At 46.7% G+C, this 115,343-nt stretch carries 105 protein-coding genes, 1 tRNA gene and 1 pseudogene (1 of these 107 running past the window's edge); 80 read left to right on the top strand and 27 right to left on the bottom strand.

All coding sequences use genetic code 11. The features are described 5' to 3' along the window. From FD961_RS05950 to FD961_RS05915, 8 genes and pseudogenes are all read left to right on the top strand, one after another. Positions 1-679, top strand: the 3' portion of a protein-coding gene (locus tag FD961_RS05950; RefSeq protein WP_251371229.1) for an efflux RND transporter periplasmic adaptor subunit. 602 nt of this gene lie to the left of the window's left edge; 679 of the gene's 1,281 nt are visible here — the last part of the coding sequence; its start codon lies off the left edge, out of view; the stop codon is at positions 677-679. Continuing rightward, positions 680-3,757, top strand: coding sequence for an efflux RND transporter permease subunit (locus FD961_RS05945; RefSeq protein WP_215393069.1), 3,078 nt, complete (start codon positions 680-682; stop codon positions 3,755-3,757). It abuts the gene before it with no gap. A gap of 2 nt (positions 3,758-3,759) precedes the next feature. Continuing rightward, positions 3,760-4,551 (top strand): 5'/3'-nucleotidase SurE, encoded by a 792-nt coding sequence (gene surE / locus FD961_RS05940; protein ID WP_215393068.1) that lies wholly within the window; start codon positions 3,760-3,762, stop codon positions 4,549-4,551. A 29-nt stretch (positions 4,552-4,580) separates the two neighbouring features. Then, a pseudogene (locus FD961_RS05935) lies at positions 4,581-5,204 on the top strand (protein-L-isoaspartate(D-aspartate) O-methyltransferase); the annotation flags it as partial. Positions 5,205-5,242: 38 nt separating this feature from the next. Continuing rightward, positions 5,243-6,016: a peptidoglycan DD-metalloendopeptidase family protein gene (locus FD961_RS05930; protein ID WP_215394376.1), complete on the top strand. Its 774-nt coding sequence runs from the start codon at positions 5,243-5,245 to the stop codon at positions 6,014-6,016. Between the two features lie 24 nt (positions 6,017-6,040). Next, complete coding sequence (locus tag FD961_RS05925) at positions 6,041-6,862, top strand: 3'-5' exonuclease (RefSeq protein WP_215393067.1); 822 nt, start codon at positions 6,041-6,043, stop codon at positions 6,860-6,862. Then, positions 6,855-8,282 carry a 23S rRNA (uracil(1939)-C(5))-methyltransferase RlmD gene (rlmD, locus tag FD961_RS05920; protein ID WP_215393066.1) on the top strand — a complete coding sequence of 476 codons (1,428 nt, stop codon included), beginning with the start codon at positions 6,855-6,857 and terminating at the stop codon, positions 8,280-8,282. The genes FD961_RS05925 and rlmD overlap by 8 nt, the downstream gene beginning before the upstream one ends. A 53-nt stretch (positions 8,283-8,335) precedes the next feature. Beyond that, complete coding sequence (locus FD961_RS05915) at positions 8,336-8,890, top strand: outer membrane protein (protein WP_215393065.1); 555 nt, start codon at positions 8,336-8,338, stop codon at positions 8,888-8,890. 377 nt (positions 8,891-9,267) lie between these two features. Here FD961_RS05915 and FD961_RS05910 read toward each other — a convergent pair whose 3' ends face one another. Further along, positions 9,268-9,969: a Bax inhibitor-1 family protein gene (locus tag FD961_RS05910; protein ID WP_215393064.1), complete on the bottom strand. Its 702-nt coding sequence runs from the start codon at positions 9,967-9,969 to the stop codon at positions 9,268-9,270. A 257-nt stretch (positions 9,970-10,226) separates the two neighbouring features. Between FD961_RS05910 and ndk the strand changes: the two genes are divergently transcribed. From ndk to FD961_RS05835, 15 genes are all read left to right on the top strand, one after another. Then, positions 10,227-10,652 (top strand): nucleoside-diphosphate kinase, encoded by a 426-nt coding sequence (ndk, locus tag FD961_RS05905; RefSeq protein ID WP_068321117.1) that lies wholly within the window; start codon positions 10,227-10,229, stop codon positions 10,650-10,652. A 77-nt stretch (positions 10,653-10,729) separates the two neighbouring features. After that, positions 10,730-11,893 (top strand): 23S rRNA (adenine(2503)-C(2))-methyltransferase RlmN, encoded by a 1,164-nt coding sequence (gene rlmN / locus FD961_RS05900; RefSeq protein WP_071465928.1) that lies wholly within the window; start codon positions 10,730-10,732, stop codon positions 11,891-11,893. A 27-nt stretch (positions 11,894-11,920) separates the two neighbouring features. Beyond that, positions 11,921-13,189, top strand: a complete 1,269-nt coding sequence (gene ispG / locus FD961_RS05895; RefSeq protein WP_215393063.1) for a flavodoxin-dependent (E)-4-hydroxy-3-methylbut-2-enyl-diphosphate synthase — start codon at positions 11,921-11,923, stop codon at positions 13,187-13,189. Between the two features lie 17 nt (positions 13,190-13,206). Further along, complete coding sequence (hisS, locus tag FD961_RS05890; protein WP_215393062.1) at positions 13,207-14,538, top strand: histidine--tRNA ligase; 1,332 nt, start codon at positions 13,207-13,209, stop codon at positions 14,536-14,538. An 83-nt stretch (positions 14,539-14,621) separates the two neighbouring features. Next, positions 14,622-15,281 carry a tetratricopeptide repeat protein gene (locus FD961_RS05885; RefSeq protein WP_215393061.1) on the top strand — a complete coding sequence of 220 codons (660 nt, stop codon included), beginning with the start codon at positions 14,622-14,624 and terminating at the stop codon, positions 15,279-15,281. Further along, positions 15,281-16,447, top strand: a complete 1,167-nt coding sequence (gene bamB / locus FD961_RS05880) for an outer membrane protein assembly factor BamB (RefSeq protein ID WP_251371354.1) — start codon at positions 15,281-15,283, stop codon at positions 16,445-16,447. The genes FD961_RS05885 and bamB overlap by 1 nt, the downstream gene beginning before the upstream one ends. After that, positions 16,444-17,808 carry a ribosome biogenesis GTPase Der gene (gene der, locus FD961_RS05875; RefSeq protein ID WP_071465499.1) on the top strand — a complete coding sequence of 455 codons (1,365 nt, stop codon included), beginning with the start codon at positions 16,444-16,446 and terminating at the stop codon, positions 17,806-17,808. The genes bamB and der overlap by 4 nt, the downstream gene beginning before the upstream one ends. 149 nt (positions 17,809-17,957) lie before the next feature. Next, on the top strand, positions 17,958-18,209 hold the full coding sequence (hfq, locus tag FD961_RS05870) for an RNA chaperone Hfq (RefSeq protein WP_071465500.1): 252 nt from the start codon (positions 17,958-17,960) through the stop codon (positions 18,207-18,209). After that, positions 18,202-19,443, top strand: coding sequence for a GTPase HflX (hflX, locus tag FD961_RS05865; protein ID WP_215394374.1), 1,242 nt, complete (start codon positions 18,202-18,204; stop codon positions 19,441-19,443). Before hfq ends, hflX begins: the two co-directional genes overlap by 8 nt. Next, positions 19,433-20,920 (top strand): FtsH protease activity modulator HflK, encoded by a 1,488-nt coding sequence (gene hflK / locus FD961_RS05860; protein ID WP_215393060.1) that lies wholly within the window; start codon positions 19,433-19,435, stop codon positions 20,918-20,920. Before hflX ends, hflK begins: the two co-directional genes overlap by 11 nt. After that, positions 20,920-21,789 carry a protease modulator HflC gene (gene hflC / locus FD961_RS05855; protein ID WP_215393059.1) on the top strand — a complete coding sequence of 290 codons (870 nt, stop codon included), beginning with the start codon at positions 20,920-20,922 and terminating at the stop codon, positions 21,787-21,789. Before hflK ends, hflC begins: the two co-directional genes overlap by 1 nt. A gap of 20 nt (positions 21,790-21,809) precedes the next feature. Further along, a complete protein-coding gene (locus tag FD961_RS05850; protein WP_215393058.1) occupies positions 21,810-22,970 on the top strand; it encodes an ATP phosphoribosyltransferase regulatory subunit in 1,161 nt (386 codons plus the stop codon). Between the two features lie 53 nt (positions 22,971-23,023). Continuing rightward, positions 23,024-24,364: an adenylosuccinate synthase gene (locus tag FD961_RS05845; RefSeq protein ID WP_215393057.1), complete on the top strand. Its 1,341-nt coding sequence runs from the start codon at positions 23,024-23,026 to the stop codon at positions 24,362-24,364. A 75-nt stretch (positions 24,365-24,439) separates the two neighbouring features. Then, positions 24,440-26,656 carry a malate synthase G gene (locus FD961_RS05840; protein ID WP_215393056.1) on the top strand — a complete coding sequence of 739 codons (2,217 nt, stop codon included), beginning with the start codon at positions 24,440-24,442 and terminating at the stop codon, positions 26,654-26,656. 79 nt (positions 26,657-26,735) lie between these two features. Further along, entirely contained in the window at positions 26,736-27,251 is a 516-nt protein-coding gene (locus FD961_RS05835) for a hypothetical protein (protein ID WP_215393055.1), read from the top strand. On the opposite strand, the gene FD961_RS05830 is transcribed toward FD961_RS05835, so the two are convergent. Beyond that, the gene (locus FD961_RS05830) at positions 27,217-27,741 is read right to left on the bottom strand and encodes a hypothetical protein (RefSeq protein ID WP_071465507.1); all 525 of its coding nucleotides are present in this window, start codon (positions 27,739-27,741) and stop codon (positions 27,217-27,219) included. The genes FD961_RS05835 and FD961_RS05830 overlap by 35 nt on opposite strands. Before the next feature lie 37 nt (positions 27,742-27,778). Between FD961_RS05830 and FD961_RS05825 the strand changes: the two genes are divergently transcribed. The 6 genes from FD961_RS05825 to FD961_RS05800 are packed head-to-tail and all read left to right on the top strand — an operon-like array spanning position 27,779 to position 32,153. Continuing rightward, positions 27,779-29,083, top strand: a complete 1,305-nt coding sequence (locus FD961_RS05825) for an MFS transporter (protein WP_251371225.1) — start codon at positions 27,779-27,781, stop codon at positions 29,081-29,083. Further along, the gene (locus tag FD961_RS05820; protein ID WP_371817143.1) at positions 29,040-29,747 is read left to right on the top strand and encodes a dienelactone hydrolase family protein; all 708 of its coding nucleotides are present in this window, start codon (positions 29,040-29,042) and stop codon (positions 29,745-29,747) included. The genes FD961_RS05825 and FD961_RS05820 overlap by 44 nt, the downstream gene beginning before the upstream one ends. A gap of 24 nt (positions 29,748-29,771) precedes the next feature. After that, positions 29,772-30,557 carry a DUF4239 domain-containing protein gene (locus tag FD961_RS05815; protein WP_215393053.1) on the top strand — a complete coding sequence of 262 codons (786 nt, stop codon included), beginning with the start codon at positions 29,772-29,774 and terminating at the stop codon, positions 30,555-30,557. A gap of 29 nt (positions 30,558-30,586) precedes the next feature. Continuing rightward, positions 30,587-31,084, top strand: coding sequence for a hypothetical protein (locus FD961_RS05810; protein WP_071465510.1), 498 nt, complete (start codon positions 30,587-30,589; stop codon positions 31,082-31,084). Between the two features lie 8 nt (positions 31,085-31,092). After that, entirely contained in the window at positions 31,093-31,818 is a 726-nt protein-coding gene (locus FD961_RS05805) for an AzlC family ABC transporter permease (RefSeq protein ID WP_215393052.1), read from the top strand. Continuing rightward, positions 31,818-32,153, top strand: a complete 336-nt coding sequence (locus tag FD961_RS05800) for an AzlD domain-containing protein (RefSeq protein WP_215393051.1) — start codon at positions 31,818-31,820, stop codon at positions 32,151-32,153. The genes FD961_RS05805 and FD961_RS05800 overlap by 1 nt, the downstream gene beginning before the upstream one ends. Positions 32,154-32,167: 14 nt before the next feature. On the opposite strand, the gene FD961_RS05795 is transcribed toward FD961_RS05800, so the two are convergent. Together FD961_RS05795 and FD961_RS05790 are read right to left on the bottom strand one after the other, a co-directional pair. After that, positions 32,168-33,475: an APC family permease gene (locus FD961_RS05795; RefSeq protein ID WP_215393050.1), complete on the bottom strand. Its 1,308-nt coding sequence runs from the start codon at positions 33,473-33,475 to the stop codon at positions 32,168-32,170. A 69-nt stretch (positions 33,476-33,544) separates the two neighbouring features. Next, positions 33,545-33,631 (bottom strand) — tRNA-Leu (locus FD961_RS05790). Positions 33,632-33,787: 156 nt separating this feature from the next. Between FD961_RS05790 and rnr the strand changes: the two genes are divergently transcribed. The 6 genes from rnr to FD961_RS05760 all read left to right on the top strand — a co-directional run bounded on the left by rnr (position 33,788) and on the right by FD961_RS05760 (position 43,254). Further along, positions 33,788-36,172, top strand: coding sequence for a ribonuclease R (rnr, locus tag FD961_RS05785; protein ID WP_215393049.1), 2,385 nt, complete (start codon positions 33,788-33,790; stop codon positions 36,170-36,172). Positions 36,173-36,209: 37 nt separating this feature from the next. Then, complete coding sequence (rlmB, locus tag FD961_RS05780; RefSeq protein ID WP_215393048.1) at positions 36,210-36,965, top strand: 23S rRNA (guanosine(2251)-2'-O)-methyltransferase RlmB; 756 nt, start codon at positions 36,210-36,212, stop codon at positions 36,963-36,965. A gap of 10 nt (positions 36,966-36,975) precedes the next feature. After that, positions 36,976-37,161 (top strand): DUF2892 domain-containing protein, encoded by a 186-nt coding sequence (locus tag FD961_RS05775; RefSeq protein WP_215393047.1) that lies wholly within the window; start codon positions 36,976-36,978, stop codon positions 37,159-37,161. Between the two features lie 62 nt (positions 37,162-37,223). After that, a complete protein-coding gene (locus FD961_RS05770) occupies positions 37,224-38,858 on the top strand; it encodes an efflux transporter outer membrane subunit (RefSeq protein WP_215393046.1) in 1,635 nt (544 codons plus the stop codon). Beyond that, positions 38,855-40,108 (top strand): efflux RND transporter periplasmic adaptor subunit, encoded by a 1,254-nt coding sequence (locus FD961_RS05765; RefSeq protein WP_215393045.1) that lies wholly within the window; start codon positions 38,855-38,857, stop codon positions 40,106-40,108. The genes FD961_RS05770 and FD961_RS05765 overlap by 4 nt, the downstream gene beginning before the upstream one ends. 2 nt (positions 40,109-40,110) lie before the next feature. Continuing rightward, positions 40,111-43,254, top strand: a complete 3,144-nt coding sequence (locus FD961_RS05760; RefSeq protein ID WP_215393044.1) for an efflux RND transporter permease subunit — start codon at positions 40,111-40,113, stop codon at positions 43,252-43,254. A gap of 100 nt (positions 43,255-43,354) precedes the next feature. Here the strand turns inward: FD961_RS05760 and tal are convergent, their stop codons facing one another. Next, positions 43,355-44,332: a transaldolase gene (gene tal / locus FD961_RS05755; RefSeq protein ID WP_215393043.1), complete on the bottom strand. Its 978-nt coding sequence runs from the start codon at positions 44,330-44,332 to the stop codon at positions 43,355-43,357. A 95-nt stretch (positions 44,333-44,427) separates the two neighbouring features. Here tal and rpiA point away from each other — a divergent pair, with 95 nt between their 5' ends. Further along, positions 44,428-45,138: a ribose-5-phosphate isomerase RpiA gene (rpiA, locus tag FD961_RS05750; protein ID WP_215393042.1), complete on the top strand. Its 711-nt coding sequence runs from the start codon at positions 44,428-44,430 to the stop codon at positions 45,136-45,138. 237 nt (positions 45,139-45,375) lie between these two features. Here rpiA and FD961_RS05745 read toward each other — a convergent pair whose 3' ends face one another. Both FD961_RS05745 and argA read right to left on the bottom strand, forming a co-directional pair. Beyond that, positions 45,376-45,648 carry an oxidative damage protection protein gene (locus FD961_RS05745; RefSeq protein WP_062308940.1) on the bottom strand — a complete coding sequence of 91 codons (273 nt, stop codon included), beginning with the start codon at positions 45,646-45,648 and terminating at the stop codon, positions 45,376-45,378. A gap of 34 nt (positions 45,649-45,682) precedes the next feature. Further along, on the bottom strand, positions 45,683-47,047 hold the full coding sequence (gene argA / locus FD961_RS05740) for an amino-acid N-acetyltransferase (protein WP_071465523.1): 1,365 nt from the start codon (positions 47,045-47,047) through the stop codon (positions 45,683-45,685). A gap of 65 nt (positions 47,048-47,112) precedes the next feature. Here argA and hrpA point away from each other — a divergent pair, with 65 nt between their 5' ends. From hrpA to FD961_RS05685, 11 genes are all read left to right on the top strand, one after another. Next, positions 47,113-51,102: an ATP-dependent RNA helicase HrpA gene (gene hrpA / locus FD961_RS05735; protein WP_215393041.1), complete on the top strand. Its 3,990-nt coding sequence runs from the start codon at positions 47,113-47,115 to the stop codon at positions 51,100-51,102. Positions 51,103-51,160: 58 nt separating this feature from the next. Beyond that, complete coding sequence (locus FD961_RS05730) at positions 51,161-52,219, top strand: cytochrome D1 domain-containing protein (RefSeq protein ID WP_215393040.1); 1,059 nt, start codon at positions 51,161-51,163, stop codon at positions 52,217-52,219. Between the two features lie 4 nt (positions 52,220-52,223). Further along, positions 52,224-53,030, top strand: a complete 807-nt coding sequence (locus tag FD961_RS05725) for a polysaccharide deacetylase family protein (RefSeq protein WP_215393039.1) — start codon at positions 52,224-52,226, stop codon at positions 53,028-53,030. A gap of 3 nt (positions 53,031-53,033) precedes the next feature. Next, positions 53,034-54,005: a sterol desaturase family protein gene (locus FD961_RS05720; RefSeq protein WP_215393038.1), complete on the top strand. Its 972-nt coding sequence runs from the start codon at positions 53,034-53,036 to the stop codon at positions 54,003-54,005. 30 nt (positions 54,006-54,035) lie between these two features. Continuing rightward, the gene (locus FD961_RS05715) at positions 54,036-54,905 is read left to right on the top strand and encodes an EI24 domain-containing protein (RefSeq protein WP_215393037.1); all 870 of its coding nucleotides are present in this window, start codon (positions 54,036-54,038) and stop codon (positions 54,903-54,905) included. Continuing rightward, positions 54,898-55,758, top strand: coding sequence for a molybdopterin-binding protein (locus tag FD961_RS05710; protein ID WP_256438049.1), 861 nt, complete (start codon positions 54,898-54,900; stop codon positions 55,756-55,758). Before FD961_RS05715 ends, FD961_RS05710 begins: the two co-directional genes overlap by 8 nt. 206 nt (positions 55,759-55,964) lie before the next feature. Then, positions 55,965-57,380, top strand: coding sequence for a type I glutamate--ammonia ligase (glnA, locus tag FD961_RS05705; RefSeq protein WP_215393036.1), 1,416 nt, complete (start codon positions 55,965-55,967; stop codon positions 57,378-57,380). 26 nt (positions 57,381-57,406) lie between these two features. Then, on the top strand, positions 57,407-58,528 hold the full coding sequence (gene glnL, locus FD961_RS05700) for a nitrogen regulation protein NR(II) (protein WP_371817168.1): 1,122 nt from the start codon (positions 57,407-57,409) through the stop codon (positions 58,526-58,528). Then, positions 58,525-59,976, top strand: a complete 1,452-nt coding sequence (gene ntrC / locus FD961_RS05695) for a nitrogen regulation protein NR(I) (RefSeq protein WP_215393034.1) — start codon at positions 58,525-58,527, stop codon at positions 59,974-59,976. Before glnL ends, ntrC begins: the two co-directional genes overlap by 4 nt. After that, a complete protein-coding gene (xth, locus tag FD961_RS05690; protein ID WP_215393033.1) occupies positions 59,969-60,817 on the top strand; it encodes an exodeoxyribonuclease III in 849 nt (282 codons plus the stop codon). Before ntrC ends, xth begins: the two co-directional genes overlap by 8 nt. Before the next feature lie 25 nt (positions 60,818-60,842). After that, positions 60,843-61,451 carry a glutathione S-transferase gene (locus FD961_RS05685; RefSeq protein ID WP_215393032.1) on the top strand — a complete coding sequence of 203 codons (609 nt, stop codon included), beginning with the start codon at positions 60,843-60,845 and terminating at the stop codon, positions 61,449-61,451. Between the two features lie 18 nt (positions 61,452-61,469). Here the strand turns inward: FD961_RS05685 and FD961_RS05680 are convergent, their stop codons facing one another. The 4 genes from FD961_RS05680 to FD961_RS05665 are packed head-to-tail and all read right to left on the bottom strand — an operon-like array spanning position 61,470 to position 67,697. Beyond that, complete coding sequence (locus FD961_RS05680) at positions 61,470-63,596, bottom strand: M3 family metallopeptidase (protein WP_215393031.1); 2,127 nt, start codon at positions 63,594-63,596, stop codon at positions 61,470-61,472. Between the two features lie 18 nt (positions 63,597-63,614). Beyond that, positions 63,615-64,469 carry a bifunctional methylenetetrahydrofolate dehydrogenase/methenyltetrahydrofolate cyclohydrolase FolD gene (gene folD / locus FD961_RS05675; RefSeq protein ID WP_215394371.1) on the bottom strand — a complete coding sequence of 285 codons (855 nt, stop codon included), beginning with the start codon at positions 64,467-64,469 and terminating at the stop codon, positions 63,615-63,617. A gap of 24 nt (positions 64,470-64,493) precedes the next feature. After that, entirely contained in the window at positions 64,494-65,141 is a 648-nt protein-coding gene (locus tag FD961_RS05670; RefSeq protein WP_215393030.1) for a response regulator transcription factor, read from the bottom strand. A 36-nt stretch (positions 65,142-65,177) separates the two neighbouring features. Beyond that, positions 65,178-67,697 (bottom strand): PAS domain S-box protein, encoded by a 2,520-nt coding sequence (locus tag FD961_RS05665; protein WP_215393029.1) that lies wholly within the window; start codon positions 67,695-67,697, stop codon positions 65,178-65,180. Between the two features lie 213 nt (positions 67,698-67,910). On the opposite strand from FD961_RS05665, the gene aceE reads away from it, so the two are divergent. Genes aceE through lpdA form a run of 3 tightly spaced genes read left to right on the top strand, consistent with a single transcriptional unit; the run spans position 67,911 to position 74,017 of the window. Then, complete coding sequence (gene aceE / locus FD961_RS05660; RefSeq protein WP_215393028.1) at positions 67,911-70,607, top strand: pyruvate dehydrogenase (acetyl-transferring), homodimeric type; 2,697 nt, start codon at positions 67,911-67,913, stop codon at positions 70,605-70,607. A gap of 14 nt (positions 70,608-70,621) precedes the next feature. After that, the gene (gene aceF / locus FD961_RS05655; RefSeq protein ID WP_215393027.1) at positions 70,622-72,223 is read left to right on the top strand and encodes a dihydrolipoyllysine-residue acetyltransferase; all 1,602 of its coding nucleotides are present in this window, start codon (positions 70,622-70,624) and stop codon (positions 72,221-72,223) included. 9 nt (positions 72,224-72,232) lie between these two features. After that, positions 72,233-74,017: a dihydrolipoyl dehydrogenase gene (gene lpdA / locus FD961_RS05650; RefSeq protein WP_215393026.1), complete on the top strand. Its 1,785-nt coding sequence runs from the start codon at positions 72,233-72,235 to the stop codon at positions 74,015-74,017. A gap of 77 nt (positions 74,018-74,094) precedes the next feature. Here lpdA and FD961_RS05645 read toward each other — a convergent pair whose 3' ends face one another. Next, positions 74,095-74,640: a phasin family protein gene (locus tag FD961_RS05645; protein ID WP_215393025.1), complete on the bottom strand. Its 546-nt coding sequence runs from the start codon at positions 74,638-74,640 to the stop codon at positions 74,095-74,097. A gap of 67 nt (positions 74,641-74,707) precedes the next feature. Between FD961_RS05645 and FD961_RS05640 the strand changes: the two genes are divergently transcribed. From FD961_RS05640 to FD961_RS05630, 3 genes are all read left to right on the top strand, one after another. Further along, positions 74,708-74,860, top strand: a complete 153-nt coding sequence (locus FD961_RS05640) for a hypothetical protein (RefSeq protein WP_215393024.1) — start codon at positions 74,708-74,710, stop codon at positions 74,858-74,860. Next, entirely contained in the window at positions 74,857-75,744 is an 888-nt protein-coding gene (locus FD961_RS05635) for a DMT family transporter (protein WP_071465546.1), read from the top strand. Before FD961_RS05640 ends, FD961_RS05635 begins: the two co-directional genes overlap by 4 nt. A 118-nt stretch (positions 75,745-75,862) precedes the next feature. Next, positions 75,863-76,867 (top strand): serine hydrolase, encoded by a 1,005-nt coding sequence (locus tag FD961_RS05630; protein WP_215393023.1) that lies wholly within the window; start codon positions 75,863-75,865, stop codon positions 76,865-76,867. Between the two features lie 10 nt (positions 76,868-76,877). Here the strand turns inward: FD961_RS05630 and FD961_RS05625 are convergent, their stop codons facing one another. The 13 genes from FD961_RS05625 to FD961_RS05565 all read right to left on the bottom strand — a co-directional run bounded on the left by FD961_RS05625 (position 76,878) and on the right by FD961_RS05565 (position 88,714). After that, positions 76,878-77,702 carry an IclR family transcriptional regulator gene (locus tag FD961_RS05625; RefSeq protein WP_215393022.1) on the bottom strand — a complete coding sequence of 275 codons (825 nt, stop codon included), beginning with the start codon at positions 77,700-77,702 and terminating at the stop codon, positions 76,878-76,880. 121 nt (positions 77,703-77,823) lie between these two features. After that, complete coding sequence (locus FD961_RS05620; protein WP_215393021.1) at positions 77,824-78,858, bottom strand: quinone-dependent dihydroorotate dehydrogenase; 1,035 nt, start codon at positions 78,856-78,858, stop codon at positions 77,824-77,826. 9 nt (positions 78,859-78,867) lie between these two features. Beyond that, complete coding sequence (locus FD961_RS05615) at positions 78,868-79,614, bottom strand: arginyltransferase (protein ID WP_215393020.1); 747 nt, start codon at positions 79,612-79,614, stop codon at positions 78,868-78,870. Continuing rightward, positions 79,611-80,348, bottom strand: coding sequence for a leucyl/phenylalanyl-tRNA--protein transferase (gene aat, locus FD961_RS05610; protein WP_215393019.1), 738 nt, complete (start codon positions 80,346-80,348; stop codon positions 79,611-79,613). Before aat ends, FD961_RS05615 begins: the two co-directional genes overlap by 4 nt. A gap of 9 nt (positions 80,349-80,357) precedes the next feature. Beyond that, positions 80,358-80,912: an NUDIX hydrolase gene (locus FD961_RS05605; RefSeq protein ID WP_215393018.1), complete on the bottom strand. Its 555-nt coding sequence runs from the start codon at positions 80,910-80,912 to the stop codon at positions 80,358-80,360. A gap of 9 nt (positions 80,913-80,921) precedes the next feature. Then, positions 80,922-82,745: a bifunctional chorismate-binding protein/class IV aminotransferase gene (locus tag FD961_RS05600; protein ID WP_215393017.1), complete on the bottom strand. Its 1,824-nt coding sequence runs from the start codon at positions 82,743-82,745 to the stop codon at positions 80,922-80,924. A gap of 27 nt (positions 82,746-82,772) precedes the next feature. Further along, positions 82,773-83,348, bottom strand: a complete 576-nt coding sequence (locus FD961_RS05595; protein ID WP_215393016.1) for a peptidylprolyl isomerase — start codon at positions 83,346-83,348, stop codon at positions 82,773-82,775. Between the two features lie 72 nt (positions 83,349-83,420). Next, a complete protein-coding gene (locus tag FD961_RS05590) occupies positions 83,421-84,050 on the bottom strand; it encodes a 2-hydroxychromene-2-carboxylate isomerase (RefSeq protein WP_215393015.1) in 630 nt (209 codons plus the stop codon). Between the two features lie 23 nt (positions 84,051-84,073). Further along, positions 84,074-85,387, bottom strand: coding sequence for a replication-associated recombination protein A (locus FD961_RS05585; protein ID WP_215393014.1), 1,314 nt, complete (start codon positions 85,385-85,387; stop codon positions 84,074-84,076). A gap of 4 nt (positions 85,388-85,391) precedes the next feature. Continuing rightward, the gene (locus FD961_RS05580; protein WP_251371223.1) at positions 85,392-85,883 is read right to left on the bottom strand and encodes a DUF3429 domain-containing protein; all 492 of its coding nucleotides are present in this window, start codon (positions 85,881-85,883) and stop codon (positions 85,392-85,394) included. Positions 85,884-85,901: 18 nt separating this feature from the next. After that, positions 85,902-86,756 (bottom strand): 3-hydroxybutyryl-CoA dehydrogenase, encoded by an 855-nt coding sequence (locus FD961_RS05575; RefSeq protein WP_215393013.1) that lies wholly within the window; start codon positions 86,754-86,756, stop codon positions 85,902-85,904. A 1-nt stretch (position 86,757) separates the two neighbouring features. Next, positions 86,758-87,465 (bottom strand): glutathione binding-like protein, encoded by a 708-nt coding sequence (locus FD961_RS05570; protein ID WP_215394369.1) that lies wholly within the window; start codon positions 87,463-87,465, stop codon positions 86,758-86,760. A gap of 49 nt (positions 87,466-87,514) precedes the next feature. Next, entirely contained in the window at positions 87,515-88,714 is a 1,200-nt protein-coding gene (locus FD961_RS05565) for a pyridoxal phosphate-dependent aminotransferase (RefSeq protein ID WP_215393012.1), read from the bottom strand. Between the two features lie 92 nt (positions 88,715-88,806). Here FD961_RS05565 and yaaA point away from each other — a divergent pair, with 92 nt between their 5' ends. Continuing rightward, positions 88,807-89,583, top strand: a complete 777-nt coding sequence (gene yaaA / locus FD961_RS05560) for a peroxide stress protein YaaA (protein WP_215393011.1) — start codon at positions 88,807-88,809, stop codon at positions 89,581-89,583. Then, positions 89,583-90,794 (top strand): DUF2863 family protein, encoded by a 1,212-nt coding sequence (locus FD961_RS05555; RefSeq protein WP_215393010.1) that lies wholly within the window; start codon positions 89,583-89,585, stop codon positions 90,792-90,794. The genes yaaA and FD961_RS05555 overlap by 1 nt, the downstream gene beginning before the upstream one ends. Positions 90,795-90,861: 67 nt before the next feature. Here FD961_RS05555 and FD961_RS05550 read toward each other — a convergent pair whose 3' ends face one another. Both FD961_RS05550 and FD961_RS05545 read right to left on the bottom strand, forming a co-directional pair. Next, positions 90,862-91,239, bottom strand: coding sequence for a hypothetical protein (locus FD961_RS05550; RefSeq protein WP_215393009.1), 378 nt, complete (start codon positions 91,237-91,239; stop codon positions 90,862-90,864). Positions 91,240-91,257: 18 nt separating this feature from the next. Continuing rightward, the gene (locus tag FD961_RS05545; RefSeq protein WP_215393008.1) at positions 91,258-92,247 is read right to left on the bottom strand and encodes a malate dehydrogenase; all 990 of its coding nucleotides are present in this window, start codon (positions 92,245-92,247) and stop codon (positions 91,258-91,260) included. 159 nt (positions 92,248-92,406) lie between these two features. On the opposite strand from FD961_RS05545, the gene FD961_RS05540 reads away from it, so the two are divergent. The 25 genes from FD961_RS05540 to FD961_RS05420 all read left to right on the top strand — a co-directional run bounded on the left by FD961_RS05540 (position 92,407) and on the right by FD961_RS05420 (position 115,315). Next, positions 92,407-93,144 carry a GntR family transcriptional regulator gene (locus tag FD961_RS05540; protein ID WP_215393007.1) on the top strand — a complete coding sequence of 246 codons (738 nt, stop codon included), beginning with the start codon at positions 92,407-92,409 and terminating at the stop codon, positions 93,142-93,144. 130 nt (positions 93,145-93,274) lie between these two features. Then, positions 93,275-93,694, top strand: coding sequence for a succinate dehydrogenase, cytochrome b556 subunit (sdhC, locus tag FD961_RS05535; RefSeq protein WP_215393006.1), 420 nt, complete (start codon positions 93,275-93,277; stop codon positions 93,692-93,694). Positions 93,695-93,716: 22 nt separating this feature from the next. Continuing rightward, complete coding sequence (gene sdhD / locus FD961_RS05530; RefSeq protein WP_215393005.1) at positions 93,717-94,082, top strand: succinate dehydrogenase, hydrophobic membrane anchor protein; 366 nt, start codon at positions 93,717-93,719, stop codon at positions 94,080-94,082. A 4-nt stretch (positions 94,083-94,086) separates the two neighbouring features. Continuing rightward, positions 94,087-95,865 (top strand): succinate dehydrogenase flavoprotein subunit, encoded by a 1,779-nt coding sequence (gene sdhA / locus FD961_RS05525; RefSeq protein WP_071465565.1) that lies wholly within the window; start codon positions 94,087-94,089, stop codon positions 95,863-95,865. A gap of 17 nt (positions 95,866-95,882) precedes the next feature. Further along, positions 95,883-96,587, top strand: coding sequence for a succinate dehydrogenase iron-sulfur subunit (locus FD961_RS05520; RefSeq protein WP_071465566.1), 705 nt, complete (start codon positions 95,883-95,885; stop codon positions 96,585-96,587). Then, positions 96,584-96,853, top strand: a complete 270-nt coding sequence (locus FD961_RS05515) for a succinate dehydrogenase assembly factor 2 (RefSeq protein ID WP_215393004.1) — start codon at positions 96,584-96,586, stop codon at positions 96,851-96,853. Before FD961_RS05520 ends, FD961_RS05515 begins: the two co-directional genes overlap by 4 nt. An 82-nt stretch (positions 96,854-96,935) precedes the next feature. Beyond that, entirely contained in the window at positions 96,936-98,249 is a 1,314-nt protein-coding gene (gltA, locus tag FD961_RS05510) for a citrate synthase (protein WP_215393003.1), read from the top strand. A gap of 17 nt (positions 98,250-98,266) precedes the next feature. Next, positions 98,267-99,676 (top strand): 3-isopropylmalate dehydratase large subunit, encoded by a 1,410-nt coding sequence (gene leuC, locus FD961_RS05505; protein WP_215393002.1) that lies wholly within the window; start codon positions 98,267-98,269, stop codon positions 99,674-99,676. Positions 99,677-99,687: 11 nt separating this feature from the next. Continuing rightward, on the top strand, positions 99,688-99,897 hold the full coding sequence (locus FD961_RS05500; protein WP_071465570.1) for a hypothetical protein: 210 nt from the start codon (positions 99,688-99,690) through the stop codon (positions 99,895-99,897). Positions 99,898-99,914: 17 nt separating this feature from the next. Then, complete coding sequence (leuD, locus tag FD961_RS05495) at positions 99,915-100,562, top strand: 3-isopropylmalate dehydratase small subunit (protein ID WP_071465571.1); 648 nt, start codon at positions 99,915-99,917, stop codon at positions 100,560-100,562. 22 nt (positions 100,563-100,584) lie between these two features. After that, positions 100,585-101,655, top strand: a complete 1,071-nt coding sequence (leuB, locus tag FD961_RS05490; protein ID WP_072582245.1) for a 3-isopropylmalate dehydrogenase — start codon at positions 100,585-100,587, stop codon at positions 101,653-101,655. Between the two features lie 50 nt (positions 101,656-101,705). Beyond that, positions 101,706-102,863, top strand: a complete 1,158-nt coding sequence (gene asd / locus FD961_RS05485; protein ID WP_215393001.1) for an aspartate-semialdehyde dehydrogenase — start codon at positions 101,706-101,708, stop codon at positions 102,861-102,863. A 9-nt stretch (positions 102,864-102,872) separates the two neighbouring features. Further along, entirely contained in the window at positions 102,873-104,279 is a 1,407-nt protein-coding gene (locus tag FD961_RS05480) for a FimV/HubP family polar landmark protein (protein WP_215393000.1), read from the top strand. A 9-nt stretch (positions 104,280-104,288) separates the two neighbouring features. After that, positions 104,289-105,116, top strand: a complete 828-nt coding sequence (gene truA, locus FD961_RS05475; protein ID WP_215392999.1) for a tRNA pseudouridine(38-40) synthase TruA — start codon at positions 104,289-104,291, stop codon at positions 105,114-105,116. 17 nt (positions 105,117-105,133) lie between these two features. Further along, positions 105,134-105,808 (top strand): phosphoribosylanthranilate isomerase, encoded by a 675-nt coding sequence (locus FD961_RS05470; RefSeq protein WP_215392998.1) that lies wholly within the window; start codon positions 105,134-105,136, stop codon positions 105,806-105,808. 33 nt (positions 105,809-105,841) lie between these two features. Then, positions 105,842-107,035 carry a tryptophan synthase subunit beta gene (trpB, locus tag FD961_RS05465; RefSeq protein WP_215392997.1) on the top strand — a complete coding sequence of 398 codons (1,194 nt, stop codon included), beginning with the start codon at positions 105,842-105,844 and terminating at the stop codon, positions 107,033-107,035. Between the two features lie 8 nt (positions 107,036-107,043). Then, positions 107,044-107,847, top strand: coding sequence for a tryptophan synthase subunit alpha (trpA, locus tag FD961_RS05460; RefSeq protein ID WP_215392996.1), 804 nt, complete (start codon positions 107,044-107,046; stop codon positions 107,845-107,847). Next, the gene (gene accD / locus FD961_RS05455) at positions 107,847-108,734 is read left to right on the top strand and encodes an acetyl-CoA carboxylase, carboxyltransferase subunit beta (RefSeq protein ID WP_071465579.1); all 888 of its coding nucleotides are present in this window, start codon (positions 107,847-107,849) and stop codon (positions 108,732-108,734) included. Before trpA ends, accD begins: the two co-directional genes overlap by 1 nt. 4 nt (positions 108,735-108,738) lie before the next feature. Then, complete coding sequence (gene folC / locus FD961_RS05450) at positions 108,739-110,064, top strand: bifunctional tetrahydrofolate synthase/dihydrofolate synthase (protein WP_215392995.1); 1,326 nt, start codon at positions 108,739-108,741, stop codon at positions 110,062-110,064. A gap of 3 nt (positions 110,065-110,067) precedes the next feature. After that, on the top strand, positions 110,068-110,898 hold the full coding sequence (locus FD961_RS05445) for an SPOR domain-containing protein (RefSeq protein ID WP_215392994.1): 831 nt from the start codon (positions 110,068-110,070) through the stop codon (positions 110,896-110,898). Continuing rightward, the gene (locus tag FD961_RS05440) at positions 110,898-111,464 is read left to right on the top strand and encodes a CvpA family protein (RefSeq protein WP_071465581.1); all 567 of its coding nucleotides are present in this window, start codon (positions 110,898-110,900) and stop codon (positions 111,462-111,464) included. The genes FD961_RS05445 and FD961_RS05440 overlap by 1 nt, the downstream gene beginning before the upstream one ends. Before the next feature lie 4 nt (positions 111,465-111,468). Continuing rightward, on the top strand, positions 111,469-113,007 hold the full coding sequence (purF, locus tag FD961_RS05435; protein ID WP_072582254.1) for an amidophosphoribosyltransferase: 1,539 nt from the start codon (positions 111,469-111,471) through the stop codon (positions 113,005-113,007). 60 nt (positions 113,008-113,067) lie between these two features. Next, positions 113,068-114,276, top strand: a complete 1,209-nt coding sequence (locus FD961_RS05430; protein ID WP_215392993.1) for an O-succinylhomoserine sulfhydrylase — start codon at positions 113,068-113,070, stop codon at positions 114,274-114,276. A 22-nt stretch (positions 114,277-114,298) separates the two neighbouring features. Beyond that, positions 114,299-114,922: a bifunctional 2-polyprenyl-6-hydroxyphenol methylase/3-demethylubiquinol 3-O-methyltransferase UbiG gene (locus FD961_RS05425; RefSeq protein WP_215392992.1), complete on the top strand. Its 624-nt coding sequence runs from the start codon at positions 114,299-114,301 to the stop codon at positions 114,920-114,922. A gap of 45 nt (positions 114,923-114,967) precedes the next feature. Further along, the gene (locus FD961_RS05420; RefSeq protein WP_215392991.1) at positions 114,968-115,315 is read left to right on the top strand and encodes a hypothetical protein; all 348 of its coding nucleotides are present in this window, start codon (positions 114,968-114,970) and stop codon (positions 115,313-115,315) included. Positions 115,316-115,343 lie beyond the last annotated feature (28 nt).

Here is a 115,343-nt window from a genome sequence, read left to right as displayed (position 1 = left end):
TTTGTTGGGAGATGCTCAAATTACTCAGCAAGCTGCTGCAAATCGTATGCGTAATTTAGGAGCAAGCGATGGCGATATTAAGTCGCTCGAGAAAAGTGGCAAAACTCAATACAACCTGATCATGCGTTCACCCTTGCAAGGTGTCGTAGTTAAACGTGCAGTTGACCCCGGTGCTATTGTGAATGCCGGCGACGTCTTAGCAACCTTAGCTAATCCTAAAGAGTTATGGTTTTTGGGTAATGTTTACGAACAAGATATTCGTAGGATTCAAAAAGGGCAAATCATGACTTTGCGCTCCGAGTCTTATCCTGATAAAGAGTTTGTCGCCACTGCGAATTACATAGCGCCAACGATTGATCCGGATACACACGCATTGTTAATTCGTTGTGATGTAGAAAATGCAGAGGGCTTACTCCGCCCCGACATGTTTGTAAGTGCCCGCCTAAAGACAGGTGAAGCGCAGGCAGCAGTGGTTCCTCAATCCGCAATTGTGCGCGTTCGCGAGATGCGCTACATCATCATTAAAACGGGCAAAGATACCTTCCGCAGATTTGCTGTCAAAGGCTACGACCTCGATGGCAAACGTTTTGCCGTCACAGAGGGTTTAGAACCAGGGATGCATGTATTAACTGATGGCGCAGTCTTGTTAAACGACCGCTTTGCAAAGCAGGAGGAATAATTGAGTTTCGTTACCTCCTTCATTCGGGGAGTTTTAGACAAGCGCGTCATTATTCTCATTACCGCAGCTGTATTGCTTGTGCTGGGAGCATTCAGTCTAAAGCAGCTTCCCATACAACCATATCCCGGAGTGGCGCCGCTGACGATTCAGGCGATCTCACAATGGCCTGGTAGAAGTACTACTGAAGTTGAGCAACAAGTCACCATTCCTGTTGAAAATGCCTTAGCCGGTATTCCCGGAGTGAAGGCGTTTCGTTCGGTATCCCTCTTTGGATTGTCGGTTGTTACGCTGAAGTTTAATGACAATGCAGATCCATTTAAGGTGCGCCAGATCTTCATTACCAATTTGGGTAATGTCACGTTCCCTCCAGGCGTCAGTTCTAGCGTTAGCCCAGATTCTGATGCGACAGGTGAGATCTTGCGCTATCAAGTAACTTCAGATTACGCCTCACCAACGCGCCTGAAGACTTTGCAAAACTATGAAATCTATAAAGAGCTCAAACAGACCCCTGGAATTGCAGACGTATCTTCTTTTGGAGGCAAGGTTCGCCAGTATCAGGTGATTGTTAGCCCAGAGAGTCTGCAGTCTAAAGGCATTACCGTGCCTCAATTGGTTGATGCTTTATCCAAAGCGAACGACAACACCGGTGGTGGCTTGCTACCTAGTGGTGAGCAACAATTTGTGGTGCGTGGTGTTGGATTGCTGAAAAATATTGAAGATATCAAGCAAGTCATCATTGCCGTCAACAAGGGAGTCCCCGTTCGTATTGGGGATGTTGCCAATGTGGTGATTGGTAATGCTCCTCGCTTAGGTCTATTTCAGTTTGATAGCAACCCAGACTCAGTTGAGGGAGTTGTTTATTTGCGCCGCGGTGAAAATGCCTCTGAAGTATTGGCGCGGGTACGTGAAAAAATTACTAATATCAATGACCATATCCTGCCACCTGGTATTCAGGTAAAGCCTTTCTATGACCGCCAGGTCTTGTTGGATATTACGGTTGGTACTGTAAAGCACACCATGTTCTTCGGTATCACTATGGTATTGGTATTGCTTTATGTGTTCTTGGGTAATCTGCGCGCAGCAGCTGTGGTTGCTGCAGTGATTCCGCTGGCACTGTGTTTCTCATTCATCATGATGTATCTGTTTAATGTGCCAGCGAACTTAATTTCATTGGGGGCCATTGACTTTGGTGTGATTGTGGATGCTGCCGTGATCATTACTGAAAACGTGATGCGTCATATGGAAGAGGGTGGTAAGCGCGTTAACCAAAGCATTATTTTGGCGACAAGCGAAGTACAACGTGCCATGGTCTATTCAACTAGCATCATCATCGTAGCTTATTCACCATTATTTTTGATGGGTGGCGTTGAAGGCATCATCTTCAAGCCCATGGCGTTTACGATGGGTTTTGCACTGATCGCCTCGATTATCTTGAGCTTGACCTTCCTGCCAGCATCAATGTCTTATGTTTTTGGCGAAAACTTTCACCATGCACCACCTAAATTTATCACTTGGATCTTAGATCGATACCGCCCCCTGCTTCGTAAGTGGATGAATCACCCACGTCACGTAATTACGATTTCTATCTTCATTTTGGGCGTTACCTTATTGAGTGCAACAAGGTTAGGCACGGCCTTCCTGCCAACCCTTGAAGAAAACAATATTTGGCTGCGTGTGACCTTGCCGAATACAGTAGATCTGGACTATTCCATTCAGGTTGCTAATCAACTGCGTGAGACTTTTTTAAAGCAGCCTGAGCTTGAGAAAGTGGCTGTGCAGATTGGACGTCCTGATGATGGCACTGATTCAACTGGCGTCTTCAATCAAGAATATGGCCTATACCTAAAAGCTCCAGAAGAGATGCCAAAAGGTAGCAGCAAGCCAATTTTACTGAAGCATCTACAGACCGAGCTCGATAAAATTCCCGGCATTAATTACAGTTTTTCTCAGTACATTCAAGATAACGTTAATGAAGCGCTATCTGGTGTGAAGGGTGAGAACTCGGTAAAGATTTTTGGATCAGACCTAGAAGTCCTTGCCCAAAAAGCGCACGAGGTTGTAACTCAACTGAAAAAAGTGCATGGTATCGAGGATGAGAACACGCTCAAAGAATTAGGGCAGCCGACTTTAAATATCCAGATTGATCGTGAAAAAGCGGCGCGTTATGGCATCAATGTCAGCGATATTCAAACGGTAGTTGCCAATTCCATCGGTGGCGCACCTGTTTCCAACTTCTTAGAAGATGAAAAGACTTTCGGAATCGCAGTGCGCCTGAACGAGGCAAGTCGCAATGATATCCCGGATGTTTCAAACTTATTAGTAGACACTCCAAACGGCCAAAAAGTTCCTTTAGCAATGGTCGCCAATGTTCAGCTGACAGATGGGCCTTTCTTCATCTATAGGGAAGCCGGAAAACGTTATATTGCCGTCATCTTTAGCGTGCGCGGTCGTGACTTAGGTAGCGCTGTAGAGGACGCTAAGTACTTGGTTGAAAAGAATGTTGCATTGCCAACCAATTACAGTATTTCATGGGATGGGCAGTTCAATCAAATGAAAGCCGCTCAGCAAAAGTTGATGGTCATCATCCCATTAACTCTGGTGGCGATTTTCTTGTTGCTCGTGACTGCTTTGGGTAACTTCCGAGATGCTGTCATTGTTTTGATTAATGTTCCGTTTGCAGCGATTGGCGGCATTATTGCCTTGCATCTTGGTGGTGAGACCTTAAGTATCTCTGCTCTATTTGGTTTCTTATCCCTCTTTGGTATTGCGATTCAAGATGGTGTGATTCTGATTTCCTATATCAATAAGACGGTAGCTGAAGAGCATGGTGCGATGAAAGACGCGATGGTCGACGGCGCTGCATTACGTGTTCGCCCTGTATTGATGACAGCGATGTTAGCTGGTTTAGGTCTCTTACCCGCAGCCTTATCTCACTCCATTGGATCTGAGGCGCAGCGTCCATTGGCCTTGGTAATTGTGGGTGGCATGGTGACTACAACAATTCTGACCTTGCTGGTATTACCAGTGATCTACGCTGCCATGAGAGCGCGTGGCGTACGTAAACCAGGACTAGTTTAGTAATGTCAAAGCAACCGCATATCCTAGTATCAAATGATGATGGTTACTTGGCCCCAGGCTTATTGGCCTTAGTTAATGCAGTGCGTCCTTTGGGGCGTATTACGGTAATTGCACCAGAGCAAAACCATAGCGGCGCATCCAATTCATTAACGCTTTCAAGGCCACTGTCGATTCATCGTGTCGCTGGTGGTGAGCGTGATGGCTTCTTCTTTATTAACGGTACGCCCACAGACTGTGTTCACGTTGCGATGACTGGTTTTTTAGATGAAAAGCCTGACCTTGTGATCTCTGGCATCAATCAAGGTGAAAACATGGGTGAGGATACGCTTTACTCTGGCACTGTTGCTGCCGCGGTTGAAGGTGTGATGTTTGGAGTGCCTGGAATTGCGTTCTCTCAAATTGATCGTGGTTGGAATCGGATTGAAGATGCAGCTAAAGCTGCCCACGATGTTGTTGCGCAAATGTTGGTTTCAGCGCTTTCGCATTCGAATGGCGATGGCACCGCAACTTTACTGAACGTCAACATTCCGAATCGGCCGTATGCAGATTTATATCGTTGGCGAGTGACTCGCTTGGGTAATCGCCACCATTCACAGCCGGTAGTCGTACAAGATAGCCCGCGGGGTGAGAAGATTTATTGGATAGGCGCAGCCGGGGATGTAAAAGAGGGCTCTGAAGGCACTGACTTTCATGCGATTGCTGAAGGCTGTATCTCTATCACGCCAATGCAATTGGATTTAACGCACCACGCTCGCCTAGCGGCGATGCGAGCAAATGGCTGGGATCGCGGTTGAAGGCACCCACCGAGCGTTTCGCAGCCTATCGGCAAGCATTAGCAGCAAAAGTACATGCTGGTGGCGTAAAGCACGGTAAAACATTAGAGGCGATTGCAACAGTTCCGCGCCATGCTTTTATGGATCCCGGCCTTCATGCCCAAGCTTATGAAGATACGGCATTACCAATCGGTCACGAACAAACGATTTCCAAGCCATCTGTAGTTGCTCGCATGATCGAGCTTTTGCATAAACCAAGACACAAGCTCGGTAAAGTGCTCGAGATTGGTACTGGCTGTGGTTATCAAGCGGCAGTATTGAGCTTGCTGGCTGATGAAGTCTATTCCATTGAACGCATTCGACCTCTGCATGATCTGGCTAGGGCAAAGTTACGGCCATTTCGAATCAACAATCTGCGCCTCATTTATGGTGACGGTATCTTAGGTTTGCCGCAGGCAGCTCCATATGATGGAATTATTCTGGCCGCAGCAGGTTTGGGCATTCCCGATGCTTTATTAGATCAATTGGCGATTGGTGGTCGTTTAGTTGCTCCAGTCGCTAAGAATGAAAAAGAGCAGCAGTTAGTGATGGTGGAAAGAATGAGCTCCCAGCGCTATCAAAGAACCGTGCTGGACGAGGTCTTTTTTGTCCCCTTACAATCAGGGGTAGTATGAGAATTACCGAGATTGTTACAAAGACTGCTGCCAACTCTATGACTAATTTATCCAAAAGCTTTCTGATTGCAATTTTGTCTGCATCTTTGATCCTTGTATCAGGATGCTCTACTACGCCGCGCGCAAAACCAGCAAATGTGACCGACCGTACTAGTGGATCTGCTAGTTATGAGCCTGCCCCTCCTGGTTATTACCGTGTGAAGAAGGGTGATACCTTGGCGCGTATTGCTTTAGATCATGGTCAAGCACCACGTGATGTGGCGCAGTGGAATAGTGCAGCCAATCCAAGTTTCAATCCGAATGTGATTGAAGTAGGTGATCTTATATTGGTCAAGCCGCCTGCAAGCGCAAAAGTAGCTAAGCCGGTCGATAAAAAAGCAGCTCCAGCAACTGATAAGGCGGATGTACCTACCACTACGCCAGAATCTGCCAAAGCAGATATCGTGGCTGAGCCTGGCATTCGTTTGTCTTGGCCAGCCAAGGGCAAGGTCACTGGTGAATTTAATGAAACCAATAAGGGAATCGACATTGCTGGCAAAGTCGGTGAACCTGTATTGGCAGCATCAGATGGCAAGGTGGTTTATGCCGGCAATAGTTTGCGCGGCTATGGCAACTTAGTGATCGTGAAACATGACAATACTTATCTCACAGCCTATGCTCACAACAGCAAGCTCTTAGTCAAAGAGGGCGATACCGTTCGCAAAGGGCAAAAGATTGCCGAGATGGGTGATACCGATACCACTGCACCTAAGCTTCATTTTGAATTGCGTGTGAACGGTAAGCCAGTTAACCCAACCCCTTACTTGCAGTAATGCTGCAGCGATAGGGCAGGACTCATGGCAACCGTTTTAGTTTTTGATATCGAGACCATTCCAGATGTAGCAGGACTACGCCGTCTGGAAGACTATCCAGACTCCATGAGTGATACTGAGGTTGCCGCTAAAGCCATGGCTGAGCGCGCAGCTAAAACCGGTAGTGAATTTCTTCCGCTGTATCTGCAAAAGATTGTGGCAATTTCTTGTGTGATTCGTAGAACCACGAAAGAGGGCGCACCACAAATTAAAGTAGGCACGCTCGGCACCCCACAAGATGATGAAAAATTATTGGTACAGGCTTTCTTTGACTTAATCGAGAAGTACACGCCCCAACTCGTATCCTGGAATGGCAGCGGCTTTGATTTACCCGTCTTGCATTACCGCGCACTAGCGAACCATATTCAAGCACCGCGCTATTGGGAAATGGGCGAGAGCCAAGAAGCCGATAGCCGTGACTTTAAATGGAATAACTACATCAGCCGTTATCACATGCGCCATCTAGACATGATGGATCTCTTGGCTAAATTTAATGGCAGAGCTAATGCCCCTTTAGATGGTCTCGCGAAGCTCTGCGGTTTTCCGGGCAAGATGGGGATGGATGGCAGCCAAGTTTGGCCTGCGTATCAAGAAGGTAAGATTAATGATATTCGTCGCTATTGTGAAACGGATGTCGTCAATACCTATCTCATGTATTGCCGTTTTCAATTGCTGCGTGGTGGATTCTCGCTTGAGGAATACCAAGAAGAAATTGATTTCGTGAAGGCGTATTTAGAGAAGGAATCTAAAGAACCTAACGGTTCACAGTGGCAAGAATACCTCCAAGGTTTTACACCGGATGCGTAGAGGCGATAAGCCAGTCAATATTGAGGTGACTGAGCCCATCACAGTTGAATCCCTCGATTTAGATGCCCAAGGAATTGCCCGCTTAGCTCCAAATGAAGAAGAGGCTGCACAAGGCCAAAGCGGCAAAGTCGTTTTTATCAAAGGCGCATTGCCCACTGAGTTGGTCACCTATACCATCACCAGTGATAAAGCCCGTTTCAGTAAAGCAAAAGTACGCGAGATCTTAAAGCCTGCAGTTTTCAGAGCGCAGCCACAGTGTGCAGCCTTTGGGGTATGTGGCGGCTGCACCATGCAGCACTTAGATATTCGAGCGCAGGTTGCTATGAAGCAGCGCGTGCTCGAAGATGACTTACGTCATATTGCTAAGGTAACTCCAGAAGAAATTCTTCGCCCCATGGGCGGCCCTGCATGGGAGTATCGCCATCGCGCACGCTTAAGTGCAGTGAACCGCTCGATTAAAAAAGGCACAGTACTGATAGGTTTTCATGAGGGCAAGAGTGGTTATGTTGCTGACATGCTGGCGTGCGAGATATTGCCTAAGCATGTCTCTAATTTATTGCCAGAAATGCGCAAGCTAGTCATGGGTTTATCCATTGTGGATCGAATGCCGCAAATTGAGATCGCCGTAGGCGAGCCAGAGGAGCCCAACTCAGATGATCCTAAGAAGGCTAAACCAGTCACTGCATTGGTATTTCGCAATTTATTGCCTCTAACTGCTGCAGATGAGCAGTTACTCAGGGATTTTGCAGATCAACATCAGGTCTGGATTTGGTTGCAGCCCAAAGGCATTGAGACGGTTGCGCCGTTTTATCCGGAAACGGGAAAGCTTTGTTATCGCCTACCTGAATTTGAGATCGAAATGCCATTTAAACCGGCAGACTTTACCCAAGTTAATCACATGATGAATCGTGCGCTAGTGAGCAAGGCGATTCGATTATTGGAAGTAAAAGAAACAGATCGAGTCTTAGATCTCTTTTGTGGCATCGGCAATTTCACCTTGCCGCTCGCTAGAAGAGCAAAAGCAGTTTTGGGAATTGAAGGACTAGCTACCTTAACAACGCGTGCTAAAGCCAATGCAGAACATAATGACTTAGCAGGCAAAGCTAGCTTTATGCAAAGTGATTTATTTGAAGTCACAACTGAAACCATCGCATCGTGGGGGAAGGCAGAGCGTTGGCTAATGGACCCTCCGCGAGAGGGTGCGATGGAAATTTGTAAAGCACTAGCTGATCTGTATATTCAGGAGAGCGCATTGCTGCCGCAACGTATTGTGTATGTCTCTTGCAACCCTAAAACCTTAGCTAGAGATGCGGACCTGCTTTGCCATCAGGCAGGCTATAAGCTCAAAGGGGCAGGGATCGTCAATATGTTCCCCCATACCTCCCACGTTGAGTCTATGGCGGTTTTTGATAGAGCCTAGTCGATTTGATATAGTTGTCAGTAATAAATAAAAATAAGTATTAAGGGTAATGCATGAAAAAGTTAGCAATTTTGCTATGGGCTCTATCCATACCTATTGCGTATGGACAGTCACAAAACTTTGAAGGTTTTGGTCTCGCATTCGATTACTCCTTGAACTCTATTGCTGATGTATCAACTCCAGGCGGATCCGCAACCAGTCGAAGTGGTATTCCCAGTATTACCGCTGATGCATACAAAGCAATCAATGATCAGTGGTTGATTGGCGCATACGGAACTTATGACTTGGCAACAACGGATACATCCGGTTCTGATCCTGATGCCCAACATCCCATTGAAGCGGGTGGCAAGGTGGCTTATGCCTTTACTGAAAAAATCTTGGGCTATGTCAAGCTAGGTTGGTCATGGTCCAAGTTTTCATCACCCGGTTATTACCAGTGGATGAATGGCCCCAGTTATGGCATTGGTGCTGAATATTTACTCACCAAACAGATGTTTACTAGAGTTGAAGTTTCTCAGCAAAACTATAGAACCGTGCAGTGGAATGATGGCTCAAGCGATAAGGTAGATATCAATTCTGCGACTATTTCTATCGGCTATCGTTTCTAGTCTTTGCTCCAAAGACCCCCAATCGAATCTAGATTTGCACCAAATTGGTACTGATTCAGTGCCTTTTTGGTGATCCACCTGTTTTTGGGTGCACAAGCTCTCTTTGGCTGTCTTATAGAAGAGTAGATTGAACTTGTAGGGAGAAGTTAGTAAGCCCTGCAAACTCATTAACTACTAGGAGAGCATCATGAGAGCCTCAGATAGTTTTGCAATCTTGTTGATTTTGATTGCGCTGTCTTATGCGGTCAGCATGTTTGTAGCGAACTAATTATTTAGTTACAAACAAGAGGGCAGGTAGTAAATAAAAAGGCGCCCGCAGGCGCCTTATGAGAGCAACAAACTCAATTTTTAGAGTATCGGATCTCTCTTAGTCTCACTTAGTCGCGATTGCCACCAAAGATGCCCAAGAGGGCAAGTAAGTTGGTGAAGACGTTATACACATCCAAGTAGATTGATAAAGTAGCCATGATGTAGTTGGTCTCGCCACCATTGATCACACGTTGCACATCAACCAAAATGAACGCAGAGAAGATCGCAATCGCGAGCACCATCACGGTCAACATCAAAGCAGGTAGTTGTAACCAAATGTTTGCCAAGGAAGCTACGATCAAGAGCAGCACGCCAACCATCAGCCATTTGCCCATGCCGGCAAAGTCACTCTTACTTACAGTGGCAATAGTTGCCATCGTCGCGAAGATTGCCGCAGTGCCACCAAAAGCCAACATAATGAGAGCAGAACCATTGCTGTAGCTATTGAGCGTAAAGCCTACTAAACGGGACAACATAATTCCCATGAAGAAGGTGAAGCCCAAGAGTAATAAAACACCTAAGCCGGTGTCCTTGTTCTTTTCGATTGCCCAGAAGAAGCCAAAAGCAATGGCCATGAAAACAATGAAGCCCATAAATGGACTGCCCGCAAATAGGCTAAGACCCATGGCTACACCCAGCCAGGCGCCAATGACTGTTGGAACCATCGAGAGTGCCAAGAGGGCATAGGTATTGCGTAGTACGCGGTTGCGCACCTGGACATTGCTAATCGAGCTAGATTGCCCAAAGCCGTAAGAGTTCAGATCACTCATATTGACTCCTTCTTTTAAATAAACACATGAGCCCACGCAGGGCTGTTAACACTAAGTATAGACAAAACACCCCAATTTCAAGCTCTGAGAATAAAGACCTACAAATTAAGGGCTTATGCCCTGTAAATTCAATAACTTACCCCTACATCTATAGGGGTAAATACGGTCAAGCAATGTATAATTCGGGGGTCGCTGGAGTGGGGTGCCATATTGACCCTACCTAGCAAATACCTTTGAAATCACTATTGGAGTCTTGCATGGCAATTGAACGCACCCTATCTATTATCAAACCTGATGCTGTAGCTAAAAACGTCATCGGCAAAATCTATGACCGTTTTGAATCTGCTGGTTTGAAGATCGTTGCTTCCAGAATGGCACATTTGTCACAGAATGAAGCTGAGCAGTTTTATGGCGTTCACAAAGATCGTCCTTTCTTCAAGGACTTAGTGAGCTTCATGATTTCTGGTCCAGTCATGATTCAAGTATTGCAAGGCGAAGGCGCTATTGCTAAGAACCGCGATTTGATGGGTGCTACTGATCCGAAAAAAGCAGAAAAAGGCACTATCCGTGCTGACTTTGCTGACAGCATTGATGCAAATGCTGTACATGGTTCTGACGCTCCTGAAACAGCTGCTGTGGAAGTTGCATTCTTCTTCCCTGGCATGAATGTTTTCAATCGTTAATCTATAACCTATTTAATTTATAAGTAGGCGCATTGACCTCCCCGCGCGTAAATCTCTTAGATTTTGACGCTGACCAAATGGCGGCGTATGTCGCGGGGTTGAATGAAAAGCCCTTCAGGGCAAAACAACTCATGCAGTGGATACATCAACGCGGTGTATCTGATATTAACGACATGAGTGATTTAGCAAAAAGCTTTCGAGCCACATTACTGGATAAAGCAGAAGTAGTCTCTCTTCCGGTAATTAAAGATGAGCATGCCAATGACGGCACACGCAAGTGGCTATTGGATGTTGGGGCAGGCAATGCGGTTGAATCCGTATTTATTCCTGAAGATGATCGCGGCACCTTGTGTATCTCTTCTCAGGCAGGTTGTGCAGTCAATTGCCGTTTTTGCTCAACTGGGCATCAAGGTTTCTCGCGTAACCTCACCTCCGGCGAAATCATTGGACAACTCTGGTTTGCCGAGCACCTCTTGCGCAATGATCCGCAAGCGGTTCGTCGTATTGAAAAGTTTCCAACGCCAGGTTGGGAGCACACCGGTCGCGTCATTTCCAATGTGGTGATGATGGGCATGGGCGAGCCATTACTCAATTACGACAACGTCGTATCTGCATTGCGTTTAATGCTTGACGACAGGGCTTATGGTTTATCCCGACGTCGTGTAACCGTCTCAACATCAGGTGTAGTGCCGATGATTGATCGCTTGGCACAAGATTGCCCGGTTGCATTGGCCGTTTCATTGCACGCGCCCAATGATGCATTGCGTGACCAGTTAGTGCCACTCAATCAAAAATATCCATTGCGTGAACTCCTCGACGCCTGTGAACGTTACTTACCATTCGCACCAAGAGACTTTTTAACCTTCGAATATTGCATGCTGGATGGAGTGAATGATTCTGATATCCAAGCAAAAGAATTGGTGCGTTTGCTCAGAAATATCAAATGCAAAATTAACCTCATTCCTTTTAACCCCTTCCCTGAGTCTGGACTGAAGCGTTCATCTGCCCAGCGGGTAAATGCCTTTGCTGGCATTCTGTTAGATGCTGGCATGGTGGCTACTGTGCGTAAGACACGTGGCGATGACATCGCAGCTGCCTGTGGTCAGTTGGCGGGTGATGTTGTGGATCGCACTCGAGTGCGTGAGCGCGCAGTGCACAAGGCTGAGATTGAGGTAATGGAAGAAGAGTCCGATTTGCAGCCCAACGAGCACCCTATTGAGTGGCTCAAAAAGTTAACGTAAAGATTCAATCTCAATTAATAGATCACAATGCGCTCTAATAATTCACTGCCACCACTTCCTTTGGGACCATCTCCCAAGAGAGCAACACGCCAAGCAACGGTTGCCTGGAAAACCAACATCATTACGGTGGGTGGCGATGCACCGGTGCGCGTGCAGTCGATGACCAATACAGATACTGCTGATGCAGTAGGCACAGCGATTCAGGTGAAGGAGTTGGCTCGCGCTGGTTCAGAGATGGTGCGTATTACTGTTAATACGCCTGAAGCTGCTGCAGCAGTTCCTTACATTCGCGAGCAGTTGGATAAGATGGACGTCTTGGTGCCATTGATTGGCGACTTCCATTACAACGGCCACACTTTATTAAATGACTACCCAGAGTGCGCTAAAGCACTCTCAAAGTACCGCATCAATCCAGGTAATGTGGGTAAGGGCGCCAAGCGCGATCCACAGTTTGCTCAGATGATTGAAGCAGCCTGCAAATATGACAAGCCTATTCGTATTGGTGTGAACTGGGGCAGCCTAGATCAAGAGCTCTTAGCATCGATCATGGATGGTAATGCTGCATTAGCAGTTCCAAAGACTGCCCAAGAGGTGATGATTGAAGCGCTGATTCAGTCGGCATTGCAGTCTGCAGAAAAAGCAGTTGAATTGGGTATGAACCCCGATCAAATTTTGCTTTCTTGCAAAGTGAGCAATGTGCAAGACTTGGTTGCGGTATATCGCGATCTCTCACGTCGCTCAGACTATCCATTGCACTTAGGTTTGACTGAGGCCGGTATGGGTAGCAAAGGAATTGTGTCTTCAACAGCGGCAATGGGAATTTTGCTGCAAGAAGGTATTGGCGATACGATTCGGGTTTCTTTAACCCCTGATCCGGGCGCACCTCGCGAGAACGAAGTGATTGTTGCCCAAGAAATTTTGCAAACCATGGGTTTACGTAACTTCACACCCATGGTGATCGCATGCCCTGGTTGCGGAAGAACGACTAGTACAACCTTCCAGGAATTAGCCGCCAATATCCAATCTTATTTGCGCCAGCAAATGCCAATTTGGAAGAAGACTCACCCAGGCGTCGAAAATATGAACGTGGCTGTTATGGGCTGCATCGTCAATGGCCCAGGTGAAAGTAAGCATGCCAATATCGGCATCTCTTTGCCAGGAACCGGGGAAACTCCAGCAGCCCCTGTGTTTGTAGATGGCGTTAAAGTAAAGACATTGCGTGGCGACAATATTGCCCAAGAGTTTCAGGTGATCGTAGATGACTATGTCAAACACAACTACGCTGCCAAGGTTTAACAAGAAGAATAATAAAAATGACTGACCAGAATAAAGAAGCAAAAACGCAAGCTAAAGTCCAAAAAATTAATGGCGTACGCGGCATGAATGATTTATTGCCGGCCGATGCTGCGCAGTGGGCTCACCTTGAACATGTTTTGCGTGATCTAACGCGTGCCTATGGCTATGAGTTTTTGAGAACGCCCATTGTGGAAGCGACAGCAGTGTTTCAGCGCGGCATTGGTGAGGTAACTGATATCGTTGAAAAAGAAATGTATTCCTTTGAGGACCGTTTAAATGGTGAGCAGCTCACATTACGTCCTGAAGGAACTGCTGCATTAGTACGCTCAGTCATTGAAAATAATTTGTTGTACGAAGGACCAAAGCGTCTTTGGTATACCGGTCCTATGTTCCGCCATGAGCGCCCACAGCGTGGTCGCTATCGTCAGTTTCACCAGTTTGGCATTGAAGCACTTGGCTTTGCTGGTCCTGATATCGATGCAGAAATGATTCTCATGGGTCAGCGTCTGTGGGATGAATTAGGTCTCAAGGGTGTACGTCTGGAGATTAATTCATTGGGGCAAGCCAATGAGCGTGCTGAGCACCGCGCTGCCCTAGTAGCTTACTTTGAGAAAAATCAATCTCAATTGGATGAAGATTCTCAGCGTCGCCTATTAACTAATCCCTTGCGCATTTTGGATTCTAAAAACCCAGAGATGCAGGCTTTGATCGAAGGCGCTCCTAAGTTATTGGATTTCTTGGGCGAAGAGTCACTTGCCCATTTCAATGCCGTACAAGCGTTAATCAAGGCAAACAATATTCCCTGCAAGATTAATCCGCGTTTAGTGCGTGGCTTGGATTACTACAATCTGACTGTATTCGAGTGGATTACTGATGAGTTAGGCGCACAGGGCACTATTGCTGGCGGTGGTCGTTATGATCCTTTGATCGAGCGTATGGGCGGTAAGGCGGCTCCTGCTTGTGGTTGGGCTATGGGTATGGAGCGTGTCCTCGAGTTGATGAAGGTTTCTGGATCATTGCCTGAGGCGCAAGCGCAATGCGATATTTTTGTATTGCATCAGGGTGGCGAAACTTTAACTACAGCCATGATCATTGCTGAGCGTTTACGTAGCGCTGGAATCGATACTATCCTTTTCTGCCCCCCAGACGGTCAATCAGCTAGCTTTAAGTCTCAAATGAAGAAGGCTGATGCAAGTGGTGCAGCCTTTGCCGTCATTATTGGACTTGATGAATTGGCTAAAAATGAGGCTGGGCTCAAAGACTTGCGGGGTACAGGCGAGCAGAAGTCCATTCCTCTAGAGGGTGTACTGGAAGCAGTAATTGAGGCTTTAGTGGGCGCCTCCGAATAGAATGGCTTATTGCTAGTTAAATAATCAGTAATTACTTAGCAAATTGACAGAACACATTAACAAAGAAATCAGCTCGGATTGATATGCCTTTAGATCTAGAAGAACAAGAACAATTAGACCAATTCAAAGCGTTTTGGCAAAAGTACCGCAACCTCATTACGGGCGTTGTGACAGTCGCGTTATTCGCTTATGCCGCTTACAGTGGATATCAATGGTGGCGTAACAGCCAAGCACTTGAGGCGTCTAAGTTATACGAGACGATGATCGGCGCAATTGCTAAGGGCGATAAAGAGCAAACCTTGCGCGCTGCAGATGATTTGCAAAAAGATTATGGGCGCACTCCATATGCACCCATGTCTAGTTTGATTGCTGCTCGTATTGCATCGGATGCTGGTGATAGCGCAAAAGCTTTGGATTATTTACGTTGGGCTGCTAAGAACTCTTCAAATGATGGCTACCTTGCTTTGGCCAAGATGCGTTTGGTATCCCAATTGATAGAGCAGGGCACTGAAAAAGATTTTGCAGAAGCGGATCAAATCCTGAAAGATAAGCCAGTTGCTGGTTATGAGGCTTTGTGGCTTGAACGCCGGGGTGATTGGTACTTAGCGCAGAAGAAAAATGCAGAAGCCAAAGCGAGTTATCAAGAGGCTTGGAAAAAGTTGGATCAAGCAAAAGAATTTCCTGAAGAGGCGCGTCGCCTCTTGAAGGTGAAGTTAGATGCTGTTGGAGGAATTGCTCAGTGATGGTTGCAATGAAGAATTCAGTCAAGCGATATGCAAAGCTTATTGGTAGCGTCTTAATGATCGGCGTGGCCGCTGCAGCCTTGGTTGCCTGCTCAGGTAACTCTCGGGTACGCAAGCCGGCTGATTTGGTTCCAGTAACCAATCAATTTGATTTGCAGCCAGTTTGGTCAACCAGCGTTGGCTCGTCTGAAACCTTTAACTTTCACCCTGTAGTAGCCGGAGATGCAGTCTATGCCGCATCGCACCGAGGCAATGTAGCCAAAATTGATTTGGCATCGGGTAATAAAGTTTGGGAAGTATCTGTCCCAGAGCGCCTGGCTATTGGTCCAGGTTCTGATGGCCGCGTTACGGTTGCCGTCAGCATTAAAGGCACGGTATACGCTTATGACGACACAGGCAAGCCCTTGTGGAATGTCAATGTGGGTAGTGAGGTATTGAGTGAGCCAATAGTTGCTGGTGGCATTGTGGTGATTCGTGCATTGGATAACCGCTTTATTGGCTTAGATGCTCAAACTGGTTCACGTAAGTGGATTTATCAGCGCCAACAATCAGCCCTGTCCCTGAGGGTGGGTTATGGCATGTTGGCAATTAATAATGAAGTGATTGTGACTGGCTTTGCTGGTGGTCGCTTTGGCATGATTGCGATTGCGAATGGCGGCTTAATTTGGGAAACGCCAGTATCCTTTCCGAAAGGCTTCTCTGAGATCGAACGCTTAAATGATGTGACTGCTAAGCCAAGCATGGAGGGTGATGTCCTCTGCGCAGTTTCATATCAAGGCCGGATTGGCTGTGGCCAAGCGCGTACCGGCAATCTCTTGTGGTTTAAGGATTATTCAAGCTATACCGGCACTGCCCAAAGTGCTGACTTAGTTTTCTCGGCAAATGAAAAATCGTATGTCACTGCATTTGCTACCAAAGACGGCAATCAAGTTTGGGAAAATACGCAACTGACTTTCCGGGACGTAGGTGAGCCATTAGCTGTTGGCAGAGTGTTGCTCATGGGCGATGCACAAGGGTATGTTCACGCATTTTCACAGGCGAATGGCGAGATGCTCGCGCGTATTCGTCACGACAGTAGTCCAATCTCAGCCGCCCCTATTGCAGTGGGCGGCCTCATCTTGATTCAATCTCAAGGTGGGAAAATCGCGGCGTACAGTCCAAAATGAATCCAGTCATCACTATCGTCGGCCGTCCTAATGTTGGGAAGTCGACACTCTTTAATCGCTTAACGCGTTCACGCGATGCGTTGGTGGCAGACTTTTCTGGCTTAACCAGAGACCGTCACTATGGCAAAGGCCGGATTGGTGAGCGCGCTTTCATTTGCGTGGATACCGGTGGTTTTGAGCCTGTTGCTAAGACCGGCATCGTTGCTGAGATGGCCAAGCAAACTAAACAAGCGGTTGCTGAATCTGACATCGTGATTTTCTTGGTTGATGGTCGCTTGGGTATGGCGCCACAAGATCGAGTGATTGCTGACTTCCTGCGCAAGACGGGTAGACCTATCATCCTGGCTGTTAATAAAACAGAAGGTATGCAAGCAGGAGTTGTTACTGCAGACTTTCATGAGCTCGGTTTAGGTGAACCATTTCCTATTTCTTCTGCCCATGGTGATGGTGTCCGTGGTCTGATCGATGATGCATTGGATTCTTTAGGCATTGCAGAGCCTGAGGAAGATGAATTAGCCAACGATCCTAATCGCCCTATGAAGATTGCGGTCGTGGGGCGTCCAAACGTAGGTAAATCTACCTTGATCAATAAGTTGATCGGTGAAGAGCGTGTGATTGCCTTTGATATGCCAGGCACAACACGCGATGCGATTGAAGTTCCGTTTGAGCGCAATGGTAAGCCATATATTCTGGTTGACACTGCAGGCTTACGTCGTCGCGGTAAAGTATTTGAAGCGATTGAGAAGTTCTCGGTTGTGAAAACTTTGCAAGCAATTGCAGATTGCAATGTCGTTATTCTGATGCTTGATGCACAGCAAGATATTTCTGAGCAAGACGCACACATTGCTGGTTTTATTGTGGAAGCAGGGCGAGCCCTTGTTGTTGCTGTTAATAAATGGGATGGCCTTGACGCTTATGTAAAAGAGCGGGCACGTTTAGAGATTGCACAAAAGCTGCGTTTCCTTGATTTTGCAAACGTACATCCGATTTCTGCAAAAAAAGGTACTGGCCTTAAAGAGTTGTTTAAAGATGTGGATGCTGCTTATGCGGCCGCTATGGCGAAATTGCCAACCCCACGTTTAACCCGAATCTTGCAAGAAGCAATTGAACATCAACAGCCAAAACGCGTTGGTATGGGGCGTCCTAAGCTGCGCTATGCACACCAAGGGGGCATGAACCCGCCAATCGTGGTTATTCATGGAACATCATTGAGTGGTGTTACCGATAGTTACAAGCGCTATCTGGAAGGTCGCTTTAGGGACGTCTTTAAGTTACGCGGGACGCCTTTGCGAATTCAGATGAATACCGCCAAAAACCCCTATGTTGATGAAGATAAGGGCAAAAAGGGCAAAAAACGCTAGATTTCAGATAAGCTTTTGCACTGAGATGTTTTGGGGCTTGATTTTTATAAAATTGAGCCCAATATAGATAGTTCAGTAATTCTGATTTGATTAAATAAAAAGCAAGACTCCCAAAAAAGTAAGTAAGCAAAAAATAAATAAGGAGCAGTATGAGTAATAACAGCCTTAACAAAATTCAATTACTACAGGATCCATTTCTTAATGCGCTACGCAAAGAGCACATTCCTGTTTCTATCTATCTTGTAAATGGTATTAAATTGCAAGGCAATATTGAGTCATTCGATCAATATGTTGTGCTCCTGCGTAATACCGTAACGCAGATGGTCTACAAACATGCAATCTCCACGATCGTTCCGGCTCGTGCGATTGACTTCCGTATAGAAGAAGGCAGCTCTGTATAAAACTGGAGTAGATGCAGCTCGTGCCGTCTTAGTTGGAGTTGATACAGGACGCGAAGATTTTGCAGATAGCATGGCCGAACTTAGCCTTTTGGCTGATAGCGCTGGCTCTATACCCGCAGCTAGTGTCATAGCCCGCAAAGGCAGAACTGATCCCGCTTTATTCATTGGCTCTGGAAAAGCAAATGAGGTAAAGCGCTTGATGGAAGAGCATGATGCAGAGCTCGCCATCTTCAATCATCCCTTATCGCCAACGCAGCAACGTAACTTAGAGCGTCATCTCGGTCGCCATGTCATGGATCGCACGGGATTGATTTTGGATATTTTTAGTCAACGGGCGCAAAGTCATATCGGTAAGACTCAGGTTGAATTGGCACAAGTGCGTTATCGCATGTCACGTTTGGTCAGGGCTTGGAGTCACTTAGAGCGCCAACGAGGCGGTATTGGTGTGCGTGGCGGTCCGGGTGAAACACAGATGGAGCTTGATCGCCGCATGTTGGCGACCAAAGCGAAGCGCCTAGAAAATGAATTAGAAAAACTTCAGCGCCAGCAAAGAACCCAGAGAAGGGCGCGCAATCGCAAGGATGTATTTTCTGTTTCCTTGGTTGGATACACCAATGCGGGTAAATCCACCCTTTTTAATGCGCTAACCAAGGCGGGCACTTATGCCGCTGACCAGCTTTTCGCCACCCTCGATACCACCTCTAGAAAAGTCCATTTAGAGGGGGTGGGGTCGATTGTGGTCTCGGATACTGTGGGGTTTATTCGTGATTTGCCTCACCAGCTAGTAGAGGCCTTTAGGGCGACCCTGGATGAAACCATTCATGCAGACCTGATTTTGCATGTGATTGATGCCTGCAGCCCTGTTGCCAGAGAGCAAAAGGCCGAAGTAGAGGCCGTTTTAGAGGAAATTGGGGCCGATAACATCCCTCGGATTGAGGTAATGAACAAGATTGATCTGATGCCCCAAACCTTTACCCGTGGGGCAGTTTTGGAGCGCGATGCCCAAGGCTTCCCTAGCCAGGTTTTCCTATCCGCCCAGACGGGCTTGGGCCTTGATTTACTGAGGTCAGCCCTGGCGGAATGCTCCCAAATGACTGATAAAATGAGGAGTGAACACAACCGTGCCAAGAAGCAGATGGCTCCGGACGAGTTTTTAGCCCCTTTACCAGAACGACCAGAATCATCCGAATTTAATCCGATTCCCAAACGAAGCTATTTTTCTAATGACGCGTAAATTTTCAGACCTGTTTTCGGTCAATGACCCAGGTTGGGGCAACAGCTCTAACAATGGTTCTAAAGATGCCAAAGATGGGCAGGGAAATGAACAAGCTCCAAAAGTAGACCCAGAACAGAATCAGCCAAATAAGCAACCCACCAAACCCGATGGTCCGCCAGACTTGGATGAGTTGTGGCGCGATTTCAATGACAGAATTGCAGGCATTTTTGGCGGCAAGAAAAAGCCCGGTGTAAATCCAGGTCCAACTGCTAACAAACCTAACAGCACAGATATTCCTCCGCCATCGCAACGTGGTGGTAACGGTAATGGCTGTGGCTCCACTGGACCCAATTTCAATTTCCCCAACCCATTCGCCTCTAAGGGTGGTCCATTTGCAATAGCCTGTGTCGCATTCTTTATTTGGGTATGTAGCGGCTTCTTCATTATTCAAGAGGGTCAAGCTGGAGTTGTGCTGACCTTTGGCAAGTACGACTACACCGCTAAGCCTGGTATTAACTGGCACTTGCCATGGCCGATTCAGTCTGCCGAAACAGTCAATCTTTCTGGCGTTCGCTCAGTAGAGGTGGGGCGTCCAGTGCTGATCAAGGCTACCAATCAAAAAGATTCTTCAATGTTGACAGAAGATGAAAACATTATTGATGTGCGCTTTGCTGTTCAGTATCGCCTTAAAGATCCAACTGACTATCTATTTAATAATCGTGATCCTGATGCTGCAGTCGTTCAGGCAGCAGAAACTGCTGTCCGTGAAATTGTTGCGCGTAGCAAGATGGATACCGTTCTGTACGAAGGGCGCGAGAAGATCGGTGTTGACCTAGCGGCCTCCATTCAGAAAATCTTGGATAGTTACAAGACTGGCATTTACGTTACCAGCGTCACAGTGCAAAACGTGCAACCACCAGAGCAAGTCCAAGCTGCCTTTGATGATGCTGTAAAGGCAGGTCAAGATCAGGAGCGCTTAAAAAGTGAAGGTCAGGCTTATGCCAACGACATTATTCCTCGCGCAAAAGGAACGGCAGCACGCTTAATTCAGGAGGCTGAGGGCTATAAGGCTCGTGTTGTGGCTACTGCCGAAGGTGATGCTGGCCGCTTTAAGCAAATCTTGGTGGAGTATTCCAAGGCACCACAGGTAACGCGCGATCGTATGTACATCGACACAATGCGTGAGATGTACAACAACGTCACTAAGATTTTAGTTGATACCACTAAGAGCAATAGCCTTTTGTATCTGCCCCTCGATAAGATCATCGCGCAAGTAAGCGCCGAAAGTACTCAAGCTGCAACTGGACAGGCATCACAGGCAAATCAAGGCAATACGGCTACTCCAACTGGTTCAGTAACGGTTGGTGGTGCTACCGGAGTCAATACTCCTGCACCAACAAGTGCCAATGCCACATCTGTACCGGCTGCAAGCGCTGGGGATAAAGCGCTTGATAAGCGTGATGGTTTGCGCAGCCGCGATCGGGATTCACGCTAATGAATGCTAATCGCTTAATTGCTGCGGCTATTGCGTTTATTGCGCTGATCTATGTGCTCTCTTCGAGTATCTTTATTGTTGATCAGCGTAAGTTCGCTGTCGTTTTTTCTTTTGGTCAGATCGTACGCGTCATTGAAAAACCCGGCCTACAGATAAAGTACCCAGCTCCATTTGAAAGCGTGCGCTTCTTTGATCGCCGCATTCTGACGATTGATAATCCAGAGGCCGAGCGTTTCATTACTGCTGAGAAAAAGAATCTCCTCGTTGATTCTTATGTGAAATGGCGCATTGTTGATCCTCGTAAATTCTTTATAAGCTTCAAGGGTGATGAACGTCTGGCCGAAGATCGCTTAACCCAATTAGTTCGCTCTGCATTGAATGAGGAATTTACTAAACGTACTGTACGTGAGTTAATTTCAGATCAGCGTGAGCAGGTCATGCAGGGTATTCGCACCAAGGTTGCTGATGATGCATCTGATATTGGTGTGGAGATTGTGGATGTTCGTCTGAAGCGTGTTGACTTGCTAGCTGAAATTAGCGATTCGGTTTATCGCCGTATGGAAGCAGAGCGTAAGCGAGTCGCAAATGAGTTGCGTTCAATGGGCGCAGCTGAATCAGACAAAATTCGTGCGAATGCTGAGCGACAGCGCGATACGATTTTGGCTGAAGCATATCGTGATGCACAAAAGATCAAGGGAGCGGGCGATGCTAAGGCAACCGCCCTCTACGCAGAAGCTTTTGGACGTGATCCTGCGTTTGCACAGTTCTATCAGAGTCTGGAGGCTTACCGGAACTCTTTCAAGGACAAGAAGGACGTGATGGTGGTGGAGCCTAATGGCGAGTTCTTCAAGTTTCTGCACAAAAAATAAGAAAGCGAATAATCCAAATCATGAATCGTTGGTTACTTCCTGAAGATATTGCAGACGTTTTGCCGGCTGAGGCTCGCAAGGTAGAGACTTTGCGTCGCGCCATCTTGGATTTGTATCAGTCCTATGGTTACGAGCTTGTAGCCCCTCCAATTCTGGAGTTTTTGGACTCCTTATTGACTGGTACCGGTTCTGATCTCAATCTTCAAACTTTCAAATTAGTGGATCAGTTATCTGGCCGTACTTTAGGTCTGCGTGCTGATATCACTCCCCAGGTGGCGCGTATCGATGCACACTTGTTAAATCGCGCGGGTGTTACCCGTCTTTGCTATGCAGGTTCTGTTGCGCATGCCCGCACACCAGTAGGTAGTTCCTCGCGTGAGCAATTGCAATTGGGTGCAGAGATTTATGGAAGCGCTAATTGGGAGGCGGACTTTGAGGCCATCACTTTATTGCTTAAAACGCTCGAGCTTGCTGGTCTGAAGAAGGTTTATCTTGATTTGTCACACGCTGGCATTTTGACTGGCATCGTAGCTGACCAGAAGTTAGATAAAGAAACCATAGAATCCTTGTATGGACTTTTACAAAGCAAAGATCGTCCACGCCTAAAGCAGTGGGCTACTTGTCTGCCTCTAATAGTAGCTGATGCGCTGATTGCATTGACAGAGCTCAATGGGCCATGTGCAGAAGTATTGGCGCAGGCTAAAAAAGTGTTACCTAAGCATGCCGCTATTGATCAGGCCTTGGCGGATTTAGAGCGTATTGTGTCTGCAGCAAATGCCAATGGTGGTTTAGAGCTCAGTATTGATTTAGCGGATTTGCGTGGCTACCAGTATCACAGCGGTGTGATGTTTGCTGCCTACGTAGATGGTCTGCCACAGCCAATCGCTAGAGGCGGTCGCTATGATCAGGTTGGTCAAGCATTCGGACGCTCGCGTCCCGCTACTGGATTTTCATTAGACCTGCTGACACTAGCTAGCCTGTCACCTTTAAATGTTCGTAAGCTCGCCATTCTTGCTCCTTGGGTTCAGGATGCTGCATTAGAAAAGGCTATTGCTGAGCTACGCAGTCGTGGCGAAGTCGTTATTCAGGTTCTTGCTGGTGAATCCGTCGAAGCCGCCAAATATGAATGTAATCGAGAGCTAGTAAAGCAGGGCAGTTCTTGGGAAGTAAAGAAGAAGTAAAGAAGTAAGCTGAACTATCAACCTATTTTGTAATTATCTTTTTGGATTTCAATATGTCTTCAAAGCAGCAAGCACCAGGTCGTAACGTAGTTGTCATTGGCACCCAATGGGGTGATGAAGGCAAAGGTAAAGTGGTTGATTGGTTGACCGATCATGCTCAAGCAGTGGTTCGCTTTCAGGGTGGACACAATGCAGGCCACACTCTGATTATTGGCGATAAGAAAACGATTTTGCGTTTGATCCCCTCCGGAATCATGCACAAAGAGGTGATCTGCTATATCGGTAATGGAGTCGTACTCTCACCAGAAGCTCTCTTTAAAGAAATCGGCGAGCTCGAAGCAGCCGGTTTAGACGTGCAATCTCGTTTGAAGATCTCAGAGGCAACCACTTTGATTCTGCCGTATCACGTAGCAATTGATCATGCGCGCGAGAAAAAACGTGGAGAAGCAAAGATTGGTACAACTGGTCGTGGTATCGGCCCAGCCTACGAAGATAAAGTAGCTCGTCGTGCGCTACGAGTACAAGATTTATTCTACCCAGAGAAGTTTGCAGCGCAATTGCGTGAGAACTTGGAATACCACAACTTCATGCTCACACATTATTACGGTGCTGAGCCAGTGAATTATGAAAAGACACTTGCTGAGGCAATGTCTTATGCGGAACGATTGAAGCCTATGGTAGTAGATGTTTCTAGTGCTTTATATGCTGCTGAACAAGCTGGACAAAATCTCTTGTTTGAAGGTGCACAAGGAACATTGCTCGATATCGATCATGGTACCTATCCTTATGTAACATCTAGCAACTGCGTGGCGGGTAATGCTGCTGCAGGCTCCGGCGTCGGGCCTGATTCATTGCAATACATCTTGGGTATTACTAAGGCCTATTGCACTCGCGTTGGTGCAGGCCCATTCCCAAGCGAGTTGTATGACCATGACAACCCAGCAAGACAAGATCCTATTGGTGTGCGTCTTGCTGAAGTTGGCAAAGAGTTTGGCTCAGTAACAGGGCGTCCGCGTCGTACTGGTTGGTTGGATGCTGCTGCATTGAAGCGCTCAATCCAAATCAATGGATTGTCAGGTCTTTGCATTACCAAATTGGATGTGCTCGACGGCCTCGAAACTATTCGTTTATGTGTTGGCTATAACTTAGATGGCAAGAAATTAGACGTATTACCGCGCGGTGCAGAGTCGGTAGCCCGTTGTGAGCCAATTTATGAAGATTTTCCAGGTTGGAAGGGCACCACTTTCGGGATTCGCGAATGGGCTAAATTGCCTACAGAAGCCCAGAATTTCCTGCGTCGCATCGAAGAGGTGGCTGGTAAGCCGATCGCCATGGTCTCTACGGGCCCAGAGCGTGATGAGACCATCCTTCTTCAGCACCCTTTCCAGGATTGATGGAAAATATTCGATTCAGTAACACAGTAAGCAACCCATTTATTAACTTTTGTATCAGACACTAAGGTTTTCAACATGACTGCACGTACTACCTGCAATAGCCTTCAAGTAGCAACTCCTCTATATCGCTTCATCGAAGACAAAGTGCTTCCAGGAACTGGTATCAAGAGCGCTGACTTTTGGAAGGGCTTCGACGAAATCGTTAAAGACTTAACCCCTAAAAATGAAGCATTGCTTGCTAAACGCGATCGCATTCAGGTTGATCTAGATAAATGGCATCAAGCTAATCCAGGTCCAATCAAAGATATGCCAGCCTATCGTAAGTTTCTTAAGGAAATTGATTATCTTGATGATGTTCCGGGTAAGGTGGCGGGTACTACTAAGAATGTTGATGATGAATTGGCATTGCAAGCAGGTCCTCAGTTAGTTGTTCCGGTTCTCAACGCTCGTTACGCGCTCAATGCTGCAAATGCACGTTGGGGCTCTTTGTATGACGCCCTCTATGGAACAGACGTTTTATCTGAAGAAGATGGCGCTACGAAAGCGGGTGCATACAACCCAATTCGCGGTGCAAAAGTCGTTGCGTTTGCGCGTAATTTCTTAGATCAAGCTGCACCTTTAGCTAAGGGTTCGCATAAAGATTCAGTAGCGTATTCGGTGGATGGCAACAAATTGTCCGTGAAGCTCAAAGACGGTAGCGTCACTGGCTTGGCTGACGAAAAGCAATTCGTTGGATATCAAGGTGATGCAGCAGCGCCTAGCTCTGTGCTCTTGCGTAACAACGGTGTGCATATTGATATCGAAATTAATAAGAGCAAAACGATTGGTGCTGGCGATCCTGCAGGCATTAACGATGTAGTACTCGAGGCAGCGCTTTCTACGATTTTGGATCTAGAAGATTCTATCGCTGCAGTTGATGGTGACGACAAGGTTCTCGCTTATGAGAACTGGCTTGGTATCTTGAAGGGCGCCTTGGTTGAGGAAGTAGAAAAGGGTGGCAAAACCTTTACTCGCGCTCTAAATCCAGATCGTAAATACAAAGCCGGTATTGGCGCAGTAGATGCAAAAGATGGTGTAGTGACTTTGCATGGCCGTTCACTCTTGTTCCTTCGTAACGTTGGCCACTTAATGACCAACCCAGCCATTATTACCGGCGATGGCAAAGAGATTTACGAAGGTATCTTGGATGCTGTAGTGACTGTGTTGATTGCCTTGTATGACATCAATCGTCCCGCAACCCAGGCTATCGGCAATACTCGCAAAGGTTCTGTCTACATCGTGAAGCCAAAAATGCACAGCCCAGAAGAAGTGGCTTTTGCAGGCGAGCTGTTTGGTCGTGTTGAGAAATTGCTTGGTCTGCCAGCAGACACTGTAAAGCTAGGCATCATGGATGAAGAGCGTCGTATGAGCGCTAACATCAAAGCAGCGATTGCAGCAGCAGGAGCACGTGTTGCCTTCATTAACACCGGCTTCTTAGATCGTACTGGGGATGAAATGCACACCTCTATGTACGCAGGTCCAATGATCCGTAAAGGGGATATGAAAACCAGCAAATGGTTATCTGCCTATGAGCGTCGTAACGTCTTTGCAGGTTTGGATTGTGGCTTGCGTGGTCGCGCTCAAATCGGTAAGGGTATGTGGGCAATGCCAGATTTGATGAAGGCCATGCTTGAGCAAAAGATTGTTCATCCGAAAGCAGGCGCTAATACTGCTTGGGTACCGTCACCAACAGCGGCAACCTTGCATGCACTTCACTATCATCAGGTAAACGTAGCTGAGATCCAAAAAGAAATGGAAAAGCTCGATACCGCTGCTGAAGCCGAAGCCTTGATCAATGATTTACTTACGATCCCAGTAGCTGAGAAGCCAAATTGGTCCAAAGAAGAGATTCAGCAAGAGTTGGACAACAACTGCCAAGGTATCTTAGGTTATGTAGTTCGCTGGATTGACCAAGGTGTTGGTTGCTCTAAGGTGCCTGATATTCATAACGTCGGTCTGATGGAAGACCGTGCAACATTGCGTATTTCTAGCCAGCATATTGCTAACTGGTTATTGCATGGCGTGGTAACTGCAGACCAGGTAAATGAAACTTTGCAGCGTATGGCTAAGGTAGTAGACGGTCAGAATGCTGGAGATGCTTTGTATAAGCCAATGATGCCAAACTACCAAGACTCATTTGCTTATAAAGCAGCCAGCGATTTGATCTTCAAGGGTCTCGAACAGCCAAATGGCTACACAGAGCCTTTGTTGCATGCATGGCGTTTAGAAGTGAAGAAGGCTCAGGCTAAATAATTCACGTCTAACGGTAAAAAATGAAATGGATTTGCCGCAAGGCAAGTCCATTTTTATTTGCAGCTAATAATCAATCAAATTGTTTAGTATCTTCAAACTCTTTTCTAAGGCACATCAGACCTTTCCATTTGAATTTCATGATGGCGGTAGAGATGCGGCTGGGTTTAAGGGCGGGGCAGGCGATTGTGTTGTGAGATCAATTGCAATTGCTGCCAACTTGCCTTACATGCAGGTCTATGAAGATCTACGCGAGGCTAATGAGCGTTATGCGCAGGAGCGGGATAACAAGCTTTCCCGTCATCTCACCCTTACAGGCCCATCCCCGCGCAATGGCAACCATCGGAACGTCTTTCATGATTACATTCTGAAACAGGGCTTTGAGTGGGTACCAACGATGAAGGTGGGTGCTGGCTGCCAAGTTCATCTTAGGCCTGATGAGTTACCTGTCGGAACGTTGATTGTGAAGGTTTCTAAGCACCTGACTGCGGTGATTGATGGAGTCATGTATGACACCCATGATCCCTCGCGGGGAGGAAGTCGTTGTGTTTACGGTTACTACCTCAAGAATCGCCAAGATCCCTGCGGCCATATTTGAGATTCCAGGCTGCTTTATAAGCATCCGTCATGCCAATCATGACGGATGTTGTCCAAGCTAAAGAAAATAAACCTGTAAACGCTATAAAGAAGGCAAGACTTTTCCAGCCAGTAGGTAGTACATCGGACACAAAGCCGACGGTGGTATAGCAACTGCCTGCAAACAGCAAGGCTTGCAAACCATCATCCATTAAACCGAGTCCAAGCAGGAAGAAGCACCATAAGATGATTTCACAAATATGGACTAAAGCGATAAAGAAGAATGAGGCATAGAAGTGCATGAAGACGCGGTTGTATTGACCTAAGCCAAGATTTTTCTGGGTCTTAAGTTCAAAGCGCATGATGATGTGATTAATCAGGCTGCCATGAAAAATCAGAATAGCAATCAGACCCAACATCCCAAAGAAAATATCGGTTACCAGTGGGATAAATTGAAGCCCTAGAACAGAGGGTTGGGCTATTGAAGCTGGCAGAGTCGGAAGAATGGGCATGAGGGCTGGTCTGCAAAAATAGGTATCAAGGAGGATAATGTCATATCGACCATTTCCTGTAAAGCAGACCTTGAGCCAGCCCCAAAACCTTTTTCAATCTCCTAAACAAGAGCGCTTCTTTCTGTTTGCGCTGGCTGGTATTCAGTTCACACACATATTGGATTTTATGATCATGATGCCCTTAGGGCCTCAGTTCATTAAAGCGCTTTCGATCAACACACATCAATTTGGCTTACTACTCTCTTCCTATACTTTCGCTGCAGCAATTGCGGGAATATTTGCCACTTATTATGTAGATCGCTTTGAGAGACGACAGCTACTTTTGCGTTTATATATTTGCTTCATTATTGCAACTGTTGCTTGCGGTTTTGCACCAAACTATCACACACTATTTATCGCACGCGCATGTGCTGGTGCTTTTGGTGGAATATTAGGTTCATTAGTCCAAACCATTGTGGCGGATTCCATTCCGTTTGAGCGTCGCGGTAAAGCCTTGGGAACGGTGATGGCTGCTTTCTCTGTCTCTACTGTAGCGGGCGTTCCATTGAGTCTGTTCTTAGCCAATCATATTGAGTCTTTGGGATGGCGTGCGCCGTTTATGTTTATCGGATTGATCTCGACACTGATTCTCTGGGTTGCTTATCGCAATATTCCAAAGATTTCAGGACACTTGCACCATATTCAAGAGGGCAGCCGCTTTAAGCAAATTTATGAGGTTTTGATTGCCCATCGGCATTTGCGCGCCTTCTTATTTATTGGTCTAGTAATGATCACGGGCTTCTCCGTGATTCCTTATATTGCCTTGTATCTCACTGCAAACGTGGGCGTCGCCAATTCCTATATCTCTCTCATCTATCTTTGCGGCGGTATCGCTACCTTAATGAGCTCTAGATATATTGGGCATCTAGCAGATAAGTATGGCAAGGTTAAAGTCTTCCGAGTATTGGCTATCGTGAGTTTGTTTCCGATCCTTATTACTACCAATTTAATGCCAGTTCCCTTGTGGATTGTTTTGCTTAACCAAACCGCTTTCTTTATTTTGATCTCTGGCCGCATGATTCCAACAATGGCTATTGTTAGTCAAATGGTTGAGCCAAAAATTAGAGGGACATTCATGAGTTTGGTTGGTTCGGTCCAGATGCTTGCATCTGGCATTGCCTCCGTCGTCGCTGGATTAGTTGTCACCATTGCAGCCGATGGCAAGATGGAGCATTACAACCTCGTCGGCTATGGGGCAGCAGTCTGTGGATTGCTCACGTTCTGGCTGGTAGGATATATTCATTCAGATAAAAAAGATAATGCAATTAAAAGGAGCAAAGATGATTCAGTTCAAGCGGCCTGATGGGCAGTTGGTAGATGGCTATTTAGTTGAGCCAACAGATAAAGTAAATGCTCCCGGGGTAGTAGTCATTCAAGAGTGGTGGGGCCTAGATGATGAAGTGAAGTCTGTCGCGGAGCGTTTAGCAAAAGCTGGTTATCGTGCCCTAGTGCCTGATCTCTATCGTGGCAAATTAGCTTTAGAGGCCAAAGAGGCTGAGCACCTCATGGGCGACCTGAATTTTGGTGATGCTGCTAGTCAAGATATTCGTGGTGCTGTTCAGTACCTTAAGGCTACTGGAAGTAATAAAGTGGCAGTGACTGGCTTTTGTATGGGTGGTGCATTAACAGTTCTGTCTGCCTGCAATGTTCCAGAATTAGATTGCACGGTAGTTTGGTATGGCTACCCTCCATTGGAGTATGTGGATGCCAAAGCAATCACTAAGCCGATGATGGCTCATTGGGCTGCGCATGATGATTTCTTCGCTGTGTCTGGAGTTGACCAATTGGATTTCAAGTTAACAGAAGCAGCGGCCCAGCACGAGTTTTATCGCTATGACGCGAAGCATGCTTTTGCTAATCCTAAATCAGACTCTCGCGGTCTGCCGCCATTGCAATATAACGAAGTTGCAGCAAAACTTGCTTGGGATAGAACAATGGAGTTCTTGAAAAACAATCTCAGTAGCTAAATCTCTCATAAATACAGGCTAACCATGTTTTTTAATTGGGTCTATAAACGAAGCAATATTCAGATTTTGATTCTGTTGATTGCATTCTTCGTATTGTTGTTAGATGTGTTACCTAGAATTTTGCAGTCCATCCCCATGCTATCTCCTACAGCAGATAGCACTCGATTGGGCTTGAGTTTATTTGGCTCAATCATTACTTTAAGCGGTCTTTTGATCGGCTTCTTATTAAATCAAGCCCAATCCAATTTTCGCGAAGTCCAATCTCTAGTATCGCAAGAGGCCGGTCGAATTAATAACCTTGATCGTTTATTGACGCGTTACGGTGATCCAGCAATTACGGTTATTCGGAAAGAGCTTTTTGAGTATATGAATTCTATTGTGATCGACGAGTGGCCTAAATTAGAAATGGGTGAGGGTAGTAGTAAGACCCATATGTTGTGGCGCGGAATTTCACGCAAGATCATGTCTTTAGAGCCGGCGACCAATCGTCAAACAGCAATGTATACCGATATCATTAAAAAATCTGAGGAAGTTGCTGAGAGTAGGGAGGCACGCATTGAAAAAGCAGGTATTCGTCTTCCTGGTTTATTTTGGGTGGTAATTTTGATTTGTATGTTTGCTTTGATGGGAGTGAATACTTTATTCGAGCATTCCAACTCCTTTTTCCTGGGCTTGAAAATTTTGCCAATTACGCTAGGAGCGCTGATTTCTCTTTTGGTGATTACTGATCAGCCATTCAAGGGACAAAACTCCGTAAAGCCTGATGCTTTTTTTAAGATTATTGAATCCATTAAGACACGTACTGAATAATTGAACGCTAACCACTATTTTGATTTGTTATGCACCTTTTCTCTGAAAACCTTGCTGTAGAAATTTCTACCTACTACCGTAACCTCGTCTTAGGTCATGGCGCCACCCCTAAGGTATTTACTTTGGTGAATGCCGATGGTGATCAATACCTCTTTTTTGTCGATGATTTACAGATGGAGAGGGCAGATGAAGATCAATTTCTAGCCTATATCGTTCAGCAGCATGATGCAGTCACATATGCTCGGGGCACTCTAGTGATCGTAGATAAAGCTCAACAGTTCATTGAGTTTGCCGTGGTCGATAAAGATGATGAGCAGGCTATTGTCTGCTCTGCAGAGCTTACGCGTGATCTGGAAGATAAGCCGATTGGTTTAACGGAGTTCGAAAAGACTTTGGTTAGAAGAGAGTCGATTGTCTTTGGCCATCTTTACGACCGAATTCAACTTTCAGAAGAAAAAACAGAAGACTTTGCAAGTCTATGGGAAGAGATGAAGCCCAAGATCTTGCATCGAAATATGGGTCTTTAATCCCCCGCATGAATTCCCGTCAGCAAAAGTACTTTGTAGATGGTTTTAAAGAGATGTCGCGCTCCGGCGTGACAATCTTCACTTGGGGTTTTGTCACTGGCATTGCAATGGCCAAGTCGAGCTTAACCCTGCATCAAGCCTTAGCCATGAGCCTCTTAGTTTTTGCGGGCTCATCACAGCTAGCAGCACTTCCTTTGATTGCCGCAGGTCTGCCGATTTGGATGATATTGATTACCTCATTTATGGTGAACTTGCGGTTTGTTATCTTTAGTCTTGGACTCCAAGCCCATTTTTCCTATTTATCTACTTGGCGTAGAGTCTTATTGGGTTATTTCACGGCTGACTTTAGTTATCTTTTTTATATCAGGCGCTACCCTAAGCCGGAGTCTATTGAAGAGCGACATTCTGATAAAGAGCAACTACGCTTGTATTGGTTGATGGGTATGCAGTTTTCGAACTGGGCCCTCTGGCAAGTGGGTTCGATTGCAGGCATCTTACTGGCTAGTCAAATTCCCAATAGTTGGGGTCTAGAGTTTGCCGGTGCAATTGCATTGCTGGTCATTATTGTGCCCATGCTGGACCGTGCTGCCGCACGCTGGGCTGCAGTAACTGCGGCTGTAGTAGCAGTGGCGACCTATGGACTTCCATTTAGACTCAATATTGTCTTTGCCATCGTGGCAGCCTTAGTCGTGGGCATGATGACGGATAAATCTCCCAAAGGAAATACACCTTAATGCAGATTGACTGGAATATTTCTCTATTGCTAATTGGTATGGCATTCGTAACGGCCTGGTCACGTAGTTTCTTTCTGATCCTCGGGGAGCGTGTAAAGGTTTCAGACTGGGTATTGGAGGCTATTCGCTTTGCTCCATTAGCAGCAATGGTCGCTATTTTGGCGCCTGAAATTTTTCTACCAGCAAATGCTACTAGCGTGACTCAATTCGATTTCAAATTACCGAATATTTGGGGTGGATTGGCCGCTATTATTTCTTTCTATCTCACCCGAAAAATGATTGTTACTTTATTGGTGGGTATGACTGTGTTCACTTTGGCCAGGTATTTCTTATAAGGCCTAATAGCGGATTACCTTGAGGCTCTGTTTTTCTCATGCCTTCGAGATAGTGCCTCAAGAGCAAATGATCCAATGAGAGCGGAAGCTAGCGCAATTGCACTATTGGGTGCAGTCTCAATGACGTTGATAAATAGCGTGGCAAATAAGCCTAGATTGACAATGATTGCCGTCCACAAAGGCCACAGTTTTGCACCAGTTTGCTTGCGAACTTTAATATGTCCATAGGTAATGGCGGCATATACAAGTAAGAATGCCAGACTTGCCATTTTTCCAACGACATCCAATGGAAATGCTAATACCAAGGCAATCACCATAACTGCAGACACTGACAGCGATCGGGATTGTGTTTTTAAGACGGTGGCACCTAAGGCTTTTGAAATGGAGCTGGTGGTCGCCATATCCGCTGCGATATTAGAGGCGGCAAAAATAGTGGCATTGAGTGCTGCAGCGCAAGCTAGCAATGCAGAGCTAGCTATGGCGACAAAGCCAATCTTTCCGGCTACTAGTTGCGCCGCTTCCGCCAGTACATGGCCGCTAAATTCTTGAATTTTTTCTGGCGTCAGCAAAAGAATAACGGCAGTACTCACGAGAACATACGCAATCGTTACAAGCACCAGAGCGGAGAACATCGCTAGAGGAAGTTCTTTCTGGGGCTCGTGCATTGCATTTGAAGAATTTGTTACAACTCCGAAACCTTGGTAGTTGATATACAGGATGCCTGCAGCTATAGCTATACCATTGAGAGAGCCGCCGGACATTTCAAAGTTGTGAACTTGGGCTATGTGGATACCTCCTGCAGAAAATAAGAGAAGGGCAATGGTTACAAAGCCAATTGCTAGAGTTTCTGCACGCCCAACAATTTGCGTGCCGAGCAAATTGACTCCAGCACAAATGGCCACGATCAGGGCGCTAATTATCTTGACCTCTAGCGGGGAAAGATTTCCACCTAGCATCGTATTGGCATATTCAGAAAATCCTGCAGCATAAAGAGCGGCAGCAATTAGATAGGCAATATATTGAAAGACGTTAAGGCCGCCAGAAATCACTCCAGGCCCAAAACTCATGACGGTGAAGGTGGCTGCTCCCCCACTGCTCGGAAAAGTAGCGCCTAATTTGGCATAGGAGTAGACCGAGAAGGAGGCGGCGATGGCGCCGATTAAGAAAGCTAAGGGGATATGGGTTCCAGCATGAGCGCTAGCAGTTCCCAGTAAGGAAAAGAGACCGGCGCCCATCATGCCGCCAATACCAAGGGCTGTAGCGGAAAAGAGGCTAATTTCTTTGCCGTTATCGCCCGTTTTCTTTAATAGTCCTGATTTCACCTAGTTTTCTAACTATTGAAGGGTTGTATTGGCTTCATTTGACCCCATATAAGGTCTATTGAGAGTGTTTGGTGCCCAGGAAGGGACTCGAACCCCCACAACCTTACGATTGCCAGCACCTGAAGCTGGTGCGTCTACCAATTTCGCCACCTGGGCATGCCTCTATTATAGGGGGATGGGCGTTTTTAGGCTTTTTGAACCTCATTTTGGCTTTTCCCCCTCAGACTTGGTGGTTTGATACAGTAGCCTTATTCATAAAAAAATAGATATCACTAGATATATAAATAGGGCATGTATTGCCGAAGGAATTAAATGCGTAAAGCAAAAGACTTGATGCCCCGCGAGGCTGATCGTTTAGGAACGATTCAAGGGCATCGAGATGGATTTGGATTTGTTATTCCCGATGATGGTGGTGAAGATATTTTTCTCTCTGAGAGAGAAATGTCGCGCGTCATGCACGGTGATCGAGTTAATGTCAGAGTATTAGGAACAGATCGACGCGGCCGTCCAGAGGGACAAATTGTTGATGTCGTTCTGCATGCTAATAAAGTTGTGATCGGTCGCCTCTTAAATGAGAATGGCGTTTTAATTGTGGCGCCAGAAGATAAACGCATTGGCCATGACATCTTGATTCCACCTAAGGGACAAGGTCAGGCTAAATTAGGTCAAGTGGTCAGCGTTGAAATTATTGATTACCCAGATAGCTATCGCCAAGCAGTTGGGCGTGTAGTGGAAGTCTTGGGTGAGATAGATGATCCAGGTATGGAGATTGAAATCGCCGTCCGTAAGTACGGTGTTCCTCATGAGTTCTCTGCCGCTGCCATGAAAGAGGCGGCAGCTTTGCCAGATACCGTCCAGCAAGACGATCTAGAAGGTCGCGTCGACTTACGCGATGTACCTTTGGTCACAATTGATGGTGCGGATGCAAGAGATTTCGATGATGCAGTCTATTGCGAGCCTGTGATGTACGGCAAGACCAAGGCCTGGCGCCTGATTGTGGCTATTGCTGACGTATCGCATTACGTTAAACCTGGGCATCCATTGGATGATGAGGGTTTATTGCGTGCAACTTCTGTGTATTTCCCAAGACGGGTGATTCCCATGTTGCCGGAGAAGATCTCGAATGGGCTCTGCTCACTTAATCCCAATGTAGATCGCCTCTGTATGGTGTGCGATTCTGTTGTGGACAATAACGGGGTAGTGTTAGCGTATCAGTTCTATCCAGCGGTGATGCATTCTGCACAGCGCTTTACATACGATACCGTCTGGGAAATTCTTTCCAATAGTAAAGGCCCAGAAGCTACGCGTTTTGCACAGTTTCGTCCGCTTTTAACTAATCTCTATTCTCTATTCAAGATTCTGTTGTCAGCCCGCGAGAAGCGGGGCGCCATCGAGTTTGAAACTACTGAAACTCAAATCATTAGCAATGAACTCGGTAAGATTCTGCGCATTGAGCCACGGCTTCGCAATGATGCCCATCGCCTAATTGAAGAGTGCATGCTAACAGCGAACGTTTGTGCTGCAGACTTCATTGATAAAAATAAGCATCTCAGTTTGTACCGTGTACATGGAGAGCCTTCTGAAGAAAAGCTTGTCACTCTACGTCAGGTACTCAGAACTTCTGGTCTTTCATTGGGTGGCGGGGAGAAACCAAAGCCCCGTGACTTTGCAAAACTGATGCGCGAGATTAAAGAGCGGCCTGATGCCAATATGCTGCAATCCGTGGTTCTGCGTTCAATGCAGCAAGCCATGTATCAACCAGACAATGAAGGTCACTTTGGCTTAGCTTACCCAGCGTATTCTCATTTCACAAGCCCGATTCGTCGCTACCCTGATTTGTTGACTCATCGTGTCATCAAATCCATTCTGCAGAAAAAGCCGTATACGCCTGTTCTGCCTCCCAAGGTGCCTCTTAATCTCACATTGCCTCGTAAAGGCAAGGGGAGAGAGAATGCAGTCAATGCCAAGAAATCTCAAAGCGATGCTAAAGCAGGTCCTGCCAAAGGTGCGAGAGTGCCAAAAGGCGCTAATGCTGCTTTGCCTATTTGGGGTCAATTAGGTGTGCACTGTTCATCCAATGAGCGTCGTGCCGACGAGGCGTCACGTGATGTAGAAGCATGGCTCAAGTGCTACTACATGCGCGATCATCTTGGTCAAGAGTATGCAGGCACTGTAACTGGGGTTGCTAACTTTGGTTTATTCATTCAACTTGAGAATCTCTTTGTTGAGGGAATGGTTCATGTTACCGAATTAGGTGGGGATTATTTCCAATACGATGAGGCTCGTCAAGAATTGCGTGGCGAGCGTACCGGTATTCGTTACCGCCTAGGTGATCGTCTGCATGTACTAGTGAGTCGTGTTGATTTGGATGCTCGCAAGATTGAATTTAGTCTTGTAAAGAGCTCTGGTGCTGAGGGCGGCGGATCATCCAATCGTCGTCAATTATTGTTAGCCGCTGATGCCGGTAGGCCAAACAAGAAAGCGGCCCCAAACAAGAGTAGACCCGCTCATAAAGCCCCTCAAAAGCCCAGTGGCATCAATGTGAATGCAGCTAAATCTGCCGGTACCTTGGGCGCCACCCAATCCAAGAGTAAAGCGAGTCGCAAAAGCGGTAAGACAAGCAAGCCGGGCAGATCTGTTGGTAAGCCGGCTGGGACAAAGCCACCGGTACGCAACACCAAGGCCAGAAGAAAATAAAAAGTAAGTAAAGAGTAAGAAAAGAATAAGTAAAAAGATGAAACAAATATTGGTAGGATTTCATGCAGTTCAAGCGCGTTTGCGGGTTGATCCCGATAGTCTGAAGTCGGTTTACTTTGATCCTAGCCGTCGTGATCGACGTATGGGTGATTTTCTAAAACAGGCTGAAGAAATTTTAGGTGAGCGTTTGCATGCGGCCGATGCGGAGCGTCTGCAAAAGTTAACCGGCCATGATCGTCACCAAGGTGTTGTTGCTTTGGCTGAAAAAATGACCATTGCGCGCACGATTACTGAAGTGATTGAGGATGTAGAGGGCGTTCAAGAGAAGCCAATGTTTTTAGTTTTAGATGGTGTAACGGACCCCCATAACTTTGGCGCCTGCCTGCGTGTAGCTGATGGAGCAGGAGTTGATGCGGTGGTGATTCCCAAGGACCGCTCAGCCTCAATTAACGCTACTGTAAGTAAGGTATCTAGCGGCGCTTCTGAGGTAATGCCAGTGATTACAGTGACAAACCTCGTTCGCAGCATGAAAGAGATGCAAGAAGCGGGCGTTTGGCTGATTGGTACAGACGATGAAGCCACCAAATCTATCTATGATATTGATCTCACTGGTTCGATTGGTATTGTGATGGGGGCGGAGGGCGAGGGTATGCGCCGCCTGACAAAAGAAACCTGTGATGAGCTGGTCCGCATTCCAATGCAGGGCGTGGTGTCTAGCCTGAACGTCTCCGTAGCAAGTGGCGTATGCTTGTACGAAGCGTTAAGACAACGTCTTGCAAAAACCGCCAAATAAAGGGACTCAAATGAAATGCAATATTGGACACACTGATCGCGTTCTTCGTATGACGGTTGGCGTCACCTTAATGGGTTTAGCGGGTTTTGGAATCACCGGCCCCTGGGCTTGGATTGGAATCCTTCCCTTGTTAACTGGGATGATTGGAAATTGTCCGGCATATAGCTTGCTCGGCATCAATACGGCGAAGAAATAAACAGCTATCCTATTTGTAATGGTGTTTGTAGACTCTCAGTGGCATCTCTTAAATAGTTACCTATGTTGATGATAAAAAGGTTAACCGCCTATTTATTTACCTTTGGCTGCACTTTGGTGTTGTCGGGATGTTTTATGGTTGGTCCAGATTATTCAAGACCTCCAGTCAAGACTGCAGGGGAATATAAGCCTACAACTCAAACCGAATTTACAGAATCCTTGGGTGAAAATTCCAATAAGATTATTGATCCAGTTGAGTGGTGGGAAAGTTTTAATGACCCTACGCTCAATGCCTTATTAAAAGAGGCCGCCCAACAAAATCTGAGTCTGCAGCAAACTGCTTTGCGTATTTATCAACTGCAAGCGCAACTTGGGATTAGTGATGCTGCTTTGTTGCCGACAGCCGCACTCAATGCTTCTTATTCTAATAATCGGAATAGCGGCCTACAAGAGATCGTGAACGACTCCAATAATCTGATCGTGAAAAACGCCATGGTGCAGATGAGCTGGGAACTCGATTTTTGGGGCAAATCCCGCCGTGGCATTCAGAGCTCCTTGAATTCCTATCTGTCAGGTGTAGCCGCCTTTTATTCAGCTGATGTTTCCTTAACCGCAGACGTTGCCAACACCTATATCAATATTCGCAATAACGAAGCTTTGATTGCAGTTGCTAAAACGAATTTAGAGTTACAAAAGGAAAGTTTACGCATTGCTAATGCCCGTTTTAAGTACGGCGCAACATCAATGCTAGATTTAAGTCAGGCTCAGGCTCAATATGAGCAAACTAAAGCTCGCATTCCAGAGTTGATTGCCTCATTGAAGAAGACCCAACATGCAATGAGCATCCTATTGGGTGAGCCACCTGATTACTACGAAAAGAAATATGGAAATACTAAAGGCTCATTAAGGCCGCCTACTGAGTTAGGCGTCGGAATGCCGATCGATTTGCTGCGCCGCCGCCCTGATGTATTGCAGGCTGAGCTCAATGCTGCTTCACAATCCGCCTTAATTGGTGTGAATAAAGCGCAGTTATTCCCGACCTTTACCTTGGGTGGCACATTTGGTTATGCAAACTCAAACTACGGCAATCTCACCTCGGCCAATCTATTTAGCTGGGGCAATAATTCCTCCGGTGTGAGTGCTGGTGTCTACCTACCGCTGTTCTATCGTGGTGCCATAGTGGATCAAGTACGGGTTCAGGATGCTATCTTCCAGCAAAGTCTCTTAGCCTATCAAAATCAAGTCTTGAACGCGCAAAAAGAAGTAGAGGACTCCTTGATCACAATCTCAACCACCAAGAGCTCGGTTGAGGACTATACCCGTGGTGTCACTGCTGCTAAGAGTGCTGCAGATCTGGCGCTAGAGCGTTATAAAGCTGGTCAAAACGATTACACAACCGTTATTACCGCACAGCAGTCATTGCTGAACTTGGAAAATTCTCTAGTTCAAACCAAATCCAATGAATTAGTAGGATATGTAGGCGCTTTCAAGGCGCTTGGTGGCGGCTGGACCGCGCAAATGACACCGCCTAAGCTCCCTGAAACGATGGTCGCTGAGATGAATGATCGCACCGATTGGGGTAGTGTCTTAAATAAAACGGGTGATCCGGTCAATGTAAAGGCTGGAAAGCTGGTAGTTCCGAATCCACCTATACCACCTCAAGATATGAAACCCACCCAGGGAAGTACTGCACCATGAAAGAACTATTAACAAAAGCTCAAGCCATGCTTACAAAGCTGTGGAATTTTCTGTTGCCCCTGTGGAGTTCGTTATTAACTCGCTGGAATGCTTTTCTGGAAAAGTTAAGTACTATCAATATCCCATTTTTAAATAAGAAGCTTTCACCAGGGACTATTGGAATAGCTATCGTTGTTTTCTTTGCCATCATTGTGTTGGTATGCCTCAAGTCTTGCGGTAAAAATATTGTGCAAGCGCCTGTGCCAGTTACAACTGCGTTACCACTCTCTCAAGAAATTCGGAGTTTTGCCACTTTTGATGGGGTGGTTGACCCTTATCTCACGGTGAACTTAGATGCTCGCGTGAAGGGTTATCTGACTAAGATTGGATTTGCAGATGGCTCGATGGTCAAGAAGGGTGATCTCTTATTTGTGATTGAGCAAGATACTTATATTCAAGATGTCAAATTGAAGCAGGCGATTTATACAGAGGCCAAGCTTGAGTACAACCGCCAAAAATCACTACTGAAAGAAAATGCAACTTCTCAGGCGGCGGTCGATAAGGCCTTATCGCAATATCAGCAATCAGAGGCAAATTTAACGCTCGCCAAGATTAACTTAGGCTATACCGAAATTAGGGCGCCGTTTGATGGACTCATGGGTAGACATTTATTAGATGTTGGAACTTATTTAGATACAACATCGAAGGGTGTACAACTCTCAACGATTCAGCAAATCTCACCTATATATGTCTATTTTTCGCTTAACGAAAGAGACTTCCTGAAGTTTGAGAAGAATCAGGACCCTAATACGGAGCGTAAATCCGAGGTGAATACTTTACCGATTTATGCAGGCCTACAAAGTGAAACGGGCTTTCCCCACGAGGGAGTTTTGGATTACGCGGCTAATCTGATTTCGACTGATACAGGCTCTTTGCAGTTGCGCGCTATCTTCAAGAATGAAAACTATCAGCTCATACCCGGTTTATATGCACGTGTGATGGCCGAGTACGGCCCAACTCGTCAGGCCTTGCTCGTGCCAATGACAGCCGTCATGACTGACCAGGTGGGGAACTATGTCTTTGTCTTAGATGAGGCCAAGCGTGCTCAACGGGCAGACATTACATTAGGTCAGCGCTTTCAACAAAATGTTGAAGTGGCAAAAGGACTGACTCCCAATAGCCAGGTGGTGATCAATGGCTTTATTAATTTGAGCGTAAACCAAGTGGCCAGTCCTACACAAGTCACTCTTGAGGCTATAAAGCTCCGGTAATTATGCTGCCTAAATTCTTTATTGAGCGGCCTGTTCTGGCCAACGTTATCGCTCTGATCATGGTCTTGATTGGAGCGGTATCTATTTTTGGTTTGCCAATTTCCCAGTATCCGAATATCGTTCCGCCAACGATTCAAGTGACGACTAGCTATCCTGGAGCCAATGCTAGTCTCGTCCAGCAATTGGTTGCCAGCAATATTGAGACGCAGGTGAATGGTGTTGATGGCATGCTCTATATGGAGTCCTCATCAACCAATGATGGTTATTACACCCTCACGGTCACTTTCAAGGTGGGCACTGACCCTGACTTAGCGCAGGTTAATGTTCAAAACCGGGTTGCAATTGCATTGCCATCTTTACCTCAAGCGGTTCAAAAAATCGGCGTTACAACCAAGACCCAATCAACCGCGATCTTGCAGTTTGTGACCCTAACGTCCGATAACCCAGAGCATGACGGCTTATTTTTAAGTAACCTCGCCAATCTCAAACTGCAACAACGTTTGGCGCGCATACAGGGTGTTGCTGCGGCTAACGTTTTTGGGGTTGGTAATTACAGTATGCGGATTTGGCTCGATCCAGCGCAGTTAAAGATGCGTAGCCTAACGCCAAATGATGTGATCAATGCCATCAATAAGCAAAACATCTTGCTCTCTGCCGGCCAGATTGGTTCTCCACCAACTCCATTGGGTCAGGATTTTCAGTTCACGCTCAATGTGACCAGTGCGATGACGACCCCAGAGCAATTTGGGAGAATCGTGGTGAAGACGGGTAGTAAATCCGATATCACCTATTTACGCGATATTGCCCGCTTGGAAATGGGTAGTCAGAACTACAGCCAGTTCTTCAAGATCGGTGATAAGCCTGCTGGTGGTATCGCTATTTATCAAACGCCAGGCGCTAATGCGATTGCGACTGCTAACGCCGTGCGCACAGAAATGGAAAGCATTGCCAAGACTCTGCCAAAAGGGGTGAAGTGGTCTATTCCATTTGACACCACGATGTTTGTGCAAGCTTCGATTCATGAGGTCTATAAAACACTTTATGAAGCCGGCATCTTAGTGCTGCTGGTCATTATGATTTTCTTGCAAAACTGGCGCGCAACTCTTGTACCAGCTACCACCGTTCCAGTCACCATTATTGGTGCATTTGCTGCGATGGCTGCAATGGGATTCTCGATCAATTTATCCACTTTGTTTGCCATTGTTTTATGTATCGGTATTGTGGTGGATGATGCGATTGTGGTCGTCGAAGCGGTATCGAAAAAAGTAGAAGAGGGCGAGGATCCAAGAACCGGTGCTATCGATGCCATGAATGAGTTAATGGGGCCCATCATCGGCATTACTTTGGTATTGATGGCTGTATTTATCCCTGCTTCATTTATTGCTGGTATTACCGGTCAAATGTACCGACAGTTTGCTCTAGTAATTGCAGCTACGGCGCTGATTAGCGGTATTAACGCGATTACCTTAAAGCCAACCCAATCTGCGCAGTATCTGAGGCCAATTTATCACAATAAGGTCAAAGGAAAGCTCTACCAAAAATTTGATTTTTATTTCAATCGCCTAGCTACTTGGTACGAACATCAAATCGAAGCGCTGATGAATAACCGTGCCAAGGCTTCATTGATTGGCATTGTGATCATCGTTGTCTCCTTGTTTGGTTTAGCGTTGGTTCCTTCAGGATTTATTCCCAATGAAGACCAAGGCTATTTAGTGGTCTCAACCACCTTGCCTGATGCTGCATCCTTGCAGCGTACCGAAACCGGAATACAAAAATCCGTAGCTGCTCTCAAAACGGTTCCGGGTATACAAGATATCGTGGTGATTGGCGGCATCAATCTTCTGAACAACAGTAGTTCCCAGTCAAATTCTGGTGCCATGTACGTCATCATGAAACCGTGGGATGAGCGCGGCAAGGGTGAAAGCCTTGCGGAAATATACGCTCAGATGAATGAGAAGCTCAGACAAGTACAAGAAGCTCAGTCATTCGTTCTCTTGCCTCCTGCAATTCCAGGTTTAGGTCTGTCAGGTGGCTTTGAGATGCGCTTAATGTTGACTGATGGTAGTAATAATCTAGCCAAGCTAGAAGCTGCTACTAAAAACTTCATTGCCCAAGCGCAAAAAGCCCCAGAAATCATGGCGGTTTTTTCACCATTCCGAAATAACGTACCTCAGATGCAGCTCACATTTAATGTGGCACGCGCAGAAACTTTTGGAGTTGCAATCGGGGACGCCTATGATGCTTTGCAGTCGTACGTTGGATCGACTTACGTAAATCAATTCTTTAAATATGGTCAAACCTATCAAGTCTATGTCCAGGCAGATGGCACTTACCGCAAGGTAGTAGATCAGATTAATAGTTTGTATGTGAGAAATAAAGACGGCAAGATGGTGCCCCTGGGCTCTTTTATTGATGTGAAAGAGATCACTGGCCCAGCCTTTGTTAACCAGTTTCAGCTTTATCCATCTGCTGCAGTGCTCGGTCAGGCTCATGAAGGCTATAGCTCAGGTCAGGCCATGAAGCGACTCGAGCAGATTGCTCAAACATTGCCCGACGGCGTGAGCTTTCAATGGGCAGGTATGTCATACCAAGAAAACTTAGTCGGCAATACGATCATATTCATTTTTGGCCTGTCGATTTTGCTGGTTTACCTAGTATTGGCTGCCCAGTATGAGACTTGGGTTGCTCCTTTGTCAGTGCTGACGGCAGTGCCGCTTTCCCTCTCTGGAATCGTCCTGGCCCTACACCTTACTGGCTTACCAAATAATATTTACGTCCAGATTGGTATGGTCTTAATGATTGCACTGTCGTGTAAAAACTCAATCTTGATCGTGGAGGTAGCAATCGAGCGTAGAGCAAAAGGCATGAGCTTTGTGGATGCCGCACTAGAGGCATCTAAAGAGCGTTTTAGACCAATTTTAATGACGTCTATTGCATTTATTTTGGGTGTTACTCCCTTGTTAATGTCGATGGGGCCGGGCGCTGCAGCTCGCATCTCATTGGGTATTACCGTCTTTAGTGGCATGATTGCTTCAACCTGTTTAGCAGTTGCTTTAGTACCGGTTTTCTACGTTGAGATTGAAACCTTCTTTGAGAATCGCGATAAGAAGAAAGCAGAAAAAATAGCGCAACAAAAAGCAGAGTAAGCGTAAGCAGGAAAAAGTAATAGCTAGAAATGAGATGCAAGAAAAAGCCACCCCAGGGTGGCTTTTTTATTACCAGTCTCGATTTCAATCAAAATCTAAATCATTTGGCTAGTAGCGCCTCTAGTTTCTCTGTGTCAATGCAGAAGTTGCGAATACCTTCAGCAAGCTTTTCGGTAGCCATCGCATCATTATTAAGTTGTAGTCTAAAACTAGATTCATCCAATTTCAGCGGCACAATATTCTCAGCACTCAAGGCTGCCTGAGCATTATTACTATCTAACTTCTTGCTCACTACTGCAGTTCCCAGACTTAAATTAGCCAATAGCTCTGGACTAATGGTCAGAAGGTCGCAGCCCGCAAGTTCTAAGATCTGGCTGGTGTTGCGAAAGCTGGCCCCCATAATCTCAGTAGCAATGCCAAAGTGCTTGTAATAGTGAAATATCCGTTTAACGGAAGTGACGCCAGGATCATTGGGGCCGCCATTATTGGTGTCACTCCAATCGGCACCTAATTTGGCTTTATACCAGTCCGTAATACGACCGACAAAGGGTGAAATCAATTTGGCATTTGCAGCGCCACATGCAGCCGCCTGAATCAGTGAGAAGAGCAGCGTCATATTGCAATGTATGCCTTGGGCTTCTAATTCTTTTGCAGCAGCAATGCCTTCCCAAGTTCCAGCTAACTTAATGAGGATGCGTTTACGGTCAATACCATGAGATTCGTAAAGCGAGATGATATGTTTTGCTTTAGCAATCGTAGCCTTGGTATCAAAAGAGAGGCGAGCATCAACTTCAGTTGAGACACGGCCTGGAACAATTTTCAAAATCTCTAGCCCAAACGCCACCAAGATATAGTCGACTAAATCCGTGGCACTCATACCGGGATGGGCTGCTTTTACAGAACTTACCAAGGACTGGTAATTGCTTTGTTGAGCAGCTTTAAGAATTAATGAGGGGTTGGTAGTGGCATCTTGCGGCTGAAAGGCTTGCATGCGCTCAAAATCACCCGTATCCGCAACTACGGTGGTCAGTTTTTTCAGTTGCTCAAGTTGGCTGGAGGTTGAGAGGGTGCTATTCATGGCTAGATATTTCTAAAAAAGTCCCGCTGTGGTCGGTTGCTTGTGAATATCATATGATAGATGCATTAATTCTAGTAAAGGCATTTGGCAGAAATATGAATCAGGATCAACTCAAGCAAATGGTGGGCGAAGCGGCCCGAGATGAGGTCTTAAAGCTGCCAGCTGGCCAGATATTGGGCATTGGTACAGGTTCTACCGCGAATTGCTTTATTGATGCCTTAGCCCCGCATAAAGATCATTTTTCAGGAACGGTGTCCAGTTCAAATGCTACGACTGAGCGCTTGCTAAAGCATGGCTTTCAGGTGCTCGATCCGAATGATGTACTCAGCTTGCCAGCGTATGTGGATGGTGCCGATGAGATTGATCCAGCCGGCCATATGATTAAGGGCGGTGGTGGTGCACTCACACGTGAAAAAATTATTGCCTCTATGGCCAAGCAATTTATTTGTATTTGTGATTCTTCTAAGCAAGTGCCTGTGCTGGGTAACTTTGCGCTTCCTGTAGAAATTATTCCGCTTGCTAAAGGTGTGGTAACTAGAGGGCTTGAGCAGTTGGGTGGCAAAGTCACATTGCGCCTGGCAAAAACGACCCGCGCTGATTTGAATCAAACCCCTAGCGAGCCCTTTGTAACGGATAACGGTGGCTGGATCTTGGATGTTGCTGGCCTTCTAATTGCCGATCCCGTAAAAATGGAATCTCAGATCAATCAAATCGCTGGTGTAATTACGGTAGGACTGTTTGCCAAAGAGAAGGCCAACGTTTTACTAGTCAGTAATGCTTCTGGCGTGAGTCGGATTGCACTCTAACTGAAAAAAGGGAATAAAAAACCCGACGGGGTATGCCCATCGGGTAGTTTGCCATGGTTTGCATGGCACAGGCACTCGGAAGGTATTTAGTTCCTTAGCCTATGAGTACATAGATGTACTCATTCTGAAGTGGCTTTCGCCAATGTGGCGGGGCACTATTACTGCCTCACCACGATTACATCCTATGCCTGTGTTTTGCGGGTGTCAATACCAAAAAATAAATATTTAAATCAATATTTATTCAGCTGGTGGCACATAGCCTTGCGCCATATCTGCGCCGCCTTCAAAGAAGTATTTTTCAACCTGCTTCAATAGGTATTGGCGAGCACGGGGATCAGCCATATTGAGGCGGTTTTCATTAATCAACATGGTTTGTTGTTTTAACCAAGCGGCCCAAGCTTCTTTAGAAACTTGATTCCAAATCTTTTTGCCCAATTCACCAGGAAGTGGAGCGAAATCCATGCCTTCTGCTTCTTTATTGAGTTTGATGCATTGAACCATCCGTGCCATCTGTAATGCCTTTCTTATTAATCTCTTTTTTTGCTTATAGATCTTTAGTTAAAACCATGGACTTGCGATCCCAGTTATAAATTTGTTTTCTTTCTTCCGGCAAATCATCTACTGTTGCGCGTTTAAAGCCACGCTTAAGGAACCAATGCTCTGTTCTGGTAGTCAGCACAAATAATTTTTTGATGCCTTCTTGCTTGGCTCTCATTTCGATGCGCTTAAGTAGACGCTCGCCATCACCTGATCCCTGAACGTCAGGATCAACTGCAAGGCAGGCTAATTCACCAACACCATTTGGGAAAGGGAAGAGGGCGGCACAACCAAAGAGGACTCGGTCATGCTCAATGACGGAGAAGCGTTGAATATCACGCTCAATCACATCTTGTCCGCGGGCGGCCAAGATGCCTTCATCTTCTAAGGGCATAGTGAGTTGCAAAATGCCGCCTACATCATCTTGGTTGGCTTCACGCAGGTTCTCAATATCGGAAGAAGCTAGCATCATGCCAATACCATCGTGGGTAAAGAGCTCTTCCAATAGCGCTCCATCCTGATTGCAAGGAAGGAAGTGAACACGGCTTACACCGGCACGAATGGCTCTGCCAGCAATAGTGAGCAAGCCTTTCATGCCTAAGTCGATATCTTTATTCTGACCAATATATTCTTGCAGCTGAGGCATCGACAGCTCAGTAATGAAGTCACCTTCGCTATCCTTTAGACCATCGTAAGGGCTCAAGAAGATTAACTTATCTGCTTTGAGGGCGGCGGCAGTAGATGCAGCAACATCCTCATAGGCCAGATTAAATGCCTGACCTGTTGGTGAGAAGCCTAAGGGCGAAAGCAAAACAATTTTGTTGCTATCTAAGGACAGTCTAATAGAGCCGGAGTCCACTTTGCGCACTAGACCGGTATGAATGTAATCGGTGCCTTCAACAACGCCTACTGGCATCGCAGTAATAAAGTTACCGGAGATCACAGAAATACGAGAGCCTGCCATTGGGGTGTTCGGTAAACCACGGCTAAATGCCGCTTCAATATCAAGGCGTAATTCACCAGCAGCTTCTTTGACACACTCTAAGGCGGCAGCATCGGTAATGCGGTAGCTGTGCAATGCACTCTTACCAAACTTGCTCTTTATCTTGCGCAGCATGAGCTGTTCTTCAATTTGCGGACGAATACCATGAACCAAGACAATCCGCATGCCCATGGCATGCAACATTGCAATATCCTCAATGAGGTTCTCAAGACCAGTCTCTTGAACAAGTTCACCAGCAAAGGCAATGACAAAGGTCTTTTCGCGAAAGCTGTGAATGTAGGGCGCAACATCGCGCAACCACCCTACGAAGGGGAAGTTGGAGGTAGATTCTTCGGCGCTTGAGGCCTGGTTCGGTGCATTTGTCGGCATAGTGAGAAAATTATAGGGTGCAAGAGCCTATAAACCAACAAAAACCCAAATCAATCACGAAGCCTGTGCCTGCTTCCAACACCGGGCGTAGGCTGGAGATCCGCTTTCCGGAAGAATTGCCGGTCTCCGGTCAACGCCAACTCATCAAGGGTGCCTTGCAGAGCCATCAGGTTGTCATTGTGTGTGGTGAGACAGGCTCAGGTAAGACAACCCAGCTACCAAAGATTTGCTTAGATCTTGGTCGGGGGACCATTAATGGCGGCAAGCTGATTGGACATACTCAGCCAAGGCGGATCGCTGCCACAGCTACGGCCAAGAGGATTGCTCAAGAGTTGGGATCCCCCATTGGTCAGGATGTCGGCTATCAGGTGCGCTTTGCAGATAAGAATAGTCATACCGCATCCATTAAGTTGATGACTGACGGCATTTTGTTGGCGGAAACACAGCGTGATCCTCAGCTGAAGGCTTATGACACGCTCATCATTGACGAAGCCCATGAGCGCAGTTTGAATATTGATTTCTTGTTGGGCTACCTCAGGCAGCTGCTTCCTAAGCGACCCGACCTTAAGTTGATTATCACTTCTGCAACGATCGATGCCCAGCGCTTTGCTGAGCACTTTGCAATAAATGGCAAGGTAGCTCCAGTGATTGAAGTCAGTGGTAGGTTATTTCCGGTTGAGCAGCGTTATTCACCACTTGAGCCCGATGCCAAGCCTGATGGCAAAAAAGAATCCAAAACTGCTAAAGAAATCCCCGATGCAGTTACTGAAGAGATCACCAAAGTCTGGCGAGAGGGTGCCGGTGGCGCCGGAGATGTATTGGTTTTTCTGCCGGGTGAGCGCGAGATCCGAGACTGCGCAGAAGCATTGCGTAAGGATCATGTGCTGCAACAACGTTTTCATCCGGAGGTGTTGAGTTTATTTGCGCGTCAGTCTGTGGCTGAACAAGAGAGGGTCTTTTCCCCTGGAAACGGCCGCCGCATTATTTTGACAACTAACGTTGCTGAGACATCTTTAACGGTTCCCAATATTCGCTATGTGATAGATAGCGGATTGGCTAGAGTCAAACGCTACTCTTATCGTAATAAGGTAGAGCAGTTACAGATTGAGCCGATTTCACAAGCGGCTGCAAATCAAAGAGCAGGCCGTTGCGGCCGTGTATCAGATGGTATTTGCGTACGTTTGTATAGCGAACAAGACTATCTGGGGCGCCCAAAATTTACCGACCCCGAAATTCTTCGTAGCTCACTTGCGGCAGTATTGCTTAGGATGAGCTCGCTACGCTTATCTAAAATTCAGCACTTTCCCTTTATTGATAAACCATTAGGTAGAGCGATTGCCGATGGTGTGCAACTTCTAGATGAATTAGGAGCTATTGAGTTTGATGATGCCCAGACCGAAGATGCTAAGGACAGCAATCACAGTTTCAAATTAACCCATATTGGCAAGCAACTAGCTGACTTACCACTCGATCCACGCATTGGTAGGATGCTGCTCGCTGCCAAGGAGCATAACGCCTTAAGAGAGGTGACCATCATTGCCTCTGCTTTGGCTACGCAAGATCCGCGTGAGCGACCGATGGACCAAGGTGCGGCTGCAGACCAAGCCCATCTTCAATTTGCCGATGAGCGTTCTGAATTTTTAAGCTTTGTGAAGCTGTGGGATTGGTATCAAGATGCGCTTCAACACAAGCATAGCAATCGTCAATTAGAAAACCTATGCCGTAGTAAATTTTTATCGCCGCGGCGTTTGCGTGAGTGGCGTGATGTGCATGGACAACTTCACACGATGTTGGGTGAGAAGGGCTGGAAAGAAAATGCGCTTTCAGCGACGTACGAACAAGTACACCTCTCTTTGTTGACGGGTTTGCTGGGTTACGTTGCCAAAAAAGAAGAGGATGAGAAGTCTCAGGATCGCAATAGCAAAACAGGTGGCTACATCGGAGCACGTGGTATTCGTCCATTCATCTGGCCGGGCTCGACTATCGGCAAGAAGGCGGGCGCCTGGATTTTGGCCGGTGAGCTGCAAGAAACGAGTCGCATGTACGCCCGTACGATTGCCAAGATCGAGCCGCAGTGGGTGGAAAAGGTTGCTGCTCATCGCCTCATTAAATCCCTCAGTGAACCCTTCTGGGATAGCCGTCAGGGAGAGGTGCTGGCCTTTGAGCGTGGCACTTTATATGGATTACCGATTTATCACGGACGCCGAGTGCGTTATGAGCCCCATAATCCCGAGGATGCACGCGAACTATTTATTGGCCAAGCTTTAGTCCAAGAAGAAATGTTTGGGCGCATGGATACGCCAGCACTGCAGCGCGAGACTGAAGCGGATGCCAAGAAAAAATATCCTGGGACATTTGGTTTCTTTTGGCATAACCGCCGCCTCATCAAGGAAATCGAAGCGCTTGAGCACCGCTCACGTCGCCCAGATGTGTTGGTGGATGATGATTTACTCTTTGCCTTTTATGAGTCACGCATTCCTAAGGGAATCTGTAATCGGGAGGATCTCAGTGCGTATCTGAAGAAGACTCCTGATTTAGATTCGCAACTGCGTTTAGAAAAAGCGGATCTCATGCGCCATGAGGCCGCAGGTATCACGGTAGATCGCTATCCTAAGGTCATGAAGGTGGGTGGAGCAGAGCTCAATCTGACTTATCACTTCGAGCCTGGCAGCCCAAAGGACGGTGTGACACTGGTTGTGCCGCTAGCACAACTCAATCAAGTTGATGGCCGCCGTTGTGAATGGTTGGTGCCAGGCATGTGTGAAGAGAAAATCCTTCTGTTGCTAAAAACCTTGCCACAAAAACTCCGGCGCCATTGCGTGCCTTTACCGGATTACGCTAAATCGTATTTAGAGAGAAGACTCGATGCCAAGCAATTTGGTGTAGGTGATTTTCTGGATAGCTTGATTGATGACATACGTAAAGAGCGTGGCCTAGAAATTAAAAGAACGGACTTTAGACCAGAAGCTTTGCCACTCCATTCATCAATGAACTTTCGTTTAATTGATGAGCATGGACGTCAGTTGGAAGTAGAGCGTAACTTAGCGCGTTTACGCTCTGAGTATGGGCAGACGGCACGCGATGCATTTCAGGCGGTTGCTCAAGAAGTAGTTCAGGCAGAGTTGGGTATCGAGCCCAGCAGTAAAACAAGCGCTCATTCCGGCAAGGCAGATCCAGCAAGGCAGGTAGCGCAGGGTGGCTATCGCTCTTGGGAGTTTGGCGAGTTGCCGGAGACACTGGAAATACAAAAGGGTAATAAGACTTTATTTGGCTACCCCGCGCTGATCGATCGCGGAGACTTTTGTGATCTTGAGGTATTTGATGATTTGCTCGAGGCTCGCAAGCAACATGCCCAAGGATTACGTCGTCTATTTGCACTTGGGAATAAAGACACACTCAAGGCTTTGCAAAAACAATTACCAGGTGTGCGCGAACTTGGACTCTTATTTATTAATATCGGTTCAGTTGAAAACCTCATTGAGCAAATTCTCAATCTCTCGATCGAGCGAGCATTTATGACTGAGTCTTTACCTAATAATGCGGAGCAGTTTTCTGACAGACTGCAGGCAGGCAAACCTAGGCTTGCTTTGATTGCGCAAGAAATATCTCGTCATGCATTGGCCGCTTTACAGGCTTATGCGGACCTGCAGAAGAAGATGGCGCAAGCGAAAGCTGCTTCAGCAGCCGCTTATGCTGATATTCAGACCCAAGTCCAAGGTCTTATCTTCCCCAAGTTTGTTGCGGAGATTCCTTATGCGCAATTGGTGCACTTGCCGCGCTACCTCAAGGCCATCGCCATGCGAATCGATAAGATGCGATCGAATCCGCCCAGAGACGCACAATGCCAGAAAGACTGGGAGTCTGTAGCGAGACCCTGGCAAAAACTCATGCAAGGCAATAAGGGTTCGGCTTATGTCATGACAGAAGACCAGGCCCTGCTGGATTTCAGGTGGCAATTAGAGGAGTTAAGGGTGGCTCTTTACGCGCAAGAGCTCAAAACGCCAACCCCAATGTCTCTAAAGCGCCTGGAAAAAGTTTTAGCGAGCTTGCGCTAGGTCAAATCCACCAATATTTAGGGGTCTTTTAAGCCCCTGCATTGCTTACAATAGGGGTATGTATAAATTCACCCTCTTTAGAAGCATTCGCATTATTGCGGTATCGGCTTTATTGACCTCTTTTCCAAGCTCTTTCCTACTTGCCCAAACTGCCCCAAATGCTAGCGCTCCTCTGGGGGTGTCTCAGCCACCTGGCGCAACAAACACACAACCTAAATTGGCCGTGATTCTGAATTCAGGCTCTGCATCAGTAAGTCTGATTGACATGACCACCCGTCAAGTGGTGAAAACTTTTCCAGTCGGAAAAGAGCCACATCACCTCATGATGACCCCAGATCAGAAAACCTTATTGGTAGCCAATGCTGCTGGTAATGATGTTGTGTTGATGAATCCCATCACCGGTGAAATCACAGGGCACTTGCCGAACATCATTGATCCTTATCAGATCGGATATTCACCGAATCGCAAATGGTTTGTAGTGAATGGCAATCGCTTAAACCGCGTCGACATTTATGCTGCGAATGGTGCAGACCTTAAATTGGCTAAGACTATTAAATTAGCTAAAACACCAAGTCACATTGCATTTACTGCAGATAGCAAAATCGCTTTCATTACTTTGCAAGACTCTAGTCAGCTCGCTGCAATTGATTTAGAAACCCAAACAGTGCTTTGGACTATGCCCACTGGTAAAGTTCCCGCAGGCTTATGGATGACTCCTGGCGATCAATATCTCTTGGTCGGTATTACTGGCGAAGACAATGTGCAGGTCATCGACTGGAAAAATCGTAAAGAAGTAAAACGTATTCCAACGGGTAAGGGTGCCCATAATTTCCGCCCCTTGGGTGATAAGCGTCACGTCTTTGTGAGCAACCGCATCGCCCCCTCTATTAGTTTGATTGATATGCAAACCTTAGAGAAGACAGGCGATATCACGGGTCTGCCCTCTGGTCCGGATGATATGGAGATTACGCCTGACGGCAAAATAATGTGGGTCACTTTCCGCTTTGCTAAGAAGGTGGGCATCATCGACATTCCCTCAATGAAATTGGTAGATGTCATTCCGGTGGGCAAGTCTCCTCATGGCGTCTTCTTCTATCCAAGGGCTGCTTGGGAGTAATAGGATGAAGCGCCATCAAATCGCTCTATTAGCAGCCGCGCTTATGCTCGGCTGTTTTTCATTTGGCAGTATTGCGCAGATAGCCAGTTGTAATAAGACGGTCTATTTGACTTTTGATACTGGCAATATGTCTGTTGCTCAGAAGGTTGCAGAAATTTTGAAGCGCCAGGATGTTAAGGCCACATTCTTTTTGGCAAATGAAAAAACCTTTCGCGGTGATTACGCATTAGATGAGTCTTGGAAACCGTTTTGGCAGGAGCTCGCTAAAGAAGGGCATCATTTTGGTAGCCATACCTATGATCACGACTACTTCGTCAAAGATGGGCCTAAAGGCCAAGTCTTCGAAAAGCCTCAATTTGGTCCAAAGGCTGGAGAGACTGTTCTGTACAGCGAGGCGACGATGTGCAAACAGATTCGCCGCGTTGATCAACGCTTCCAAGAAATGACTAAGCAGCCATTGCAAAAAATCTGGCGTGCTCCTGGTGGGAAAACCTCACCGACACTCATTCGGATGGGGGATATGTGTGGCTATCAACATATTGGTTGGGCACATGCTGGATTCCTAGGGGATGAGCTGAACTCTGATAAACATCCCAACAGTGTGTTGCTAGAGAGGGCAAGTCGAGACATGAGAGATGGCGACATCACCATGGCTCATTTGGGTATTTGGTCCAGAAAGGACCCATGGGCGCCAGCAGTGCTGGAGCAGTTAATTGTGAACTTAAAGCAGCGTGGATTTTGCTTTGGCTTGATACCCAAAGAACTCAAAGAATCGATGCCGCCCAAAAAATTGGTAGATCAGTCAAAATAAAGCATGAATTTTGCAGCCATCCCCTCTGAAATATCAAATGCCTATGGCGTAGCCCAGGAATGGGTCTTCTCCAATATCGTGGGACCCATTTTGTATCAGTTGGACTTGATGTCTTGGGCAGAGGATGTGTTTGATGGGGTGGATTGGTTTTTATTTGGCTGTATTCAAATATTGCTGATCGTAGTAGTGCTCAGAACTTGGGAGCGCTTGGCTCCAGCAGAAGTACAAGAGCGCTTTGCGTCATCAACCAAGGCGGATCTCTTCTATACCTTGTTTCATCGTTTGGGAATTTTTCACGGTCTGGTATTTATTGCTTTATCAGGCTTCTTCTTTGAAATAGATTCTGTCTTGCATGATTTTCGATTTGATCGTTTCAATGTTGAAAATTGGTGGCCAGGAATCACATCAATTCCAGTAGTGAGTTTCTTGCTCTACCTTGTATTGCTTGATTTTGTGGATTACTGTTATCACCGTGCATCACATGCCTTTAATTGGTGGTGGCAGTTGCATGCCTTACATCATAGTCAAACGGTGATGACTGCATGGTCTGATAATCGCAATCATTTTTTAGATGACATCATGCGTGCAGTAGTAATGGCATTCTTTGCGCTTCTATTCGGCGTTTCTCCAGGTCAATTTATTGCGCTAGTTGCTTTGAGTCAATTTATTCAAAGTTGGCAGCACGCCAATATCAAAGTCCATCTGGGTGCAGCACGCTATTTCTTGATATCGCCGATGTATCACCGTATGCATCATGCTGTAGGTTATGGGCACGAGGCTATTGGAAAGCCTGGGGTATTGGGTGGATGTAATTTTGGTATTTTATTTCCATGGTGGGATATGGCATTAAAGACTGCTATCTTCCCAAAGGTGGCTTATCCCACAGGGGTGAGAAACTTAACCGTTTCTCAAAATGTGGTCATGCAGCAGTGGCAAGGCTTGGTTCACGCCTTTAAAGAATTATTGCCAAAGTAACCATGCCAATGTGCATGTCATAGGGGTTATATGGTTGGAGTACAGCAAGTATTTAAATCGTTTGGGCTTGCACTCGTGGGAACGATGCATCCTCGAATGCTGTGGTTAAGCTTGCGCCCTTTTTTGATTGTCTCTGTCTTGTGGGGCTGCCTCATTTGGCTAACCTGGACACCAGCTCTAGAGGCGTTAAGTGTTTTCCTGACAACTTCGATGTTTACCAGCTGGATTCAAGAGGGTCTTATTTGGGCTGGCTTTGAAAATGCACGAGCATGGATTGCACCGTTATTTTTTGTGATGCTCATCATTCCTTTAATCACAATTAGCCTTTTGGTATTCATTGCCTTCTCAACGGTGCCTGCCATTGTGAATATCGTGATTAAGCAAGCTAGTTATCGCGATTTGGAATGTAAGCGGGGCGGTGGCTTCTTTGGTGGCCTGGTATACACGCTGTGGTCTGCATTGATTTGCTTGGTATTAGTGATGTTGACGCTCCCCGTGTGGTGGGTGCCTCCACTTGTGGCCGTGTTGCCCCCTTTGCTTTGGGGATGGCTCACGATGCGCTTGATGTCTTATGACGTATTGGCTAAACACGCGAGTACAGAAGAGCGTGATCTCTTATTAGATAAATACCGTTGGGCATTGCTCACTATGGGTATTGTCTCGGGCATGCTCGGCGCAGTTCCGACCTTCTTCTGGGCCACTTCGGCACTTGCATTGGTGTTATTTCCTATTGTGAGTTTTGTTGCCCTTTGGGTTTACTCTCTCATCTTTGTTTTTGCCGCTCTCTGGTTTAGCCATTTTTTATTGGATGCTTTACAAACACTGAGGCAAGAGGAATTAGAAAAATCATTAACAGTTGAATCACGCATAGTAGATCCGGAGCTTCCCTATCATGGTTGATGTAATCAAAAAAGTAGCAGTAGATGTACCAGCAAAAGATTCGGTGACAAGGCGATTTGGTTTGATTGTGATTGGTGACGAGATCCTGTCTGGTCGCCGTCAAGATAAACATATGAGTAAGCTCATTGAGCTCTTGAATGAGCGTGGTTTGAGCCTTACATGGGCGAAATATGTTGCTGATGATCCTGAGCAAATTACTGCCACCTTAAAAGATAGTTTTGCTAGCGGCGATATCGTATTTAGTACTGGCGGGATTGGCGCAACTCCTGACGATCACACACGTCAATGTGCTGCGCTTGCATTAGGTACAAAAACAGAGCTACATCCGACTGCACAAGAGCTGATTGCCGGACGCATTCAGTCGATGGCCGAGGGTGATCCGATTAAAGCAGATTTGAATACACCGGAAAATCAGCATCGCTTCAAGATGGGTGAGTTTCCGCTTGGCAGTGAAATTATTCCCAATCCATACAACCAAATCCCAGGTTTTCGAATTAAAGAGCATCACTTTCTTCCTGGCTTTCCAGTGATGGCTGCACCCATGATGGCTTGGTGCTTAGATACGCACTACCAAGATCTCTTCCATCAGGAAAACTGGGCAGAGCAAAGCTTTATCGTGCCAAAGGGTATTGAGTCCACTTTGACCCCTTTAATGGAGCGTATAGAGGCCAATTTCCCTGGGGTGAAGGTCTTTAGTCTCCCGTCCGTCGGCGATGCCAGCAGGGGAGGCGTTTATGCCGAGAGGCATATTGAATTAGGCATCAAAGGCAATGCAAATTTGCTAGAAAGTGCTTGGATTGCCCTCAGAACGGGCACTCAAGAACTTGGTTACGAGATCCACGACATCACCTAGCTCAATATTGCACTAAATGAGTGCAAAATACCAATTATTAGGTGATAAAAGGGGTAATTGAGCACTCAATTAGTGCAATAATGACTATTCCCCGTTGTTTGCTTCAGTAAATTACATACATCCATTGGGCAGGTTTGATGCCTGGAATGAACAAGGGTGTATGCCTTGATATTGAATTCCGAGTTTAGTTAATAGAGGAGATTTGCATGACGAAGACCGTCGCTGATGTAATGAAGTTAGTTAAAGAGAAAGAATGTACTTTCGTTGATTTCCGCTTTGTAGATACAAAGGGTAAAGAGCAGCACACGACAGTTCCTATTTCTGCTTTTGACGAAGACAAATTTGAGAGCGGTCATGCATTTGACGGTTCATCTATTGCTGGTTGGAAGGGTATTGAAGCTTCTGACATGTTGCTCAAACCAGATCCAACAGCGGCTTACATCGATCCATTCTATGAAGAGCCAACTTTGGTGTTGACATGTGATGTGATCGAGCCAGCAGACGGAAAAGGTTACGACCGCGATCCACGTTCCATTGCAAAACGCGCTGAAGCGTATTTGAAGAGCACTGGTTTAGGCGATGCTGCGTACTTTGGTCCAGAGCCAGAATTCTTCATTTTTGATGGCGTTCGTTGGGGTGCTGACATGCAGGGTTGCTTCGTGAAGATTGATTCCGAAGAAGCTCCATGGTCATCTGGCGCGGAAATCGAAGGCGGTAACACTGGCCACCGTCCAGGTAAAAAAGGCGGTTATTTCCCAGTTGCTCCAGTAGATACATTCCAGGATATGCGTTCTGAAATGTGTTTGATCCTTGAATCATTGGGCATTCCAGTTGAAGTTCATCACCATGAAGTTGCTGGTCAAGGCCAAAACGAACTGGGTACTAAGTTCAGCACATTGGTACAGCGCGCTGACTGGACTATCTGGCAAAAATACGTTATTCAAAACGTTGCCCATGCTTATGGCAAGACAGCAACCTTTATGCCTAAGCCAGTAGTTGGCGACAATGGTTCTGGTATGCACGTTCACCAATCCGTTTGGAAGAACGGCGAGAACTTGTTTGCTGGCAATGGCTACGCAGGTTTGTCTGAGTTCGCACTCTTTTACATTGGCGGCATCATTAAGCACGCTAAGGCATTGAACGCGATTACTAACCCAGGTACAAACTCATACAAGCGTTTGGTTCCAGGTTTTGAGGCTCCAGTGAAGTTGGCTTACTCAGCACGTAACCGTTCTGCTTCTATCCGTATTCCTCACGTTCCAAGTCCTAAGGGTCGTCGTATTGAAACTCGTTTCCCAGATCCATTGGCTAACCCATACTTGGCATTCTCTGCCTTATTGATGGCTGGTTTGGATGGCGTACAGAACAAGATTCACCCTGGCGATGCTGCTGACAAGAATTTGTATGACTTGCCACCAGAAGAAGATGCAAAGATCCCAACTGTTTGCGCAAGCTTGGAAGAGGCATTGGATGCATTGAAGAAAGATCACGAGTTCTTGACTCGCGGTGGAGTATTCACTGAGTCCATGATTGATGCATATGTCAATTTGAAGATGGAAGATGTCACACGTTTCCGTATGACAACTCATCCGATCGAATTTGATATGTACTACTCCCTGTAAGCGAAGGAGAGAACTTGAGCGCAGGTTTGTTGCGCAATTCGTTCAAGGGAGCAGCTTCGGCTGCTCCTTTTTTTCCGACATTGCTCGATCAGATGCCCAATGCCATTGTGGTTTTTGAGGCGGAAAGTCAACAATTGGTTTATGTGAATCCTGCTGCTGAGTCAGCGCTTGATCTCTCACGTAAATCACTTGAAGGCCAATCTGTGCATGATTTATTTGGTGACAATGAGGCCTTAAACAGCATGATTGCTGAAGTAAAGCTCGGTCACGTGATGGCAAACCGCCAAGAAATGGTTCTGCATTCTTTGCCGGGCAGTATTCATCAAGATAGTATTCCGGCTCATGTGGTGGTAGCTGCATTAGAGGATCCCGCATTAATCATGATGGAATGGTTTCCAATTGATCAGCAGTTGCGTAGTGAGCGTGATGAGCGTGTAACACAACAAGTGGAAGCAAATAAGCAATTGATGCGCAATCTAGCGCATGAGATTAAAAATCCATTGGGTGGTATTCGAGGGGCAGCTCAGTTGCTGGAGTTTGAGTTGCCTGAAAAAGGCTTGCGTGAATATACACAAGTCATTATTAAAGAATCCGATCGCTTACAGACCTTAGTGGATCGCCTATTGGCACCCCATCGCAAGGCTCATGTGATTGAATCCTTCAATGTACATGAGGCACTAGAGCGTGTTCGTAGTTTGGTGTTGGCGGAGTTTCCCAAGGGCCTACGCATCATTCGGAACTATGACACTAGCTTGCCAGATGTCTTGGGTGATCGTGAGCAACTGATTCAAGCGGTACTTAATATTGTGCATAACGCTGCCCAGGCTCTTTCTGAAGAGATTAGTCAGGGCGTTGCGCAAATTGAATTAAAGACGAGGGTGGCGCGTTCTGTCACGATTGCAAAACATCGCTACAAATTAGCAATGGATTTGCATGTCATTGATAACGGCCCTGGAATTCCTAAAGAAATTATTGAGCGCATTTTCTTTCCGCTAGTTTCTGGGCGAGAAGGGGGTAGCGGCTTAGGCCTTACTTTGGCACAAACCTTTGTTCAACAACATCAGGGCTTTATTGCTTGTGATAGTCGCCCTGGACGTACCGATTTCCACATTCAAATTCCATACCGTAGGCAGGAGAAAGCATCATGAAACCAATTTGGATCGTCGACGATGACCAATCTATTCGTTGGGTTTTAGAAAAAGCCTTAGCGCGAGAGAATATTCCCCATAAGAGTTTCTCCAATCCAAATGATGTGCTTAACGCGCTGGAAAAAGATACTCCACAGGTTTTAATTTCAGATATCCGTATGCCGCGTGGCAATGGCTTGGATCTTTTGCAGCATGTCAAAGCAAGTCATCCTAATTTGCCCGTTATCATCATGACAGCGTATTCGGATTTGGATTCTGCGGTGTCATCGTTCCAAGGCGGTGCTTTTGAATACCTTACAAAACCATTTGATGTAGAAAAAGCGGTGGAGTTAATTCATCGTGCGGTAGAACAGGGTATCCGAAGTGAATCAGGCGCTAAAGAATTTGCTGGTTTGAGACAGGACTCCGCTGAGATCATTGGTCAAGCCCCTGCTATGCAAGAGATTTTCCGAGCCATTGGTCGTCTGGCTCAATCTCATGCAACCGTGCTCATTACTGGTGAGTCTGGTGCAGGTAAAGAGTTGGTAGCGCATGCACTGCATAAGCATAGTCCTCGAGCTAAGGGGCCATTCATCTCGCTGAGCACTTCCGCAGTACCTAAAGATTTACTGGAATCAGAGCTCTTCGGTCATGAGCGTGGTGCTTTCCCTGGGGCTCAGACATTACGTCGTGGACGTTTTGAGCAAGCGGATGGGGGCACGCTCTTTCTGGGTGAGATTGGTGACTTACCATTTGATTTACAAACCAGACTCTTGCGCGTACTGACAGACGGGCACTTCTACCGTATTGGTGGGCAGGATCCAATCAAGGCTAATGTTCGCATCATTGCCTCTACTCATCAAAATCTAGAGCAACGTGTTGTCGCAGGCTTGTTCCGCGAAGACTTAATGCATCGTCTTAATGTGATTCGTTTGCGCATGCCAGCTTTGCGCGAGCGTAGTGAAGATATTCCAATCTTGGCAAAGCATTTCATGCTTACTTGTGCCAAGTCTTTAAATGTAGAACCCAAAAAACTCTCCGATGAAGTGCTCAAGGAGATGAGTAACATGCCTTTCCCAGGTAATGTACGTCAACTTGAGAACCTCTGTCATTGGTTAACCGTGATGACTCCTGCCAATGTAATCGGTGTGAGTGATCTGCCGGCCGATATTGTGTCGGAGGCTACGGACCAGTTAGTGGTTTTACAGGGTGAGTCTTCACCAAGCAATCCGGTGGCTACAAAATCTGTTTCAGGTGATTGGGAAAGTGGTCTTGGTCGTTTAGCAGTCAAAATGCTGCAGGACGGTGACAAAGAAGTCTACGATGCGCTATGCTCACGTTTTGAGAAAGCTGTATTGCAGGCTGCGTTGGAGGTTACACGTGGCCGCCGAGTTGAGGCTGCTCAGCGTCTGGGTATTGGCCGCAATACGATTACAAGAAAACTGCAGGAACTGGGGATAGATGACTGATTCAATTCGAATTGCGGCGTGGAATGTGAATTCCTTAAAAGTTCGCCTTCCACACGTACTTCGTTGGTTGCAAGATCAGGAAAAAAAGAAAGAGCCGATTGATGGGCTTTGCTTGCAAGAGCTTAAGCTTACGGATGATAAGTACCCCCATTCAGAATTAGAGGCAGCTGGCTACCTTAGCCTTGCTGCAGGGCAAAAGACCTATAACGGTGTCGCCATCATTGTGCGTAAGGCTGCATTAGCCTCGATTGCCTCAGATGCTGCTACCACTTTCTTAAAACCCATCAGAAACATACCGAACTACCAAGATGAGCAGCAGCGCATTCTGGCTGCAACGATTCCTTTCGCTGGTATGCAGCCAGTACGACTGGTATCAGCCTACTTCCCTAATGGGCAGTCACCTGATAGCGATAAGTTTGCTTACAAGCTCAATTGGCTCAACTCACTACAAACTTGGCTAGCAAGCGAACTGGAGCAAAACCAACGCTTGGCCCTATTGGGTGATTTCAATATCGCTCCTGAAGATCAAGATGTCCACGATCCTAAGGCATGGGAAGGGCAGAATTTAGTCTCCCCACCAGAGCGCAATGCCTTTCAGGAGCTCATTAACCTTGGCTTCTCTGATTCCTTCAGAATGTTTGAGCAAGCACCCAAAACCTATAGCTGGTGGGACTATCGCATGATGGGCTTCAGAAGAAATGCAGGCATGCGTATTGATCACATCTTGCTTAGTGAAGCCCTCAAAGAAAAATGTAGCGCTAGCGTAGTGGATAAAGAGCCAAGAGCCTGGGAGCAGCCGTCTGATCATGCTCCAGTAATTGCCACCATCAAAAAAGCTTAGGCTAACTATATCCAACAGCGCATCTATGATGCCCATTTTGTACTCCTACAGAAGATGCCCTTATGCCATGAGGGCTCGCATGGCATTGAAATATGCTGGCATTGAGTATGAGCACCGCGAGATTGCCCTAAGAGATAAGCCAAAATCGATGCTCGAAGTCTCACCTAAGGGCACTGTTCCTGTTCTGTGCACAAACGAAAAGATTATTGATCAAAGCCTAGATATCATGCATTGGGCTCTAGAAAAGTTTGATCCAGATGGCTGGAAGAGTGTTGATGTGGGCTTGGCAAAAGAATGGATTGATAAGAATGACGGCCCATTTAAAAAACTCTTGGACCAATACAAGTACCCTAATCGACATCCCGAGTTAAAACCTGCAGTCATACTAGGTAGTGCAACTGCATTAATGCTTAGACCTCTTGAAGAGGCACTCAATTCAAATCAATACCTGTTGAGCAAGCAAATGACATGGGTGGATGTCGCTATCTTTCCGTTCATCAGGCAGTTCTCGATGGTAAACCCACAGGGATTTGATAGTTTGCCATTTCCAAAAACTAAAAAATGGCTAGAGCATCACCTCAAGTCTGAGTTATTCAACTCAGTGATGGAAAAACATCCCACTTGGGTGGAGTAAGCGAGATGTATTTTCTGATTAAGCCAATCCACCATGTCTCAGTAACGCATCAATACTGGGCTCCCTACCGCGGAATGCCTTAAAGGATTCAGCAGCAGGGCGGCTTCCACCAACCTCCAGAATTTCTTCTCTGTAACGCGTTCCTGTTTGTGGATCAAGTACTGAGCCGGTCAGTTTGGCAGCCTCTTCAAAGGCCGAGTAAGCATCAGCCGATAAAACCTCAGCCCACTTATAGCTGTAATAGCCTGCTGCGTAGCCACCAGCAAAGATATGACTAAACGTATTGATCCAGCGTGAGATCTCGGGTTGCGGAATAACATTAAAGTCATCAGCCATCTTTCTGGAGAGATCAAGAACTGCTTGTCCCTTAGCGCTTTTGACATCAAAACTCGAATGTAATCTCCAATCGGTTAACGACATCACAACTTGACGCAAAGTCATTAAGCCATTCTGGAAATTCTTAGCAGCAAGAATTTTCTCAAACAGTTCACGAGGTAATGGCTTACCGGTTTCTACATGGGCAGTCATTTTCTCAAGCACTTCCCATTCCCAGCAGAAGTTTTCCATAAATTGACTTGGTAATTCCACCGCATCCCACTCGACTCCATTGATGCCAGACACTCCCAAAGCGCTTACTTGCGTCAGGAGGTGATGCAGACCATGACCACTTTCATGGAAGAGGGTGATGACATCATCATGAGTGATGGTCGGTTGGCGCAAAACACCATCAACTTTAACGGGCGGTGCAAAGTTACATACTAAATAGGCGACCGGTATCTGAATTTCCCCATTAGGTAATACTCTGCGACCACGAGCATCATCCATCCAGGCTCCACCACGCTTGCCAGGGCGGGCATAGGGGTCTAGGTAGAAATAAGCCCGTATTTTTCCTGACTGATCTTTTACGGCAAAGGATTGCACATCTGTATGCCAGGTTGGTAAGTCAGCAGCTTCAATCTTGACGCCAAACAAAGTCTGAATAACACCAAATAAACCATCCAATACTTTTGGAAGCGGGAAGTATTGTTTGAGTTCATTTTCGGAGAATGAATAACGCGCTTGCTTTAAGCGCTCTGCTGCAAATGCGGCATCCCAAGGCTGTACTCCATCACTTAAACCTAATTCAGTCTTGGCGAATGCGCAAAGCTCATCCCAATCTCTTTGAGCAAATGGTTTTGACTTGCTAGCAAAGTTGGTGAGGAAGAGATCTACCTCATCTACGGTATTTGCCATCTTGGGCGCTAGGCTTAAGGCTGCAAAATTAGCAAAGCCAAGCATGCGTGCTTCTTCATCACGCAAACGCAGTTGATCAAGCATGTTCTGGGTGTTATCCCAATCGAGCTTACCTTTGGCATATGTGGGAGCAAGCTCTGAAGAGCGTGTCACATAGGCCTCATACATCAAGCGACGCAGGGCACGATTCTCTGAGTACTGCATCACTGGGTAGTAAGACGGGAAATGCAGGGTAAAAGCCCAGCCTTGCAGATTCTTTTGCTGCGCGGTGTCGGCAGCCGCCGCTTTGACATCCTCCGGAAGACCAATGAGATCTGCTTCGTTTGTAATGAGGTGTACAAAGCCATCTGTTGCATCCAATACATGATCAGAAAACGCTTTACCCAAGGTGGCCTGTTCATCCTGAATCTGTGAGAAGCGTGGTTTATCAGCATCACTCAGTTCTGCGCCACCAAGACGAAAATCTCGCAAAGAGTTTTCAATCACCTTTTTCTGCGCACGATTGAGCTTTGCAAACTCAGAACTCTTACTTAGCTCTTTGAACTTTTGATAAAGGGCTAAGTTTTGTCCAAGACTAGAAAAGAATGCGGTGACCTCAGGAAGCATCGCCCCATAAGCGCTTCTCAATTCTGGGGTATCGGCAACGCTATTCAAATGAGAGATAACGCCCCATGATCTACCTAAGGCTTCTGTTGCATCCTCCAAAGGCTCGGCCAACTGATCCCAGGTCGCCGGCGTCTTTGAGTCAGTCGCAAGATCAACCGCATCCTGGGCATGTTTGAGCAAATACTCAATTGCTGGTGTGATGTGTTCGGGCTTGACTTCAGAGTAAGCGGCAATCCCACGACCAAATGTCAGTAGGGGATTATTTTGTAAATCGGGGGGTAGGGTATTTTGGAGGGATGTAGTCATCCCTCTAGCTTAATGGATCTATAGCTTGGCTGCTTTTTCTGCAGCCTCTAAAGTATTCATTAAGAGCATGGTAATTGTCATGGGGCCGACACCACCAGGAACAGGGGTAATCCAGCCAGCTACATACTTGGCAGCATCAAAATCCACATCGCCACAAAGCTTGCCGTCGGGCAGGCGGTTAATGCCCACATCAATGACTACAGCACCATTTTTGACCATATCGCCGGAGATCATCTTTGGTTTGCCAGTGGCAACTACCAGGATGTCTGCGTCTTTGGTGTGGTGAGCTAAATCACGGGTCTTACTGTTGCAAATCGTCACTGTTGCGCCAGCTTGCAGGAGCAACATCGCCATAGGCTTACCCACAATATTAGAGGCGCCAACAATCACCGCGCGAGCACCACGGATTGGGTAATCAATGCTTTCGAGAATCTTCATGCATCCGTAAGGGGTGCAGGGCTTGAATTCTGGTTGGCCGACCATTAAAGCGCCAGCATTGGCAACATGAAAACCATCGACATCTTTTTCTGGGACAATCGCTTCGAGTACGCGCTCGGCTGCAATGTGTTCAGGTAGCGGTAATTGCACCAAGATGCCATGAATCGAAGGATCAGCATTTAAGGTGGCGATACGAGCAAGTAATTCTTCTTCACCTAATTCAGCAGGGTAGCGCTCAAGAACAGAATGAAAGCCTACCTCTTCGCAAGCTTTGACTTTATTGCGAACGTACACTTGGCTAGCGGGATTTTCGCCAACAACGATTACTGCTAGACCTGGGCGAACTCCTTTAGCTGTAACAATGGCGCCACGTGCAGCGATTTCTGCGCGTAGTTTCTTAGAGAGGGCGTTTCCGTCGAGTAATTGAGCAGGCATTGCAGTTGATGATTGAGACAAAGATTAATTTGGTTGTGGATCAGACAGGGCAAGGCGCAACAAGTCTGCTACGGTATTGACGTTCAGCTTTTCCATGATGTTGGCGCGGTGCGCTTCAACAGTCTTGATGGAGATACCAAGATCATCCGCAATTTGTTTATTTAGGCGACCGGCAACAATGCGCTCCAATACTTGTCGCTCACGACCAGTAAGCTTGCTAAGTAAGCTTTGGGTAATCTTGCGCTGACTTGCTTGAGAGTAATCGACTCGTGCTTTAGCAAGCATGCGATCGACTAAACCACAGAGGTCATTTTCTTTAAATGGCTTTTCAATGAAATCTACTGCACCACGTTTCATAGTGGAAACTGCCATAGAGACATCGCCATGACCAGTAATGAAAGCTACTGGCATTGGTAAATTTTCGCTAATCAAACGCTCTTGTAATTCAAGGCCAGACATGCCGGGCATGCGCACATCCAGAATGGCACAAGAGATCGTGGATTTATCCGTACTTTGCAGGGACTGCAAGAAACGTTCAGCACTTGCATGGCAGCGGACTACATAACCATTGCTTTCGAGAAGCCAGGTGAGGGAGTCGCGCACTGCTTCATCATCATCGACGACGTAGACAACTTCGGCCTGATTTGGTTTGCTGCTAGTGCTTAAGTTCATTTTGGGTCTCGCAAGATAATTCGATTGGTAAGGCCATTAAACATTACCCGTGGTTTCAGGAGATTCCAGGGGTAACAGTATTGTAAAGGTGCAGCCAGCCAGCTTAGTGTGTTCCGCATCCATGGTGTTGGTGGCCCAAAGTCGACCATGATGGGATTCAATAATAGAGCGGCAAATATTGAGCCCCATACCCATTCCATCGGATTTGGTGCTGAAAAAGGGCTCAAACATGCGCTGTGAGACCGATTCTGCAATCCCAGCCCCTCCATCGCGGACTTGGATTCGGAGCATGGCTGGAAATATGCTGGTGTCTAGATCAGCGCTAATTTTGACGGGAGGAGCCGACCAGCGAGAGGAGAGGGGGTAGGCCTCTCTCGTGCTGTCCAAGCCATTTTTCAGTAGATTAACCAAAACCTGCAGAATTAATACGGGATCAATATCCACTTCAGGAAGATTTTCTGCCAACTCAGACGCAATAGTGAGGCGATGACGGTGCGCTTCAATTTCAACCAAGCCAACGGCATCATTGATGATGTCGCTAATGGCAGTCAATTTGCGCTGAGGCTCGCTGCGCTTTACAAAACCACGAATGCGTTGAATGATGGTTCCTGCACGATGAGCTTGGGCGGATGCTTTCTCGAGTGCCGGCAAAATATCTTTAGTGAGTGCTGGATCGATGTTTCCTTCTAGGCGTTTAGCAACACCCATGCAATAGTTTGAAATTGCTGAGAGGGGTTGATTTAGTTCATGCGCTAAGGAGGAGGCCATTTCACCCATGGTGGTTAGACGGCTAGTAAATTGCATGCGCTCTTCTTGTTGTCGAGCAATATCGTCGGCTTCTTTGCGGATGGTGATATCAGTAGCAATTAATAGCTGTGCAAGATGACCGTCAACCCAAGGAATAAAGCGGCGTCGCACCTCATACCATTTGTTGCTACCATCACTTAATTGCACCTCTTCAGATTCCGACTCTTGATACAGAAATGATGCCGGTATTCCGGGAGGGGAATCCTGGAGATCCTCTGCAATATTGTGCAAAGTTTTGATATTGTTTTCTTGGTGGGCAAGTTGAAAGTGCCCCTTAGAGTCATTGCCAAAATTCTCGCGATAGAAACGATTTGCAAATAACAGTTCATCTGTCTCTAGCGAAACTACAGAAACGGCTGCATCAAGACCTTCAAGCACGGTCGTGAAGCGCTCTTGCGCGGCAGCTAATTCTTCGCGGATCTTCTTAGGTTCAGAGATGTCGATTAATGAGGTGACCCAGCCAGTTTGTTTGCCCTTTTCATCAATGAGAGGGGCAATGAACGTTCGCGTCTGAATTAATGAGCCATCCCTTCTGAGAATGGCACCTTCAATTCCTTTGTTCGCATTGGCGCTGACACTTAACTGAAGAGCGCGATTCATTTTTTCTAGCAATTCATCCCGTCGTCCATCTGGCCAAAAAGGGAAGGGTGGTTTTAATCCTACTAGCTCTTGAGCGCTCCAGCCACTCATTTCACAAAATGCGCGATTCACATAGGTGATGCGCTTATCCATATCGTGCGCACGAATACCCACCGGGGTGGAATCTTCCATGGCATTACGAAAGTTTGTTTCAGTACGTAAATTGGCTTCTGCCTCTTGTCGCACTTGCATTTGCTTAAGAACTGACCACAAGCTCCAAATCACAAATGCGGATAATCCCAACACAACGCCAATCAACATACGGAAAGTCAGATTAGTTGGAGGCGGGTAGGTGTCAATGCGTAAAGTCATATTTGGACTTAGTACGCCAATATCTAAACTGGTTTGATTGCTAAAGGCGCGTTTGGGGATATCTCGGTCAGAGGAGATTCCAAGAACTCGGTCGTTATCGGTTAATAAGGTAAAGCGATAGTGAGCCTTTAACTCCCCAGGGATCACGTCGAGTACACCCTGGGCGGTGTAGAGAACCGCTAAAAAGCCAATGACTTCACCGCCTGCAATATTGGGGACGACTTGCCAAAAGACGGTCCTTCTCTCTTTAGCCAGCGGTTCTTCGCTAGGTAGGTTTAATGTGATGAATGGACTAAATGCCGCTCTACTAGTAACTCTGCTTAATTCAATTGCGCTGATAAGGACATCGTTGGCAGCCTGATCATTTTGTGTTTTGCTAAACCAGTCTGTTTTGTTATTCGGTGGAATAGTCCAGATACGCTGATTTTTTTCACTCAGCCAAATCACCTTGACCACTTCATGATTATTGATGACTAGATCATCTGCTTGATCCCGAACTAGCTGTTTAAGCTTTGCATCATCAGCACTTACGGAAATTTCGCGATTAATGGCGTTCAGCGTTTCCAGATTATTCGCAAATCGCAACTGAATTCGTTGCTTGGCAAAGGAGAGTTCTCTAAATAGAGCTGCTTCTTGTTGATTCTTTTCTTGTAGGTGGAGCGTCCCCAAAATGATGCCCATGACTGAAGTAAAGAGCACGATCGCAAGAAGCGGGGTGTATACGAGCTTAAATCCCCGTATTTTGCGGATCCATTGGAGAGGCCTAAAGATTAAGTTGTATAAAGCCGTGGATTTCATAGGAATAGCCCATTTTGCCTTATTAGGGCTAGGAAATGCGTTTCTTGGCTATTTCAATAGTCTTTATTTGCAACGCAATAAAATCCCACATTATGAGAAATATTATCATTATGTGGAAAATTGCTTGTTTACACCCATATACCTTCCTAGAATGTTGCCTATAAAGTGAATCACTAATGATGACGTAACTGATGTATCTATTGGAGACAAGATATGGCCGCAGTTCCAGACCAATTTTTAGGCAAACAAAATAATCAGGACGCAGATCCTGGAGAGACTCAAGAATGGTTGCAAGCCTTAGATGGCGTTATTCGCAACGAAGGTCCTGAGAGAGCTGCATACCTCATCGATCAACAAATTTCTCATGCACGAGTGAATGGGGTAAATCAACCCTTCCATGCAGAGACACCCTATATCAATACGATCCCTGTAGAAAACCAAGCGCGTTTACCGGGTGATCAAAACGTCGAGCACCGTATTCGTTCTTACACTCGTTGGAATGCAATGGCGATGGTTCTGCGTGCGAATAAAGATACCAACGTTGGTGGACACATTTCTTCATTCCAATCAGCGGCTACTTTATATGACATTGGCTTTAATCACTTCTGGCATGCACCATCGCCAGAGCATGGTGGTGACCTGATATTTGTTCAAGGCCACTCAGCGCCGGGCGTATATGCACGTGCTTATATGTTGGGTCGCTTAAGTGATGATCAGCTGAATAATTTCCGTCAAGAGGTTGGTGGCAAAGGTATTTCTAGCTATCCACATCCTTGGCTAATGCCGGACTTCTGGCAGTTCCCAACAGTATCAATGGGTCTGGGCCCGATCATGGCGATCTATCAAGCTCGCTTCATGAAGTATTTAAGAGACCGTGGATTTATTCAAGAGCAGGGTCGCAAGGTTTGGGCCTTCTTGGGGGATGGCGAAACCGACGAGCCAGAATCCTTGGGTGCGATCGGCATGGCTGGCCGTGAAAAACTCGATAACCTCATCTTTGTCATTAACTGTAATTTGCAACGCTTAGATGGTCCAGTGCGCGGTAATGGAAAAATTATTCAAGAGCTCGAGAGCGAGTTCCGTGGTGCTGGTTGGAATGTAATTAAGGTAGTGTGGGGCGGTCAATGGGATGCTCTGTTTGCTCGTGATAAGAAGGGCATCTTGATGCAACGTCTTGGCGAGATTGTTGACGGCCAATACCAAACCATGAAAGCCAAGAATGGTGCTTATGTGCGTGAAACGGTTTTCAACACGCCCGAACTCAAAGCTTTGGTTTCTGACTGGAGTGATGACGAAATTTGGCAGTTGAATCGAGGCGGTCATGATCCACATAAAGTATATGCAGCCTTTCATGCAGCGGTAAATCATAAAGATCAGCCAACAGTGATCTTGGCCCACACTATCAAGGGTTATGGTATGGGCGGTTCTGGTGAAGCAATGAATATTGCTCACCAGGCGAAGAAGATGAATGACGACGACGTTCGTCGTTTCCGCGATCGCTTTGAGATTCCCGTAAAAGATGATCAACTTGATGAGATGCCTTTAGTCAAGTTTGCTGAAGGCACTCCAGAACTCGAATACATGAAGGCGCGTCGTCAAGACTTGGGCGGCTATTTGCCACAGCGTCGTATGAAAGCTGAAAGCTTGCCTGTTCCAGCATTGGATGTATTTGCACCATTGCTCGAGGCAACCTCTGAAGGCCGTGAGATTTCTACCACGATGGCATTTGTGCGCATGCTCAACACCATTGTCCGTGACAAAGTATTGGGTAAACGGGTAGTGCCAATCGTTCCAGATGAGTCCCGTACTTTTGGTATGGAAGGCATGTTCCGCCAACTCGGTATTTGGAATCAATTAGGTCAGCTCTACACACCAGAAGATCACGATCAATTGATGTTCTATAAAGAGGACAAGACTGGCCAGATTCTGCAAGAGGGTATTAATGAAGCGGGCGGTATGTGTGACTGGATCGCCGCCGCAACTTCTTACTCTACGCATGGCGTGCCTATGCTGCCGTTCTATATTTTCTACTCGATGTTTGGTTTCCAGCGCATTGGCGACTTAGCTTGGGCAGCGGGTGATATGCGTAGCCGTGGTTTCTTGTTGGGCGGCACAGCAGGTAGAACTACTTTGAACGGTGAAGGCTTGCAGCATGAGGACGGTCACAGCCATCTTTGGAGTGGTTCTGTTCCAAACTGCATCAGCTATGACCCAACGTTTTCCTTTGAATTAGCAGTAGTCATTCAAGATGGTATGCGTCGCATGCTTGAAGTGCAGGAAGATGTGTACTACTACGTCACTTTGATGAATGAGAACTACGCTCATCCAGCAATGCCTAAAGGTGCCGAGAAAGACATCATCAAAGGCATGTACAAATTGAAGTCAGTTGGTGACAGCAATGCTAAGTTACGCGTTCAACTCTTGGGCTCAGGTACGATTTTCCGCGAAGTGATTGAAGCAGCTGAAATCCTCCAAAAGGATTGGGGCATTGCTTCTGATTTGTGGGGTTGCCCAAGCTTTACAGAGCTAGGGCGTGATTGGAACGCAGTGCACCGCGCTAATCTCTTGAATCCTACTGCGACACCTACACTGTCTCATGTTGAGAAGTGCTTGAAAGATACCTCTGGCCCAATTATTGCTGCAACTGATTATGTTCGCTTGTTTGCTGAGCAGATTCGTCCAGCGATTCAGCACATCGGCCGTCGTTACGAAGTCCTGGGTACTGACGGCTTTGGTCGTTCCGATACTCGTGAAAAACTGCGCGACTTCTTTGAGGTTGATCGCCGTTGGGTCGTGATTACTGCCTTGAGATCATTGGTTGATGCAGGTCAGCTTGATCGTCAAAAATTGGCCGAAGCTATTAAGAAATATGGCATCGACATCACTAAACCAAACCCAATGACGGTTTAATACGAGATTAATTCATGAGTCAAATAATTGAAATCAAAGTTCCGGACATTGGTGACTATAAAGATGTACCTGTCATTGAGGTTCTTGTTAAGCCAGGTGATTTAGTCGAGAAAGAGCAATCTATTGTTGTTCTGGAATCTGACAAGGCCACGATGGATGTCCCTTCATCGCACTCTGGTGTAGTGAAGGAAGTCAAAGTCAAGATTGGCGATAACCTTTCCGAGGGTTCTGTAGTCATTACTCTGGAAGAGGGTGCGGCAGTGTCAGCGCCAGTAGTAGCCAGTACTCCAACTGCGGCAGTAAGTGCAGCAGCACCCGTAAATTCAGGTGGCGGAGCGATTGAAATTAAGGTTCCGGATATCGGCGACTATAAAGATGTACCTGTCATTGAAGTTTTAGTAAAAGCTGGTGATCAGGTTGAGAAAGAGCAATCCATTGTTGTACTGGAATCAGACAAGGCCACGATGGATGTGCCTTCATCTCACTCGGGCATAGTCAAAGAAGTCAAAGTCAAAGTCGGCGATAGTCTTTCTGAGGGATCTGTTGTCGTGATTCTAGAAAGTGGATCGCCTGCTGCTGCGCCTGCTGCAGCTGTCCCAGCCCCGGTAACTCCGGTAGCAAAAACAGTGGAGCCCCCCATTCCAAGAGCGCCAGCTCCTCCACCAATTAGCAATACGCCTCCACCAGCGGATGCAGGAGTCAGTCACGCTAGTCCATCCGTACGCAAGTTTGCGCGTGAGCTCGGCGTCACCATTACTCAAGTAAGCGGTTCTGGTCCTAAAGGACGGATTACCCAAGAAGATGTACAAGCTTTTGTAAAAGCAGCCATGAGCGGCGGCGCTGGCAGTCCAGCCGCAGCCTCAAGCGGCGGTAGCTTGGGCGGTCTGAATTTAATCCCATGGCCAAAGGTTGATTTCACGAAGTTTGGTGAGATTGAGCGTCAACCATTAAATCGTATTAAGAAACTCACTGCAGCGAACTTAGGCCGTAACTGGGTGATGATTCCTGCGGTTACTTATCACGAAGATGCTGACATTACCGATTTAGAAGCCTTCCGTGTGCTCACTAATAAAGAGAATGAGAAGAAGGGCGTCAAAATTACGATGCTCGCTTTCTTAATGAAAGCGGCTGTTGCTGCTCTAAAGAAATACCCTGAGTTCAATAGCTCACTCGATGGTGATGATCTGATTCTCAAGAAGTACTTCAACATTGGCTTCGCTGCAGATACGCCGACAGGATTGGTTGTGCCAGTGATTAAAGACGCAGATAAGAAAGGCATCTTTGAATTGGCTAAAGAGACTTCTGAGTTGGCTGCCCTTGCGCGTGATGGCAAATTGAAGCCAGATCAAATGCAAGGCGCTAGCTTCACTATTTCTTCATTAGGCGGCATTGGCGGCACCTACTTCTCTCCGATTGTGAATGCGCCTGAAGTGGCAATCTTAGGTGTTAGCAAAGCTGCTATGAAGCCAGTTTGGGATGGCAAGCAATTTGTGCCTCGCCTTGTTTGCCCATTATCACTCTCTGCAGATCATCGCGTGATTGATGGCGCATTGGCAACACGTTTTAATGTGTATATTGCACAACTCTTAGCCGACTTCCGTCGTGCTTCGCTGTAAGGAGGGTTTATGGCTAAGCAAACAATCCTCGTTCCGGATATTGGCGATTACTCAGATGTCCCAGTAATTGAAGTATTGATTAAAGTTGGTGATGTCATTGAAAAGGAGCAGCCCTTGCTGGTGCTTGAATCAGACAAAGCCACTATGGAAGTTCCAGCAGATGCTGCCGGAACGGTTACTAGTATTGCTGTCAAGTTGGGTGACAAAGTCAGCAAGGGAACTGTCATTGCTGAAATTGAGGCAAGTGCTGCCTCAGCGGCACCTGCTGCTATACCAGCAATATCTACTCCGGCACAAACACCTCCGCCTGCTGCGCTAGCTCCAGCGCCAAAAGCAGGTCAGTACAGCGGTAAGGTAGATCATGAGTGTGAAGTATTAGTTCTGGGTGCAGGCCCTGGTGGTTATAGCGCGGCATTCCGTAGCGCTGACTTGGGTATGAATACCGTTCTCGTAGAGCGTTATGCCACTTTAGGCGGTGTGTGCTTGAACGTTGGCTGTATTCCATCCAAAGCATTGCTGCACACCACTTCTGTCATGGATGAAGTTAAGACTATGGCTAAACATGGCATCACTTTTGGCGCGCCTAAGATTGAGATTGATCAATTGCGTGGTTACAAAGAGTCAGTGATTGCCAAGTTAACTGGTGGATTAGCTGGGATGGCTAAAGCGCGTAAAGTAAAAGTTGTGCGTGGCTTAGGCCGTTTCTTAGACGCAAACCACGTTGAAGTGGAGTTAACGGGTGGCGATGGCCAAGACTTAACAGGTCAAAAAGAAGTAGTGCGCTTTCAGAAGGCCATTATTGCGGCGGGTAGTCAACCAGTAAAGTTGCCTTTCTTGCCAGAAGATCCTCGAATTGTGGATAGCACTGGAGCACTCTTACTAAAGAGTATTCCGAAAAGAATGTTAGTCATCGGTGGCGGCATTATTGGTCTTGAGATGGCAACGGTCTACAGCACCTTGGGTTCGCGTATTGATATTGCTGAGATGATGGATGGCCTCATGGCCGGTGCAGACCGTGATTTGGAAAAAGTCTGGGAGAAGTTCAATGCCGGACGCTTTGAAAAGATCATGCTCAAGACCCGTGCTGCTAAGGCTGAAGTTAAGCCGGACGGCATACAAGTCAGTTTTGAGGGTGAGAATGCACCTGCTGAGCCACAGACCTATGATTTAGTTCTAGTTGCCGTTGGTCGCACTCCAAACGGCAAGAAGATTGATGCTGATAAAGCAGGTGTGCAAGTCGATGAACGTGGCTTTATTCCAGTTGATAAGCAAATGCGTACTAACGTCCCCAACATCTTTGCGATTGGTGACTTGGTTGGTCAACCAATGTTGGCTCATAAGGCCGTACATGAAGGGCACGTTGCAGCTGAAGCAGCAGCAGGTGAGAAATCTTACTTTGATGCCAAGCAAATTCCATCGGTTGCGTATACCGATCCAGAGGTAGCTTGGGCTGGATTGACTGAAGAGCAGTGCAAGGCCCAAGATATTGCCTATGAAAAAGGACTATTTCCATGGGCTGCTAGTGGTCGTGCGATTGCCAATGGTCGTGATGAAGGTTTCACCAAATTAATCTTTGATGCTAAAACCCATCGCATTATTGGTGGTGGCATTGTCGGTACCCATGCGGGCGATTTGATTGGCGAAGTATGTCTTGCTATTGAGATGGGCGCTGATGCAGTCGATATTGGTAAAACCATTCACCCACATCCCACTCTGGGTGAGTCAGTAGGTCTTGCTGCAGAGGCAGCTCACGGTCACTGCACAGACTTGCCACCAGTTAAGAAGAAGTCCTAAAAACTTTAGCTTTCAAAGGACCACAAAAGAAAAAGCCCCGAGAGATCGGGGCTTTTGCACTACAAAGCTTCTTGAGATTACTTTTTCTTAGATGCTTTGCTTGCAGTCTTGCTAACGGTATCAGCTGCTGTATTCATGTTAGTTTGCGCAACTTCAACGGCATGCTTAACTGCCTTTTGACTCGTTTCATAAACGTTGTTAGCTGATGCAATTGCATGTTTGAGCGTTTGAATGGCGACATCAGAACCGGGAGGGGCATTCTTAGTCCATTCTTCAACTAGCGCATTCATTTTCTTTTGACCGGCTGCAAATTCCTTCTCAGCAGATTTAGTGAAGCTGTCTTGGGTTTCATGAGCCAGTTCATATAAATGACGGCTATAAGAAATAATTTTTTCAGCGATAGGTTGAACGGTTTCTGCCTGATGGGCAAGAAGTTGTTGAATATCTTTTACTTCCAATGCTTTCTTAGCATTGTTTACGCTATCACTCAAACTTTGCTTTGCAATTGCTAAATTGAGTTCAACCAATTTTTCAATGCTTTGCAGCGCTTGGTTGGTCAAGCCAGTCAGAGTTTCTAAATTGGCTTTTTGTGCCGCTGCGATTTGTTCTGGCGTCAAGTTCATCTCGGTCCCTAAGTTTGGGTGGTTTTCTTGTTCGTACTATGACCCCCTGATCAGATTGGGTCAACTAATGATTGATGCACCATTATATGGCGCTCATATTGCGATGCATCATGTGTGTTGGCTGCAGGGGTCAATGCTTCAGCTGGAGGGTGATCTCAAAAAAGAGCCTAAAATCATTGATTATTCAAAAAAACCAATATTTTCAGCAAGTTACCAATGAAGCTTAGCCAAGACGACCTTATTGCACCCTTATTTGTATTGATTTGGAGCACTGGGTTTGTCATTGCACGTTTGGCGATGCCTTACGTAGAGCCAGCCACCTTTCTATTTTGGCGATTTATGGGTGTTATTGCGGCGATGGCAGCTCTGAGCTTAGTCTGGCGCATCACTTGGCCTAGCTGGTCTCAAATGAAGCATATTGCAGTTGCGGGGGTCTTACTTCAGTTTGGATACTTATTGGGTGTTTGGTGTGCGGTAAGACTAGGAATGACGGCTGGGCTAGTTGCCATCATTGTTGGCCTCCAGCCTATTTTGACAGCTTGGTTCGCCGCCTGGATTTCAGAGAGAGTATCGCCTCGCCAATGGATAGGCTTGGGATTTGGTTTTGCTGGTGTTGCTTTGGTGGTTGCTGAAAAGATTGGTTTTGCTCATATTCCCCTGGTGAGCTATGTGCTGGCGTTTGCTGCATTGTTATCCATTACCTTTGGAACCTTGTATCAAAAGAAATACTGTCCGGTATTTGATCTACGGGCCGGCTCATCTATTCAGTTTGGCGTATCCGCCTTTCTTTGTTTCTTTTGTATGTACTTCTTCGAAACAGGTGTGATGGTTTGGAATCTTCCGGTCATTAGCGCACTGCTATGGGCAATCTTTCCTTTATCAATTGGCTCTATTAGCCTGCTGTTCATGATGATTCGTAAAGGGGCTGCAACTAAGGTAACCAGTTTGCTGTACTTAACCCCTCCAACTACTGCGCTGATGGCTTGGTTGTTGTTTGATGAGCCTTTTACTCTGATGATGGCGCTGGGCCTGTGTTTGACAATGACTGGTGTTGTGCTGGTAAATGCTCGTCAAGTCAATACCGTAGCCACGATTGCTGAGTAGGGGTGAAATAGGATTTACCTGGTGGACTGAAATAACCTAGATGGGGCGAATAATTCCGTTTTTCATCTAGAAATTAATTATCATTCCGTATGTTGAAAGTTTTGGAAGGTATTTTGGAATGCGTTTGAATCGTTTTTGGCTCTTTGCTCTTACCTTGGTATTTGCCTGTGGCGCATTAGAAATTGCGCCAGCATTAGCCGCCAGCAAAGATAAAGATAAGCAAACCAAGAGTAGTAAGGTTGTAGTCAAGTCTCCAAAGAAGCCTAAAGCGGTTCGCGTTACAGTTACTCGTTCTAATGCACCGGTGGTTGCTGGTCCACCATCTTTGGCCACAGCCTTGGGATTACGCGGACAACGCGATGAACTCAATCTGAAATCCAGTGTTGTGATGGTGGTCAATCAAGACACAAAAGATGTGTACTTTGAAAAAAATCCTTCTGTCAGTTTGCCTATTGCATCAATTACCAAGTTAATGACGGCGATGGTAGTCCTTGATGCAAAACTGCCCATGGATGAAACCATCATCATTAATCCAGAAGACGCACACATCTATAGGCACTCACGCTTAGCAGAGGGTACTGTTCTCACACGCGAAGGTGCATTACATCTTGCCCTCATGTCCTCTGAGAACCGCGCTGCCTATACCTTGGCCAGAAACTACCCAGGCGGTCTGCCAGCGTTTGTTTCTGCTATGAACCACAAGGCAAAAGATTTGGGAATGGATCACTCTCACTTTGAAGACCCAACTGGTTTGACGAGTGAGAATGTGGCATCTGCTGAAGATTTAACTCGCATGCTTAATGCGGCTTATCAATATAAAGTGATTCGTGAGTTTTCAACTTGGCCAGATATGACCATTGTCATTGCCGGCCGCCCACAAAAATTCTTGAACACTAATCGTCTGGTGCGCTCAGGGGATATGGATATTGGCTTGCAAAAAACGGGATTTATTAATGCGGCCGGTAGATGTTTGGTGATGCAGGCCAAGGTGAATAACACACCACTGCTGTTGGTGTTCTTAGATTCTGTTGGTACTCAATCCCGTTTTGCTGATGCAGTACGTGTACGTGATTGGTATGAGCGTATGCCTTCGGGCGCGCAGCCAATTCGCCGCTTAATGTAATGAGATTGCGCTAGGCGGATGTGCCTGGCTCAGCGGATTTAGGTTTATAGCCCATGCCCTTCGAGATCTGAAGGGCGGTATCCTGCAGCGATCGCAGCCAATCGGCTTGAATACGATCGGTTGGAGCGCTCAGCGATAAGCCGGCGACTAATTTTCCAGTGTCATCCAAAATAGCTGCAGCAAGACAACTTACCCCGAGTTCTAATTCTTCATCATCCCGTGCATTGCCAACCCGGCGCACATGATTCAACTCAGATTCGAGCTTTGCTAAGTCTGTAATGCTGTTGCGTGTGTGGCCTGACAGTCCTGTACGGGTGACATATGCACGAACTTGATTAGCGTCATCGCTAGCTAAGAATAGTTTTCCAACTGAGGTCAGGTGTAGGGGCGCTCTTCCGCCAATAGCACGCACAACCTGCATGCCGGACCGTTCGCTATAGGCGCGATCAACATAAACAATTTCATCGCCTTGGCGCACGGAAAGATTAACAGTCTCGCCAGTTAGCTTATGCAGAGTACGCATTGGTACTTGCGCAGCTTCACGCACAGACAGTCTTGCCTTCACCAAATTACCGAGCTCCAGCAGTTTTAATCCCAGGCGATACGTGCCGCCATCACCGCGCTCAACTAGTCTGCAGGCAACCATGTCATTCAGAATGCGATGAGCGGTAGAAGGGTGGAGACCAGTCTGCTCCGCTAGGTTTTTGAGGCTACTGGATTCTTCATGCTCGGCTAAGGCATCGAGCAAATTCATCATGCGCTCCACTACCTGGATAGCTGTTTTAGCAACTTCCCCGGTGGATTTAGAGGTTTTGACAGTTTTGCTTGAATTCATAGGCCTTATTGTAGCGATTCCATGCCATATTGCATATTATGAAATGCTATCTGATAGAAAAAGAACCCCATAAGCACACTCTCGATGCGATCCCGGCAAATGAAATGCGCTATTAAGGTATTTAAGACTGCCTTAAGGCTCTTGCGCACTCATTGACAAGATCTGGGCCTCGATAGATTAAGCCGCTGTAGAGCTGCACTAAGCTTGCTCCTGCCATGATCTTTTCTCTTGCATCAGCGCCCGACAAAATACCACCTACACCAATAATTGGTAAGTGATTAGCAAGTCGTGCCTTAAGTGCTTTGATGACGACGTTGGATGCAATACGAACAGGCGCACCTGAAAGTCCACCCATTTCTTCGCCATGCTGTATGCCTTGAACTGCATCGCGTGCAATGGTTGTATTGGTGGCAATCACAGCATCTATTCCGAACTCCATTAAGAGATCAGCAATCAGGTGAATATCTCCTTGATCAAGATCGGGGGCAATTTTCAGAAACAGGGGTTTGCGAACACCATGGCGATCACTCAAACGTTTTCTTGCATCATCTAAGCTGCCCAGCAATGCACGCAACATTTCTTCTCCCTGCAGTGCACGCAGATTCTGAGTATTAGGTGAAGAGATATTCACGGTAATATAGGTAGCAACGTCATATACAGCCTCCATCGCCTGCACATAGTCGTTAGCCGCATTCTCAATGGGCGTAGTCGCATTCTTGCCAATGTTTAAGCCTAGTACGCCGCCATCTTGCCAAAAGCGTGAATGACGCACGCGTGTCACGCATGCCTCTACACCATCATTATTAAAGCCCATGCGATTAATGATGGCCTGTGCTTCTGGTAGGCGAAACATCCGTGGTTTTGGATTCCCTGCTTGTGGGCGCGGAGTGACCGTACCAATTTCTAAAAAACCAAATCCGAGTGCGGCAAGCGCATCAATATGTTTACCATCCTTATCAAGGCCGGCAGCTAGACCGACTGGATTGGGAAAGGTAATGCCACAAAGTTTCTGTGGATCAGCAATTGGTTTTGTAATCAACTGATTCAACAAGCCCCAACGCTGAGCACGATCTAAATTGCTGAGGGTAAGGTCGTGGGCTTTTTCTGGGTCAAGACAAAAAAGCCAAGGGCGTAAAAGAGAATAGCGATCGATCATGGGTAGATATTATGAACCAGTCAGTGGTTGCCAATGATCGTCGATTAGCCCTTCCATTGGCTGAAACTTGGCCTTGTAGGACATCTTTTCACTCTCTTGAATGTAGTAGCCAAGATAAAGATAGGGAAGGTGTAGTGCTCGTGCCTGTTCCACTTGCCAGAGGATGCTGTAGCTACCAAAGCTAGCGGAGCTATCAGTGGCATCGTAGAAGGTATACACCGAGGAAATACCTTGTTCCAAAATATCAATCATGCTCACCATTCGAAGGCGACCAGGATGTGGATCATGAGGCCCATCTCTAAACTCAACAATCCGAGAGTTGACACGGCTTTGCAATAAAAATTGCATGTACTGATCTTGGTCATCGCTATCCATGTCACCACCGGCATGGCGTTCGTTCTGATAGCGCTGATAGAGTTGATAGTGTTCTTCTTGATAACCTAAGTTGAGAACAAAGACCTCTAGGCCAGCATGCTTTTTCCAGGCCCGCTTTTGACTGCGCGTAGGGTTAAATTGATCCACCAAAATACGGGTAGCAATACAAGCCTTGCATTCATCGCAATATGGGCGGTAGGTATACAGACCGCTGCGACGAAATCCTGCATTTAAAAGCTCGTTATAAACATCGGCATGAATGAGATGCGAGGGTGTAGCTACTTGAGAGCGGGCAGTCTTATTCGGTAGGTAACTGCATGGGTATGGAGCAGTTGCATAAAACTGCAGAGCGGTTAAGGGTAGTTCTTTAAGCCGTGTCATAGCCAGTAAGTCAGAATATTCTTATCAAAATCCCAAGGTTTCTTAATATTAGTTTGATTTAAGGATATTTGCAGTTGCTGCAAAAATACCTGCCTGGAGATTGGTGCAGCGCCCAGGGAGTCTAGATGGGCTGTCTCTTGTTGGCAATCAATCATGGCTACCTGATTCTGTATGCACCAGGCACTTAGCGCTGCCAAGGCCATTTTGGAGGCATTGGGTTTGCGGCTAAACATGGATTCTCCGAAGACCATGCCTCCAATAGCAACGCAGTACAAGCCGCCAATCAGATCATCGTTCTCAATCAGAGCAATGCTATGAGCAAAGCCTTCTTCATGAATCGTCGTATAGGCATCCATGATTTCATGGGTGATCCACGTGCCGTCTTGATCCTTTCGGTCACTGGTGGCGCATGCCCGAATGACTGCGCCAAAATCAGCATCTACCACTAGTTGGCTTTGAGTATCTTGGCAAAAGTGGCGAATATTTTTTCTTAAAGACTCGCTGCACTTGAAGTTGGTAGGTTTTAAAACCATACGGGGATCGGGAGACCACCATAAAACGGGTTGCTTATCGGAGTACCAGGGAAAGATGCCTAGTTGGTAGGCTTGCAATAGTTGGCCAAGATAAATGCGCTCGCTGACCGCAATGAGTCCAGGAACGCTCGGATCGGGATCAGCTGATAGCAGGGGATTCGGAAAGGAGTCGTTTGGCCCTAGCCAAGTAATTTGACTCATGTGACGGAATTAAATTCTCTCTGAAGGGAGAACATCGCGACTGCGTACATGAAACTCGCCATCAAGCACGCCAGCTGCACGATCAGCAAAGAACCATTCCAGGGTTTGTTTAACAGTTGGAAAAGCTAATTCGCCCCAAGGGATTTCATGTTCATGAAAAAGCGCTACTTCAAGACTCTCTTCACCGGCCGAAAACTCAGATGTGTGCATTTTGGCAAGGTAAAAAAGATGTACCTGCTCCGCATGGGGAACATTGAGCAATGAGTAGAGCGGGCCAATTTCTACAGTAGCACCGGCTTCTTCTAGTGTTTCTCGTGCTGCGCCATAGCTCGTACTTTCACCTAACTCCATAAAGCCGGCCGGCAATGTCCAATAGCCATGACGGGGTTCAATTGCACGCCGACACAATAAAACTTGATTGCCAAATACGGGGATGCTGCCAACGACGTTTCTAGGATTTTGATAATGAATGCTGCCACAGGCTTCGCATACATGACGCTCACGAGAATCATCTGCAGGGATCTTGATTGTTAAGGGTGCAGCGCAGTTGGGGCAATACTTCATGCGAACTTTCTAAAAGTGGGCTTTGATAGCGCCTCGCAAGGCATTGCTAAGAATAATCTCATCCGCCATTGAAACATCTTTAATAGTAAGGTTGCTTTCACGGACATTCAGAGAGGGATCAGCAAGTAGGGCAGCGCGCATCACTCCAGGTAATAGGCCAGCAGATACTGGTGGAGTCAGCCATTCTGCGCTTCCTTTAGGTTTAATAAAGACGCTCGTTCTTCCACCTTCTGTTACAAATCCTTGTTCGTTGATGAACAGGGTATCAAATCCCCCTAGTTTGACAGCGGTTTGCCACCCTAAATCATAGAGAAGGCGCTGACTTATTTTATGGCCTAGCAAGGCATCCCCTGAAGGCAGGGTGAGATCACCCGGCAAAATATCTTTAGCCCAAAAAATCTTTACTGGCTCTTGCACGGCTTCAAGGATGCCAGTGGTAATGCTGACATTACCATTCACATCAAGATCTAGTCTAAGTCTGTATACCAAGTGTTGGTCGAGAGCTGCGCAAGCACTCGAGATAGCATCAATAACATTCGCTTTATCAAAAGTGATGCCAAGACAACTTGCTGAATGCTGCATACGAGCAAGATGTTGCTCTAATCTTTGGGGTGCGCCATTCACCAAGGCGATAGTTTCAAATATACCCGTAGCACTCGGAAGATTTCTCAAAAAAGCAGACTTAATGCGGCACTCCTGCCATTCTTGTGCTGCGTTTGAGTCAATGGTGATGCCTGCACCAACGCCGAGAGTAAACCGAGCAGCTTGAGACTGATCATCGCGCTCAATTTCCATGGTTCTAATAGGAACGCTAAAGGCAAAGTCTCCGTTAGGGTCTAACCATCCTAAGGCGCCGCAGTAGTAGCCGCGATCTTGTGACTCAAGCTCTTGAATTATTTCCATGCTGCGCTTCTTTGGCGCCCCAGTGACTGAGCCACAGGGAAAGATGGCATACAAAATATCGCGTAATGTGACATCGGGCTTCATTTGCCCTTGTACTGTTGAAGTCATCTGCAATACATCGCCATGTCTTGCAACCTCAAATAATTTGGGGACAGTGACGGTATTGGGCAAGGAGATACGACTCAGGTCGTTACGCAGCAAATCGACGATCATCACATTCTCAGCTTGATTTTTAGGATCATCCGATAATGCACTTGCCGCTTCAGACAACGCGTTGGCAGTGCCTTTCATCGGCATCGCTTTGAGCGTGTCGCCTCTGCGCTCGATAAACAGTTCTGGAGATTGAGAGAGAAGGTAGTGAGAGCCCTGGGCTATATAAGCACCAAACCTTCCGGGCTGTCGCTCACGTAGGCGTTGATATAAAGCCAGCGGCGCACCATAAGTCTTGCCGGTAATGCGGTAGGTATGGTTGATCTGATACGTATCGCCAGCACGAATATATTCTTGAATCTGATTGATATCAGCAGAAAACTGTTGCTCATCAATAGATTCGTGAACATCCAAGACGCCGGCGATTCTTTGTGATGAATCGAGTTTGTCTAGGTGATGGCGAATCAGCTCATCAAGCTGATCTTTAGAAAGTTTTCTAAATTCTGCAAACGACCAAGCTTCAATTAGTGGATGGGAGCTGACTGATCCCTTGCGTTGTGGAAGTTGGTGAATCGCTCTTCCCAATTCATAAGCAAATGAAGCGACAACATAATGACCTTGCTTTAAAGAATCGGATATCTCGCTCAAGCAAGCCTGAATGGCATTACGATCGGTAGCATGATCACCACTGGGCTGAATACACCAATAGCGCAGTGGCGATTCATAAGCCCGACTGCTAGGGTTGGCCGCCGTGCTTTGCGCATCATCTAGCAAAATCATGGTGGCGTATTCAAGAGTAATGAAGACTTATTTCAGGATCGTCGCTGATTCGATAAGCACGGGCTTGGTTGGAACATCAGCCATTCTGCCCATACGTGGTGCAGGAGCTACCATGGTGGGTACTTTACGGATCGCATCAATTGTTTGGGTTCCAGAAATTACTTTTCCAAATACGGTGTAACCATTACCCATAGCGTTAGGGTAATTCAGGGCATCATTGTCTTTCACGTTAATGAAAAACTGTGCGGTCGCAGAATCGGGATCAGATGTGCGTGCCATAGCAATGGTATAAGTATTGTTCTTAAGGCCATTGTTAGCTTCTGATGCTACCGGGGCATCGGTTGGCTTTTGCACAAGATCAGGTGTAAAGCCTCCGCCCTGGATCATGAAGCCATCGATCACACGATGAAAAATAGTGCCGTTATAAAAACCACTCTTCACATAATTGAGAAAGTTTGCAGTTGACTTTGGAGCCTTCACATCATCGAGCTCAACCACAAAGCTCCCCATATTGGTCTTAAATTCCACCTTCGGTCCAGCTAAAGCAGCTTGACTAGCAAAAAAACTAGTAATGAGAATGAGACTGGCTAATAGCTTACGCATAAAGACTCCTGAATTGGTTAATGGTGATATAGCTGATTGTATTGCTCAATGATGCTACGTAATAAAGTCAAACTAGGAAGGCAAGCCACTGGGAATAGTGCCCGCATTGGTATAAGGGGCTTCGTCAAACATACTAGGTCGAGCCAGGTAATCAAGGGTCCAGTCAATAGTATCGACGCCCCAAAAGCAGTGTTGATTGACGATAAGGGCGGGCACCCCAAATGCCCCATCCGCTTTAGCTTGATTGCTATTGGCCATCAGCTGTGCTTTGACTGCAGGAGATTCAGGTTTGAGTGTATCTTCGGGCAAACCTAAGTAGATGCAAAATTCTGACCAAGAAAGATTGGGATCCTTACCCTCTACCCAAACATAATCAAAGGCTCGCTCTACCATTTTCCAATCTGCGTTTTGCTCTATCAACAAGCGTTGAGGTGCTACCGTCATAAATGGATGATGTTCAGGAAAGCGAAAAGGGATGCCTAGCTTTTCAGCTTGCCATACGCAAAACTGATAAGTGTGAGGGCGTTTGGCAGCAATTTCACCGGGACCTTTATTCTCCGCTGCTCTTAGCAATCCACCTAATAGAACGGCTACAGGAGTGATGTCCAGTGCACCCTCAAGGCGATGTCTTTGTTTGATGTACAAGTAGGCAAATGGAGAAACAATATCGTAGTAAAAAGTCGCCGGAATTTTGGTGCCCATATTGATTGGCCTAATGTATTGACTTATTTCTGATGATGTTCAGCATCAAGCTGACGCAAGAAAGCCATCTTTTCTTTAATTTGACTCTCTAACCCACGCTCAACTGGCTCATACCAATGGGGTTCTGCCATCCCTTCTGGCAAATAGGTCTCACCAGCCGCATATCCATGGGGCTCATCATGTGCGTAGCGATATTCCTTGCCGTGACCCAGCTCTTTCATGAGTTTGGTGGGGGCATTGCGTAAATGATTTGGCACTGGTTTGGATTGGTCATTAGCCACATATGCGCGAGCCGCATTAAACGCTTTATAGCTAGCGTTGCTTTTGGAGGCGACAGCTAAATACACCACAGCTTGACCTAGTGCGAGCTCACCTTCAGGTGACCCGAGCCTCTCGAAGGTAAGGGCAGCATCATTAGCAAGCTGCATTGCCCGGGGATCAGCAAGTCCAATGTCTTCCCATGCCATCCGAATAATGCGACGGGCTAAGTAACGTGGATCCGCACCACCATCAAGCATGCGACAAAACCAATAGAGTGCCGCATCTGGATCAGAGCCTCTCACGGATTTATGCAAAGCGGAGATTTGATCGTAGAACTGATCTCCACCTTTATCAAAGCGCCTTGCTTGCATGGTGAGCGCGTTCTCAATAAAGGCTTGATCTACTATTTTTACTTCAGCATTAGGAGTGAGAACCGCATTACGAATTTGCTCAGCTAAATTCAGCAGGCGGCGCGCATCGCCATCAGCGTTATTAATCAGAGTATCAATTGCCGCAGTCTCAAAATGCACTTCAGGCATTGCATGCTGGTGAGCACGATCAAATAATTGCTTGAGCTCACTACTACTTAAGGATCTCAGAACATAAACCTGAGCACGTGAAAGCAATGCAGAGTTCACCTCAAAGGATGGATTTTCAGTAGTCGCACCAATAAAGGTAAATAGGCCAGATTCCACATGGGGCAGAAGCGCATCTTGCTGGCTTTTGTTGAAACGATGAATCTCATCTACAAACAAGATGGTTTGTTTGCCGTATTGAGCCATATTTTGTTGGGCTTGCTCTATGGCTTCACGAATTTCCTTCACGCCAGCGAGCACTGCTGAGATAGCAATGAACTCTCGATCAAACGCTTTGGCAGATAAGCGTGCGAGTGTGGTTTTACCAACGCCAGGAGGGCCCCACAAAATCATAGAGTGAGGCTTTCCAGATGCAAATGCCAAGTTCAGTGGTTTGCCAGCTGCGAGTAAATGGGCCTGCCCAATAACCTCCTCGATTGATTTTGGGCGAAGCGCTTCCGCTAAAGGTGGCGGAGGAGTGCTATCGAAAAGACCGCTCATGCAATTACGCTTGTATAAAAAGAATCACAACCGCAGCCCAAGTTAAGCAAGCAGCCGCAACAAACGTCAAGCGATTGCGCATCACCATAAAAGCAGCACGCGCTACATCATCTGAGAAATAGTATTGATACGTGTTTTGATCAATATTGCGTTGGATGATTAAGGTTGATGCCAAAATTAATAAACCCACAGGGATATAAATGTGCAGGGCTACCCATGCCACCAAAGCGGGAATAACTCCCCAGATCCAAGCGTTGCGATCGATCCAACGATCACCAATCGGCGCCTTACCCAGGGTATGTAAATTGGCGCCCCAATGCATTGCACCCATAAACGAGGTGATAACGGCGCCATAGCCAGCAAGCGATTCAGCGCTTAAGTAGTTGAGGGGGGTCGGGGCCAGTTGCACCATTAAAGCAAGGCCAAGAAAAGGAATTAAGCCTGCATAGCCGAGTTTTAGTACTAGTGACGGGATTGGGTTAGGGGTGGGGCTCACAAGATCTCTTTGGGGAAGTTATTTATCGTAGGTGTAAACGCCGCGACCTGTCTTACGGCCGAGGTAGCCAGCAGCAACCATTTCACGGAGAAGAGGGCATGGGCGGTATTTTGAGTCGCTGAAGTTTTCAAAATACACTTCCATGACTGCAAGGCAAGTATCTAGACCAATGAGGTCAGCCAAAGCTAGTGGACCAATCGGTTGATTGCAACCGAGCTTCATACCTGCATCAATATCTTCTGGACTGGCTAGGCCTTCTGACAAAACAAAGAAAGCCTCATTAATCATTGGCAACAAGATGCGATTGACCACAAAGCCTGGTGAGTTCTTCACAGTAATGGGTTCTTTGCCAACCCGTTTTGCCATATCAATAATGGCAGCATGAGTTGCGTCACTGGTTTGGAGGCCGCGAATCACTTCAACCAATGCCATCAAGGGTGGCGGGTTAAAAAAATGCATTCCAATAAAGCGCTCAGGGTTGGAATCGAGAGCAGCCAGTTTCGTAATGGAGAGCGATGAAGTATTGGTAGCGATGATGGTGTCTTTGCTGACAATCTCATCGACTTGCTTAAGAATCTTTTCTTTAATTGCTTGGTTTTCAGTCGCGGCTTCAATGACTAGACCAAGTCCCTTAAAGTCTGCATAAGAGGTGCTGCCTTTGATGTGCTTAAGAGCAGCATCTTTGCCTTCAGGAGTAAGCGTTTCTTTTTTAACCAGGCGATCTAAGCTTTTGCTAATTTGATCTAAGCCACGTTGCACAGCAGCTTCATTGATATCAACCATGACTACATCAAGACCGGCAACTGCACAGACTTGCGCAATACCATTACCCATAGTTCCTGCACCGATTACGCCGACCGATTCAATCTTCATCTTATTTCCTTCTTTGATACTGGGTTGATCCAAATAACTGCTCTCTTGCTTTGTCATCATGCAAGGGTTTGCGTAATGCCGTTAATACTTCACAACCACGAATAACTGCGGGTCGTTTGCTGATCATCTCAAACCAGCGTTTGAAATTGGGATAGTCGTTGATTTCAATCCCTTGATTTTTCCAATTCCGTGTCCAAGGATAAATTGCCATATCGGCTATCGAATACGTTTTCCCTGCAATATAGGGATTATCTTTCAGTTGTGTATCTAAAACCCCATAAAGGCGTTTGGCTTCATTGGTATAGCGGTTAATGGCGTACTCAATTTTCTCAGGGGCATAGAGTCGGAAATGGTGGTTTTGCCCAAGCATGGGACCCAAGCCCCCCATCTGAAACATGAGCCATTGCAAGACTTCATATTTGCCGCGAGTGCTCTTGGGTAAGAACTTACCGGTTTTAGCGGCAAGGTAAAGCAAGATGGCGCCAGATTCAAAAACGTGGATGGGCTTACCATCGGGGCCATTTGGATCGACTAGAGCAGGAATCTTATTGTTTGGGCTGATTTTCAAAAACGCTTCATCGAACTGATCACCAGCGCCAATGTCAATCGGATGCGCTACCCAGTCTTTGCCTAAATGATAACCACACTCTTCGAGCATGATGTGTACTTTATGGCCATTAGGAGTAGGCCAGCTGTAGACATCAATTATATTTTTTGCAGAAGCAACTTTTTTCTTTTTCATTATCTTTTCTCGATATCTATAGGGCTTGTAAACGTTGCAAGGCAGTTGTTAATGTTTGTTCTTGTTTAGCAAAACAAAAGCGAATGACGCCAGATTCGGTTGCCTGCTCATAAAACGCAGAAACAGGAATGGCTGCGACCCCCACTTCAGTAGTGAGCCATTTACAAAAATCTGCTTCTGGTAATTTTGCTTCCGGGATACTCAGCGCTGTGTAATCAACCGATTGGAAATAGGTTCCAGGTGTTGGTAATAGCTTAAATTGGGTTTGCTCTAAACCCGCCCTAAAGAAATCTCGCTTCGCTTGATAGAAAGTAGGGAGGTTTAAGTAATGAGATGGATCGAAAAGATAAGCAGCTAAACCATACTGCATTGGGGTGTTCACGGTAAACACATTGAACTGGTGTACCTTCCGAAACTCAGCAGTGAGTGAAATAGGCGCAGCAACATAGCCGACCTTCCAGCCAGTGACATGATAGGTTTTGCCAAAACTGGAGATCAAAAAACTGCGTGCTGCTAGTTCTGGGTGGGAGGCAACGCTGTGATGATGAGCGCCATCAAAGACCATATGCTCATAAACCTCGTCACTTAAGACTAGGGTTGAGGTGTCTTTCAGCAATTTAGCCAAACGATCTAGGTCTGCCTTTTGCCAAACCATCCCGGTTGGATTGTGTGGTGTGTTGATGATGAGTAGACGCGTTTTGGCATGAATGACTTTTGCTAAGGCATTCCATGGAATGCTGTAAGAGGACACATGACCATGTTGATCGCGCACAAGCTCTAATGAAACAGCGATGGTTTTACCACCAGCCAATTCAATCGAAGGTCTATAGCTGTCATAAGCGGGTTCAATGATGACCACTTCATCGCCGGGACTTACACAAGAGAGAATGGCGGTCAAAATTCCTTGAGTACCGCCAGCAGTGATGGTGATTTCAGAATCTGGATCGTAATGATGTCCGTATAAATTCTGAATCTTTTGTGAAACACCATGTCGAAGTTCTGCAACCCCGATCATTGGAGGATATTGATTGTGATCAGCCAGCATCGCCTCATTCACTTTGGCAATCAAATCGCGATCGCATGGGAAATCCGGAAAACCTTGCCCTAAATTAATCGCCTGATGTTTTGTGGCCAGCGCCGACATCACCGTAAATATCGTTGTGCCAACCTGAGGCAGGCGGCTTGGGAACGAGGGAGTGAGATTGGGGGAGATCATGACAAAAGAGGGCTATCTGTGCTCTATGGGGCTTTTATGCGGATAAATCTGGTAGTCGCTAGAATGGAAGAAATACATATACAAATTGTGCCATGCTGATCGTCCTTTCTCCCGCTAAATCCTTGGATTACAAGACTCCTGTGAAGGTCAAGGCACCCACCTTGCCTGAGTTTGTCTCAGAATCCGCTAAGTTGATCTCGGATCTTAAGAAACTGGCTCCTCAGGACGTGTCTAAGCTGATGGGCTTATCAGACCAATTAGCCACTCTAAACGTGGGGCGGTACCGCGACTGGTCCAAAAAATTTACCGAAGAAAATAGCAAGCCTGCTATCTATGCGTTTGATGGCGATGTTTATGACGGCTTTGATGTCAAAACCCTCAATGCCAAGGCGGTTGATTTCGCTCAAGAGCACATTCGCATTTTGTCCGGTCTGTATGGCGCTTTAAGGCCTTTGGATTTGATGCAGGCCTACCGACTAGAGATGGGTACTTCCTTGAAGAATGCTAGGGGAAAAGATCTATATGCCTTTTGGGGGAGCAGGGTAACTGACTCGCTAAAAAAGGTACTGGATAAACAGAAAAAGCCTGTCTTGCTGAACTTAGCCTCAGAGGAGTATTTCAAGGTGCTGCAAGCTCAAGAGTTGGGTTGTCCCGTGATTGCCCCTGTTTTTCAGGATGCTAAAGATGGCAAGTACAAAATTATTTCTTTCTATGCCAAACGCGCCCGTGGCTTAATGGCTAGATATGTAGTGGAGAATCGAATTACCGATCCGGCAGATTTAAAAGGTTTTAATTTGGATGGTTATAAATACTATGCAGCCGAATCCAAACCAGAAAAACCCATTTTTAGACGGGCAGAGAAAAAATAATGGCCGTACATCGCACTAAACCATCTCAACGCACCTCACCAGAGGTCGACAAGTTGGTGGCTGATGCTATTTCCTTGGCAGCCTCTGGGAGTCTTGTAGAGGATCGCTTTTGGGAAGAGCGCCTCAATGTGCGCCTCATGCGTTTGCTCAAGAGTCAAAATCAAAATGTGATTGACGCAGCTTTAGATCAAACTTTCCGCATTAATACGGTTGCATTTGAAGTGTTGGCAGATTGTGCTGAAACCCTAGCCGAGTCCTTGAAGATGGAGCATGAAGGGCAGGAATGGGATGTGCTGTTATTGGCTCTGCCAATTGTGGCGCACACTCGCTATCAAATCCCGTCTGGCCCTATGCCAACTAATTTGATTGAGTCGACAGCCGGTGCTTTGCATGCTGCGATAGCAGCTACCGATACACGCTTAGCAATTGTTCCCTGGCTATATAGCATCGATCAAATGCCGCATTCCCATTGCCAAACACGTCTATTAACGGAGTCCTTGGCTACTGCTGCGATCTTGGGTAGCGATGTCAAGCTTGAGTTACGCGATATGTCAGAGACCATTGCTGTATTGGCTGATCCGCGTTTTATTATTGCCGCCCTCAGCGCACCTAGTGGATCACCGATCTTTAAGTGGCAAGAAGAATCACCCACAAGACAAGAGCGGGGTGTAAGTTTGATCGGTTGGCAAAATGCCATGCAAGAGCCGATTGCCTCGATGTTGCCTGGTTGCGAGTTTGAGCTCTTACTGCCTGAGGCTTATTTCACTAACTGTCGCTTAGCTGACAAACACGTGCGTCCGTTAAGCATTCGTGCTGCTGTTAATTTCCTTGAGAGCACGCTGGGCATTCTGCCGGCAGGCTTATCTTGTGTGGTTGGCGCATTTGGTGAAGAGCAGGCGGATGAATATCGCATTTCCTTTAGCGCTAAAGGCTCGCCTGAAATTATGTATGGTGTTATTTGGCCTTTATACGATCGTGAAAGCGTGGCTAGCGATGCTCTTAATGATTTATCGGATGATGAAAGCCCAATTAAGAAAATCTGTGACGCATTACACGATGCTGGCGTAGAGGATGTTTTCCGTCACGCGATGTTATTTGATCCAGAACTATGTGATGACTGCGGGGCCCCTTTGTTTCCAGATCGATCTGGGGAAGCGGTACACGCAGAGATGCCTGAAGATACGCCAACACAACAGCCACTCTTTCATTAGCAGTGACGAGATGCATAAGAAAAAAGCCGAGGATCTCTCGGCTTTTTTGTTCAATGCTACTAAAAACTTAGTTTTGTACGAATGGCTCAGCGCCCGCAAACAAGTGAGGTAATTTACCGGCTTTCATTTCAGCTGTTTGGCAGAAATCAGCAAGACGATTACCAGTCTTGATGTTAAACAACATGGCTTTATTGCCCAACACAACCAGGTCGTGGCCAGTATTGGGATTCTTGTAGCGCAGGCTACCAGGCAATGAAGTTTGGCGATCTAATTCATAAGTTCTTGATTCCCAAACGAGATTCACTTTCTCGGTAGTGCCCGAGGTTTTGAACTGCTTGCTCTCGCTACAGGTCCAAGTGAAAACTTCTTCACTAGCCGCGCTGACATTGGCGGCCCCAGTGAGGCAAGCAATTGCAAGGCTAATGCTGAGAAGGGATTTTTTCATGTAGCTTTCCTAGAAAAATTAAGGGAGCAAATGCTTAACGCCAGCCTGCTCTTCAAGCAATTCATTCAATGTGTGAGTCATACGTTCACGTGAGAACTCGTCGATCTCTAAACCTTCGATCATTTTGTACTCACCGTTTTCACATGTCACTGGGAAGCCATAAATGACTTCAGCTGGAATCTCATATTCGCCTTTGGAAGGAATGCCCATGGTGACCCATTTGCCATTCGTTCCGAGAACCCAGTCATGAACGTGATCAATTGCTGCGTTCGCTGCAGAGGCTGCAGATGATAGGCCGCGTGCATCAATGATGGCTGCACCGCGTTTACCAACAGTTGGAATGAACACATCTTTGTTCCAGGCTGCATCGTTGATTGAATCTTTCACTGACTTGCCATCAATTGTTGCAAAGCGATAGTCGGGGTACATCGTTGGACTATGGTTACCCCATACAACCAACTTTTCAATGCCAGCAACAGGCTTGTTTAATTTGTTAGCCAATTGTGAGAGTGCGCGGTTGTGATCGAGACGTAACATCGCTGTAAAGTTTTTTGCAGGAATATCTGGAGCAGATTTCATGGCGATGTAAGCGTTTGTATTTGCTGGGTTGCCAACAACCAATACTTTGACAGTCTTCTTCGCAACTGCATTCAATGCCTTGCCTTGTGCAGTGAAGATTTGAGCGTTAGCAGAGAGTAAATCTTTGCGTTCCATGCCAGGACCGCGTGGACGCGCGCCAACTAGAAGGGCAACGTCGATATCTTTAAATGCAGTCAATGGGTCGGAGTGCGCTGTAACGCCTGCCAATAGAGGGAATGCACAGTCTTCGAGCTCCATAATCACGCCGCCTAAGGCTTTCTGCGCCTTTTCGTCTGGAATTTCAAGTAATTGCAGGATCACGGGCTGATCCTTGCCCAAAAGGTCGCCATTGGCGATGCGGAATAGGAGGGAATATCCGATTTGACCGGCTGCACCGGTTACGGCGACACGCATTGGGGCTTTTGCCATTACTAATTACTCCAAAGGAAGGTTAAGTAGGTTGATTAATGAAAACTTTTCTATTATCCATTCAAGTGTAGGGAGTTTCCCTTTAAACTGTCAATGACGTCTTATATAAGACTAGAATTACTCAGAATTTTATCCAATTGATGTCCTCATGGAGTGAATTTGTCAGAAGTTAATTTGCCTGTTGCCTCATTTAGCCCTCTGTATGAACAGATCAAGGCAATGATTTTGGCTAGTCTGCAAGCCTCAGAGTGGCTGCCGGGCGAAGCTATTCCTAGTGAAATGGAATTGGCTGCGCGATATGCAGTCAGCCAGGGCACGGTTCGGAAGGCGATTGACGAGCTTGCTGCTCAAAGCCTACTGGTCAGAAGGCAGGGGAAGGGTACTTTTGTAGCAACCCATCAAGAAGATGATTGGCAGTACCGCTTCTTGCGTTTAGCCCCTGATTCAGGTGAGAAATTCCACCTCACCAGCCGTTTTTTAGTGTGCCAAACCACAAAAGCCACCGCTTATATTGCCAATTTGCTTAAATTAAAGGCAGGTGATCCGGTTGTTTACATTGATCGGGTGCAGAGTTTTGCTGGCCAACCCGTTGTTTTTGAAGAGATTTGGCTTCCAGGGGCCCGCTTTAAAGGCTTGGATCTTGAGACTCTTAATGAGTGGCATGCCCCAGTCTATGCCTTGTATGAAAGCCAATACGCCACCCACATGGTGAGAGCTGAAGAAAAGATCAAGGCAATAGCAGCAGATGAATTGCTGGCAAATCATCTCAAGTTGTCCGTGGGCGCGCCACTCCTATCGGTAGAGCGCGTAGCGTTCACCTACGGGAATAAACCAGTAGAAATTAGGCATGCAAGATATGACACTTCCGAGCAGCATTACGAAAATAAATTGAACTGAACTTATCTGCAAAACCCCTTTTAACCCCTATAAACCCTTAAAAACCCCCACCACCCCCAAGGTTTCCAATAGAATATGTTGCGACACAACAAAGTCACACTGAACCTCCACCTAAACATAGAGATTGCCCATGGTTGATGCACAGCAAAACGTAAAAAAAGACAGACCGGTCTACAAAAACATTGGTCTAGCCCAGTTGGTGAAATACCGCCTTCCTTGGGCCGGTAAAGTTTCGATTCTTCACCGTATCAGCGGAGCAGTTTTGTTCCTCTTGTTGCCATTCATTTTGTATCTTTTAGATCAGAGCTTGGCTTCTGAACTGAGTTATCAAAAGTTTCAGGCTTTGACCGGCCATGTGCTGATCAAAATTATTTGTCTAGGTTTGATCTGGTGTTTCTTGCACCACTTCTGTGCCGGTATTCGCTACCTCTTGCTCGATTTAGAAATCGGCGTAGAGAAGTCAGAGTCCAACCGTTCAGCAATCATCGTATTGATTGTGGGTATCGCTCTGACTGCAGCAGTAGGTCTTAAATTATTCGGCTTGTACTAAGCACATCACTTAAGGAAATTTCATGCCTATTTATCAAATTGGACCAAAGCGCTTAGTTGTAGGCGCTCATTACGGCCTTAAAGAGTGGATCATTCAACGTATTACTGCGATTGTGATGGTGGTATTTACGGTTGTTCTTTTGATTGACTATTGCATCACCGGCAGTGCGACCTACGAAGGTTGGTCTGGCTTATTCAGCAACCAGTTGATGAAGCTTCTTACCCTCCTGGCCTTGTTCAGCCTTTTCTATCATGCTTGGATTGGTGTGCGCGATATCTGGATGGACTACATCAAGCCTGTCAGCATTCGTTTAACGCTGCAAGTATTAACTGTTCTGTATTTAGTAGCCTGTGCGGCATACGCCGTACAAATTTTGTGGAAAGTGTAATTCGATGACTGCAATTCAAAAATCATTGCCACGTCGCCGCTTTGATGCGGTGATTGTTGGTGCGGGCGGTTCTGGTATGCGGGCTTCATTGCAGTTGGCAGAAGCCGGCTTGAATGTTGCTGTACTTACAAAAGTTTTCCCAACACGTTCACATACAGTGGCTGCGCAAGGTGGTATCGGCGCTTCACTAGGCAATATGAGTGAAGATAATTGGCACTATCATTTTTACGACACCATCAAAGGATCTGATTGGTTGGGTGACCAGGACGTGATCGAATTCATGTGTCGCGAAGCTCCGAAAGTTGTTTACGAGTTAGAGCACTTTGGTATGCCGTTTGACCGTAACCCAGACGGCACGATCTATCAGCGCCCATTCGGTGGACACACTGCAAACTATGGTGAAAAAGCTGTGCAACGCGCTTGCGCTGCAGCTGACCGTACCGGTCATGCCATGTTGCATACCTTGTATCAGCGTAACGTACGTGCAAAAACCAATTTCTTTGTTGAATGGTTGGCGCTCGATTTGATCCGCGATGACGAGGGTGATGTTGTTGGTGTAACTGCTCTCGAAATGGAAACAGGTCAGGTTTACATCTTGGAGGCCAAGGTCGTTATGTTGGCTACTGGCGGTGCAGGCCGTATTTGGGATGCGTCTACTAACGCATTTATTAATACTGGTGACGGTATGGGTCTTGCAGCTCGCGCAAATATTCCATTAGAAGACATGGAGTTCTGGCAATTCCACCCAACTGGCGTAGCTGGTGCAGGGGTGTTATTGACAGAAGGTTGCCGTGGTGAAGGCGGTATCTTGCGCAATAAAGACGGCGAACGTTTCATGGAGCGTTATGCGCCAACCTATAAAGATTTAGCACCACGCGACTTCGTTTCTCGTTGCATGGACCAAGAGATCAAAGAAGGGCGCGGTTGTGGTCCTAATGGCGACTATGTTGTGCTCGATCTGACACATATTGGCGCCGAGACCATCATGAAGCGTTTGCCTTCTGTTTATGAAATCGGCATTAACTTTGCTAACGTTGACGTGACCAAAGAGCCAATTCCAGTTGTGCCAACAATTCACTATCAGATGGGTGGCATTCCTACTAATATCAACGGTCAAGTGGTTGTGCCGGCTAATGGCATTCACAATGAAATCGTTAATGGTTTGTATGCCATCGGCGAGTGCTCATGCGTTTCAGTCCACGGTGCAAACCGTTTAGGAACCAACTCTTTGCTCGACCTCTTAGTGTTCGGTCGCGCCGCGGGTAATCATATTGTTGGCTTGAATCTGAAGAATCGTGAGTTCAAGCCATTGCCTGCAAATGCTGGTCAGCAAACATTGGAGCGCATTGCAAAGTTAGATAACTCTACTTCTGGCGAATATGCCCAAGATGTTGCTAACGATATTCGTAAGTGCATGCAGAAATATGCTGGTGTGTTCCGCAATCAAGAATTGATGGATGAAGGTGTTCGTCAAATGGCGAAGTTGACTGAGCGTGCCAAACATTTGTGGGTCAAAGATAAATCCGAGATTTTCAATACTGCCCGTATTGAGGCTTTGGAAGTAGCTAACTTGGTTGAGACCGCAAACGCAACCATGATCTCTGCGGCAGCTCGTAAAGAAAGTCGTGGCGCACATTCACATGATGACCATCAAGAGCGCGATGATGAGAACTGGATGAAGCATACCCTTTGGTATAGCGAAGGAAATAAGCTCACTTACAAACCAGTTGTGCTGAAGCCTTTGACCGTTGAGTCCTTCCCTCCTAAAGAACGTACTTTCTAAGCGAAGAGAAATAGAAAATGAGTGATATCCGTATATTTGAAATTTACCGCTACGATCCAGATGTTGATGCTGCACCACGCATGCAGCGTTATGAGCTGGAGCTCACTGGTGAGCGTATGTTGTTGGACGCTTTGATTTCCTTAAAGAAACAAGACGACAGTATTTCTTATCGTCGCTCATGCCGTGAAGGTGTGTGCGGTTCCGATGCGATGAACATTAACGGTAAAAATGGCTTAGCTTGTTTGACCAATATGTTGACTCTGCCTAAGGTCATCACCTTGCGCCCATTGCCTGGCTTGCCAGTTGTGCGTGACTTGATCGTTGACATGACTTTGTTCTTCAAGCAGTACTTGTCTATCAAGCCTTACTTAGTGAATGACAATCCAGCCCCAGAGAAAGAGCGTCTCCAGAGTCCTGAAGAGCGTGAAGAGTTGAATGGCCTCTACGAGTGCATCTTGTGCGCGTCTTGCTCTACTTCGTGCCCGTCTTTCTGGTGGAATCCAGATAAGTTCGTTGGTCCAGCAGGTTTGTTGCAGGCATATCGCTTCATTGCCGATAGTCGTGATGAAGATACAGCGCAACGTTTGGACAACCTAGAGGACCCATATCGTTTATTCCGTTGCCACACAATCATGAATTGCGTGGACGTATGTCCTAAGCACTTGAATCCAACCAAAGCGATTGGCAAGATCAAGGAGTTAATGGTTCGTAGGGCGGTATGACCCTCGGCAATGCAGAGTTATATCGTTTAAAAAGTGATGCCCGTAGGGGTTTGCTAGAGAACGATTTAATTCTGCAACGTTTCTTTGAGCGTTACGGCGCCCAGTTAAGCGTAGAAGATGGAAAAGTATTAAGCCAGTTACTGGCTCTAGAAGACAACGATCTGATGGACTTGTTAATTGGCCGCAAAGATTCGGTAGCTAGCTTGGAAGAGGAGTCTCAGTCTGACTCCTTTAAAACAGTTTTACAAAAGCTGAGAGAGAAGTAATTCAGCATTTTGGTGCAGTAGTGGCTTAAGCGTGTAATCGAATAGTGTATTAATCATAATTTTGAATGACTAAGGATTAGAAATGATTGAATCGGACATCAAGGCAAAACTTTCGTTTTCGGATGGAACACCAGATATTGATCTGCCAATTTATAAAGGGACAGTTGGCCCTGATGTAATCGATATTCGTAAGCTCTATGGTCAGACAGGCAAGTTCACCTACGACTCCGGCTTTCTTTCTACTGCCTCATGCAATAGCAAAATTACTTACATCGACGGCGATAAGGGTGAGTTGCTCTATCGCGGCTACCCAATCGAAGATTTGGCTGCTAACTGTGACTTCTTGGAAGTTTGTTATCTGCTGATCAATGGTGAGCTGCCAAACGCGACTCAGAAAAAAGAATTTGATGAGATGGTGATCCATCACACCATGGTTCATGAGCAAATGCAATTTTTCCTGCGCGGCTTCCGCCGTGACGCGCATCCGATGTCTGTGTTAACGGGTCTAGTTGGCGCAATGGCTGCGTTCTATCATGATGAAATTGATTACAGCGAGCCTAAGGCACGTGAAGTAGCGCAGATTCGTTTGATCGCGAAGATGCCAACCTTGGTTGCCATGGCTTACAAGTACTCAGTAGGACAACCATTTATCTACCCAGATAATTCTTTGTCTTATACCGCGAACTTTATGCGTATGATGTTTGCTACTCCATGCGAAGAGTACAAAGTCAACCCAGTATTGGTCCGTGCTTTAGATCGCATCTTTATTTTGCATGCAGATCATGAGCAAAATGCTTCTACCTCTACTGTGCGTTTGTGTGGCTCATCAGGTACTAACCCATTTGCTGCTATCTCCGCTGGTATTGCTTGCCTCTGGGGCCCAGCGCACGGTGGTGCAAACGAAGCTTGCTTACAGATGTTGAATGAGATTCAGGCTAATGGCGGCGTAGATAAGATTCATGAATTCATTGCTCAAGTAAAAGACAAGAACTCTAGCGTTCGCTTGATGGGCTTTGGTCACCGCGTTTACAAAAACTTTGACCCACGCGCCAAGCTGATGCGTGAGACTTGCTATGAAGTATTGAATGAACTCGGTTTGCAAGATGACCCGCTGTTCAAGTTAGCAATGACACTTGAAAAGATTGCCTTGGAAGACGAGTACTTTGTTAGCCGTAAGCTTTATCCAAACGTAGACTTCTACTCAGGTATCGTGCAACGTGCATTGGGTATCCCAACAGAAATGTTCACTTGTATTTTTGCTTTGGCAAGAACAGTAGGCTGGATTGCTCAGTGGGAAGAAATGATTACTGATCCAGAGTACAAGATTGGTCGTCCACGCCAGTTATATGTTGGCGAGACTTCACGCAAGGTTCCTAACATCACCGTTCGTAAATAAAGGTTTTAAGGTCACTCATGTCTCGTACGCTTTATGACAAATTGTGGGATGACCACGTTGTTTACTCCGAAGAGGATGGCACAGCCACAATCTATATTGACCGTCAGTTGTTGCATGAGGTAACCAGCCCTCAAGCATTTGAAGGTTTGAATTTGGCTGGCCGTCCAGTTTGGCGTATCTCTGCTAACTTGGCGGTATCTGACCATAACGTCCCTACAACGGATCGCTCTGAAGGTATTGCTGATCCTATCTCCAAGTTGCAAGTAGATACCTTGGATCAAAATTGCGATGCCTTTGGTATTACGCAATACAAAATGAACGATACCCGTCAAGGAATCGTTCATGTCATAGGCCCAGAGCAGGGCGCAACTCTTCCTGGTATGACCGTGGTTTGTGGAGACTCTCACACCAGCACCCATGGTGCATTTGGCGCCTTGGCATTTGGTATTGGTACCTCTGAGGTTGAGCACGTATTAGCAACGCAAACTTTGCTCATGAAAAAGAGCAAGAACATGTTGGTACGGGTAGATGGTCGTTTGCAACCAGGTTCTACAGCAAAAGATATTGTCTTGGCTGTGATCGGTAAGATTGGTACGGCGGGTGGTACTGGCTACACCATTGAGTTCGCTGGTGAGGCCATTCGGAATCTCACCATGGAAGGTCGCATGACCCTCTGCAATATGGCGATTGAAGCGGGTGCTCGCGCAGGATTGGTTGCTGTAGATGAAACTACTATTGAGTATATCCAAGGTCGTCCATATGCACCTAAGGGCCCAGCACTATTGCAGGCTTTGCAGTATTGGAGAACATTGCATTCTGATGCAGATGCCAAATTTGATGCCGTAGTGGAATTGCGTGCAGAAGAAATCGCACCTCAAGTGACTTGGGGTACTTCACCAGAGATGGTGCTCTCGATCAGTGATCGTGTACCTGATCCAGAAAAAGAGCGTGATCCCAATAAACGTTCAGCAATGGAGCGGGCTCTGGAATATATGAACCTCACCCCGAATACCCCGCTTAGCAGCATCTCGGTAGACAAAGTATTTATTGGTTCCTGTACTAATAGTCGGATTGAAGATATTCGCGCGGCAGCGAAAGTGGTAGATCGCATTGGTAAAAGGGTTGCAGCTAATGTCAAATTGGCATTGGTGGTTCCTGGCTCTGGTTTAGTTAAAGCCCAAGCAGAGCGAGAGGGCCTAGATCGCATCTTTAAGGCTGCAGGCTTTGAATGGCGTGAGCCGGGTTGCTCAATGTGTCTGGCAATGAATGCTGATCGTTTGGAGCCAGGCGAGCGTTGCGCTTCAACTTCTAATCGTAACTTTGAAGGTCGCCAAGGTAATGGTGGTCGCACGCACTTAGTAAGTCCAGCGATGGCTGCTGCTGCTGCGATTGAAGGCCACTTTGTTGACGTTCGTAAGATTTCTTAAAGGTAAGCAAGATGAAATTTTCTTCAGTATCTTTAATTGCAAAATTAACTATTGTTGGTGTTGCAGGTTTGATGATTGCTGCTTGCAGTAGCACTATGGAAGGCATGGGTAAAGACTTGCAGACCATGGGTAACGCGATGGGTGGATCGGGAGCGAATTCTACTCAGCAGAATCAATCTCAAACCAAGGGTAAAGACGTTGTTGTTACTCCTGTGAAATAAAAATAGAGTTCAGAATCATGGAAAAATTTACGGTATACAAAGGTTTGGTTGCTCCGCTTAATCGCGAGAACGTGGATACCGACGCCATCATCCCTAAGCAATTTTTGAAGTCGATCAAGAAAACAGGATTTGGTCAAAACTTGTTTGATGAGTGGCGCTACTTAGACCACGGCGAGCCTGGTCAAGATTGCAGTACTCGACCCATTAACCCTGACTTTGTACTCAATCAGCCTCGCTATAAAGGTGCAGGCATTCTCTTAGCCCGCAAGAATTTTGGCTGTGGTAGTTCACGTGAGCATGCTCCTTGGGCCTTAGATCAGTTCGGCTTTAGAGCGGTGATTGCCCCTAGTTTTGCCGATATTTTCTATAACAACTGTTTCAAAAACGGTGTTTTACCGATCGTTTTGACGGAATTGCAGGTAGATCACCTTTTTAACGAAACCATGGCATTTAGTGGGTATCAGTTGACGGTTGATCTGGATGCACAACAAGTTATTACCCCTGAAGGCACTGCTTATAGCTTCGATGTAGCCCCTTTTAGGAAGTATTGCCTCCTGAATGGCTTGGACGATATTGGCTTAACTCTGCGCCATGCAGATAAAATTAAGGCTTATGAAGCCGAGCGCATCCTCAAAATGCCTTGGCTTACGACACAATTGCCGTAATTTGTTGATTTAAGGGCCTTTCATGAAAATTGCAGTTCTCCCGGGCGATGGAATCGGCCCGGAAATCGTTGCTCAAGCCGTTCGCGTGCTTCAGGCCTTGGGCCCAAAGTTTGATTTAGAGGAAGCCCCAGTGGGCGGTGCTGCATACGATGTAGCTGGTCACCCATTACCGCCAGCAACTTTGGAGTTGGCTAAAAAGGCCGATGCTATTTTGTTTGGTGCAGTAGGTGATTGGAAATATGACACGCTTGCTCGTGAACTACGTCCAGAACAAGCTATCTTAGGTTTGCGTAAACACTTAGAGCTATTTGCAAACTTCCGTCCAGCAATTTGCTATCCAGAGCTCACTGCAGCTTCAAGCTTAAAGCCTGAAATTATTGGCGGCTTAGATATTTTGATCGTACGTGAACTGAACGGAGATATTTACTTTGGTCAGCCACGTGGAATTCGTACCTCTGAGTTACCGCTATTCAAAGGTGCACGAGAAGGCTTTGACACAATGCACTACAGCGAGCCGGAAGTAGAACGCATTGCGCATGTTGCGTTTGAAGCGGCACGTAAGCGTGGCAAAAAAGTATGTAGCGTTGATAAAGCTAACGTATTAGAAACCTCCCAGTTATGGCGTGAAGTGATGATTCGCGTATCTAAAGACTATCCAGATGTGGAGTTATCCCATATGTATGTGGATAACGCTGCGATGCAATTGGTGAAGGCACCTAAGGCTTTTGACGTAGTTGTTACTGGGAACCTCTTTGGCGATATTTTGTCCGACGAAGCAGCAATGCTTACAGGCTCGATTGGCATGTTACCTTCAGCCTCATTGGATAAGAACAATAAAGGCTTGTATGAGCCAAGCCATGGTTCAGCACCAGACATCGCTGGTAAGGGGATTGCGAATCCTTTGGCTACTATCTTATCGGCGGCAATGATGCTACGTTATTCATTGGGAATGCCTGCAGAGGCTGATCGTATTGAAAAGGCTGTGCAAAAAGTATTGACACAAGGCTTGCGTACGGCTGACATTTATACCGAAGGAACGAAAAAGGTCACCACGGTACAAATGGGTGATGCGGTAGTAGCAGCCCTTGCGTAAAAAATTTATAGAAATATTACATAGTTCAAAATTCACTAGATAGTTAAATCATGGCAAATACAAAAACACCATTGGTAGGTTTAGTCGGTTGGCGCGGCATGGTTGGTAGCGTGCTGATGGAGCGCATGCTTGCTGAAAAGGATTTCGATTTAATCGAGCCTGTATTTTTTAGTACCAGCCAAGCAGGTGGTGAAGTGCCTTTGCTCAATGGTCAGAAAGTAAGCAAAAGCGAAAGCAACTTACAGGATGCGAATGACATCAAAGCATTGTCCCGTTGCGATATTATTCTGACTTGCCAAGGTGGCGACTACACCAATGACATCTTCCCTAAGTTGCGCGCAGCTGGTTGGAATGGTCACTGGATTGATGCGGCAAGCGCCTTACGCATGAAAGAGGACGCCGTATTAATTCTGGACCCTGTGAACCGTCCGGTAATTGATAAAGCCTTGGCTGCTGGTGGCAAGAACTGGATCGGTAGTAACTGCACTGTCAGCTTGATGATGATTGCGATGGGCGGCCTGGTAAAGGCCGACATGGTTGAGTGGATTAGCGCCATGACTTATCAGGCTGCATCTGGTGCTGGCGCACAGAATATGCGTGAGTTGCTCCTGCAAATGGGCGCTTTGCGTGATAGCGTCGCCACTGAATTGGCAGATCCTTCCTCATGGATTTTGGATATCGATCGTAAAGTGACTGAAACATTGCGCTCGCCTGATTTCCCAAAAAAGAATTTCCGTAACACTCCGTTGGCCGGTAGTTTGATTCCATGGATTGACGTACCGGTGGAGAATGGTCAAACGAAAGAAGAGTGGAAGGGTGGTGCTGAGTTCAATAAGATCTTGGGTCGTCCAGCATTCCGTACGCCAGGCAGCATTCCAGTGGATGGATTGTGCGTGCGCGTTGGTGCGATGCGCTGCCATTCACAAGGCCTGACCGTAAAGCTTAAGAAGGATATTCCCCTCAAGGAAATTGAGGCGATCTTGGCAAACGATAACCAGTGGGTCAAAGTAGTTCCAAATGACCGCGAAACAACTGAGCGTGACTTGTCACCTGCAGCGGTGAGCGGAACTTTGACAGTGCCTATTGGCCGCCTACATAAATTAGCGATGGGCCCTGAGTACCTTGGCGCATTTACGGTTGGTGATCAGTTGCTGTGGGGCGCAGCTGAACCACTTCGTCGTATGCTTCGCATCTTGCTCGAAAACTAAATCACTTTGATGTCACGTACAGCCCAATTTGGCTTCTGCAAAGCACTTTGCTTTATCTGGCTTAGTTGGGCTTGCTCTGCATGGGCGGTATCTTTGGGCTCACCTCAGCTGCAGTCGCGCCCTGGCGAACCCCTGCATTTAGAAATTCCAATCCGCATTGCAGCAGATGAGCAGAGTGCACTAGAGTCGCTCAAAGTTTCTTTACCAAATAAGTCTTCTTATGAACGCCTTGGTGTTTCGCAAAAGATTCTAGATCTCAATCCGCAGGCGATGGTCTATCGTAATCGTGCTGAGCAATTGATGGTTCTGGTTGAGACCGTGAACGCAGTGCCCCTAAGCGATGATCCTTTTTTGGATGTGTTGGTAAATCTAAATTGGTCTAGTGGCAGTACCACCAAAACCTTTACCTTATTAATTGGCGATGCTCAGAAGGTAGTGGTCAAACCTGGTCAGACCTTATCTGAGATTGCGGCGCTCATGACTCCTCAGCTAGAGGGGGCAACACTCGATCAAACCATCATGGCGCTATACAGGGCGAATCCTGATGCCTTTGCAAGTGGCAGCATTAACCGTTTAGCTGCTGGCGCAGAATTGAATAGACCTAGTCAAGCGCTGTTGCGTTCGATTAGCCCAGCGGAGGCCAATCAGTTTGTCGCTGAAGCGAATGAACAATGGCGCTCTGAGCAGGGTGGAAAAGCTGACAAAGGTCAAAATGCTAATCCGTCTAAATCTGGTGCTTCTCCAGCTACCGAGTCAAGCGCAAAGGATCGCCTCAAGATTGGCTCTAGCGCAGAAGGCAATGAGCAAGAACGCCGCTTTACCGAAAACTTAGTAGCTCAAGAAAAAGAATTAGAGCAAGCTAAAGCGCGCGTTGCTGAGCTTGAAAAGAATATTGCTGACTTGCAAAGCCTCTTAAATAAAACCAAAGAGAAAAAATCAGTTGATAACAATTTTGGCTTGGGTGGATTTGGACCGGCCCTATTGGCTATTGGGCTGATTACCTTAACTGGTTTGTTGCTATGGGCATTAGCCCGCAATGCGCGTCGCTCAGAAGCTTCTGTGTTTGAGGGGTCGGCGCCAGCAGCGGCTAAAGCTACGACTTCATCATCAGCCAGTGCATTTGAAATCCCGGAGCGCACCAAAGCACTTTTTGCCGGCATCGATTTGGATCTTTCAAAACCCGCCAAAGAAGTTCCTGCAGCAGTTGCTCAATTGATTCCTGCTACCGAGAGCAACCCGTTGGCTGACACCCTGCGTGTAAAACTAAACTTGGCGCGTGCTTACATTACGATTGAAGACTTCTCAGCGGCTAAAAAATCGTTGGAAGAAGTCATTCGCGTTAGTCACTCAGTAGATCCGACAATTACAGTTGAAGCACAAGCCTTATTGTCCGAGCTCTCCCATCGACAGGCTTAAGGTTAAGCGATGCGTATAGCGCTCGGCCTTCAATACGACGGTAGTCCCTATGCTGGTTGGCAGGTTCAGCATAATCACAATACCGTTCAAGCAGAGCTGGAAAAAGCCATCACTGCATTTATTGGAGAAGAAGCTAAAAGCTCTCCAGTACACACTATCACTGCTGGTAGGACGGATACTGGTGTTCATGCCTTAGGCCAAGTAATTCATTTCGATACCAATGTTGAACGTGAAGATTTTTCTTGGGTGAGGGGAGTGAACTCTTTTTTGCCTGATTCAATTGTGGTGAATTGGGCTAAACCAGTTTCTGATGAATTTAGCGCTCGCTTTTCTGCATTTGAACGAACCTATATTTATGCATTGCATGCAGGTCCATGCCGTTCGCCAATGGCCAGCACCCGCGCAGGTTATGTCATGCTGCCACCGGATCAATGGTTTGATATCGATGCCATGAAACAAGCTGCCCAATGTCTGATTGGGGAGCGCGACTTCTCTGCCTTTAGATCCTCAGAGTGCCAAAGTAAGACGCCAGTCAAAACCATGTATGGCATTGACATCATCTCTGCTGAGCCTTGGTTATATTTTCGGTTTCGGGGCAATGCATTCTTGCATCACATGGTGCGCAATCTCGTGGGCTGCTTTTTGCAGATCGGACGGGAAAAACAAAAGCCCGAGTGGATGGCGGAACTATTGGCTGCTAAAGATCGCAAACTTGCTGCGCCTACTTTTATGCCGGATGGCTTATATTTGGCCAAAATCGATTATCCCGAGGAGTTTGCTATCCCTGACCCATGGCTAGAGAACTCTTGGCTCCCTGCCAAGATCATGAATCCCTAAAGCTTTATCATTCATTTATGGGCTTACTGACACACTCTAAAGGGCGAACCCGAGTCAAAATCTGCGGTTTAAAGACCTCGGCAGACGTAGATGCAGCCGTTTTGGCTGGGGTCGATGCTGTTGGGTTTGTCTTTTATCCTCCCAGCGTTCGGGCCGTAACCCCCAATATCGCTGCCCAACTTATTTCTAGGCTACCAGCAGGGGTGGATGCCGTTGGGCTGGTTGTTAATCCAACCGATGAGGAGTTTGCTGCCATCCGTAGGGCCGCTTCGATTACTTTGTGGCAGTTTCATGGGGATGAGACCCCTGAAAGATGCGCTCAATTAGCCCAAGGCGAGCCTTGGATGAAGGCTGCACGCGTTGGTTCGGACTTCGCTTTTGATGAATTTTCCCTACAATATAGGGATGCAAACGCTTTTCTGCTGGATGCCCTCGTTGAGGGATACGGTGGCGGAGGCGTTCCTTTTGATTGGCAAGGAATTCCGCAGACATGGGTAAGCGAAAACGCGCCTCGGGTCGTTTTGAGTGGTGGATTGAACGCGCACAACGTGGGCGAGGCTATTGCTCGTCTGCATCCTTGCGCGGTTGACGTCTCTAGTGGCGTCGAAAGCAGCAGGGGTGTTAAAGATCCTGCGCTTATGGCTGACTTTGTAAAAGCAGTGCGCGCGGCAGATGCCAAAGCATCATCCTAATAATTTGCTGTTAATAAATCAAAAGAGGTAGCTATGTACGACAAGCCAGATGCACGAGGACACTTCGGTCCTTACGGCGGCGTGTTTGTTTCTGAGACGCTGATGTATGCATTAGATGAGCTCAAAGAAGCCTATGCAAAATATCAGCATGATCCAGAATTTATTGAAGAGTTTCATTACGAGCTCAAGCACTTCGTTGGACGTCCATCACCGGTGTATCACGCTAAGCGTTGGAGTGAAAAGCTCGGCGGTGCGCAGATCTATCTCAAGCGCGAAGATTTAAATCATACGGGTGCACATAAGATTAATAACGTGATTGGCCAGGCGATGCTGGCTAAGCGGATGGGTAAACCACGCATTATTGCGGAGACAGGAGCGGGTCAGCACGGCGTTGCCACAGCAACCATTTGCGCTCGTTTCGGTCTAGATTGCACGGTCTATCAAGGCTCTGTGGATGTGGCCCGTCAGGCGCAAAACGTATTTCGTATGAAATTGCTGGGCGCTAAAGTGGTTCCCGTCGAGTCTGGCACTAAGACATTAAAAGATGCCTTGAATGAAGCGATGCGCGATTGGGTAACCAACGTGGATAACACTTTTTACATTATTGGTACTGTCGCAGGACCACATCCTTATCCGATGATGGTGAGAGATTTTCAAAGCGTGATTGGTGAAGAGTGCAAAGTGCAAATGCCAGAGATGACAGGCCGTCAACCAGACTTTGTGTTGGCTTGCGTTGGTGGTGGCTCAAACGCGATGGGTATCTTCTATCCATACATTGATTTCCCAGAAGTGAAATTGGTCGGTGTTGAAGCTGCCGGACATGGTCTTGGTAGCGGTTTACATTCTGCGGCACTGTGCGTTGGTAAGCCAGGCGTACTGCATGGCAATCGCACCTACTTATTGCAAGATGAGAATGGTCAGATCTCAGAAACCCATTCTGTTTCTGCTGGTATGGACTACCCCGGTGTTGGCCCTGAGCATGCCTGGTTAAAAGATTCTGGCCGTGCTGACTATGTTGCGATTACTGACGAAGAGGCTCTTAAGGCATTCCATGACTGCTGCCAGATTGAGGGCATCATTCCTGCATTGGAGTCTTCGCATGCCATCGCTTATGCCTGCAAGCTTGCTAAGACCTTACCCAAAGACAAGACCATCTTGGTTAACCTCTCGGGCCGTGGAGATAAAGACATGCATACCGTTGCACAAGCAACAGGATCAGAAGGTTAAGAAATCGTATGTCAAAAATTACTGCACTCTTTAAAGAGTTAAAAGCTACAGGTAAAAAAGGATTAATTCCTTTTATTACTGCGGGTGACCCTGATCCAAAGCAGACTGTTGAATTGATGCACGCTTTAGTTCGTGGCGGATCAAGTGTGATTGAGTTAGGTGTGCCATTCTCTGATCCGATGGCTGATGGCCCGGTTATTCAGAGATCATCCGAGCGTGCATTGACTCATGGCGTCACATTGCACTCTTGTTTGGAGATGGTTAAAGAGTTTCGCAAACAAGATACAAGCACTCCAGTAGTGCTCATGGGTTATGCAAATCCAGTTGAACAAATGGGAGCAGAGCGCTTTGCAACAGAAGCTAAGGCAGCAGGTGTAGACGGAGTTTTAATCGTAGATTACCCCCCAGAGGAGTGCGTTGATTTTGCTGCTCATATGCGGGTTGCCGGAATTGATCCTATTTTCTTATTGGCACCAACTTCATCAAATGAGCGCATTAAAGAGGCTGCCAAAATTGCTTCTGGTTATATCTATTACGTCTCCATGCGAGGAGTCACCGGGGCATCCCATCTCAACACGCAGGATGTGGCAAGCATCATTCCTAAAATCCGCGAGGAGACCGATATCCCGATTGCTGTAGGCTTTGGTATTAGTGATGCTGCCAGCGCCAAGGCGGTATCTGCCAGTGCTGATGCAGTAGTGATTGGTAGTCGAATCATTCGTCTTTTGGAGGATGCACCCCCAGGGCAGGCAGTACAATCATTGGAAACCTTCATTCGTGAGATTCGCGACGCATTGGATAGTGAAAACTAATGAGCTGGATAGATAAATTACTCCCACCCCAAATTCAACATACTGATCCTGCCAATCGCAAATCAGTACCGGAGGGTTTGTGGGTTAAATGCCCAAGTTGTGAAACTGTTCTCTACAGCACTGACATCGAAGCTAATTTATCAGTTTGTCCAAAATGCAGTCATCACATGCGTATCGGTGCGCGTCAACGTTTGGATAGTTTGTTGGATCCAAAAGGTCGCTATGAAATCGGTGCGGATATTTATCCAACCGATCCCCTGAAATTTAAAGACTCCAAGAAATATCCAGATCGCATTAAAGAAGCGAATGATGCTTCAGGTGAATCAGAAGCCTTGATTGTGATGGGTGGAAAAATTGAAACCATTCCCGTAGTTGCTGCCTGCTTTGAATTTCAGTACATGGGCGGCTCAATGGGTTCAGTGGTGGGCGAGCGTTTTGCTCGGGGAGTTCAAGAAGCCATTAACAAGAAATGCGCGTTTATCTGCGTCACCGCTACTGGTGGCGCACGTATGCAAGAGAGCTTATTGTCTTTATTCCAGATGGCTAAGACCAATTCTATGTTGACCTTGCTGTCTAAAAAAGGCTTGCCTTATATCAGTGTTCTAACCGACCCCACCATGGGCGGTATTTCTGCCAGCTTTGCTTTTATGGGTGATGTCGTGATGGCAGAACCAAAAGCCTTGATCGGTTTTGCTGGTCCACGCGTGATCGAACAAACTGTACGTGAAAAATTGCCAGAAGGTTTCCAGCGCTCAGAATTCTTGATGCAAAAGGGTGGTATCGACATGATTGTGGATCGTCGCCAAATGCGTGCTGAAATTGCGCGTTTACTTGCATTGCTGCAAAAACTTCCTGAACCTGCAATCGCGGGTAGCTCAGCCGTTTAAGCGCTTGAGCACTGCACACCAAGCCCCAATTCTGTTTACTAGCCTCGAGGCCTGGCTTAGTCACCTCGAAACAGCCCACCCTGTGGGCATCGATATGGGGCTTGAGCGTATCAATCGTGTCAAAGCAGCGCTAGATCTTCACTTCGACTGTCCTGTTATCACCGTTGCTGGAACTAATGGCAAAGGCTCAACCTGTGCCTTCTTAGAAAGCATCTTGCTTTCGTCTGGCTATCGGGTAGGTTGTCATACATCGCCACACTTACTGAGCTTTAATGAGCGCGCTCGTGTGAATGGTGAAGAGGTGAAAGATGCTGCTTTGCTAGAGCACTTTGCTGCAGTAGAAAAAGCCCGTGTGAGTCTGGTTGATGCCCCCACGTTAACGTATTTTGAGTTCACTACTTTAGCAATCATGCATTTGTTTGCAACATCGAATTTAGATGCAGTAGTGCTTGAGGTTGGAATGGGTGGGCGATTAGACGCCGTCAATATCGTCGATGCAGACTGCGCGATTGTGACTAGTATCGATATTGATCATGCCGACTTTCTAGGAGGTACACGTGAAGCAATTGGCTTAGAAAAAGCCGGTATCTTCCGCCCTGGCCATATTGCTGTCTGTGGTGATCCCATGCCGCCGCAATCACTTATTGACTATGCAGAAAAGCTCGGATGTGATCTCTGGTTGCAAGGGCGGGACTATAACTTCCAGGGTGATAAACAACAATGGGGTTGGGCAGGGCGAAAAAAACGCTTTAGCGGACTCGGCTACCCCGCATTGCGTGGCGCCAATCAGATTCTGAATGCATCAGCAGTTATTGCTGCCCTAATGGCTTTACACCAGCGCCTCCCAGTAAGTGCGCAAGATATTCGTAATGGCTTTGCCCTAGTGGAATTGCCGGGGCGCTTTCAGGTGCTTCCAGGCCAGCCTACAGTGGTGTTGGATGTTGCCCATAATCCCCACGCAGCAGCTACCCTTGGCCAAGGTCTAGACAAAATGGGTTACCACCCCTACACGTATGCCATTTTTGGGGCTATGGCCGATAAGGATATTGAGGGGGTGATTAAGCCCCTCATCAATATCGTGGATTTCTGGTTTTGCACCGATTTACCAACCCCAAGAGCAGCCTCAGGAAAGGCTTTGGCTGAGAAGCTTGAAGCCTTGGGGGTTAAGCCCAAGAATGGCGCTGACGGTGGCATAGAAATCTTTGAAAATCCTGCCTCAGCGTATCAAAAAGCGCTATCTGCGGCCGGTGAGGGTGATAGAATTGTCATCTTCGGATCCTTCTATACCGTTGCCGGCGTAATGGCTTATCGAAACAACCAGGCGCATTGATCCATGATTCGTTTACCGAGCTTTTTTAAGCGAAAAACACAGACTGATGACCTTGAATTAGGTTCAGTAGGGCGTCGCGCAAGCAAACGTCCAGCCCCTCGCAGTTTCCAACGCGCAGTCGAGGCTGAAGAGCTCGCTCTCACAGAAGATCCAGAACAACAAAGAGCACGCCATCGTTTAATTGGCGCTGCTGTATTAGTTCTCATTGCAGTGGTGGGATTGCCCCGTATTTTGGATAGCAAGCCAAAGCCAGCGCCAAACGATATTGCTGTCAATATCGTAACGAGCCTACCAATGCCGGGAGCCGAAACAAAACCAGAAGCAAAGGCGGAAGAAAAGCCTAAAGCGGATGTTCCAGCTGAGGCTCCTAAGGTAGTTGCACCTGCCCCAGAGGCTAAAGCAGAAACTAAGGCCGAACTAAAGCCTGAGCCCAAGCCAGAATCAAAAGTAGAAGCTAAGTCTGCACCTGCAGTCAGCAAACCGCCTGCTTTGGGATTGGCTGCTGGCGAGGAAGTAGTTGCTGCTTCTGCTGCAAAACCCAAAGTAGATGATGTGAGCAAACCAAGTGCGCCTAGTACTAGCTCAAATGGTTCCGGTAAATACGTAGTTCAGATTGGTGCATTCGCTTCAGAAGATAACGTAAAAGCATTAGTGGCAAAGCTTAAAAGCCAAAAGATTCCAAGTTACGTTTTAAATAAAACACGTCCCGATGGAACTAAGCTTTTTCTCCTCCGTGCTGGCCCATTCACAGACAAGGATGCGGGTGAAGCGGCACAAAAGAAAATTAAAGCAATGGGCTTGACCCCAAATCTTGTCGAGACTGGTAAGCAGTAATGGAATACTTATCCACCCTAAAGTTAACATCGGTGGATTACTTCACCCTAGTCGTACTCTTGGTATCTGCATTGGTGGGTATCTCGCGTGGCCTGTTTAAGGAAGTTCTCGCACTAGCATCATGGTTTGTTGCCGCTTGGGTTGCATATCACTACAGCAACTATCTCTCAACTGAGTGGCTCTCAACTTTCCATCTCGATGAGTTATTGAGTCTTGGTTTAAGTTGGTTGATTCTATTTGTATTAACGCTAGTCATCTGTGGATTGTTCGGTGGAGTCGTGCAAAAGATCATATTGTCAGCGGGCTTGAGCTTGACCGATCGATTTTTAGGTTTGGTATTTGGATTGTTGCGCGGTGGTTTGATTGTGGTGGTGCTTGCTACTCTTGCTGCCTTAACACCTATCCCGCAAAGCATGGCGTGGAAAAATGCCATCACCAGACCAGCCATTGATGTGGCTACTGGATTAATTAAAGGCTGGTTACCAGCTGATTGGGCAAAGCAATTGAGTGATGCAGTGCCCAAAGTTACCCCTACCATTACTCCTAAATTAACAATAGGAATCTAGAGATATGTGCGGCGTCGTCGGAACTGTTTCCCACTCCCCAGTAAATCAACTTCTCTACGATGCTTTGTTGCTCTTGCAACATCGCGGTCAAGATGCGGCTGGTATCGCCACCATGAATGGTAATTCGTTCACGATGCATAAAGCGAATGGCTTGGTACGAGATGTTTTTAGAACTCGTAATATGCGCAGCTTGGTAGGTAATGCTGGCATCGGTCAAGTGCGCTACCCAACAGCTGGTTCCGCTAGTAGCGAAGAAGAGGCGCAGCCGTTTTACGTTAGCGCTCCTTACGGAATTATCTTGGCACACAACGGCAATCTCACGAATGCGCCAAGTCTGCGCGTAGAGATGGCTTACCGTGACCGTCGCCATATTAATACCAGCTCGGATACTGAGGTACTGTTAAACGTATTGGCTGATGAACTCCAAAAAGAGACCAACAGCGCCGCTTTAGATGAAGCTGCCATGTTTAATGCAGTTACTGGTGTAGCTAGTCGTGTTAAGGGCTCCTATGCAGTAGTTTCTTTGATTGCGGGATACGGCTTATTAGCCTTCCGCGATCCGTTTGGTATTCGTCCACTGTGTATTGGTCGTATTGATACACCGCAAGGTCCGGAGTGGATGGTGGCATCTGAGTCCGTGGCCCTAGAGGGTCTTGGCTTTACCTTTGTTCGTGACGTGAATCCTGGCGAAGCGATCTACATTGATTTAGATGGCAACTTCTACACCCGTCAGTGCGTAGCGAATGCTGTTCTGACGCCTTGCATCTTTGAATACGTCTACATGGCTAGACCAGACTCCACTATTGATGGTGTTACTGTTTACAACGTACGCATGCGGATGGGTGATTACTTAGCTGAAAAGATTCGCAAAGAGACTGACGTTTCTGAGATTGATGTAGTCATGCCAATTCCGGATTCGAGCCGTCCTGCTGCGATGCAGGTAGCCAAGAACTTAGGCGTCGATTATCGCGAAGGCTTTTTTAAGAACCGTTATATCGGTCGCACCTTTATCATGCCTGGTCAAGCGATGCGTAAGAAGTCTGTTCGTCAGAAACTCAATGCTATGCATGTTGAATTTAAAGACAAAACAGTTTTGATCATTGATGACTCAATTGTGCGCGGTACAACCTCATTTGAGATCGTACAAATGGCACGCGAGTCTGGTGCCAAGAAGGTGATCTTTGCATCTGCCGCGCCACCAGTTCGCTTCCCGAATGTATATGGCATCGACATGCCAACGCGCAGTGAGTTGGTCGCTTATGGCCGTACCGATGAAGAGATTAATAAGATGATTGGTGCAGATCAGTTAATCTATCAAAGTGTCGAAGATATGAAGCAGGCAGTGAGGGATATCAATCCTAATATTCAGAACTTTGAAGCTTCTTGTTTTGATGGCCATTACATCACTGGCGATATTAATGAATCTTATTTGGATGCCTTAGAGGCGCAGCGCAATTCTTCTGCGGCCAAGGCTGATCGTCAGCGTGATTCCAGTGATTTCGCCCGTTCCCAGCTCCATCTGCATTTGGCTACTGAAGACTAAAAAGCGACAGGAAATTGCCTCACTCGAGGCAATTCCACAATTCGGTGTCAAAATAGCAGTATGAAGAGTAAAACCACACGTAAAAAGCCTGATTTCTCTAAACTAGCGCTTGAGACCTTAGCGGTTCGCGCTGGTACTCGTCGTACCGCTGAATATCAAGAACATTCAGAGGCAATGTTTCTCACGTCTAGCTTTTGCTTTGATAGTGCTGAATTGGCTGCCGATGGCTTTGCCCATGCAGATCAAGGTTTCATCTATTCACGCTTTACCAATCCAACGGTCAGCATGTTTCAAGATCGCTTGGCTGCACTTGAGGGTGGCGAAGCTTGTATTGCTACTGCCTCTGGAATGTCAGCCATTATGACAATGGCGATGGCCCATTTACAAGCGGGCGATCATGTCGTTTGCTCGCGCTCGGTATTTGGTGCAACGATTCAATTGTTTACTAATATCTTGGGTCGGTTTGGAATAACTACGACCTATGTGGATTTGGCTGATACTAAGTCATGGCAGGCTGCTGTCCAGCCGAACACCAAACTCTTTTATTTGGAAACGCCATCCAACCCCTTGACCGAGATTGCAGATATCAAAGCAATTTCGAAGATTGCCAAAAAAGCAGGTGCATTATTTGCTGTGGATAACTGCTTCTGCACCCCAGCCTTACAAAAGCCATTAGCACTGGGTGCTGATGTAGTCATTCATTCGGCAACGAAGTATTTGGATGGTCAGGGCAGAGTAGTTGGCGGTGCAATTGTGGGTAGCAATGATTTTGTCATGGGTAAAGTGTTCCCATACGTGCGCACTGCAGGACCAACACTCTCAGCATTTAATGCCTGGGTATTTCTAAAAGGCCTAGAGACTTTAGAGCTGCGCATGAAGCAGCAGAGTGCTAATGCGCTTGCCTTGGCGCAATGGCTTGAGAAGCAGCCGGGCGTGGAGCGTGTGTATCATCCTGGCCTCAAATCACACCCACAACACGCTTTGGCAATGCGTCAGCAAAAGGCGGGGGGTGCCATCCTGTCTTTCACCCTAAAGGGTGGAAAGAGAGCTGCATTCAAACTCATCAATCAAACCAAACTTTGTTCTATTACCGCAAACTTGGGTGATACGCGCACAACGATTACCCATCCCGCAACCACAACGCATTGTCGTGTAACACCTGAAGCTCGCCAAGCTGCCGGAATCACTGACGGCCTAGTGCGTATTGCAGTTGGTCTTGAAAATATCATCGATTTGAAGAGCGACCTGGTTGGCGGACTCAAAAAATAATCAAGTCCACCAGGATAAGCCCATGGGTTTCGCGGACGCTACTCAATTCTGGAATGAACGCTTCAATAAAGAAGAGTTCATTTTTGGAAAAGAGCCCAATGAATATTTGGTTGAGAAAACCCATCAATATCTCAAGCCAAACAATAAAGTTCTTTGTATCGCCGACGGCGAAGGGCGCAATGGTGTTTGGTTAGCGAAGCAGGGAATGCAAGTCATTGGTTTTGATGCGTCTGATATTGCCTTATCCAAGGCAAATCAGTTTGCCAGAGAGAATCAGGTCAAAGTTGAGTATTCATTCTCAGACACAGACAGCTTTGCTTGGCATGCGAATACCTATGATGCAGTCGCAGCTATCTTTATCCAGTTTGCCGATGCACCAATGCGTGAACGCATTTTTCAAAAAGTTTACGAGACGCTTAAACCCGGTGGGATCTTTATTCTGCAGGGATACACACCTAAGCAAATCGAATACAAGACGGGTGGCCCATCTCTTATTGAGCATCTCTATACAGAAGAGCTCATATCTGATCTAGTGAAAGACTTGCAGATCCTAGAGCTTTGCTCTTATGAGAAAGAATTATCCGAAGGCCCAAGACATACTGGAATGTCTGCTTTATTGGGCTTGGTGGCTCAAAAGCAGCCTTAAAGCATACCTACATTTAGCCTAATATTTGGGTATAGAATGTTGTTTATGCAATCTCGCAAAAGATCCCTCACGATTCTTATTTGCCTCTTCTTGATATCTTTTAAAGTAGCGGCTGGCAGCATCTTTATTGATGCTGCTATTGAGCGCATCCAAATGCATCACAGTTCATTTGCTAGTCATGTCTCCGATCAAGGTCATCAAAGTAATGAGCCTGCAGATGGGGAGCAGCAGTCTCATACCCTATTTTTAATGAGTCATGTCACTGCGAATATCAACGATATTGGTATTACTGTTCATTTACCATCAATATCAGAGTTTAAATTTCTAGTAACAAGTCAAGTTTTGTTTACTCAAAACTTCCCGGATTCAGCATTTAAACCTCCCAAAGCTTAAGCCTAATTTTATTAGGTAAGAGACGTCT

Origin of the sequence: Polynucleobacter sp. TSB-Sco08W16 (assembly GCF_018687455.1) — a bacterium.
Taxonomy (GTDB): domain Bacteria; phylum Pseudomonadota; class Gammaproteobacteria; order Burkholderiales; family Burkholderiaceae; genus Polynucleobacter.
Note: the sequence above shows the minus strand (reverse complement) of the source record. Positions and strands in the feature narration are given on the sequence as shown.

Excerpts from the sequence above, each read along its gene's own strand:
- aceE (WP_215393028.1), top strand. The coding sequence starts at position 67,911 with ATGGCCGCAGTTCCAGACCAATTTTTAGGCAAACAAAATAATCAGGAC.
- FD961_RS05440 (WP_071465581.1), top strand. The coding sequence starts at position 110,898 with ATGGAATACTTATCCACCCTAAAGTTAACATCGGTGGATTACTTCACC.
- FD961_RS05615 (WP_215393020.1), bottom strand. The coding sequence starts at position 79,614 with ATGACACGGCTTAAAGAACTACCCTTAACCGCTCTGCAGTTTTATGCA.
- FD961_RS05470 (WP_215392998.1), top strand. The coding sequence starts at position 105,134 with ATGGGCTTACTGACACACTCTAAAGGGCGAACCCGAGTCAAAATCTGC.
- trpB (WP_215392997.1), top strand. The coding sequence starts at position 105,842 with ATGTACGACAAGCCAGATGCACGAGGACACTTCGGTCCTTACGGCGGC.
- FD961_RS05840 (WP_215393056.1), top strand. The coding sequence starts at position 24,440 with ATGACTGCACGTACTACCTGCAATAGCCTTCAAGTAGCAACTCCTCTA.
- ispG (WP_215393063.1), top strand. The coding sequence starts at position 11,921 with ATGCGCTCTAATAATTCACTGCCACCACTTCCTTTGGGACCATCTCCC.
- FD961_RS05685 (WP_215393032.1), top strand. The coding sequence starts at position 60,843 with ATGATGCCCATTTTGTACTCCTACAGAAGATGCCCTTATGCCATGAGG.
- yaaA (WP_215393011.1), top strand. The coding sequence starts at position 88,807 with ATGCTGATCGTCCTTTCTCCCGCTAAATCCTTGGATTACAAGACTCCT.
- hfq (WP_071465500.1), top strand. The coding sequence starts at position 17,958 with ATGAGTAATAACAGCCTTAACAAAATTCAATTACTACAGGATCCATTT.
- glnA (WP_215393036.1), top strand. The coding sequence starts at position 55,965 with ATGACGAAGACCGTCGCTGATGTAATGAAGTTAGTTAAAGAGAAAGAA.
- FD961_RS05765 (WP_215393045.1), top strand. The coding sequence starts at position 38,855 with ATGAAAGAACTATTAACAAAAGCTCAAGCCATGCTTACAAAGCTGTGG.
- xth (WP_215393033.1), top strand. The coding sequence starts at position 59,969 with ATGACTGATTCAATTCGAATTGCGGCGTGGAATGTGAATTCCTTAAAA.
- FD961_RS05420 (WP_215392991.1), top strand. The coding sequence starts at position 114,968 with ATGCAATCTCGCAAAAGATCCCTCACGATTCTTATTTGCCTCTTCTTG.
- FD961_RS05745 (WP_062308940.1), bottom strand. The coding sequence starts at position 45,648 with ATGGCACGGATGGTTCAATGCATCAAACTCAATAAAGAAGCAGAAGGC.
- FD961_RS05645 (WP_215393025.1), bottom strand. The coding sequence starts at position 74,640 with ATGAACTTGACGCCAGAACAAATCGCAGCGGCACAAAAAGCCAATTTA.
- sdhD (WP_215393005.1), top strand. The coding sequence starts at position 93,717 with ATGCCTATTTATCAAATTGGACCAAAGCGCTTAGTTGTAGGCGCTCAT.
- surE (WP_215393068.1), top strand. The coding sequence starts at position 3,760 with ATGTCAAAGCAACCGCATATCCTAGTATCAAATGATGATGGTTACTTG.
- FD961_RS05595 (WP_215393016.1), bottom strand. The coding sequence starts at position 83,348 with ATGCGTAAGCTATTAGCCAGTCTCATTCTCATTACTAGTTTTTTTGCT.
- FD961_RS05820 (WP_371817143.1), top strand. The coding sequence starts at position 29,040 with ATGCAATTAAAAGGAGCAAAGATGATTCAGTTCAAGCGGCCTGATGGG.
- FD961_RS05515 (WP_215393004.1), top strand. The coding sequence starts at position 96,584 with ATGACCCTCGGCAATGCAGAGTTATATCGTTTAAAAAGTGATGCCCGT.
- FD961_RS05730 (WP_215393040.1), top strand. The coding sequence starts at position 51,161 with ATGTATAAATTCACCCTCTTTAGAAGCATTCGCATTATTGCGGTATCG.
- FD961_RS05815 (WP_215393053.1), top strand. The coding sequence starts at position 29,772 with ATGTTTTTTAATTGGGTCTATAAACGAAGCAATATTCAGATTTTGATT.
- tal (WP_215393043.1), bottom strand. The coding sequence starts at position 44,332 with ATGAATAGCACCCTCTCAACCTCCAGCCAACTTGAGCAACTGAAAAAA.
- asd (WP_215393001.1), top strand. The coding sequence starts at position 101,706 with ATGGCAAATACAAAAACACCATTGGTAGGTTTAGTCGGTTGGCGCGGC.
- truA (WP_215392999.1), top strand. The coding sequence starts at position 104,289 with ATGCGTATAGCGCTCGGCCTTCAATACGACGGTAGTCCCTATGCTGGT.
- FD961_RS05760 (WP_215393044.1), top strand. The coding sequence starts at position 40,111 with ATGCTGCCTAAATTCTTTATTGAGCGGCCTGTTCTGGCCAACGTTATC.
- FD961_RS05810 (WP_071465510.1), top strand. The coding sequence starts at position 30,587 with ATGCACCTTTTCTCTGAAAACCTTGCTGTAGAAATTTCTACCTACTAC.
- leuD (WP_071465571.1), top strand. The coding sequence starts at position 99,915 with ATGGAAAAATTTACGGTATACAAAGGTTTGGTTGCTCCGCTTAATCGC.
- FD961_RS05630 (WP_215393023.1), top strand. The coding sequence starts at position 75,863 with ATGCGTTTGAATCGTTTTTGGCTCTTTGCTCTTACCTTGGTATTTGCC.
- FD961_RS05725 (WP_215393039.1), top strand. The coding sequence starts at position 52,224 with ATGAAGCGCCATCAAATCGCTCTATTAGCAGCCGCGCTTATGCTCGGC.
- purF (WP_072582254.1), top strand. The coding sequence starts at position 111,469 with ATGTGCGGCGTCGTCGGAACTGTTTCCCACTCCCCAGTAAATCAACTT.
- rlmD (WP_215393066.1), top strand. The coding sequence starts at position 6,855 with ATGCGTAGAGGCGATAAGCCAGTCAATATTGAGGTGACTGAGCCCATC.
- FD961_RS05520 (WP_071465566.1), top strand. The coding sequence starts at position 95,883 with ATGAGTGATATCCGTATATTTGAAATTTACCGCTACGATCCAGATGTT.
- hflK (WP_215393060.1), top strand. The coding sequence starts at position 19,433 with ATGACGCGTAAATTTTCAGACCTGTTTTCGGTCAATGACCCAGGTTGG.
- bamB (WP_251371354.1), top strand. The coding sequence starts at position 15,281 with ATGGTTGCAATGAAGAATTCAGTCAAGCGATATGCAAAGCTTATTGGT.
- FD961_RS05545 (WP_215393008.1), bottom strand. The coding sequence starts at position 92,247 with ATGGCAAAAGCCCCAATGCGTGTCGCCGTAACCGGTGCAGCCGGTCAA.
- FD961_RS05825 (WP_251371225.1), top strand. The coding sequence starts at position 27,779 with ATGTCATATCGACCATTTCCTGTAAAGCAGACCTTGAGCCAGCCCCAA.
- FD961_RS05430 (WP_215392993.1), top strand. The coding sequence starts at position 113,068 with ATGAAGAGTAAAACCACACGTAAAAAGCCTGATTTCTCTAAACTAGCG.
- FD961_RS05635 (WP_071465546.1), top strand. The coding sequence starts at position 74,857 with ATGAAGCTTAGCCAAGACGACCTTATTGCACCCTTATTTGTATTGATT.
- FD961_RS05925 (WP_215393067.1), top strand. The coding sequence starts at position 6,041 with ATGGCAACCGTTTTAGTTTTTGATATCGAGACCATTCCAGATGTAGCA.
- FD961_RS05715 (WP_215393037.1), top strand. The coding sequence starts at position 54,036 with ATGGTTGGAGTACAGCAAGTATTTAAATCGTTTGGGCTTGCACTCGTG.
- rlmB (WP_215393048.1), top strand. The coding sequence starts at position 36,210 with ATGAAACAAATATTGGTAGGATTTCATGCAGTTCAAGCGCGTTTGCGG.
- FD961_RS05605 (WP_215393018.1), bottom strand. The coding sequence starts at position 80,912 with ATGAAGTATTGCCCCAACTGCGCTGCACCCTTAACAATCAAGATCCCT.
- aceF (WP_215393027.1), top strand. The coding sequence starts at position 70,622 with ATGAGTCAAATAATTGAAATCAAAGTTCCGGACATTGGTGACTATAAA.
- lpdA (WP_215393026.1), top strand. The coding sequence starts at position 72,233 with ATGGCTAAGCAAACAATCCTCGTTCCGGATATTGGCGATTACTCAGAT.
- FD961_RS05640 (WP_215393024.1), top strand. The coding sequence starts at position 74,708 with ATGATTGATGCACCATTATATGGCGCTCATATTGCGATGCATCATGTG.
- FD961_RS05480 (WP_215393000.1), top strand. The coding sequence starts at position 102,873 with ATGTCACGTACAGCCCAATTTGGCTTCTGCAAAGCACTTTGCTTTATC.
- argA (WP_071465523.1), bottom strand. The coding sequence starts at position 47,047 with ATGCCGACAAATGCACCGAACCAGGCCTCAAGCGCCGAAGAATCTACC.
- FD961_RS05670 (WP_215393030.1), bottom strand. The coding sequence starts at position 65,141 with ATGAACTTAAGCACTAGCAGCAAACCAAATCAGGCCGAAGTTGTCTAC.
- FD961_RS05710 (WP_256438049.1), top strand. The coding sequence starts at position 54,898 with ATGGTTGATGTAATCAAAAAAGTAGCAGTAGATGTACCAGCAAAAGAT.
- trpA (WP_215392996.1), top strand. The coding sequence starts at position 107,044 with ATGTCAAAAATTACTGCACTCTTTAAAGAGTTAAAAGCTACAGGTAAA.
- FD961_RS05500 (WP_071465570.1), top strand. The coding sequence starts at position 99,688 with ATGAAATTTTCTTCAGTATCTTTAATTGCAAAATTAACTATTGTTGGT.
- accD (WP_071465579.1), top strand. The coding sequence starts at position 107,847 with ATGAGCTGGATAGATAAATTACTCCCACCCCAAATTCAACATACTGAT.
- FD961_RS05600 (WP_215393017.1), bottom strand. The coding sequence starts at position 82,745 with ATGATTTTGCTAGATGATGCGCAAAGCACGGCGGCCAACCCTAGCAGT.
- FD961_RS05680 (WP_215393031.1), bottom strand. The coding sequence starts at position 63,596 with ATGACTACATCCCTCCAAAATACCCTACCCCCCGATTTACAAAATAAT.
- sdhC (WP_215393006.1), top strand. The coding sequence starts at position 93,275 with ATGGTTGATGCACAGCAAAACGTAAAAAAAGACAGACCGGTCTACAAA.
- FD961_RS05800 (WP_215393051.1), top strand. The coding sequence starts at position 31,818 with ATGCAGATTGACTGGAATATTTCTCTATTGCTAATTGGTATGGCATTC.
- rnr (WP_215393049.1), top strand. The coding sequence starts at position 33,788 with ATGCGTAAAGCAAAAGACTTGATGCCCCGCGAGGCTGATCGTTTAGGA.
- rpiA (WP_215393042.1), top strand. The coding sequence starts at position 44,428 with ATGAATCAGGATCAACTCAAGCAAATGGTGGGCGAAGCGGCCCGAGAT.
- FD961_RS05930 (WP_215394376.1), top strand. The coding sequence starts at position 5,243 with ATGACTAATTTATCCAAAAGCTTTCTGATTGCAATTTTGTCTGCATCT.
- ntrC (WP_215393034.1), top strand. The coding sequence starts at position 58,525 with ATGAAACCAATTTGGATCGTCGACGATGACCAATCTATTCGTTGGGTT.
- FD961_RS05625 (WP_215393022.1), bottom strand. The coding sequence starts at position 77,702 with ATGAATTCAAGCAAAACTGTCAAAACCTCTAAATCCACCGGGGAAGTT.
- hflC (WP_215393059.1), top strand. The coding sequence starts at position 20,920 with ATGAATGCTAATCGCTTAATTGCTGCGGCTATTGCGTTTATTGCGCTG.
- FD961_RS05770 (WP_215393046.1), top strand. The coding sequence starts at position 37,224 with ATGTTGATGATAAAAAGGTTAACCGCCTATTTATTTACCTTTGGCTGC.
- FD961_RS05805 (WP_215393052.1), top strand. The coding sequence starts at position 31,093 with ATGAATTCCCGTCAGCAAAAGTACTTTGTAGATGGTTTTAAAGAGATG.
- FD961_RS05620 (WP_215393021.1), bottom strand. The coding sequence starts at position 78,858 with ATGATCGATCGCTATTCTCTTTTACGCCCTTGGCTTTTTTGTCTTGAC.
- FD961_RS05830 (WP_071465507.1), bottom strand. The coding sequence starts at position 27,741 with ATGCCCATTCTTCCGACTCTGCCAGCTTCAATAGCCCAACCCTCTGTT.
- aat (WP_215393019.1), bottom strand. The coding sequence starts at position 80,348 with ATGAGTCAAATTACTTGGCTAGGGCCAAACGACTCCTTTCCGAATCCC.
- FD961_RS05585 (WP_215393014.1), bottom strand. The coding sequence starts at position 85,387 with ATGAGCGGTCTTTTCGATAGCACTCCTCCGCCACCTTTAGCGGAAGCG.
- FD961_RS05425 (WP_215392992.1), top strand. The coding sequence starts at position 114,299 with ATGGGTTTCGCGGACGCTACTCAATTCTGGAATGAACGCTTCAATAAA.
- sdhA (WP_071465565.1), top strand. The coding sequence starts at position 94,087 with ATGACTGCAATTCAAAAATCATTGCCACGTCGCCGCTTTGATGCGGTG.
- ndk (WP_068321117.1), top strand. The coding sequence starts at position 10,227 with ATGGCAATTGAACGCACCCTATCTATTATCAAACCTGATGCTGTAGCT.
- FD961_RS05885 (WP_215393061.1), top strand. The coding sequence starts at position 14,622 with ATGCCTTTAGATCTAGAAGAACAAGAACAATTAGACCAATTCAAAGCG.
- gltA (WP_215393003.1), top strand. The coding sequence starts at position 96,936 with ATGATTGAATCGGACATCAAGGCAAAACTTTCGTTTTCGGATGGAACA.
- rlmN (WP_071465928.1), top strand. The coding sequence starts at position 10,730 with ATGGCGGCGTATGTCGCGGGGTTGAATGAAAAGCCCTTCAGGGCAAAA.
- FD961_RS05845 (WP_215393057.1), top strand. The coding sequence starts at position 23,024 with ATGTCTTCAAAGCAGCAAGCACCAGGTCGTAACGTAGTTGTCATTGGC.
- leuB (WP_072582245.1), top strand. The coding sequence starts at position 100,585 with ATGAAAATTGCAGTTCTCCCGGGCGATGGAATCGGCCCGGAAATCGTT.
- FD961_RS05720 (WP_215393038.1), top strand. The coding sequence starts at position 53,034 with ATGAATTTTGCAGCCATCCCCTCTGAAATATCAAATGCCTATGGCGTA.
- FD961_RS05775 (WP_215393047.1), top strand. The coding sequence starts at position 36,976 with ATGAAATGCAATATTGGACACACTGATCGCGTTCTTCGTATGACGGTT.
- FD961_RS05565 (WP_215393012.1), bottom strand. The coding sequence starts at position 88,714 with ATGATCTCCCCCAATCTCACTCCCTCGTTCCCAAGCCGCCTGCCTCAG.
- FD961_RS05665 (WP_215393029.1), bottom strand. The coding sequence starts at position 67,697 with ATGAAATCCACGGCTTTATACAACTTAATCTTTAGGCCTCTCCAATGG.
- FD961_RS05910 (WP_215393064.1), bottom strand. The coding sequence starts at position 9,969 with ATGAGTGATCTGAACTCTTACGGCTTTGGGCAATCTAGCTCGATTAGC.
- der (WP_071465499.1), top strand. The coding sequence starts at position 16,444 with ATGAATCCAGTCATCACTATCGTCGGCCGTCCTAATGTTGGGAAGTCG.
- hisS (WP_215393062.1), top strand. The coding sequence starts at position 13,207 with ATGACTGACCAGAATAAAGAAGCAAAAACGCAAGCTAAAGTCCAAAAA.
- FD961_RS05555 (WP_215393010.1), top strand. The coding sequence starts at position 89,583 with ATGGCCGTACATCGCACTAAACCATCTCAACGCACCTCACCAGAGGTC.
- FD961_RS05590 (WP_215393015.1), bottom strand. The coding sequence starts at position 84,050 with ATGGGCACCAAAATTCCGGCGACTTTTTACTACGATATTGTTTCTCCA.
- FD961_RS05915 (WP_215393065.1), top strand. The coding sequence starts at position 8,336 with ATGAAAAAGTTAGCAATTTTGCTATGGGCTCTATCCATACCTATTGCG.
- leuC (WP_215393002.1), top strand. The coding sequence starts at position 98,267 with ATGTCTCGTACGCTTTATGACAAATTGTGGGATGACCACGTTGTTTAC.
- FD961_RS05445 (WP_215392994.1), top strand. The coding sequence starts at position 110,068 with ATGATTCGTTTACCGAGCTTTTTTAAGCGAAAAACACAGACTGATGAC.
- FD961_RS05850 (WP_215393058.1), top strand. The coding sequence starts at position 21,810 with ATGAATCGTTGGTTACTTCCTGAAGATATTGCAGACGTTTTGCCGGCT.
- folD (WP_215394371.1), bottom strand. The coding sequence starts at position 64,469 with ATGCCTGCTCAATTACTCGACGGAAACGCCCTCTCTAAGAAACTACGC.
- FD961_RS05550 (WP_215393009.1), bottom strand. The coding sequence starts at position 91,239 with ATGAAAAAATCCCTTCTCAGCATTAGCCTTGCAATTGCTTGCCTCACT.
- FD961_RS05575 (WP_215393013.1), bottom strand. The coding sequence starts at position 86,756 with ATGAAGATTGAATCGGTCGGCGTAATCGGTGCAGGAACTATGGGTAAT.